The organism is Micromonospora sp. NPDC049679, assembly GCF_040659735.1.
Classification (GTDB): Bacteria; Actinomycetota; Actinomycetes; order Mycobacteriales; family Micromonosporaceae; genus Micromonospora_I.
Map to the genome: position 1 here is coordinate 57,307 of NZ_JBFANZ010000010.1, position 88,534 is coordinate 145,840.

Here is an 88,534-nt window from a genome sequence, read left to right on the forward strand (position 1 = left end):
CGGACATCGACCGCGCCACCGTCGTGCAACGGGCCATCACCACGCCCTACTTCCGGCCCTACACGAACGACGACGTGATCGGCGCCGAGCTGGGCGGCGCGGTGAAGAACGTGATCGCGCTGGCGTACGGCATCGCCACGGCGATGGGGCTGGGCGACAACACCCGGGCGATGCTGATCACCCGGGGGCTGGCCGAGACGGCGCGGCTCGGAGTGGCGCTCGGCGCCGACCCGCTCACCTTCGCCGGCCTGGCCGGCATGGGTGACCTGGTCGCCAGCTGCTCCTCGCCGTTGGCCCGGAACCGGATGTTCGGCGAGCACCTGGGGCGGGGGGAGACTCTGGAACAGGCGCAGGCGGCGACCCGGCAGACCGCCGAGGGGGTCAAGAGCTGCCTCGCGATCCGGGACCTGTCCCGGGCGCACGGTGTGGAGATGCCGATCACCGAGCAGGTCGAACGGGTCTGCCACGAGGGGGTGAACCCGCGTACCGCCGTGATCGCCCTGATGAGCCGGACCACCAAGCCCGAGTGACGACCACGGGGCCCGGGTGGTGGTGATGGTGGCGGTCGGCGAGGATGGGCCGGTGACTGAGATCCCCGCAGTGGGCCGCCCGACCGTGGCCGATGGCGAATACGGCGACGGGACGCGCTGCGTGCACGCGGGCCTGCCCGAGCCGGTGCCCGGTCAGCCGTTCCTGCCGGGTCCGGTCTTCGCCGCGCCGTACCACCTCGACCCGACCGTCGGGCCGGCCGCCGCCGTGAACGGCTACGGGCGACCCGACAACCCGACCCGCCGCAACCTCGAGACGGCGATCGGCGAGCTGGAGGGGGGCGAGTGCCTCACCTTCGCCAGCGGCCAGGCGGCGATCACCGCGCTGCTGCTGTCCGTGCTGCGCCCGGGTGACGCGGTCGTGCTCCCCGCCGACGGGTACTTCCCGGTCCGGGCCTTCGCCACCTCGACGCTGGAGGCGGTCGGCGTGCGGGTGACGCTCGTGCCGACCGCCGGACCGTACCCGCCGCTCGACGGCGTACGCCTGCTCCTGCTCGAGACGCCGGCCAACCCCGGCCTGGACGTCTGTGACGTGGCCGCCCTGGCGGCCCGGGCCCGGGCCGCCGGGGCGCTGGTCGCGGTCGACAACACCACCGCGACCCCGCTCGGACAGCGGCCGCTGGAGCTGGGCGCGGACCTCGTCGTGGCGTCCGGCACCAAGGCCCTGACCGGCCATTCCGACCTGCTCCTCGGCTATCTGGCGACGCGTTCACCCGAGCTGCTGGACGCCGTGCGGGCCTGGCGGACCACGACCGGTTCCGTTCCCGGCGCCTTCGACGCGTGGCTCGCGCACCGGTCGCTGTTCACCCTGGATCTGCGGCTCGCCCGTCAGTCGGCCAATGCGGCGGCGGTGGCGACGACGCTGCGGGGACGCTCCGATGTGGAGGCGCTGCGCTGGCCGGGGCTGACCGACGACCCCGCGTACGCGGTGGCGAGCGCGCAGATGCGGCGGATCCCGGGAATCGTCTCGTTCGATCTGGGCAGCGCGGACCGGGTCGCACGCTTCCTCGACGCGTCGACGTTGGTCCTCGCGGCGACCTCCTTCGGTGGCCTGCACACCACGGCGGACCGGCGGGCGCAGTGGGGTGACGACACGACCCCCGGGTTCGTCCGGCTGTCGTGCGGCATCGAGGACCCCGCCGACCTGGTCGCCGACATCACCGCGGCGCTGGACCGGGCCGCCTGAGGGCCGGTCCGCCCCGGACGCGGGACGTGACGCGCGGCGCTCAGTGCCGTTGCGACACCAACGCCGCCGCGGGCTCGGCGGGCACCGGGCGGGAGAGCAGGTAACCCTGCCCGTACGTGCATTCCAGGCGGAGCAGGTGTTCGCGCTGCGCCGGGTTCTCGATCCCCTCGCCGATCAGGTCCAGACCCAGGTTGCGCCCCATCAGCACGATCGTCCGGACCAGTTCCCCGCTCCGCGGGTCGGTGCCCAGGCCGGAGACGAACGACCGGTCGATCTTGAGTGCGTCGATCGGTAGCCGGTGCAGCGCCTCGAGCGAGGAATAGCCGGTGCCGAAGTCGTCGATGTGCAGTTGGCAGCCGAGGCCGTGCAGGTCTTCGAGCAGCTTCCGGGCCAGCCCGACGTTGTGCATGATCACGCCTTCGGTGATCTCCAACGACAGCGTGTGCGGCGCGAGCCGCGTCCGGCGCAGGCACTCCTGCACGTCGTCGACCAGGCCGCCGTGCCAGAACTGCCGGTTCGACACGTTGAGGCTCATGCTGAGATCGGGTCGCCCGCTCGCGTGCTGCCACGCGGCGAGCCGGCCGCAGGCCTCGTCGAGGATCCGCCGTCCGATCGGGATGATCAGGCCGGTCTCCTCGGCGATGGGCAGGAACTCGTCGGGCTGAACGAGCCCACGTTCGGGGTGCCGCCAGCGCACGAGCGCCTCGAAGGCCTGCGTCTGCCCGCTCGGCAGGTCCACGATCGGCTGGTAGTGCACCTCGAACTCGTCCCGATCGATGGCCCGGCGCAGCTCCGTTTCGGTCTGCAGCCGGGTCACCGCCTTGGCGTGCATCGCCACGTTGAAGATCGCGTGTGAGCCCTTCCGGCGGGACTTCGCCCAGTACATCGCGATGTCGGCGTCGCGCACCAGGTCCTCGGCGCGGTCGTAGCGCGCGCTGCCCGGCGCGATCCCGATGCTGGTGCTGACGACCACCTGCTGCCCCTGCAGGTAGAACGGGCGGGCGAGGGCGGCGTGCAGCCGTTCGGCGACCCGGCTCGGCAGCTCGATGTCGTGAGCCCCGTCGAGCAGGATCAGAAATTCGTCGCCGCCGAAACGGGCGGGAAGGTCAGACTCCCGCAGGCACGCCTTGATCCTCTCGGCCACCTGCACCAGCAGTCGGTCACCGGCCGAGTGGCCCATGCTGTCGCTGACCACCTTGAACCCGTCCAGGTCCAGGAAGAGCACCGCGAAACCGCGGTCCCGATCCTGGCGGATCCCTTCGATGGCGGCGTCCACGTGGCAGAGGAAGAGGCTGCGGTTGGCCAGCCCGGTGAGGTGGTCGTACCGGGCGGCGATCCGGAGCTGCTCCTCCTGCGAGCGCAGCTCCCGCAGCACGGCCTGGTGGTCGAGGGCGACGGTGAGCAGGGCGGCCGACTGGTTGAGCTGTTCCCGGCCCGTCGCCCCGTGCGTCTCGACGGTGTCGACGACGGCCAGCAGCCCCCAGTCGCTGCTGTTGACCTTCACCGGTACGACCAGCACGAGGTCGTCGGGGTGCTCGCCGGCCAACGCCAGCAGCTCGGCCGGCGGGAACAACGCGGTGGTGGTCGGTTGGGTGCTCACCGCGGCATGCCCGTCGCGCACGAACGTTCCGGCGATGTCGAGCGCCGCGTCGCCGTGCGCGCCGGAACGCCCCTCGGCCCAGAGCCCGAGGCAGCCGGCGCGCGCCGAGGTACGGGCGAGCCAGCCGAGCTGCCGCGGATCCTCGTGGGCGCGGAGCATGGTGAGACTCACCTCGTGCTGCGTGCTCAACGTCTGTTGCAGGTAGCTGCGTTCGGTGAACTGCGCCCGCCCCTGCGCCTCCACCAGCGTGAGGATCATCAGGTGGACCGCCTCGGTCATCCGGGCCGCGGCCGGCGGGTCGTCGGCGGGGATGCTCTCCCGGCCGAACTGCGACACGACGCGGCTCAGCTCCGTCAGGCTCTCGACCCGCCGGCCCCCCAGCCGGAACAGCTCGCCGACCGCTCCGGTCAGCGCAGTCGACGGGGGCGGCACGGAGGCCCGGATCGCTGCCTCGACCCGGCTGGCGATGCTGTCGACCGCGCGGGACAGGACGGCCGCCGCGGGCCCGGGACGGCCCGGATCCGGCAACAGGACGCCGGCAAGTCGCTCCGCGAGCCGGCGGCGGGCGCCCGCCGATGGCCCGGACTCCGTCGGGTACGCGGCGAGCCGGTCGCGGCCGCAGCCGCACGAGTCCCGGACGACGAAGGTGGTCGGCACCCGGTGCTGCGCCGTGGACGCGGTCCCGGCGGCCAGTTCGGTGAGGAGCACGGCGACGGCGGTCCTGCCCAGCATGTCCACCGGTTGCTGCACGGTGGAGAGATGCGGCACGGCGTATGTCGCGGCCTGCATGTCGTCGAAGCCGACGATGGCCTGCTCGTCGGGGAGGTGGTGCCCGGCGTCGGTGAGAACGCGCATGATCCCGATCGCGTTGGTGTCGGTGCCCGCCACCACGGCGGTCGACGGCATGCCCGCGGCGAGCAGGGCGCGCCCGGCCTGCTCGCCCCCGGGCTCCTGATTGTCGTCGCACGAGAAGACGAGCGCCGGATCGTCAACGAGGCCGTGCGCGCGCAGTGTGTCGCGGTAGGCGGCGTACCGCTGCCGGACATCCTCGGCGCCGAGGTGGCCGGCGAACGCGATCCGTCGGTGCCCCTCTTCGATGAGGTGCCGCACGGCGTCCCGTACGCCCGCGCTGTTGTCCGCCAGCACCGCCGGACACTTCAGCTCCGCAAGCTCGTGGCTCACCGTGACGATCGACTTCCCCGCCTCCTTCAGCGCGGCCAGGTAGCGGGGGCTCACCGCATCGTTGATCACGATGAGGCCGGTGACGTGCTCCCAGGCGACCGGATAGCCCAGCTCGGGTGCTTCGGTGACCTCGGTCTGGTCCTGACCGGCGTCGAGCGTCTGGATGGCGACCACCGTCGCGTTCGCGTCCGCGGCCGCACGGGTGATGCCGGCGAGCAGGCCACCGTGGAACCGGCCGCCGAGATGCGGCGAGAGGACCCCGAGCGTCAGTTCTCTCGGCACCGCGCCTCCCATGGTGAGCTCGGCCTGGGTTCAGCGGTGGCTGGCAGGCTCGGTTTTCCGAATTGTGGGTCAGTATGCCCGCTGTGATCATCGTTGTGGCCGGCCACTTCGTTACCGCCCCGGCCTCCCCGGACGATCCGCGTGACCTGCGCGACCGGATGTCGCCGCGCTGGTGAGCCTTTCGCCATGACCCTTCAGGCGGGGTTCGGCCCGGTCGAACGCGGCCGCCGCGCGCAACTACGCGGCCAGCCCCTTGTCCGGACGGTCGGGCCAGCTCTGCGGCGCGATGTCATCGCGGGCGAGGGCGGCGCGGTGAAGCGCTCGCCGTACGAATGCGTTATCGATGCCCGGCGATTCTGTGAAGACGCGCTGGCTCTGCACGGGATCGCGACAGTCTCAGCAGGATCACCCGAACGGGTGGACCCTCTCGCGCCCGCCCGAAGCTTGTTGATCATGAAGTCATCGCTGCGGATGCCCGCGATTTTCGCGGTAACTTCATGATCAACGGGGGAGGAGTGGGGTACGGGCGTCCTTTTTCGTCACGTTCAGTGGCGCTCTTGGCTACCCGTCGTCCGGTCAGCTGCGCTCCCGGCGGTCACGGCACGGCGGACGGCCACGCAGAGTAGGGTCTCCCCGGTGAGCGCGAGGAGTGTGCCCGGCGCGCTCCGCAGTCGGGAACGAAAGGCATGTCTGTGACGAGTCCCCGGAAGACCCGCGTCGCCATCGTCTTCGGCGGGCGCAGCCCCGAACACGGCATCTCCTGCGTGAGCGCCGGCAGCGTGCTGAGCGCTCTCGACCCGGACGAGTTCGAGGTCGTTCCGGTCGGCATCACCCGTGAGGGCGGCTGGGTCCTCGCCGGCGGCGACCCCGCACAGCTCGCGATCACCGAGCGGAAGCTGCCGGAGATCACCGCCGGGATCGGCAACGCCGTCATACTCCCCGGCGACCCGACCGGCCACGGTTTGATGGTGCTCGACCCGGCCGAGGGTCCGCGGGCGCTGGCCGACGTCGATGTGGTCTTCCCGGTGTTGCATGGCGCCTACGGCGAGGACGGCACGATCCAAGGGCTGCTGGAGATGGCCGGCATCCCCTACGTCGGCGCCAACGTCTTCGCCTCCGCCGCCGCCATGGACAAGGAGTTCACCAAGAAGCTCGCCACGGTCGAGGGGATCCCGGTGGGCCCCTACGCGGTGCTGCGGGCCGGGATGACGCTGTCGGAGGCCGACAAGGAGCGGCTCGGCCTGCCGGTGTTCGTCAAGCCGTCCCGCGCCGGCTCCTCGTTCGGCATCACGAAGGTCTCCGACTGGGACGACCTGGACGCGGCCGTCACCATGGCCCGCGAGATCGACCCGAAGGTGCTCGTCGAGGGGGCGATCATCGGTCGGGAGATCGAGTGCGGCGTGCTGGAGGGCGAGGCCGGCGGCGCGCCGGAGGCGTCGCTCCTGGCCGAGGTGCGGGTCGTCTCGGCCAACGACTTCTACGACTTCGAGGCCAAGTACCTCGATGACGCGTGTGAATACGAGATCCCGGCGCCACTGCCGGAGCACGTGACGCGGCAGATCCAGGAGTACGCCTGCCGCACGTTCACCGCGCTGGACTGCGCCGGTCTCGCCCGGGTCGACTTCTTCGTCACCCCCGAGCTGGACATCTACCTCAACGAGATCAACACGATGCCCGGCTTCACCTCGACGTCGATGTTCCCGCGGATGTGGGCGGCGACCGGCCTCGAATACCCGAAGCTGGTCAACCGGCTGATCCGCACCGCGCTGCGCCGCGGCACCGGCCTGCACTGAGGTGCACGCCGATGGCTCGCCGTGGCGGGCCGTCCCTGCCGATCACCCGCCGCAGCCGGTCGGGATGGTCTTCGCCGACGGCACCGCCGCGATCACCGGGGCGGAGAACGGGATCACCCACTGCCCCGGCTCGTCGTACGTCTTCGGCACCGTCACCTGCACCGGCACCTCCCGGTCGACCGTCGTCCAGACCGTTGCGTCCGGACGGTCCCCGGCATGCCAGCAGACCCGGTCGAGCGGGTAGACGATGTCGGTCGGCGGGAACGAGGGGAGGGGTATGCCACACGCCATGGTGATCGCCGGATCGCCGTACGCCGCGTTCTGCTCGTGCCCCCCGGTGACGGTTCGCTGCGGCAGATCGCGAAGCTGCGCCGGCAGCCGTGACAACAACGCCCGGCAGACGGTCGCCGCCCGCTCGTCCAGCGGCGGAGCGGCCATCGAGACCGGCGAGGTCGACTGCGGCCGGGGCGTCGCCGACGTCGACGGCGCGGCGGGCTCGGCCGGGTTGAGCCGGCTGAAGGCGACGACCGCGATCAGTGCGGTGAGCGGCACGGCCACGACGGTGGCCCAGATCGCCGCCTGCCGGGTGGTGCGGTCGGAGCGCCGGGCCTTGACGGAGTCGTCCATTTACAGGTGGACCACGGAACAGGTGAGGGTGCGCGTGATGCCGGGCACCATCTGCACCTTGCTCACGATCAGCTTGCCGAGCTCGTCGACGGTGCGCGCCTCGGTGAGCACCACCACGTCGTACGGGCCGGTCACCGCGTCGACCCGGACCACGCCCGAGATATCCGCGATCGATCCGGCCACGTCACGTGCCCTTCCGACCTCGGTCTGGATGAGGATGTACGCCTGGACCACGAGCCCACTCCTATCCGCCGCCGGGAGCGGCTCGCCCGTGAAACTACCGTACGGAGCAGGGCGGATTCATGACGGTGCCCGAGGGAGGCAAGCGATGACCGAGCGCGACGCGGCATGAGCGTGCGGATCGGCCAGTTCGATGCGGTGCCGGCGCATGCAGCGGGGGTACGGCCGACGGCCCGCCGCCGGGTGCGGTGGTCCGTATTCTCCTTACCGGCGGTCGACATGCGAGACGGGGCGGGTGCATGAGCCTGGCGAGAACGGGCGAGTTCGGTCTCATCGCCCGGGTCACCGCACGCCTTCCGGTGGGGCCGACGTGTCTGCTGGGGCCCGGCGACGACGCCGCTGTGGTGGCCGCCTCCGACGGCCGGGTGGTCGCCTCGACCGACGTGCTGGTCGAGGGGCGGCACTTCCGACGCGACTGGTCCAGTGCCGTCGACGTCGGGCACCGCGCGGCCGCCGCCAACCTGGCCGACATCGTCGCGATGGGCGCCGTCCCGACGGCGCTTCTCGTCGCGCTCTGCGCCCCGCCCGGACTCGATGTCCGCTGGGCCGAGGACCTCGCCGACGGACTCGCCGGGGAGGCGGCCAAGGTGGGCGCGAGCGTGGTCGGGGGCGACATGTCCGCCAGCCCCACGCTCACCATCGCCGTCACGGCGCTCGGCGATCTGCACGGCGCCGCCCCCGTGCTGCGCAGCGGCGCCCGCGCCGGTGACGTGGTCGCGCTCGCCGGTCGGCTCGGGTACGCCGCCGCCGGCTACACCGTGCTGTCGCGCGGCTTCCGTACGCCCAAGCTGCTCGTCGAGGCGTACCGCCGTCCGGAGGTCCCGTACGCGGCGGGTCCGCGGGCCGCGCGGGGTGGGGCCACGTCCATGATCGACATTTCGGACGGGCTCGTGGCCGACCTCGGACACATCGCCACCGCCAGCCGGGTCGGCATCGACCTGCGGCGGGACGTGTTCGAGGTGCCCCGCCAGATGCGGGACGCGGCGCACGCCCTCGGCGTCGATCCGTACCTGTGGGTGCTCGGTGGCGGCGACGACCACGCGCTGGCCGCGACGTTCCGCGACGACGCGCCACTGCCGGAGGGGTGGCGGCAGATCGGTCATGTCATCGAGGGGAGCGCGGTGACGGTGGACGGCAGGGCGCACAAGGGCGCCGCGGGCTGGGACCACTTCCGGTAGCCCGCCGGACAGCTTTCGTAAGGCCCGGACGCCGGTCGTACCCTTTACGGGTGAGTGATATCGAGATCCGCGTGGTGCGCTTCGACTCCCCGGTCGCGCAGCAACTGGTCGTCGCGGCGATGGCCGATCTGGGGGAGCGGTACGGCGGCAGCGGTGACGACACCCCGGTGGACGCCGCCGACTTCGAGCCGCCGGCGGGGACGTTCCTCGTCGCGTACCTGGCCGGCGAACCGGTCGGCTGCGCCGGCTGGCGCAGCCACGGCGACTCCGGCGAGGTCGCGGAGCTCAAGCGGATGTACACGGCCCCCGCCGTGCGCGGGCGGGGCGTGGCACGGTCGGTGCTCGCCGCCGTGGAGCAGTCGGCGCGTGACCAGGGACGCAAGCGGATCGTCCTGGAGTGCGGCGACAAGCAGCCCGAGGCGATCGCGATGTACCGCTCCTGCGGGTACGAGCGGATCGAGAACTTCGGCTACTACCGCGACTCGCCCAACTGCATCTCGTTCGGCCGTACCCTCTGACGGCTCCGCCTGATCGCCCATACGCGTGCGGGATTGTCCGTGATCGAGACAGACACACTCAGCCGCCGGGTCATCGACCCGGCGGCTGAGTGAAAGGTACGGCGACGCGCGGACGCGTCAGGCGCGCACGACCTTGCCGGCCTTGATGCAGGAGGTGCAGACCTGCATCTTACGGGTGTTGCCACCTCCGGCGGGGGTGCGCACCGACTGGATGTTCGGGTTCCAGCGGCGGTTGGTCCGCCGGTGCGAGTGGGACACGTTGTGGCCGAAGCCCGGTCCCTTGCCACAGACGTCGCAGACGCTAGCCACGGGTTTACTCCTGGGATTGATCGTTCATGGGGTCGCCGAGGAATGCTGCCCGGGCAACCTGGCCAGGTTACCCGATGCGCAGGGCAACCGGCCAATCGGCTCCCAGCAGGCCCCGCCGTGCCAGACGCCCCGCTGTCGAACGCGGAAATGCGCGTCGATCAAGGACGTATTCGCACGAACGAAGATCAAACAATGAGAACACGTCCTTGATCGATACGAAGAGGAGGGGACGGGCACGGGAAGGCGGCGGGGACGCGGGGCGGCGTGGGGGGCGGGTGTCGGTGCGCGCAAGTAGGCTTCTGGCCGTGCTGGAGACCCTCGATGCCGCCGCCGTGCGACGGTGGTGCGCGGGCGGGCTGGAGGCGTTGAAGCGGCATCAGGGCGAGATCGACGAGCTCAACGTCTATCCCGTGCCAGACGGCGACACCGGCACCAACCTCGTGCTGACCCTCGCCTCCGCCCACCAGGCCCTCGCGCGGGATCTCGACAACTCCCCCGAGGGCGCGCGCACGCCGCACGGTCACGTCCTCCGGCTGATGGCGCGTGGCGCGCTGCTCGGCGCGCGGGGCAACTCCGGCGTGATCGTGTCGCAGATACTGCGCGGGATCGCCGACGCGCTCGCCGGCACCGCCACGATCCGCGGCCGGGCACTGGCCGGGGCGCTCCGCGCGGCGACGACGGCGGCCTACGCCGCGGTGGCCAAGCCGGTCGAAGGCACCCTGCTCACCGTGGTCACGGCGGCGGCGACAGCGGCGGAGGCGGCCGACTCCGACGATCTCTGCACGGTGGTGCGCGCCGCCGCGGGCGCCGCGGCGGACGCGCTGGCCCGCACGCCTGAGCAGTTGCCCGAACTCGCCCGGGCCGGGGTCGTCGACGCGGGCGGGCGCGGTCTCTGCGTGTTGCTCGACGCGCTGGTCGAGGTCGTCAGCGGTGAGGAGCAACCCCGGCCCGCGCCCGCGTCGCCCGCCGCCCGCCCCCCGGCCATCGCCGCGCGGGAGACCGGCTCCCCGGAGTACGCCTACGAGGTGCAGTTCCTGCTCGACGCGGAGGAAGCCGCGGTCGGCCGACTCCGGACGCTGCTCGACGGGCTCGGTGACTCGCTCGTGGTGGTGGGGACCGGTGAGGGCGAGCCGCCGACCTGGCAGGTGCATGTCCACGTCAACGATGTCGGCGCGGCGCTGGAGGCCGGGATCGTCGCCGGCCGGCCCCATCAGATCTCGGTGACCCGGTTCGAGGACCGGGTCGCGCCGCGACCGGTCGGCCCCGGGCCGCAGGCGCGCGCCGCCGTGGTGGTCGCCGCGGGCGACGGGATCGCCCGGATTCTCACCGACGAGGGCGCCACCGTCGTTCCCGGCAACCCCTCCACCGGTGAGCTTCTCGACGCGATCCGCGCCACCCGCGCCGCCCGGGTCGTGGTCCTGCCCAACGATCCCAACACCCAGGCGGTGGCGAGCGCCGCGGCCCGCGAGGCGCACGCGCTCGGGCTGCGGGTGAGCGTCGTGCCGACCCGCTCGCCGGTGCAGGCGCTCGCCGCGCTGGCCGTCCGCGACGCCGAGCGGCGCTTCGAAGACGACGTGATCGCCATGGCCGAGGCCGCGGGCGCCTGCCGTTACGCAGAGGTCTGCTACGCCAGCCGCGAGGCGCTGACCATCGCCGGTCCGTGCCATCCCGGCGACGTACTCGCCCTCGTGGAGGGCGAGGTCCACCTGGTCGGCACGGCGCTGGTCGAGACCACCCGCGCCCTGCTCGACCGGATGCTCGGCGGCGGCGGCGAGCTCGTCACGCTGCTGCTCGGCGCGCAGGCCCCGGATGGCCTCGCCGACGCCGTCCGCGCGCACCTCACCGAGCACTGGCCCTTCGTCGAGGTGCACAGCTACGACGGCGGACAGCCGTTCTACCCGTTGCTGATAGGGATCGAATGACCGACACGTCCGCGATGGACACGCCGCTGAAGAAGCTGGTTGGGGAGAAGACCGCCAAGGCGCTCGCCAGCCACCTCGACCTGCACACGGCCGGCGACCTGATCTATCACTTCCCCCGCCGCTACGACGAGCGCGGCGAGCACACCGACATCCGGTCGCTGGAGGTCGGGGAGCAGGTGACGGTGCTCGGCCAGGTGCAGCGCGCCGCCGTACGCCCGATGCGCCAGCGTCGCGGCAACCTGCTCGAAGTGACCGTCGGCGACGGCTCCGGCGGGATGCTCACGCTCACCTTCTTCGGCAACCAGGCGTGGCGCGAGCGGGAGCTGCGCCCCGGGCGGTGGGGACTCTTCGCCGGCAAGGTCACCGAGTTCCGCGGCAAGCGGCAGCTCAACGGACCGGAATACGTGTTGCTGGGAGAGGGTCCCGCCGACGGCGAGGCGGCGGCTCAGGAGGAGATCGAGGAGTTCGCCGGGGCACTGATCCCGGTCTACCCGGCGGCCGCGGCCGTGCCGACCTGGGTGATCGCCCGCTGCGTGCGGGTCGTGCTCGACACCTTCACCCCGCCCGAGGACCCGCTGCCGGCGACCGTCCGCGCCAGCCGAAACCTGATCGGCATCGGCACCGCCCTGCGGGAGATCCACCGTCCGTCGACGAAGGAGGCGCTGGCCAGGGCGCGCCGGCGACTCAAGTGGGACGAGGCTTTCGCCGTACAGCTGACGCTGGTGCAGCGCAAGCACCGCGCCGCGTCGTGGCCGGCGCGACCCCGACCCCGACGCGACGAAGGGCTGCTGGCGGCGTTCGACGCGCGCCTGCCGTACGAGTTGACCGACGGGCAACGGCAGGTAGGGGAGGAGATCGCAGCGGACCTCGCGACGGCGCACCCGATGCACCGGCTGCTGCAGGGCGAGGTGGGTTCGGGCAAGACCGTGTGCGCGCTCCGGGCCATGCTGCAGGTCGTCGACGCGGGTGGCCAGGCCGCGCTGCTCGCGCCGACCGAGGTGCTCGCCGCGCAGCACTACCGGGGGATCCTCGACCTGCTCGGGCCGCTGGGCCGCGGTGGCGAGCTCGACTCCGCCGACAACGCCACCCGGCTCGCGCTGGTGACCGGATCGCTCGGGGCGGCGGCGCGACGGCGCGCGTTGGACGAGGTCGGCGGCGGCAACGCGGGGATCGTCGTGGGCACCCACGCGCTGCTCTACGAGGGCGTCGACTTCGCTGACCTCGGGTTGGTGGTCGTCGACGAGCAGCACCGTTTCGGGGTGGAGCAGCGCGACGCGCTCCGCGCCAAGGCCGAGCAACCGCCGCACGTGCTGGTGATGACGGCGACGCCGATTCCGCGTACGGTGGCGATGACCGTCTACGGCGACCTCGAGGTCTCCACGCTCTCGCAGTTGCCACGGGGACGTTCGCCGATCGCCTCGCATGTGGTGCCGGCCGCCGAGAAGCCGGCCTATCTGGACCGGGCGTGGCGGCGGCTGCGCGAGGAGGTCGCGGCCGGACATCAGGCGTACGTCGTCTGCCCGCGCATCGGCGAGGGCCCGGCCTCGGCCGAGGAGGCCGGTGAGCCGGGCGAGGACGGGCGGCGTCCACCGCTGGCGGTGCTGGAGGTGGCGCCGCTGCTGGCCGAGGGGCCGCTGCACGGGCTGCGGATCGGGGCGCTGCACGGGAAGCTCCCCGCCGAGGAGAAGGACGCGATGATGCGCTCCTTCGCGGCCGGTGAGCTTGACGTGCTCGTGGCGACCACCGTGATCGAGGTCGGCGTCGACGTGCCCAACTCGACGGTGATGATCGTGCTCGATGCGGACCGCTTCGGGGTGTCCCAGTTGCACCAGCTGCGCGGCCGGGTCGGTCGCGGCAAGGCGCCGGGGCTCTGCCTGCTGGTCTCCGAGGCGATGGAGGGGACACCGGCCCGGGAACGGCTCGACGCCGTGGCGTCCACGGTGGACGGCTTCAAGCTGGCCGAGCTCGACCTGGAGCAGCGGCGCGAAGGGGACGTGCTCGGTGCGACCCAGTCCGGTCGCCGATCGCACCTGCGGTTGCTCTCCCTGCTCCGCGACACCGACCTGATCCGCGACGCCCGCGCCGAGGCGACCGAGTTGGTCTCCGACGATCCGGAGCTGGAGCGTCAGCCGGCTCTCGCCGCCTCGGTGGCCGCGCTGGTCGACGAGGAGCGCGCGGAGTACCTGGAAAAGGGCTGACCCACGTTTCCCCTGCGAAGCAGAGCAAGGGCCACCGGCCACATTGTTCGTTGTGCTGGGGGTGAGTGACGCCTGACGGTGAACCGCGTTGCGGTGCTGAGCGGTGTCGCACCGGGCAAGCAAGACGCTGAGGGCGCGTCGACCAGTGGTCAACGCGCCCTCAGTCTGTTTGCTCAGATCGAGCGGTTGGTGCGGATCAGGCGGTGAAGGTCACCTTGCGACGCCGCGCGATGAAGAAGAGCACGCCGCCGATGATCAGCAGGAGGGCAGCGCCACCCGCGATCGTGCCCGCAGCGGCACCGGTCACCGGCAGGCTGTCCCCGCCACCGTTGCCACCGGCCACGGGGCAGTCCTTGGGCTTCTCCGTGTCCCAGGCGATCGGCTCGGAGTCGTCGAGGCCCTCTGCGGACGGCGTGACAGTGAGGCCCTTCTCGCCCTTGAACTTGACCGACTTGGTCTCGCCCGGGGCCACGGTCAGCTTCTGCGCGTCGCCCTTGTTGGGGGTGAAGGTCGCGTTGACCGTCTCGCCGCCCTTCGGGTTCTCGATCGTGAAGATGAACTCGTCACAGGTGGCCTCGAAGACGCCAGTCGCCTCGTCCGGCTTGACGCAGTTCGCCGCCTCGCCCGCCGGGCCCTCGATGAGGGCCTTGTCCATGCCCTTGGCGGTCACCTTGATGTTGGCGGCGTTCGCTGCCGTCACGGTCACCGTCTCGGTCTTGCCGGCCTCAACCGTGTAGGTCTTGGACGCACCCGCCGTGAGCGTGAACTCGGCGGCCGCGGTCGCGTCCGCGCCGTTCTGAAGCTTCACGATCGCGCTGCCGTCACACTGCGGCTCGACGCTCGCGCTCGGCTTCGGGGTCTTCGGCGCCGGCGACGGGGCCGGCTTGGTGCACTTGCCGCCGAGGCGGACGATAGCCCCCTTCGCCTGGGTCTCCTGGTGCCGGTTCTCCCACTGCGACATCACGCTGAGCGACACCTTGGTGGTGTCGCCCGGCACGCGCAGCTCGCCGACGAGGGGACTGCCGGTCGTGTGCGGGTAACCCTCGCCGGTCCACACGGCGATGCCGGGGACGGTGGCGTCGGTCGCCTTTCGGCCGACGAAGGACTTCGCGTCGACAGTGGTGAGCTTGTACTTGTTGACGCCCGGGATGGCGACGCTGTCGACGGTCCACTTACCGACGAACTCACCGGTCGCGGTGTCGCACTTGAACTGGCCAGAGACGACGCTGTGGTGGGCGCTCGCGGGTGCGGCGATCGCCACGACGGCGGTGAGGCCGACGAGTGCGGCGCCAGCCACGGCGAGCGGCCGCCGCAGCGACAGCTTGGGACGGATCACGCGTACTCCTGAAAGAAAGGGGGGCATTCAGGGCACGGCGCAGGGGCGGCGGGAGCCGGCTGCAAATATCAGCAGCTCAACTCGTTGCGACGCCTCCCCACGTCGTGCGCCGGCTGGGGTCCCGCCGGCACAGCGCCCGACCTTAGCGGTTCCTGAATGTCCATGGTGGTCCACAAGGTGCCATAAGGATGATGTTGTTGATTCGAGATGATTGATATACGGCTCGTCGTTATCCGGTACCTCTTCGTGGTTTTCGGATGTGTCAGCCATTGCGCAGCGGTGAATTCCGGTCGCGTAGCGTCAACCTCATGACCAGGAAGACGTCATGACGCGGATCGTCGCCGGCACGCTCGGTGGCCGCCGCATCGTCGCCCCGGCCGGCGCGCACACCCGCCCCACCTCGGACCGGGTGCGCGAGGCGCTGTTCAGCGCGCTGGACACGATGATCGATCTCGACGGCGCGCGCTTCGCCGACCTGTACGCCGGATCCGGGGCCGTGGGACTGGAGGCGCTGTCGCGCGGGGCGGAGCATGTGCTGCTGGTCGAGGCGGACGCCAAGGCGGGCCGGATCATCCGGGACAACGTGGCCGCGCTCGGCGCCGGGGACGCGACCCGACTGGTCACGGGGAAAGTGCTGACCGTCCTCGGCTCGGCCCCGGATGGCGGGGCGTACGACGTCGTCTTCGCCGACCCGCCGTACGCCGTACCCGACAAGGAGATCACCGCGATGTTGGCCGCGCTGGTCGACGGCGGGTGGCTGGCGACGGACGCCGTGGTGGTGGTGGAGCGCTCCACCCGTACCGGGGCGGTGATGTGGGTGGATGGAATCACCGGCGAGCGCAGTCGTCGCTACGGCGAGACCACCCTTTGGTACGGTCGCCGATCATGAGACGTGCGGTGTGTCCCGGCTCCTTCGACCCGGTCACCAACGGTCACCTCGACATCATCGGCCGCGCCAGCCGACTGTTCGACGAGGTGATCGTGGGAGTCCTGATCAACCAGTCGAAGCGCGGTCTGTTCAGCGTCGAGGAACGGATCGAGTTGCTGAGGGAGGTGACCGCCTCCTACGGCAACGTGCGCGTGGAGGCGTTCCGCGGCCTGCTCGTCGACTTCTGCCGGACGCAGGACGCGGCGGTCGTGGTCAAGGGGCTGCGGGCGGTGAGCGACTTCGACTACGAGTTGCAGATGGCGCAGATGAACAACGGCCTGGCCGGCGTGGAGACGCTCTTCATGCCGACCAACCCGCTCTACTCGTTCCTCTCGTCGAGCCTCGTGAAAGAGGTGGCGAAGTGGGGCGGCGACGTCTCCGCCCACGTGCCCGATGAGGTGGGTCGGATTCTGGGGGCGCGGCTCAGGGCCGCCGCCGCGGAGTGAACCGGCTCGGTTGGACACGACCTCTCCGCCGATCAAGGGTCTATTCACATCATCGGTCCTCCCGCTGTGCGCGGAATCCTTGATCATCCGGCTGAGCCGTCATCGCGCGGGTTGGGCCGTGATCGGGCGGGGCGCCGGTCTGAGATCGAGCGGGCGGGCCACCGCCTTGGTTGCGCGGGCGGGACGGGCCGCGCCCGGGTGTGGGCGACGCGCCGGGGCTACCAGGTAGGTCCGGCGGCCCGCGAGCCGCATCATGGGGTGCAGCAGCAATCTGGTTGACCTTGCATCATGTAGGTGTCGGCCGCCGAACGACAGGAGAGATGCCGGTGGACCCGCTCGACCGCATCGACGAACTCATTGCCATCGTGGAGGCCGCCCGGGCGGTCCCGATGTCCCGGAACAACTGCATGGTCGACCGCGGCGAGATGATCGCACTGCTCGATCAGCTCCGTGTCGAGCTCCCCGGCGACCTGCGCCGCGCCGCCGCGCTGCTGGAAGAGCGCGACAAGATCATGGACGCCGGCAAGCGGGAAGCCGATCGGATCATCAGCGAGGGTGAGGCGGAGCACGCCCGGCTCGTCTCCGTGAACGAGATCACGGTCTCGGCGGAGCACGAGGGGGCACGGATCATCGCGGAGGCGCGGTCCGAGGCGCAGCGGCTGCGCGAGGAGGTCGACGACTACGTCGACACGGCTCTGGCCAACTTCGAGCAGTTCCTCACCCGGGCGCTGGCCTCGATCGAGCGCGGCCGGGACAAGATGCACGCGCTGCGCGAGATCGGCACCTTCGTCGGGGAAGATTCCGAGCGCCCCCTGCCGTTCTGACCCATGGTGGCGCATCCGTCGTCCGGTGTGCGGCATTCGCCGCCCCGGTCGATCAAGGACTTCTGTGCCGATCAAGGACGTATTCACACGATCGGAGATCATTCCGTGCGAATACGTCCTTGATCGGCGGGGAGACTCGGGGTCGGGCCGGACGGGGGGGTGCGGCGGGGACGGGGGCGGGTGAGGTGTGAGGTGGGGGTGAGAGCGGGAGAGTGGCCCCGCGAAGGGGGCCGGAGGGGGACGATAAGGTGGAACCGCCCCGGTTCGACGATTGCCTTCCTGGCCAGGTAACCTATTTCGTCGGCCTCTCACAGGCCGGAGTCTGACTATGCGCATTCATTCGTCGATCAACCTCAACCCCAGGTCGCCGCTGGTCCTCGACACGAGGGAGCTGCCGCGCCGACCTGGCGCGTTGCGTACGGTCAATCGAGTGGCCCCCGCGCCGGCGGACCTCGGGCTGGAGATGGTCGGCGTGCCGGAAGGCGCCGACCTGAGCCTCGACCTGAGACTCCAGTCGGTGTCGGAGGGCGTGCTCGTCTCCGGGACCGTCACCGGTCCGATCGAGGGGGAGTGCGGCCGCTGCCTGCGCCCCATCAGTGACTCGTTGAGCGTCACGATCCAGGAGCTGTACGCGTACGAGAACAGCACCACGGACGAGACGACCGACGAGGACGAGGTCGGCCGGATGCAGGGCGACCTGATCGACCTGGAGCCGGCGCTGCGGGACGCGGTGGTGCTCGCACTGCCGACCAACCCGGTGTGCCGGGACGACTGCCCAGGACTGTGCCCCGAGTGTGGGGTGCACCTGGACGAGCTGCCGGCTGATCACAGTCACGATCAGGTCGACCCGCGCTGGGCCGGCCTGTCGAAATTGACCCAAGAGGAGTAAGTACCGTGGCCGTTCCGAAGCGCAAGATGTCGCGCAGCAACACCCGGTCCCGCCGGGCGCAGTGGAAGGCCACTGTGGTCGCGACTGTGGCGTGCCCGCAGTGCAAGTCGCCGAAGCTTCCGCACGCCGCGTGCACCGTGTGTGGCACCTACAACGGTCGCCAGGTCATCGAGGTCTGAGTTCGCGCCTACTGTGACGCTCCCGATCTCTGATCGGGTCGCGCGCACGCCCCGGCGATTGCCCGGTGCACCGGCTCCGGCGCGGGCCGGCCGAGATACCCCGGCCGGCGTTCCCGTGGAGCCGGGCACCGCGCGGATCGCCGTCGACCTCCTCGGCGGGGACGATGCTCCCGCCGTCGTGGTTGACGGCGCTCTGCGGGCCTGTCGCGCTGATCCGGATCTCGAACTGTTGCTCGTCGGACCCGCCGAGGTGGCCGACGAGATCATCGGCGCGCTCTCTTCCCGGGACCGTGGCCGGATGGCGGTGCGTCCGGTCCGCCACGTCGTTGGCATGGCCGACGCGCCGGCACGGGCGAGTCGGATCGACACCACGGTGCGGGCGGCCGTCGCCGCCGTCTCCGAGGGAGCCGCCGACGCGCTGATCTCCGCAGGCGCCAGTGGGGCGACCGTCACGGCCGCCGCGCTCGGCTTCGGCCGCTGGCCCGGCGTACGCCGTCCTGTGCTGGTCGCCTCCCTTCCGGCGGTCGCCGGTCCGGTCGTGCTGCTCGATGTGGGCGGTTCGCTGGAGGCCCGACCGGTGACACTCGCCCATCACGCGATGCTCGGCGCCGCCTACGCGGCGGTCGCACACGGCATCGTGGCTCCCCGGGTCGGGCTGCTCTCCATCGGCACCGAGCCGGGCAAGGGTGACCGGACCCGCCGCGCCGCGGATCCTGTGCTCGCGGCGGCGAATCTGCCCTGCGGCGCTCGTTACGTCGGCCTCGTCGAGGGGTACGACGTGGCGCTGGGCGGGCGCGCCGACGTGGTGGTGACGGACGGGTTCACCGGCAATGTCCTGCTGAAGGGGATCGAAGGCGCCTACGCGATGGCCGGCGGTCCGACCGGTGCGGCCCCGAGGGCTGCCGCCCTGCTCGGGGTCGCCGGGACCGCGATCGTGTGCCACGGTGCGGCGACCGGCGACGACCTTGCCTCGGGCATCGCGCTCGCCGCCCACCTGCACCGCAGCTCCGCCACCGCGGCGATCTCCGCGTTGTTCTCCGATCTCGACGAGGTGACCGCATGACCAACGACAGACGCCGCCGCCCACCCGCCGTGCAGCTTGAGGCGGCCTTCGGGGTGGGGCTGGAGCCGGAGCTGCTCGAGCGGGCGTTGACGCACCGGTCGTACGCGTACGAGAACGGCGGCCTGCCGACCAATGAGCGGCTGGAGTTCCTCGGCGACTCGGTGCTCGGCGTGGTGATCACCGCGGCGCTCTTCCACAACCACCCGGACCTGCCCGAGGGGCAGCTCGCCAAGCTGCGGGCGAGCGTGGTCAACATGCGGGCCCTCGCCGACGTCGCGCGGCGGCTCGGTCCGCAGGGGCTCGGCGCCTACCTGCTGCTCGGCAAGGGCGAGGAGAGCACCGGTGGACGGGACAAGGCGAGCATCCTCGCCGACACCCTCGAAGCCCTGCTCGGCGCGATCTACCTGCAGTACGGGCTGGACACCGCCGCTCTCGTCATCCACCGGCTCTTCGATCCGCTGATGGCGGAGTCGGCCGGGCGGGGCGCGGGGCTGGACTGGAAGACCAGCCTGCAGGAGTTGACCGCCGCGCTCGGTCTGGGGGTCCCGGAATACCGCATCGACGAGGCGGGCCCCGACCACGAGAAGACCTTCACCGCCTGGGTGGTGGTGGCCGGCAACCGGTACGGCGGCGCCGACGGCCGCAGCAAGAAGGAGGCGGAGCAGCGGGCCGCCGAGGCGGCCTGGCGGACGTTGTCGGAGAAGGTCGCCGAGTCTGCGGCGGTGCCGCCGGTCGAGGGCGGGGCCACGGTCGGCTGATCTCGTTGATCGGCCCTTGACGCGGGAGAATGTAGGCGACGCGTCTGCCGTTGATCGACAGGAGGAGTCCGTGCCCGAACTGCCCGAGGTCGAAACCGTCCGGCAAGGGCTGGCCAAGTGGGTCAGCGGACGTCGGATCACGACCGTGGAGGTACGCCACCCGCGGGCTGTGCGCCGGCATCTTCCCGGCCCCGAGCACTTCGCGGCCGTGCTGGCCGGGCGGCGTGTGCTCGACGCCTGCCGACGCGGCAAGTACCTGTGGCTGCCGCTGGACAGCGACGACGCGATCATCGGGCATCTCGGCATGTCCGGCCAGCTTCTGCTGCAGCCGGAGGACGCCCCCGACGAGGCGCACCTGCGGCTCCGCTTCGGCTTCGACGACAACGGTCCCGAGCTCCGCTTCGTCGACCAGCGGACGTTCGGTGGTCTCTCGGTCTCCGCGGGCGGCGCGACGCTTCCCGCCGAGATCGCGCACATCGCGCGCGATCCGATGGACCCGGCCTTCTCCGAACGCGAGTTCGCGGCCGCGATCCGGCGCAGGCGCACGGAGGTCAAGCGGGCGCTGCTGGATCAGACGTTGATCTCGGGGGTCGGCAACATCTACGCGGACGAGGCGCTGTGGCGGTCGCGGCTGCACGGCGTGCGGCCGACCGATGCGCTCACCGCGCCGGCCGCGCTGCGCCTGCTGGGGCATGTGCGCGAGGTGCTCGGTGAGGCGCTGGTGGCGGGCGGCACGAGCTTTGATTCCCTCTACGTCAACGTCAACGGCGAGAGTGGCTACTTCGACCGTTCGCTCAACGTCTACGGCCGTGAGGGGCTGCCCTGCCACCGGTGTGGCGCGCCGATCCGTCGGGAGCCGTTCATGAACCGGTCGTCGTACAGCTGCCCGCGGTGCCAGCCGCGGCCCCGCCGGGTGACCAGGGAGAATCCCTGATCCGTGTCGGGGTAGTGAGCGACACGACTCGTCCGTTCGACCGACAGCAAGATCATCACCCGCTCGGGGCGGTTGCGCATCGAGGCGAACCCCAGCCCGAGCGTCGTCGCACAGAAGTCCCGCGTCCGCGCCGCGTACTCCACATGGAGGACCGGTTGCCCGCCGCCACGAACGGCCGTAGCCGTCCACATCGGCCAGGGCCACCTCCCCACATTTCAGGAGGCCGCGGAGAGTTCGCCCAGGCTGCCCGGCAGACCGGCGTACGGGTGGGGCAGGTCGAGGTCGGTGGCGAGTCCGAAACCGGCGTGCCGCATCAGCATCAGCCGTCGCGCCGCGTCCAGTTTCTCGACCGGTACGCCGTAGACCAGGTGCCCGTCGCCCGGCTCGACCCCCTTCGGCGACCACCGCTGGTAATCGCGCCAGCTCCCCTCGAAGGCGCAGATGGCGGCGTCCAGGTCGCGGTAGACGGGGTCCGTCGCCATGCCCGGATTGAGCACCACCTCGGTCAGGCCGAACGCGCGCGCCACCCGGACGGCCATGCCGACCGGGCCGACACTGAACGGGCTGGTCGGCGCCGCGTTGAAGAAGATCCCGCCGACCCGGTACGCGGCCCAGCGTTCGACCTCCTCCAGGATGTCGGCGAGCGGACGCGACACGTAGCCGAGGTCGACGTAGCCGAGCAGCGGCACACCGGCGTCGGCGAGTTGCGCGACCACGACCTCGTACACGGCGCTCGGCTTCGTTCCCGGCCCGTCCTGCACGTTGACCACCACCGTCGCGTCGCGCAGCCGCTCCGGCTGCCACAGCGTCGGTTCGTCGAGCGGGTGCACGTAGAGCGGCAGCAGGGTCTTCATCGCCACCTCACGAGGTCGTAGCGGCTTGGTCCACGCTGACCGGCTCAGCGGGATGCCGCCGGAGCGCGAACGGCGCACAGCGGCAGGTTTCTCCCTCGGAACAACGATCCGACCGCCCCGACCGGCACGGCCGGCGGCTCGGCGGCCCACGCTGCGTCGATGCCCGGCTACCGCACGTGCTGCAGGCCGTGGGCCGCCCGCCGCGGCAGCGGGGCGCCCTGCGCGCCGTGCGCCCGCACGTCGCGGTAGAGCTGCTCGTAGACCGGGAGCATCTTGCCGGTGGTGAAGTGGGCGAGTGCCCGGCGCCGGGCCGCGGCGCCCAGCTCGCGACGACGCTGCGGATCGGTGAGCAGGTCGGTGCAGGCCGCGGCGAACGCCACCGGGTTCCCGGGCGCGACCACGAGGCCGGCCTCCCCGACCGCCTCGGCGACCCCGCCGACGTCGCTGCTCACGGTGGGGCGGCCGCACATCATGGCCTCGATGACGGTGTACGGGATGCGCTCGGCGGTGCCGGGCAGCGCCACCACGTGCCCCGCCGCGTACGCCTTCCGGCTGTTGGCGACCGGGCCGGTGAAGTCGACGCTGTCCCGCAGCCCCAGCCGGTCGACCAGAGCGTGGCAGCTCTGCGCGTACGCCTCGGCGTGTTCCGGCACCGGACCCGCGAGCCGGAGCCGGGCGTCCGGCAGCTCATCCCGGACGAGCTGGAAGGCCCGGATCAGCGTGTGCAGGTCCTTGAGTGGTTCGATCCGCCCGACCCAGACCACGGTCGGCACCACGGGTTCGTTCTGCAGCAGCGGGTAGCGCGGCGGCAGCCGGCGCGGAGCGGGGGAGCGGGGTGGAGGCGCGGGGGGCTTCGTCACGTTGATCACAACGAACGAACCCGCAAAGATCGACACGATCGTGCCTTGGCGACATCAACTAAATACGTTTATCCCATGATGTATAACCAAAAGTCAGATGGTCCGGACTAGATCGCCGATCCGAACATCTGCGTCCAGTAAATCGTGCCGTCGCTCGCGGCCGCGAGTCCGACGCCGATCGCCTTGGCCTGGCAGTTGAGGATGTTCGCGCGGTGACCGTCGCTGTTCATCCAGCCCGTCATGACCGCGTCGGCGGTGCGGTAGCCCGCCGCCACGTTCTCTCCGATCGCCCGCGTGTAGCCGGATCGCTCCGCCCGATCCCACGGAGAGCTGCCGTCACTGCCGGTGTGCGACATGCTGGCGTGGGCCGCCTGGTCCTGGCTGTGCCGGCGGGCCGCATCGGCCAGTTGCGGCTGCGCCGCGACGGCGGCGCAGCCGTTCGAGGCCCGTTCGCGATTGACGAGTGTGATCACCTGCTCCTCCACGGTCGCGGTCGCCGCGGCCGGCGGGGCGGAGCCGACGGTCGCCGTCGGGGCCACCCGGGCCGCGCGCCGGGACGGGGGAACGGCTGTGCGGGCCGGCGTCGCCGTGGGGCGGCGGGTCGGCGTGACTTTCGGGCCGGGGGGTGCGGTCGTCCCGCGTGCACGCAGCGGAGACTCGGGATCGGCGCGGCGGTCGGAGGACTCGCCCGCCGCGTCCGCCGCCCTCCCGGCCGTGGCGCCCGGGCCCGGATCGGCGGCGACGAGACCCGCCGGTCGCAGCAGCGCGCCGGCGCCCAGCGCGAGCAGGGGCAGCGTGACGAGGACCGCCAGCGCGGGTCGTCCGGGTGTGCGTCGCGGACGGCGGTGTCGGCCCCTGCCGCCGGCCGGGTCGACGCGTCGCGTCGTTCGGTCGATCTGCGGCGCCGGTAGTCGGGGCCGGTCGGACCGTTCGGTCCCGCCGTGCACGTTGATGCCTCCGCTCGTCGGGGATCTGAGCGGTTGCGACGCTACGTACGGCGATCGGCGCGGGCAACGCGGCTAAGGAAGATATAAGAGGTTCTTGCACCAGCTAAAGCGATGATCGTCATTTTCATCCCGGAAACATCATCCGCTTAGACTTGTCCCGTCCGAATAGTGATCTTGTTTGCGCCCCGCGGCGGTGCTCCGCGCTCAAATCCGTTGACGGTGAGTGATCTGCGCGTCCTTGAGCTTGACGAAGCGCGGGCAGCGGCGGACTATAGGGAAGTCGCCAGTCGCGCCCAATCCTGCCCTCGCGTGCCCGAGGGTGGATAGTCGCGAATAGTTGGGCGCGCGTTGGCCGGCCTTTCCGGCAGCGCATTACAAGGAGACGATATGGCGAAGGCCCTCTACGGCCACGTTGCTGCAGCGCCGGACCGGCGTCTGCTCGACGAGGTCACCCGACTGCGTGCCAGGGTTCAGGCACTGGAGTTCGAGATCACCCGCCTGCGTGCCGAAAACGATCGGCTCGCGGCAGCGGCCGCCGAGACAGATGACCTGCTGCGGCTGGCCGAGCCGGCACTGACCTGATCTCCGGGCGCCGGGTCACCGGCGCCCACTGCCACACCGCTGAATCGCACCCATCGCGCGCCGACACACACGTGGCGGCGCGCAGTTCTTTGCCCGCAGCGCGGCGCCGTACCGCCCGTAGCGGCGCGGCCGGGTCCACCCCGCACCGGCGAGGCCGACTCCAGCCCCGCGGCGCGGCCGGGTCAAGCCCCGCGCGCCGGCGCTGGCCTGCGGGTAGGACGCCCCCACAGGGCCATCGGATAGGCTCACCGGCGCGCGCCGCGCTGCTCCCGGGGCAGCTCCGCGTTACCCTGCGGGTTGACCAAGGCCCGGAAGAAGGCCCTGACTGTGGCCCGGCGGCCGACATCGGCAAGGTCGCCCCAAGCCCGGCGGTCACGCCGGACGAGGAATCGAAAACGTGTATCTGAAGAGCCTGACGGTGAAGGGCTTCAAATCCTTCGCCTCCGCGACGACGTTGAAGCTGGAGCCGGGCATCACCTGCGTGGTGGGCCCCAACGGCTCCGGCAAGTCCAACGTCGTCGACGCCATCGCGTGGGTCCTCGGGGAGCAGGGCGCCAAGGCGCTGCGGGGCGGCAAGATGGAAGACGTGATCTTCGCCGGCACCGCCGGCCGCGCGCCGCTGGGCCGCGCCGAGGTCACGCTCACCATCGACAACACCGACGGCGCGCTGCCAATCGACTACACCGAGGTTTCGATCACCCGCCGGATGTTCCGCTCCGGTGAGAGCGAATACGAGATCAACGGAAACTCGTGCCGGCTGCTCGACATCCAGGAACTGCTGTCGGATTCCGGCATCGGCCGCGAAATGCACATCATCGTGGGCCAGGGCCGCCTCGACGGCATGCTGCACGCCAAACCGGAGGACCGGCGGGCGTTCATCGAAGAGGCGGCGGGCGTCCTCAAGCACCGCAAGCGCAAGGAAAAGGCGCTGCGCAAGCTCGACGCGATGCAGATCAACCTGAACCGGCTCACCGACCTCACCGCAGAGCTGCGCCGACAGCTCAAGCCGCTGGGCCGACAGGCCGAGGTGGCCCGCCGCGCCCAGGGCATCCAGGCCGACCTGCGCGACGCGCGGCTGCGCCTGCTCGCCGACGACCTGGCCACGCTCCGATCCACGCTGGACAAGGAGATCGCCGACGAGACGGCGGTGCGTGAGCGGCGCGAGCAGGTCGAGGAGGAGTACACCGAGGTACAGGGACGGCTGGCGGAGCTGGAGGCGGCGCTCGCCGAGGACGCGCCGCTGCTCGCCGCCGCCCAGGACACCTGGTACAAGCTCTCCGCCCTCACCGAACGGTTCCGCTCCACCGAGCAACTCGCCAGTGAACGGCTGCGCCACCTCTCCGTCACACCGGACGACGAGCGTCCGGGTCGCGATCCCGAGCAACTCGCCGCCGAGGCGGAGAAGGTGCGCGAGCACGAGGAGGAGCTGCGCGCCGCGCTGACCGATGACCAGATCCGACTCGCCGAGGCGGTGGAGGGCCGGCAGGAGCTCGAACGGCAGCTCGCGCAGGCCGAGCGCGCGCTGGTCGCGGCCGCGAAGGCGATCGCCGATCGCCGGGAGGGGCTGGCCAAGCTGACCGGCCAGGTCAACTCGGCGCGGGCCCGCACGACCAGCGCCGCCGAGGAGATCTCCCGGCTGGCGGCCGCGCACACCGACGCCCAGGCACGCGCCGAGAAGGCGCAGGCCGAGGTCGACGCGGTCGCCGAAGAGTCGACCGAGGCGGACCGGGACAACGCCGACCTCGATGCCCGGCACGCCGAGGCGGTCGCCGTCCACGACGCGGCGGCGGCCATGGTGCGGGAGCTCTCCGACGCGGAGCGCAAGGCGGAAAAGGACGCGGCGACCTGGAAGGCCCGCGAGGAAGCTCTCTCGATGGGACTGCGCCGCAAGGACGGCGCGGGTGCCCTGCTCGCGCGGGCGGACGAGGTGCCGGGGCTGCTGGGCAGCCTCGCCGCGATGCTCACCGTGGAGCCGGGCCACGAGGCGGCGCTCGCCGCCGCCCTCGGTGCGCTGGCCGACGCCGTCGCCGTCGCCGGCATCGACGAGGCCACCGAGGCGATGCGGCTGCTGAAGATCCAGGATGCCGGCCGGGCCAGTCTCATCGTGGGCAGCCCGGACGGACCGGGCATGATCGGCTCGGCCGACGCGCTGCGCCCGGCGCTTCCGGCCGGCGCGAAGTGGGCGCCGGACGTGATCCAGTGCCGCGACGACGTGCGGCCGGCCGTGCACCGGGCGCTGCGCGACGTCGTACTCGTCGACGACCTCGAGGCCGCGGCGCGCGTCGTCGCCGCCAACCCTGAACTGCGCGCGGTCACCCCCGACGGCGACGTCGTCGGCGCCTACACGGCGGCCGGCGGTTCCGCCAAGGCGCCCAGCTTCATCGAGGTCCAGGCCGCCGTGGAGGAGGCGCGGACCAACCGGCTCGCCGCCGAGGGCGCCATCGGCGACCTGCGCGACCAGCTCGCCGAAGCCCGCGCCGAGGTCGCCGAGCACAAGGAGGCCGTCTCCGTCGCCGCCGCCGCCAAGCGGGCGGCCGAGGGGGAGCGCAACGCCGCCGCGCGCCGGCTGGCCGAACTCGGCGCCGCCGCGCGATCCGCGAAGGCCGAGACGGAGCGGCTCGCCGCCTCCCGCGCCAAGGCCGAAGAGGCGCGTGACCGCGACCTCGCCGGCCTCGAGGAGCTGGAAGAACGGCTACTGCTGGCCGAGTCGAGCCCGATCGACGAGGACCCCTCGACCGAGGAACGCGACATGCTCGCCGCGTCCCTGCCGCAGGCGCGGCAGAACGAGATGGAGGTTCGCCTCGCGGTCCGCACCGCCGAGGAGCGCGTCGCCTCGATCGCCGGACGGGCCGACTCCCTCGCCCGACAGGCCGCCGCGGAGCGGGCCGCCCGGGAGCGGGCCGCGGCCCGCCGGGCAGCCCGCGCCCGGGGCGCAGCGATCGCCCGCGCCGTCGAACTCGGCGCCCGCGCCGCGTTGACCCGGCTCGCCGGCTCCCTCACCGCCGCCGAGCAGACCCGCAACGCGATCGCGCAGGCGCGCTCCGCGCGGGAGGCCGAGCTGCAGGAGGTACGCGGGGCGGCGAAGCGGCTCGGCGGCGACCTGGACCGGCTCACCAACGAGGTGCACCGCGACGAGGTGGCCCGCGCCGAGCAGCGCATGCGCATCGAGCAACTGGAGGCCAAGGCCGCGGAGGACTTCGCGCTCGACGTGGAGACGCTGGTCGCCGAGTACGGTCCGCTGCAGCTCGTCCCGCCCACCCAGGCGCAGCTCGCCGCAGCGGCCGCCGACGGGAAGCCGGAGCCGCAGCCGGTCCCGTACGACCGGCCGACGCAGGAGAAGCGGGCCGGCAGGGCCGAACGGGAGCTGGCCCTGCTGGGCAAGGTCAACCCGCTCGCGTTGGAGGAGTTCGCCGCCCTCGAAGAGCGGTTCAAGTTCCTCTCCGACCAGCTCGAAGACCTCAAAGCCACGCGGCGTGACCTGCTCACCGTGGTCAAGGACGTCGATGACCGGATCCTCGACGTCTTCGCCAGCGCGTTCGAGGACACCGCCCGGGAGTTCCAGCAGGTCTTCACCGTGCTCTTCCCCGGAGGCGAGGGGCGGTTGGTGCTCACCGACCCGGAGGACATGCTCACCACGGGCGTGGAGGTCGAGGCGCGGCCGCCGGGCAAGAAGATCAAGCGGCTCTCGCTGCTCTCCGGCGGCGAGCGGTCGCTGACCGCGGTCGCCATGCTCGTCGCGATCTTCCGCGCCCGCCCCAGCCCGTTCTACATCATGGACGAGGTCGAGGCGGCGCTCGACGACGTCAACCTCGGCCGGCTGATCACCCTGATGGCGCAGCTGCGGGACAAGAGCCAGCTCATCATCATCACGCACCAGAAGCGCACCATGGAGATCGCGGACGCGTTGTACGGCGTGACGATGCGCAACGGCGTCACGCAGGTGATCAGTCAGCGGCTCAACCAGGACGGGGACGAGTGATGGCCCGGGAACGCCCCACCGCACTGCTCATCGACTTCGACGGCGTACTCCGGCACTGGGATCCGACCGTGACCGAGGCCGTCGAGCGGAAGTACGGGCTCCCCACCGGTGCGCTGCTCGCCACCGCGATGGAGTGGTCCCGGGCGCAGCCCGCCATCACCGGCCAGATCACCCACGCGGAGTGGATCGCCGACGTCTCCCGAGTGCTCGGCGAGCAGACCGGCAAGCCGGAGGCGGTCCGCGCGGCGGTCGCCGAGTGGGAGACCTACCGGGGCGCGGTCGACCCGGAGGTGCTCGGCTTCATCCGCGAGGTGCGCGGCGCGGGCGTACGGGTCGGGCTGGCCACCAACGCCACCGACCTGCTCGACGCCGATCTCGCCGCGCTCCACCTCGTCGACGAGGTGGACGTGGTGGTCAACTCCTCCGTCGTCGGGGTGCACAAACCGACGAAGGAGTATTTCCACGAGGCGTGCCGGGCGATCCGGGCGCTGCCCAAGCAGGTGCTGTTCGTGGACGACTCCGACCGGTCCGTGCAGGGCGCGCGGGCGGCGGGGCTGGCCGCGCACCGCTGGGGCGGCCCGCGGGACCTCGCCTACCTGCGCGCGGCCTTCTCCGCGTAACCGACAGGCCCCGCGGGCGCGTTGCCGCTAGCCGCCCGTGACGCCGTCGATCCGCTCACGGATCAGGTCGGCGTGGCCGTTGTGCCGGGCATACTCCTCGATCATGTGCACGTAGACCCAGCGGAGGTTGAGCTCCTTCCTCTGCCCGCTGAGGCTGACGAAGGTCTCGTCGAGGGCCCGGGCGGCGGCCGCCGCCCGGGCCAGCTCGACCTCGGCGTGCAGGGTCGCGACGGCCGCCTCGGGATCGGCGTCGGCCAGGTCGTCGAAGTCGCCGTCGGGGCTCGCCTCCGTGTTGTAGAGGTCGTCGAGTCGCTCGCCGGCGAAGTTCATCCGGAACCACCACCGCTCCACCTCGGCCATGTGCCGGAGCAGACCGAGCAGGGTCAGCGACGACGGCTGGACGCTCGCCGTGCGGAGTTGTTCGGCGGTGAGGCCGGCGCATTTGAGCAGCAGCGTCTGGCGGTGGAAGTCGAGCCACCCTTCGAGCATGTCGCGCTCACCGGCCGCGCGTGGTATGTGGACACGGGTGATGTCAGGGGCAGTCCAGGTCATCGGGCCATCATGGCGGCAACTCGCACAAACGCCCGGCTATTTTCCGCTCCCACGTCCGTCGGGCTCATCGGTCAACCGGGTCTGCGCCACCAGTCGCAGTTCACCGCGCTTCGTGGTGCCCTCGATCGCGACCTGGGCCGAGCGGCCCGCGTGGGTCAGCGTGCCGAGGGCGTTGCCGAAGTAGGGTCCGGCCAGCTTGCGCCAGCGCACCACGGGCTTCGGCAGCCCGGCCGCCCGGGACATCGCCCGGGTCGCCGCGGTCGGCCCCCGCCACCACCCGAGCCGCATCAGCGGGCGCATCACGGCCGGCACCTGGTTGTGGATCGGTGAGGCGGTCAGCTGGTGCACCGGGGTGCGCACACCGGGCGGGAAGTCCGCGCGCGCGACGTAGGAGTGGTGCACGTCGCCGGAGAGGACGCTGATCGAGGCCGGCGGCGCGTACGCCGGTCCGGCGCCGACCCGCTCGCCGGATCGACCCGGGTCGCCCGCTCCGATCCGGGCGAAGAGCGTGGCGAGCGCGACGAACGAGCGCTGGAACGCCGCCCAGTGCTCCAGGTCGAGCCCGCGTCGGAGCAGTTCCGAGCCGCGCGCCACCCAGCCGCGCGGAGAATCCGCCAGCCGCTCGTTCCACGCCTCCAGGTAGTGGATGCCGGGCGGCATCAGCCAGGGCAGTGACGCGCCGACCACCAGGTGGTCGTAGCTGCCGTGGGCCTGGTCGATGAACCACGCCCATTCGCCGGCCGGCAGCATCGCCCGCTGCCCCGGCTCCAGCACCCGGCTGCACCGGTTGTCGAGCATGACGAGCCGGGTCCGGCCGATGTCGAGCGAGTAGCTCCACTGGTACTGCGCGGCCTGCCACTTCTCCGGGTCGTGCGACACGTCGGCCTCCTTGTCCACGCGCGCGCCGAACTCGCGCAGGACCGAGGTCGCGTCCTCCGCCGCGACGACCTTGGCGTAGACCGGGTCGGCGGCGATTTCGTCGGGTTCGAGGTTGCCGAGGTGCTGGTAGATCCAGTAGGAGGCGAGGCCGCTGGCGATCCGCTCCGCCCACCACGATTGCCGCCGCGCGTCCGCCCGCCACGACGCCGAGGTGTTCCAGTCGTCGATCACCTCGTGGTCGTCGAAGATCATGACGCTGGGCACCGTCGAGAAGAGCCAGCGGATCTCCGGATCGCGCCACGACTCGTAATAGAGCGCGGTGTATTCGTTGAACGTGACCACCTGGTCGCGCGGGGCCTCGGCGGGGCGCCGGCGCCGCTTGAGGGAGCGGCGCACCTTGGGGGAGGGCGCGTCGGCGTACACCTGGTCGCCGAGGAGCACGAGCAGATCGGGCCAGCCCTCCTCGTCGCCGTCGCCGCGCATCAGCCGCCGCGCGTACGCGTCGAGGGCATCGGGAGGCAGCATTCGGGTGGTCGGGTGCTGCGTCATCTCGCGGCAGGAGCCGAAAACGAGGCGCACCGGCTGCTCGTTGTCCTCGGCGAGGCGGGTGCGGATGACACTCGCCGGGTACGGCGAATCGGGCAACGGCCAGACCGGCCGGTCGTCGAGGAACACCTCGTAGGCCGCCGTCGCCCCCGGCGTGAGTCCGTCGACGACCACCAGGGCGTAGTGGTGATCGAACGCGGTGAAGGTGGGGGCGCTGCCGCGCGCGCCGCCGGCCGCCCGGACCTCGACCACCGCCGGGGCGCTGCTCTCGACCCAGATGGTGGCCCGGGTTCCCACGACCCGGCGGAGCACCGGACCGATGAGCAGTTCAGCGTTCACTGACGCAAACCATGACGCGCATGACGGATCTCCGAGGGGTGAGGTGGGGTGAGCCCATCATTTCTACCCGGAGCGGCGACACGCTACCCGTGACCTTCACCGCCCGATCGGTGCGGTGGGCGGGACGCCCCGACACGCATCTGTCAGGATTTCCCGCATGGATTACCTCGTCCTCGCTCTGATCCTGCTGGGCGTGCTGGTGCTCGGCGCGGTGGGGCTCATGGTGCCCCGGCTGCGCCGCCAACCGCCGCCCCCGGCTCCGGCCCCGCCCGCGGAGGAGCCGACCACGGAGCAACCGGCCGGGGTGATCGTCGAGGAGCGACCGCCGGCGCGCGCCCCCACCGTCGACGTGATCGAGCCGGAGGTGCTGGAGCGGCCCGAGGTCGTACTGCCGCCGGTGATCGAGCGGCCCGAGCCGACCGCCGGGCGGCTGGTGCGGCTGCGGGCCCGTCTGTCCCGATCGCAGAACCTCTTCGGCAAGGGGCTGCTCACCCTGCTCGCCCGCGACCACCTGGACGAGGACGCCTGGGAGGAGATCGAGGACAGCCTGATCACCGCCGATGTCGGTGTGGAGGCGACCCGCGAGATCGTCGACCGGCTGCGGGAGCGCACCCGGGTGCTCGGCACCCGTACGGCGACCGGACTGCGGGCGCTGCTGGCCGAGGAGCTGGTGAGTGCGCTAAGCCCCGAGATGGACCGGTCGCTGCGTACGACGGGGGCCCCGGCGGTGATCCTCGTGGTCGGGGTGAACGGCGCCGGCAAGACCACCACCTGCGGCAAGATCGCCCGGGTGCTGGTCGCGGACGGGCACACGGTCGTGCTGGGGGCCGCGGACACGTTCCGGGCCGCCGCGGCGGACCAGCTCGCCACCTGGGCGGGGCGGGTCGGTGCGGAGGTCGTGCGCGGACCGGAGGGGGCGGACCCGGCGAGCGTGGCCTTCGACGCCGTCCGTCGCGGCATCGACGCGGGCGTCGACACCGTGCTGATCGACACCGCCGGCCGGCTGCAGAACAAGATCGGACTCATGGACGAGCTCGGCAAGGTCAAGCGGGTGGTGGAGAAGCACGGCCCGGTCGACGAGACGCTGCTGGTGCTGGACGCCACCACCGGGCAGAACGGACTGGAGCAGGCGCGGGTCTTCACCGAGGTGGTGGACGTGACGGGCGTCGTGCTCACCAAGCTGGACGGCACGGCCAAGGGCGGCATCGTGATCGCGGTGCAGCGCAAGCTCGGCATCCCGGTCAAGCTGGTCGGACTGGGTGAGGGGCCGGACGATCTGGCACCCTTCGATCCCGCCCAGTTCGTCGACGCCCTGCTCGGGGTCGAACCGCTCGGCACGGATGCGTAGCCTCGGGTGACATACCGCGATCAGGCGCCACGCCTCGGGAGACCGTACGTGACCCAGCAGGAGATTCCGCTGCGCGGCGGCAACGTGAGCACGGTGGTGCGGGTCGGGGACACGGTCCGACGCAACGCCGGGCCGTGGACGCCGTCCGTGCACGCGTTGCTGCGTCACCTCGAATACGTCGGGTTCACCGGCTCGCCGCGGGCGTTCGGCATGGACGAGCGCAACCGCGAGGTGCTCTCGTACCTGGAGGGCGAGTGCGGCGAATACCCGCTCGCGCCGCACTGGGTCACCGACGAGGCGCTGGTCACCGTCGCGACCATGCTGCGGATGTTCCACGACGCGCAGTACGGCTTCCAGCCCCCGCCGAGCGCGGTGTGGCGTTCCTTCGGGCCCCCGCCGCCGGACACCGAGGTGATCTGCCATCACGACGCCGCCCCGCACAACGTGATCTGGCGGCCGGACGGCACCCTCGCGCTGATCGACTTCGACCTCTGCTCGCCGGGGGCGCGCATCTACGACGTCGCGTACGCGGCGTGGACCTGGGTTCCGCTCTTCTCCGACCGCGACTCCTACACGCTGGGCTGGAAGCGCCCGGACCGGGCGCGCCGGCTGCGTCTCTTCGCCGACGCGTACGGACTGATCCCGCGCGACCGGCACCGGCTGGTGCGCACGATCCGCAAGCGGGTCGTCGACCACGTGGAGGGGATCCGCCGGATGGCGGCCGCCGGTGACCCGGCGTTCGTCCGGATCGTGCACAAGGGGCATCTGCGGCGGCCGATGCGCGACCTGCGGCTGCTGGACCACGAGCGGCACACGCTGGAGTACGCGCTGCGCTGACCCCCGGTCCACACGGTCCCACATGTCCGTTTTTACGGGCGGTGAGGGTTTCTTCACACGTACGAAACAACCCGTGACGCGGCGGAAACCGCGCCGGGAGGCTGCGCGAAACAGGCCACAGGAAGGCTTCCTGCATCGGGTGTCGAAGAGACTCACCTAAGGAGGCCAGCGTGCCTGATGCACCGACGATCGACTCCGGCAACACCGTGTGGTTGCTGGTCTCGACCGCGCTCGTGCTGCTCATGACGCCGGGTCTGGCACTGTTCTACGGTGGCCTGAACCGGTCCAAGGGCGTGCTCAATATGATGATGATGAGCTTCTCGGCGATCGGGCTCATCTCGATCCTGTGGCTGTTCTACGGCTTCACCGTGGCGTTCGGCTCGGACGTCAACGGTTTCTGGGGCGACCCGGGGCAGTACCTCGGGCACCGCACGTACCTCGCCGACACCGACCTGTGGGGGGCCACGGCCCAGAACCCCAGCGGCACCGGCATTCCCCTCTACGTCTTCATGGCGTTCCAGATGATGTTCGCGGTGATCACCGTCGCGCTGATCAGCGGGGCGATCTCCGACCGGGCGAAGTTCGCCGGCTGGCTCCTCTTCGCCGGCGGCTGGGCGACGCTGGTCTACTTCCCGGTGGCGCACATGGTCTGGGGCGGTGGCTTCATCGGCGCCGATCTCCACGCGCTGGACTTCGCCGGCGGCACCGCGGTGCACATCAACGCCGGCGCCGCGGCCCTCGGTCTCGTCCTCGTGCTCGGCAAGCGGGTCGGCTGGCCGAGAGAGACCATGAAGCCGCACAACGTGCCGATGGTGGCGCTCGGCGCGGGGCTGCTCTGGTTCGGCTGGTTCGGGTTCAACGCCGGCTCCGAGTTGACCGTCGACGGGGTGGCCGGGCTCGCGTTCATCAACACCCAGGTGGCGACCGCCGCCGCGGTGCTCGGCTGGATCATCGTCGAGTGGATCAGGAGCGGTAAGCCGACGATGGTCGGCGCGTCATCGGGCGCCGTCGCCGGACTGGTGGCGATCACCCCGGCGTGCGGCTTCATCGAGCCGTGGTCCGCGGTGCTGCTCGGCCTGGTCGCGGGCGCCGTCTGCGCGCTGGCCGTCAGCCTGAAGTACAAGCTCGGCTACGACGACTCGCTCGACGTGGTCGGCGTGCACTTCGTCGGCGGGTGGATCGGCTCGCTCTGGCTCGGCCTCTTCGCCACCACCTCGGTCAACGGCGCGATCGGCGAGGTGATCGGGGCGTCGAACGGGCTCTTCTACGGCGGCGGGCTCACCCAGCTCGGTCGCCAGGCGCTCGCCGGTCTCATCGTCACCGTCTGGTCCTTCGGCGTGGCATGGGTCCTCGGCTTCGTCATCCAGAAGACGATCGGCTTCCGGGCCAGCGCCGAGCAGGAGGTCGACGGCATCGACGTCGCGGAGCACGCGGAGAGCGCGTACGACCTGTCGCCGACGACGGGTGGGGGTGGCGCGTTCGCCCTGGCGGGCATCGGCTCGCCGGGCCGAACGACGTCGGCCACCGACGCGCCCGCCACACCCGCCGCCCCGGTCAACGAGAAGGTCGCCGGTTAACGTTCCCTGATGGAGGGGTTGAAGATGAAGCTGGTGACCGCGGTCATCAAGCCGTACCAGCTCGACACGGTGAAGGAAGCGCTGCACGCCCTCGGCGTGGCGGGCCTGACCGTGAGCGAGGTCCAGGGGTACGGGCGACAGAAGGGGCACACCGAGGTGTACCGGGGCGCCGAGTACACGGTGGAGTTCCTGCCCAAGATCCGGATTGAGGTGCTGACCGATGAGATCGACGTCGACAAGGTGGTGGACGCGGTCGTGACGGCGGCGCGTACGGGCAAGATCGGTGACGGAAAGGTGTGGGTCACGGCCGTCGAGGACGTGGTCCGGGTCCGCACCGGCGAACGCGGCCTCGACGCGCTCTAGAGGCAGCGATGATCAAGGGATCGGCGGCGCGCGAGACCGGTAGCGCGACCGCCGGTCCCTCGCTCAACGGACCGACGGAGAGCAGCGCGGCGATCGGCGCGGCGGCGCGGGTGGAGCGCGCGGCCCAGCTCGACCGCTGGCTGACCTCGCTCATGCCCACCGGGCTCACCGGGGTCGCCCTGGTCGCGGTCGGCGGCCTCGGCCGCCTGCAGTGCGCCCCCTACAGCGACCTCGACCTGGTTCTGCTCCACACCGGCGTGCCCGGTATGGACGAACTCGCCGCGACGCTCTGGTATCCGATCTGGGACGCCCGGCTCGGACTCGATCACTCCGTGCGCACCCTTCCCGAAGCCCTCTCGGTCGCCCATGACGACGTGAAGGTCGCCCTCGGCCTCCTCGACGCCCGGCACGTCGCCGGCGACCGGGACCTCACGGCCCAACTCCTCGAGGCGGCCACCGACCAGTGGCGGCGCACCGCCCTGCGGCAACTGCCGCGGCTGCGCGAGGTGACCGCCGCCCGCTGGCAGGCCCACGGCGAGTTGGCCTTCCTGCTCGAAGGGGACCTCAAGGAGGCGGCCGGCGGCCTGCGCGACGTCGGCATCCTGCGGTGCATCGCGCTCGCCGGCATCGCCGACTCGATGCGCCCGACCGCGCACGCGGCGCACCTGCGGCTCCTCGACACCCGCGACGCCCTGCACGTCGCGGTCGGGCGACGGGTGGACCGGCTCGTCGCCCAGGAGCGGGCGACGGTCGCCACCCTGCTGGGGCTCGACGACGGCGACACGCTGCTGCGCCGTGTCGCCGGCGACGCCCGTACCGTGACGCACGCGCTCGACGACGCTTGGCGGGCGGCCGAACGGCTGCGGGCGGGGCGGGGCCGCACCCGCCCGCCGATCCGCCGCCCGGTGGCCCGGGATGTGGTCGAACACGACGGTGAGCTGGTCCTCGCCCGCACCGCCATCGGCGCGCGCCCCGATCCGAGCCTGTCGCTACGGGTCGCCGCAGCGGCGGCCACCACCCGGCTGCCCATCGCCCGGGCCACCTGCGAATGGCTCGCCGCCTACTGCCCACCGCTGCCCGCGCCCTGGCCGGAACCGGCCCGAGCCGCGCTGATCACCCTCCTCGGCGCCGGTCCCGGCCTGGTGCCGACCTGGGAGACGTGCGACCGGTACGGCCTCGTCGACGGTTGGCTGCCGGAGTGGCCGCGGCTGCGCAGCCTGCCCCAGCACAATCCCGTGCACCGCTTCACGCTCGACCGTCACCTGGTGCAGGCGGCCTTCGAGGCGACCGCCCACGCCCGCGACGTCGACCGCCCGGACCTGCTGCTGCTCGGCGCGTTCCTGCACGACATCGGCAAGGGGTTGGGTGGCGACCACAGCAGCGTCGGCGCGCCGATCGCGGCCGGGGTCGCCCGGCGGATCGGGCTCTCCTGCGCCGACGTGGCGCTGGTGGAGAAGCTGGTGCGGCTGCACCTGCTCCTGCCCGAGGTCGCCACCCGGCGCGATCTGAGCGACCCGGTGACCATCTCCACCGTCGCCGCCGCGGTCGGCGACACGACCACGCTGAGCCTGCTGCACGGCCTGGCTCGGGCCGACGCGCGGGCGACCGGTCCGGCCGCCTGGTCGACGTGGAAGGGACGGCTCATCGCGCAACTGGTCCAGCGGGTGCACACCGCCCTCGACACCGGCGTGCTCCCCGCCCCGCCGTCGCCCGACCCCGCGCTCGTGGCAGGGGAACTTCCCGCCGTGCATCTGAACGGGGAGCGGGTGGCGGTCGCCGCGGCCGACCGGCGCGGCCTGCTCGCCGCGGTGGCCGGTTGCCTGGCCCTGCACCGCCTCGACGTGCTCACCGCCGACGCCTCGACGGTGGATGGGCGGGCGTTGGTGGAGTTCCGGGTGCAGCCCCGCCATGGCACACCGGCCGACACCGTGGCGCTCGCCGGGGACCTGCGCCGCACGGTCTCCGGCGACGTGTCGGTCATCCAGCGGCTGCGTGGACGGGCCCTCGCCGACCGGCGGGGCGGCGCGGCGCCCCGGGTGGTGTGGCATCGCGAGGCGGCCACCGACGCCGTGGTGCTCGAACTGCGCGCCGCCGACTCCGCCGGGCTGCTCTACCGGGTCGCCGCCGCCCTTGACGCGGTGGGCGCCCAGGTCCGGGCGGCCCGGATCTCCACGCTCGGCGGCGATGTGGTCGACGCGTTCTACCTGGTCGGCGCCGGTCCCGACGACGCCGAGCGGGAGCGCGTCGAGGCGGCTGTCCTCGCCGCGGTCTGACCGCAGGCCCGGGCGTACGGCCCGGAGCGTAGGCCGGAAGCCGCCCGCCGACGGACGCCGGGCGGCCCGGGACCGGCGGGGCCGTCGGGTGGTCGTGTTCGCGTACCAGTCGGGGTTGGTCGATCTCTGATCCGCCGGAATCCGCCTAGATCGGGAAGGGAGCGGCGGGATCGCGCGTTGCGGTGAACGGCCGGATACCCTAGCCAGGGCCGCGCGCGCGAGCGTGGCCACGTTCTGCCCGCCGATAATCTGACAAACGGGATGTTGCGTCGTGTTTGACACCTTGAGTGACCGCCTATCCGGGATCTTCACCAAGCTCCGCGGCAAGGGCCGGCTCACCGATGCCGACATCGACGCCACCGCGCGGGAGATCCGGCTCGCCCTGCTCGAGGCCGATGTCGCGCTGCCGGTGGTGAAGAGCTTCATCGCCAACCTCAAGGAGCGGGCGCGCGGCGCGGAGGTGTCGCAGGCGCTGAACCCGGCCCAGCAGATCATCAAGATCGTCCACGAGGAGCTCGTCGACATCCTCGGCGGGGAGGGGCGCCGGCTGCAGTTCGCCAAGCAGTCGCCCACCGTGATCATGCTCGCCGGTCTGCAGGGCTCCGGTAAGACGACGCTCGCCGGCAAGCTCGCCCGCTGGCTCAAGGCGCAGGGCCACCAGCCGCTCCTCGTCGCCGCCGACCTGCAGCGCCCCAATGCCGTCAACCAGCTCCAGGTCCTCGGCGGCCGGGCCGGGGTCGAGGTCTACGCGCCCGAGCCGGGCAACGGTGTCGGCGACCCGGTGCGGGTGGCCGAGGCGTCGATCGAGCACGCCAAGCGGGCCGCCCGGGACATCGTCATCGTCGACACCGCCGGCCGGCTCGGCATCGACACCGAGATGATGGCGCAGGCCGCCGACATCCGCGACGTCGTCAACCCCGACGAGGTCATCTTCGTCATCGACGCGATGGTCGGTCAGGACGCCGTGACCACGGCCGAGGCGTTCCGCGACGGCGTCGGCATCACCGGTGTGGTTCTCTCCAAGCTCGACGGCGACGCCCGCGGTGGCGCCGCGCTCTCCGTCCGGCACGTCACCGGCCAGCCGATCCTGTTCGCCTCGACCGGCGAGAAGCTGGAGGACTTCGACGTCTTCCACCCCGACCGGATGGCGAGCCGGATCCTCGGCATGGGCGACGTCCTCACTCTGATCGAGCAGGCCGAACAGGCCTTCGACTCCGATCAGAAGGAGAAGATGACCGCCAAGCTCATGGGCGGTGAGCAGTTCACCCTGGAGGACTTCCTCGACCAGCTCCTCGCGGTGCGGAAGATGGGTCCGATCGCCAACGTCCTGGCCATGATGCCGGGCATGGGGCAGATGAAGGACCAGCTCGCCGAGGTCGACGACAAGCACCTCGACAAGGTCGCCGCGATCATCCGGTCCATGACGCCGGGCGAGCGGACCAACCCGAAGATCCTCAACGGCTCCCGCCGGGCGCGCATCGCCACCGGCTCCGGGGTGACCGTCATGGACGTCAACCAGCTGCTCAACCGCTTCACCGAGGCGCAGAAGATGATGAAGCAGATGGGTGGCATGATGGGGCTCCCGGGGAGCCGGCGCAAGGCGACCAAGTCGCCGAAGAACAAGCGCAAGGGCACCAAGGGCGGCGGGCGCCAGCGGGTGGGCGGTCCCGCCGGTGGCTTCCCGGGCGGAATGCCGCAGCTGCCGCCGGGGCTGGACCCGAGCGCGCTGCAGGGTGGCGACGGCCTGCCTCCGGGCTTCAAGCTGCCGAAGATCGACTTCACCAAGCTGACCAAGCGCGAAAAGGACTGACGGCCCGTCCCCCTCTCTCCGCGTCGATCAAGGACTTCTGCGTCGATCAAGGACTTCTTCACATGGTTTGATCTCTGAACGTGTGAACACGTCCTTGATCGACGACTAAGTCCTTGATCGACGTATGACCAGAGAGGGGCGCGAGATGCCCGGAGCGCTGCATGTACGCGGGGTGGTCCTCCCCGACGACGAGGTGCGCGACCTCTGGCTCGACGGCGACCGGATCACGACGACGCCGGTGGCCGACGCGACCACCGTCGCCGACCGCGGCTTCATCCTGCCCGGCCTGGTCGACGCGCACTGCCACATCGGCATCGCGCGCGGCGGGGCGCCGATCGGCTCCCTGGCGCAGGCGAGACAACTCGCGACCGTCGACCGCGACGCCGGGGTGCTGGCCATCCGAGACGCCGGCTCGCCGTACCCGTACCCAGAGCTCGACGACGACCCCGACGTGCCGCGACTGGCGCGGGCGGGCCGTCACGTCGCACCCCCGCGGCGCTACCTGCGCGACATCGGCGTGGAGGTCGCCGCCCCCGACGTCGCGGCCACCGTCGCCGAGCAGGCGCGGGCCGGCAACGGCTGGGTGAAGCTGGTCGGCGACTGGATCGAGCGCGACGCGGGTGACCTGGCACCGGCGTGGGACGCGGCGACGATGGCCGCGGCGGTCGATGCCGCACACGCCGCGGACGCCAGGATCGCCGTGCACACCTTCTCCGAGTCCGCCGTCGAGATCATGGTGCGGGCCGGGGTGGACTCGGTGGAGCACGGCACGGGCCTGAGCGTCGACCTGGTCGACGAGATGGCCCGCCGGGGGACCGCGTTGGTGCCCACGATGATCAATATCGCCACCTTCGGCGACATCGCAGCCCGGGCCCGGGAGAAATTCCCCGGGTACGCGAAACACATGCTCGCCCTGCGCGACGGCTTCCCGACGGTCGTCCGGGCCGCCTACGAGGCGGGAGTCCCGATCTACGTCGGCACCGACGCGGGCGGCGGCATCGACCACGGCCTCGCGGCGCGGGAGATGCTGCTGCTCCACGAGAAGGCCGGCATGTCCACGGTGGACGTGCTGCGCGCCGCGTCCTGGGGCGCCCGCGACTGGCTCGGCTTCCCCGGCCTCGTCGAGGGCGGCCTCGCCGACCTCGTCGTCTACGACACCGACCCCCGCGCCGACCTGCGGGTCGTCCAGGCCCCGAAGCGGATCATCCTGCGCGGCCGCGTCGTCGCCTGACCCGTCACCGCGAGGACCCACACCCTCGCCCCACCCGGCGAACGTTGGTGGACGCGGCACTAGGATGACCGGTCATGGCCCGCGTCCTCACTCCCCGCTCCGAAGACTTCCCCCGCTGGTACCAGGACCTCATCGCGAAGGCGCAGCTCGCCGACAACGGTCCGGTGCGCGGCACGATGGTCATCCGACCGACCGGATACGCCATCTGGGAGCGGATGCAGTCGGAGATGGACAACCGCATCAAGGCATGCGGGGCGGAGAACGCGTACTTCCCGCTCTTCATCCCGGAGAGCTACCTCAAGCGGGAGGCCGAGCACGTCGAGGGCTTCTCCCCCGAACTGGCGGTGGTCACCCACGGGGGCGGCAAGCAGTTGGCCGAGCCGATCGTGGTCCGTCCGACCAGCGAGACGGTGATCGGCGAGTTCATGGCCAAGTGGGTCGACTCCTACCGCGATCTGCCGCTGCTGCTCAACCAGTGGGCCAACGTGGTGCGCTGGGAGCTTCGCCCCCGGATCTTCCTGCGCACCAGCGAGTTCCTCTGGCAGGAGGGGCACACCGCGCACGCCGACGAGGCGGACGCGCGCGCCTACGCCCGCAAGATCCTGCACGAGGTCTACGAGGACTTCATGGTCAACGTCCTCGGCATCCCGGTGGTCGTGGGCCGCAAGACCGTCCGGGAGCGGTTCGCCGGGGCGACCAGCACCTACACGCTCGAAGGCATGATGGGCGACGGCAAGGCCCTGCAGCTCGGCACCTCGCACGAGCTCGGGCAGAACTTCGCCAAGGCCTTCGACATCACCTACTCCGGCAAGTCCGGCGGTGTGCAGCACGCCTGGACCACGTCGTGGGGCACCTCCACCCGCATGCTCGGCGGCCTGATCATGTGCCACGGCGACGACAACGGGCTCCGGGTGCCGCCGCGGCTGGCGCCGGTGCAGGCGTACATCATGATCGTCAAGACCGGCGAGGGCGTCGGCGAGGCGGCGGCCAAGCTGCGCGACGCCCTGCGCGACGCCGGCGTCCGGGTCGGCTTCGACGACCGGATCGACACCCCGTTCGGCCGCCGGGCCGTGGACGCCGAGCTCAAGGGCTACCCGGTACGCGTCGAGGTCGGCCCCCGCGACCTCGCGGCCGGCAACGCCGTCGTGGTGCGCCGCACCGACGGCTCCAAGACCCCGGTCCCGGTGAGCGACGTCGTGGCGACGGTGCTCGCCGCGCTCGACGCCGATCAGAAGGCGCTGCACGACGAGGCGCTCGCGCACCGCGAGTCGCGCACGGTGTCGGTGAACTCGCTGGACGAGGCGGTCGAGGCGGCGGCCACGGGCTGGGCCCGGGTGCCGTGGTCCGAGGTCGGCGCCAAGGGCGAGGCCGAGGCCAACGGCCAGGGCGTCACGGTGCGCTGCCTGGTCCGCCCGGACGGCTCGGTGCCCGGCTCGGAGGACGAGCCGGACCTCATCGCCATCATGGCCCGCTCGTACTGATCCTGGCGCGGCGACGCCGGCGGCCCCTGCGCGGGGCGGCCGGCGCCGCTGGTCCTGCGCTCAGCCGGCCGCGGCGGTCGCCTCGGACTGCGGCGTCTCCGTCTCGGTCGGCTTGCGTCGCGCCTTCCTGACGATGGCCACCGTGCCACCGACGATCAGCAGGCCGCCCGCCGCCATCAGGCCCTTCTGGTAGAGCCCTTCCCTGTCCCGCTGCTCCTCGTACGAACGAACCACGGTGTCGCCCTTGCGGGTGGTGCCGCACTGGTCGGCGGGCGCATCTCCCTCTCGCCGCAGCTCACCGTCGAGCTGTCGAACGCCAGGACGGAGATCGCCACCATCACCAGGCCGATGACGACGGCGCCGAAGCGGTTCCCGATGACCTTCCACAGCAGATTGCCGAGCACACGGCCTCCCGTGATATCCGTGGCGGCGCCGTCCGATGTGAGCGCCGCGGAACTGAAGCGGCGCGTAAGGTAACCGCACTGATCGATCGATCAACCCCGTTGGTGGCTCAGCCGCTAGGGTTTTGTTCCATGCGTTTCGAACCAGGCCGGATGATCCTGCACCGCAACATGCGGCACGGGCGGATCGGCTGGGTCCGCCCCGCCCGCGTGGTCAGCGACGATGAGCGGGGACTGTTGCTCTGGATCGACCGCGGGACGCCGATCGTCAACGAGGTGGCCGATGACGGGCGCGGGATGCGGGCGATGCCGTTCGGCGAGTGGATCGGCCGGTCGTACCGGCTCTCGCACGGTAGCTGGCAGGGGCCGCCGGTCCTGAAGTTCCTGCCGACCGGGACGGCGCACTCGGTGTGGTGGTTCCGCGACGACAGCGGGCGGTTCAGCAACTGGTACGTCAACCTCGAAGAACCCGCCGTGCGGTGGGACGACGGTGAGGTCGCCGGCGTCGACATGGTCGACCAGGACCTCGACGTGGTCGTCCGGCCCGATCTGAGCTGGGAGTGGAAGGACGAGGAGGAGTTCGTCGAGCGGCTCGGCTACCCGGAGCACTACTGGGTGCTCGACGAGGCCGCGGTGCGGGCCGAAGGGGAGCGCGTGATCAAGGTGGCCGAGGCGGGGGAGTTTCCGTTCGACGGCACCTGGTGCGATTTCGTACCCGATCCGTCCTGGTCCGCGCCGGTGACGCTGCCGGAGGGCTGGGACCGGCTCCAGGCGCGGTAGCTCACGACGGACGCGCTCGACCCGGTCGATCAAGGAGCTGTTCGTTGATCAAGGGCATATTCACACGTTTAGAGATCGAACTATGTGAACCTGCCCTTGATCGACGGGGTTAGCGCGCGCGGCGGGGCGGCGGGGCGGCGGGGGTTTCGGGGGTGGCGAAGCGGCGGCGGTATGCCGTCGGGGTGGTGCCGAGGTCGCGGCCGAAGTGACGGCGCAGTACGGCGGTGGTCCCGAACCCGGCCCGCCGGGCGACCTCCTCGACCGGCAGGTCGGTGCGCTCCATCAGCTCCTGCGCGAGCTGCACCCGCTGGTGGTGCAGCCAGCGCAGCGGCGTGGTCCCGGTCGTCTCGGTGAACCGCCGCGCGAAGGTACGCGGCGCCTGGTGTGCCCGTCGGGCCAGCGCGGCGACGGTGACCGTCTCGTGCAGGTGGTCACGGGCCCAGGCGAGCACATCGGTGAGGGCGTCGGGCAGCGGATCCACGGTGGTGGCCGGGACGTACTGGGACTGTCCGCCGTCGCGGTGCGGCGGGGTGACCATCCGGCGGGCGATCGTGGCGGCCGTCGCCGCGCCGTGGGCCCGCCGGACCAGGTGCAGGCAGAGGTCGATTCCGGCCGCGGTGCCCGCGCCGGTCCAGACCGGGCCGTCCTCGACCCACAGCGGCCCGGACTCGACCCGGGCGTGGGGTGCGCGCCGGGCCAACGCGTCGACGAGCCGCCAGTGGGTGGTGGCGCGCCGCCCGTCGAGCAGGCCGGCGTCGGCGAGCAGGAAGGCGCCGCTGCACAGGGCGGCGATGGGCACGCCGGCGTCGGCGGCGGCGCGTAGGGCGTTCGCCTGCTCCGGCTCGGCGTGCGGGGGAGCGGGCGCGGCGCCCGGGATCAGCACCAGGTCGGCGCGGGCGAGGTCGGCCAGGTGGTGCGTGGCGGTGAGGGTGGCGCCGCCCACGAGGGTGATCGGCGCACCCCGGGGCGCGCAGCGCCACAACCGGATCGGCAGCACCCCGTCGTTGCTGCGGTCCACGCCGAAGACCTCGTGGATCACGCCGTAGTCGAAGATCCGTACGGCGGGGTGGAGCAGGACGGCGACCGTGCGCATGGACGCAGTGTGGCAGAAATCAGCGCATGGATGTCAATCGTGCCACTGGTGTCGCTGTCCGGCGGTCGACACGATCAACACCATGGCAAACCTTCTCGAACCCGACGCCGTGCTGCTGGTCATCGACGTGCAGCAGGGCTTCGACGACGCCTACTGGGGCGAGCGGAACAACCCGGACGCCGAGGCCAACATCGCGCGGCTGATCGAGGCGTGGAACACGGCGGGCCGCCCGGCGGTCCGGGTCCGGCACGCGTCGACCAATCCGGGCTCACCGCTGCGTCCGGACCACTCCGGCCACGCGTACAAGCCGGAGGTCGCCGCACTCACGCCCGCGCTGGAGATCACGAAGAGCGTTCACTCCGCCTTCCTCGGCACGCCCGACCTGGGAGAATGGCTCAAGGCCCGCGACGCCCGCCAAGTGGTGATCACGGGCATTCAGACCAACCGCTGCTGCGAGACCACCGCGCGCATGGCGGGCGATCTCGGATACGACGTGCTTTTCGTGATCGATGCCACGCACACGTTCGGCGAGATGGGGCCGGACGGGGTGATGGTGACCGCCGACGAGTTCGCGCGTGCCACCGCCGCCAACATCCACCGTCACTTCGGCACCGTGGTGCACACCCGAGACCTCCTGGGGTGACGTCGCCGGTCCGGTGTGAACATATCCGCTTCCATCTGGCAGAATGGTTGGCTGGTATCCGGCGCGCGTCCGGCGCCCTCTAACCCGAACGCGTCGCTAGTCCACCCGAGCAGTCTCCGGCCCAAACCCCACTGTGCCGGTCGACTCTCACCCGCCCCACCGCCCGTTCGGGTTGGTGAGAATCGCAACAGGAGCGAAAACACCGTGGCCGTAAAGATCCGGCTCCTGCGGATGGGCAAGATCCGCAACCCGCAGTACCGCATCGTCGTCGCCGACTCGCGCACCAAGCGTGACGGCCGGGCGATCGAGTTCGTCGGGATCTACCAGCCGAAGGAGCACCCTTCGGTGATCGAGGTCGTCTCGGACCGGGTCCAGTACTGGCTCTCCGTCGGCGCGCAGCCGAGCGAGGCCGTTCAGCGCCTGCTGGAGAAGACCGGCGACTGGCAGAAGTTCAAGGGTCTGCCGGCCCCGCCGCCGCTCCTGGTCGCGCCCGAGCGCGCCGACCGCAAGGCGGCCTACGAGGCCGAGGCGCGGGCCGCTGCCGGGCTCGCCGAGGCAGCGCCGGCCAAGCCGGTGAAGAAGGCCGCTGAGAAGAAGAAGACCGAGCCGGCTGCCGAGGCTCCCGCCGCCGAGGCTCCGGCGCAGACCGAAAAGCAGACCGGTGAGCAGGCCGCTGCGGACTCCGCCGAGCAGGCCTGACGTGGCAGTCCGGCCGGCATTGGAGCATCTGGTCAAGGGCATCGTCGATCACCCCGACGACGTGCGGGTCCGCATGGTCGACTCGCGCAGGGGCAACCGCCTCGAGGTGCGCGTTCACCCGGAGGACCTGGGCACGGTGATCGGGCGCGGTGGGCGCACCGCCAAGGCGCTGCGCCAGGTGATCGGGTCGGTCGGCGGGCGCGGCGTGCGCGTCGACATCGTCGATTCCTACTGATGCTCCTTTTCGTCGGCCGGATCGGCCGTCCGCACGGTCTTCGCGGTGAGCTCACCGTGGAAGTGCGGACGGACGAGCCCGAAGAACGGTTCGCCGTCGGGTCGGTGTTGATCACCGACTCGACGGCGGTGCCCGCCGCGGAGCCCGGCGGGGACGAAACCCACCGGGTACGGGTGCCGGAGCGCCTCACCATCGAGTCGGTCCGTTGGCACCAGGGTCGCCCCCTCGTGCTCTTCGAGGGTGTATACGACCGCGATGTGGCCGAGGCGATGCGCGGGGTCCTGCTCGCGGTGGACAGCGCCGAGGTGGCGCCGCCGAGCGATCCGGACGAGTTCAACGACCACCAGTTGGTCGGGCTGGCCGCCGTCAGCCCCGCAGGGGAGCCGCTGGGCGAGGTGACGCGCATCGAGCACGCTCCCTCGTCCGACCTGCTCGTGCTGCGTCGTCCCGATGGACGTACCGCGCTGGTCCCGTTCGTGAAGTCGATCGTGCCCGAGGTTGATCTGGCCGCCGGCCGGGTCGTGGTCGACGCTCCGGAGGGGCTACTCGACCTGTGAACCCGCCGCACGCCCCGATGCGGATCGACATCGTCACGATCTTCCCGGAATACTTCAGCCCGCTCGACCTGTCGTTGATCGGCAAGGCCCGTCGCAACGGGCTGCTCGATCTCGCCGTCCACGACCTGCGGACGTGGACCCGCGATGTGCACCGCACCGTCGACGACACACCGTACGGCGGCGGTCCCGGCATGGTGATGCGGCCGGAGCCGTGGGGCGAGGCGCTGGATGCCCTGGCGCCCACCGACGCCCCTCCGCCGCGGTTGGTGGTGCCCACCCCGGCCGGCGCGCGGTTCAGTCAGGGGCTCGCCCACGAGCTTGCGGCGGAGCCGCGGCTGGTGTTCGCCTGTGGCCGCTACGAGGGCATCGACCAGCGCGTGCTCGACGACGCCGCGACCCGGATGCCGGTCACCGAGGTCTCGCTCGGCGACTACGTGCTCTTCGGTGGCGAGGTCGCGGTCCTGGTGATCCTGGAGGCGGTGATCCGGTTGCTGCCCGGCGTGCTCGGCAACGCCGGCTCCCTCGACGAGGAGTCGCACGCCCACGGCCTGCTCGAAGCGCCGGTCTACACCAAGCCGCCGGCGTGGCGCGACCACGAGGTGCCGGAGATCCTGCGGTCGGGCGACCACGGGAGGATCGCGCGCTGGCGCCGCGACGAGGCGTTGTTACGTACCGCACAGCGGCGTCCCGACCTGCTCGCCCTGCTCCCCGCGGGCGCGCTCGACAAGCGGGACGTCGCGGTGTTGGCCGGGGCCGGATTTCAGGTCCCGCCCGACGATATGGCAAAGTAGTGGGGTTGCCGCAGACGACCGCGCCGCGGCCGGCTGCGAGGATCTTCAGAACCGGTGGAGATCAGAACCATCCATTCGCGTACCGATGATCGGTGCGCTTTGAGTATCACAAGGATGCAGCGATGAACACGCTGGACGCTCTCGACGCCCAGTCGCAGCGGACCGACCTCCCGGCCTTCCGCGCAGGCGACACGCTCAAGGTGCACGCCCGGGTCATCGAGGGAAACCGCTCCCGCGTCCAGGTCTTCCAGGGCGTCGTGATCCGTCGCCAGGGTTCCGGCCTGCGCGAGACCTTCACCGTCCGCAAGGTGAGCTTCGGTGTCGGCGTTGAGCGGACCTACCCGATCAACAGCCCCGGCATCGACCGGATCGAGGTCGTCACCCGTGGTGATGTCCGTCGCGCCAAGCTCTACTACCTCCGTGAGCTCCGCGGCAAGAAGGCGAAGATCAAGGAGCTGCGCGAGGCCAGGGTCAGCTGAGCCTGCTGACCAGCTCACCCGAGCCTGGGACTGCCGCTCCGGCCGTGCGCCAATTACGCTGGCCGCAGTGACAGACGGCGAACGCTACGGCCACGACACGCGTCGTGGCGGCGGGACACAAGTGCGCTACCGCCCGTGGCACCTCGATAGAGACGCCCCGGGCGGTAGCGCTGTATCTCGGGACCGGGGAGATGCGTAGCGTGTATCGAGAAAACGACGTCGACCCATGGGGACGCCGGCCGCAGCGGGCGGAGCCTCCGCCGCGCAAGCGCAAGCAGATGCCGTTGTGGCAGGAACTGCCGCTGTTGCTCATCGTGGCGTTCTGCCTCGCGGTGCTCATCCGCACCTTCCTCCTGCAGGCCTTCTTCATCCCGTCGGGATCGATGGAGGACACGCTGCTCATCGGTGACCGCGTGCTGGTGAACAAGGTCGTCTACGACGTGCGTGACCCGGTGCGGGGCGAGGTCGTGGTCTTCCGCGGCACCGATCGGTGGGCGCCCGAGCAGTTGGACGAGCCGGAGCAGGGATTCGTCGGCAAGCTGGGACGCACCGTCGGCGACCTCGTGGGCGTGAGCCGCCCCGGCGAGAAGGACTTCATCAAGCGGGTCGTCGGGATCCCCGGCGACCGGGTGAAGTGTTGTGACGACCGGGGACGGGTGACGGTCAACGGTCAGCCGCTCGACGAGCCGTACGTCCTGGAGAACTCCGACCTGGACGTGCCGCCCAGCCCTCGGGAGTGCCGTTCGCGCCGGTTCGACGAGGTGGTGGTCGAGCCGGGCCAGCTCTTCGTGATGGGCGACCATCGGCTGGTCTCGCAGGATTCGCGCTGCCAGGGGCCGGTGCCGATCGACAATGTGATCGGGCGGGCGTTCGTGATCGTCTGGCCGCAGGGGCGTTGGGACGGGCTCTCGGTGCCGGCGACGTTCGACCGGATGCCCAAGGCCGCCGCCGCGCCCGCTCCGGGGCACCCCCCCGCCGTTCCCGACGAAGGGGGACGTCACGTTCCCGCCGGAGGGGGAGGAATAGCTGTTGTCCTCCCAATTCTGGGGTCTTTGCTCGTAACCGCGCGTTCCCGATCACGGTTTCCAGTCCGGCGTCGTAGGCTCCGTCCGTGATTGACGAGCAGACCGATAAGCGGGCCAATTCGTTCTGGCGCGAACTCCCGATCCTGCTGGGCGTGGCGGTTCTCGTCGCGGTCCTGGTGCGCGCCTTCGTCCTGCAGACCTTCTACATCCCGTCGCCGTCGATGGAACACACCCTCGACATCAACGACAAGGTGCTCGTCAACAAGCTCGTCTACGATTTCCGCTCCCCGGACCGGGGCGAGATCATCGTCTTCCGTGCCCCGTCCGAGTGGCGCAGCAACCCCAAGGGCGAAGACTTCATCAAGCGGGTCATCGGGGTCGGCGGGGACCGGGTGCAGTGCTGTGACGCCCAGCAGCGACTGATGATCAACGGACATCCGATCGATGAGCCGTACATCTACGCCGAGGACGGGGTCCACGACGCCGCCGCGGACCAGCCGTTCGATATCACGGTGCCCAAGGGGCGGCTCTGGATGATGGGCGACCACCGGTCGGCCTCGGGTGACTCGCTTGAACACTGGGAGCGGACCAACGACATCCAGGTCGCCACGGTGCCGGAGGATGCCGTGGTGGGGCGCGCCTTCGTGGTGTTCTGGCCGTTCGGACGGGCCAAGTGGCTCTCCGTACCGGATTCGTTCGCGTCGGTCCCCAAACCGCAGGATTGACCACGGGCGCGACCCCACGCCGGACGAGGTCCTAGGCTGGTCCGGTGACGGACGCCGCGTTCAGCCCACCGCTGCCCCCTGGCGGGCAGGCGTGGATTCCGCGGCGCGCCGCCCGTGTGTTGCTGCTCGACGGCGCGGACCGCGTCCTGATGTTCCACGGCTTCGACCCCGCCCGGCCGACGCACCTCTTCTGGTTCACCCCCGGCGGCGGGTTGGACGCGGGCGAACCGTGGGCGCTGGGCGCGGCGCGCGAGTTGGCCGAGGAGACCGGGCTGCGCCTGGAGCCCGGGCAGTTGGGCGCACCGGTCTGGCGCGATGTGACCGAGTATTCGTTCGACGGGCGGTGGTACCGGCAGGAGCAGGAGTTCTTCCTCGTCCGGGTGCCCACGTGGGAGGTCGACACCGCCGGCTTCGACGAGGTGGAGCGGGACACGGTCGACGGCCACCGCTGGTGGACCATCGAGGAGTTCGACGTGACGGACGAACGGTTCTATCCCCTGGAACTGCCGTCGCTGCTCCGTCAACTGCAGAACTGTTCGCCGACGCTGGGGAGGGAGTGACGTGCTGACCCCGCCGCGCACCGTGGTCCGCCGCGAAGGTGGCCTGTACGCGTTGGAGCGTGCGCTCCAACGGCGCGGCTTCCGGCATGTGGCCGGGGCGGACGAGGCCGGCCGGGGAGCGTGCGCCGGCCCGTTGGTCGCCGCCGCCGTGGTGCTGCCCGAGGGGCGGCGCGGCGAGGTCGAGGGGCTGGCCGACTCGAAGCTGCTCACCCCGGCGACCCGCGAGCGGATCTACGACGAGGTCGTCTCACGCGCGCTCGCGTACGCGGTCGTGGTGGTGCCGGCCCACGAGGTGGACGCGCGCGGCCTGCACGTGTGCAACCTGGCCGCGATGCGTCGCGCGCTCGCCTCGCTCGGCACCCGTCCCGAGTACGTGCTGACCGACGGGTTCGGCGTCGACGGCCTCGGGGTGCCGGGGCTCGCGGTCTGGAAGGGAGACCAGGTGGCCGCCTGCGTCGCGGCCGCCAGCGTGCTGGCGAAGGTCACCCGGGACCGGATCATGGTTGAGCTCGATGGGGATTTCCCGGGTTACGGCTTCGCGGAGCACAAGGGATACATCACCCCGGTGCACACTGCGGCGTTGGAGCGGCAGGGGCCGTGCGCGGAACATCGCTTCTCGTACATCAACGTGGCGACCGTGTCCGGACGGGCCGGGCGGCCGCCCAGGGCGCGCCGGCCCGAGACGATCGGCGTGCCTGAGGCGGTAGGGCGGCCGGGGCCAGCAGGGGGTACCGTCGGCGTGGCGTTGGGCGAGCAGCTACGCCAGCCGACGCCAGTGGGGGAAGATGTTGCCATGGAAGGCGGAGTGCGATGAGCGCGGAAGATCTCGAGAAGTATGAGACCGAGATGGAGCTGCAGCTCTACCGGGAATACCGCGACATCGTCCGTCAATTCTCGTACGTCGTGGAGACCGAGCGCCGGTTCTACCTCGCGAACCAGGTTGACCTGCATGTGCGCAACTCGGACGGCGAGGTCTACTTCGAGGTCGAGATGCACGACGCCTGGGTGTGGGACATGTACCGTCCCGCCCGGTTCGTCAAGAACGTCCGTGTGATGACGTTCAAGGACGTCAACGTCGAAGAGCTCGAAAAGCCCGACATCTCACTCCCTGCGGACTCCGGCTTCGGCAGCTGACCCACCACTCTCCGGACAACCGCGACCGTCACCCCAACGGGGGAATTTCGCACTGTCGCGCCGGCCCCACGGACATAGCAGATCATCTGATTCTCCGGGCGTTTTCCACACCGACGTAGCTGTCCACAGGACCGGGCCGCGTCGATTGCGCCCGAGGTTCCCCGGGCGACAGGCTGCGAGTCATGACGCGGTACGGGAAAGCTCTGCCCATCCTGCTCGCGGTGCTCACCGGCGCGTCCCCGCCGCTCGCGGCTCCTCGGATGACAACCGACGGGCCGACGCGGGTGTCGCCGGCCGCCGCGAATCCGGCGCGACCCGCCGAGGCTGCGTCCGCCACCCCGGTGTCCCGCTTCCGCTGGCCGCTGGACGGCGCGCCGCGCCTGGTCCGCCGCTTCGACCCGCCGCCCCAGCCGTGGTCGCCCGGACACCGCGGTGTCGACCTGGCCGCGCCACCCGGCGCGGTGGTCCGTGCCGCCGGCGACGGGGTCGTGCTCTTCGTCGGGCGGATCGCCGGCCGCGGGGTGGTCAGCGTGCAGCACGCCGGCGGGCTGCGCTCCACGTACGAGCCGGTGGGATCCGGGGTCACGGCCGGTGCGCGCGTGACCGCCGGCGCCCCGCTCGGCGTCCTCGCGGCGGGACACCCCGGCTGCCCGGCGCCGGCGTGCCTGCACTGGGGGTTGCGTCGCGGCGCGAGCTACCTCGATCCGCTGTTCCTGCTCGGACTCGGCCGGGTCCGACTGCTGCCGCTCAGCGCAGCGCGGCGAGCAGTTGGGGCAGGCGCTGGGCCAGCCGCACATAGTCGTCGGCGCGGTTGTAGACCTGGCCGCAGAGGCGGAGCCAGCCCCGACCGCCCCACGCGCTGACGCCGACCTCGGTGGTGAGCGCATCGGCGATGCGGAGCCGCAGCGCGACGGCATCGGCCATCGTGGTGACCAGGCCCTCGGGGAGCGGGATGAGTCGCATGGCGACCGTCGGTCCGCCGGGGTCGGGCAGCTCGGCCGGCGAGAGGTGGAGCGCCTCACCCACGACCCGTTGCCCGTACGCGGCGAGCGCGGCATTGTGCGCGCGCACCCGATCGACGCCGAGGGTGCGCAGGGTGAAGAGTCCGGTCGGCGCCGCCAACCACGACGTGTAGTCGAGCGTCCCCTGCCACTCGACCCGCAGCGGGAAACCCGTCGCCTGCTCCCACGAGACGACGAGGGGCTCGATCCGGTCCCGCCACCGGGGCGCCACCGCCAGCAGCGCGGTGCCGCGCGGCGCGTACGCCCACTTGTGGAAGTTGCCGACCCAGAAGTCGGCCCCGAGCGCGTCGACGGCGACCGGCAGCATGCCGGGCGCATGCGCCGCGTCGACCAGCACCGGCACATCGTGCTCGCGGGCGGTGGCGACGATGACCGCCGTCGGGAAGAGCCGGGCGGTGGGGGAGGTGAGCTGATCGATGATGAGCAGCTTGGTGCGCCCGGGACGCAGCCCGGCGCGCACGATCGCGACGACCTCGTCATCGGCGGCGGCCAGCGGGACGTGCACGGTGCGCGCGGTGGCCCCGGTGCGCCGGCACTCCCGCTCGACGGCGAAACCCACCGCGCCGTAACCGTGGTCGGTGAGTAGCACCTCGTCGCCGGGGCGCAGGCCCAGGGACTGCAGCACGATCGCGGCGCCGGTGGTGGCGTTGCCGACGAGGGCGCTGCCGTCGGGGTCCGCGCCGAGAAACGACGCCAGGTGGCGTCTGGTGTGCACGATCCGGTCGACGAGCCCCTGGGTGAAGAAGCGCATCGGGTTGCTGTCCATCTCGTCGCGCAGCCGCTGCTGCGCGCGCTGCACGCCGACCGGCACGGCGCCGAACGAGCCGTGATTGAGGTGGGCGGACGAGGTGTCGAGGGAGAAGAGCAGTCGCGCGCCGGGAATCGGCTCGGGCGGTTGCGGCTCTGGGGCGCTCACGGGCGTGATCCTACGGCCCGGTCGCCCGCCGTCGCGTCAGCCGCGGTCATGCCCGCGGGTGGGCCTGGCGGTAGGCGCTGCGCAGTCGCTCGACGGAGACATGGGTGTAGAGCTGGGTGCTGGAGAGCGAGGCGTGTCCGAGCAGCTCCTGCACCGCCCGCAGGTCGGCGCCGCCTTCAAGGAGATGGGTGGCCGCCGAGTGCCGGAGCCCGTGCGGGCTGATGTGCGGCAGGCCGACGGCCCGGGCGTACCCGCTGACGATGCGCCGCGCGATGGTCGGCTGCAGCCGACCGCCGCGGGCCCCGAGTAGCAGCGCGTCGCCGCTGTCCGGCCCGACGAGGGAGGCCCGCCCCAGCCGCAGCCAGTCGTCGATGGCCTGCTCGGCGGGGAGCCCGTAGGGCACCGACCGCTCCTTGTCGCCCTTGCCGATCACCCGGACGACGTGCCGTGCCCGGTCGACGTCCGCGATGTCCAGGCCGCACAGCTCACTGACCCGGATGCCGGTGGCGTAGAGCAGTTCGAGCACGGCCCGGTCGCGCAGCAGGACCGGCGACGCTTCGTCGCCGGGCGCCACCACCAGCTCGGCCGCCTGGTCCACCCGGAGCACCGTGGGCAGCTCGCGGTGGCCTTTCGGACTGGCGAGCTGCGCGCCGACATCGGTCGCGAGCAGACCCCCGCGATGCGCCCACGCGCTGAACGTGCGGGCCGAGGCCGCGCGACGGGCCAGGGACGCCCGAGCGGCCCCGACGGTGCGCAGCTTCGCCAGCCAGCTGCGCAGGACGGTGATGTCGAGCTCGTCGGGAGCGCCGCAACCCATCCGGGCCGCGTGGTCGAGCAGCGAGACCGCGTCGCCGACGTAGGCCCGTACGGTGTGCACCGACCGGTTCTCCACCACGGACAGATGTCGGGCGAAGTCGTCGACGGCGTCACGCATCGCGGCGGGCAGCGCCTCGTGCGTCTCCTGGGTGGTGGGGCTGCGGTGGGTCATCAGTGTGACCGTGCGGGGTGAGCCACGCACGCGTCAAGGCGGCGCGCGCGCGGGGCCGGTGGAATCGGGCGGCGGCCAGGAAAGGCGCGTCGGACGGCTACGAGTCCGCTGGCGGACCGCCCGACCGGTGTTTCTGACCGCGGGTCAGCAGGGGACGGACCTGCGGCTGGGGAACGGTCGGCTCGGTCGCCCACGCGGGGCGGTCATCGAGATGCCCGTACGCGCCGGCGCGGTGCGGGTAGGAGGTCGCCGGGCCGACGGCGTCGATCGGTTTGTCGCGTCGCAGGAACCATTTCCACCACGGCATCGCCTCGCCCTTCGTGGGTGGGAGCGGCGGCCCGCGGCACGGGGGAAGCCGCGGACCGCCGCACCCGATCTGGTGGACACGACGTAGCCGGGTCGCTGCTGCCGCGTCGGGACCGCGTCGTCAGGTGAGCTTCGGAGCGACCGGCCGGCACGCCTACCCCTAGGTCACTGTCCGTACCGGTCGCACAATCAACCGTACACTCATCTATATCACTCGTCCAGATGAGACCGTCGACTGAGATGGCGGTGTTCCGGGGTACCGTGATCGGCGTGCCTACCCCGCACCCAGTGCGACCCCGCTACCGGATGGTCGCCGACGAACTGCGCCACAGGATCGAGGCCGGCGCGATTCCGCCCGGATCGCTGCTCCCCTCGGAAACCACGCTGATGGACGAATTCGGCGTCTCGCGCGGCACCGTCCGGGAGGCGATCGGTCTGCTCCGCGCCGACGGAATGATCGTCACGGAGCACGGCCGGGGCAGTTACGCCCGTCCGCTCATGCCGGTGCGACGGGTCGGCTCCGAGCGCTACCGCCGTGAGCTGTACCAGCTCCGCGGCGACCGCCTGCCCGAGACGTCGTTCACCGTCGACCATGACCTGCCGTGGGCCGACTACCAGCTGGAGAAGGACTTCCGCGAGCTGCCAGCCCCGCCGGAGCTCGCCGAGCTGTTCGATGTGGAGCCCGGAACGCCGCTCCTGGAGCGTCGCTTCGTGTTCCGGGCGCACGGTGTGCCGCAGCAGATGTCGACCTCCTGCCTGCTGCTCGACATGGTGGCCGGCACACCCGTCGCGGACCCGGAGCGCGAGCCGTGGCCCGGGGGGAACACCGCCCAGCTCTACACCCTCGGCATCACGGTCACCGGCATCCGCGAGCGCGTGCGCGCCCGCATGCCGGCCGCCGACGAACGGGCCACGCTGCGACTCCCGTCGGGCGTCCCGGTCATCACCGTGACCCGTCAGACGTACGCGGGTGACCGGGTGGTCGAGGTGGCGACCGACATCGTGATCCCCGCGGACCGGGTGGAGCTGGACTACTGGATCGACATCGGCTGACCGCGACCGCACCTCGGTGCCGCGCGGCGATTCACGTCGACATGACATCGCGGGCCTTCCGTGGCGTCGGCGCCAGCGCGTACGCCCCGTCCCGGCGTACGAGCAGGCCGAGCGTTTCCAGCAGGGACAGCTTGCGCAGGGCGGCACGGACATCGACGCCGGCGCGGGCGGCGAGCGCGTCCGGGCCGATGAAGCCGCGTCCCGGCATCGCCTCCAGGACCCGCGCGGACTCGTCGTCGAGCTGATCGCGCGGATGCTGCGGGCCGCGCGCCGGCGGGGCGAGATCGGCGCCGATCCGGCCGACCTCCTCCAGCACGTGCGGCACACCGGTGACCACCCGGGCGTGCGGTTCCTCGCGGAGCAACTCGTGCGCCCCGACCGACATCGCGGAGGTCACGGGGCCGGGCACCACCATCCCGCGGCGCCCGATCGACAGCGCGCGGCGCATGGTCTGCGTGGCTCCGCTACGGGCCGCGGCCTCGACCAGCACCGTGCCGCAGGTCGCGGCGGCGATCACCCGGTTGCGGATCAGAAAGCGGTGCCGCAGCGGCTCCGCGCCGGGCAGCCACTCGCTGACCAGCAGGCCGGTCTCGGCGATCTGATCGAACAGAGCCGTGTTGCTGACCGGATAGGGACGGTCCAGGCCGCAGGCGAGCACCGCGACGGTCAGGCCGCCGGCGGTCAGCGCGCCGCGGTGGGCGGCCGCGTCGATCCCGTACGCCCCGCCGGAGACCACCGTCCATTCCCGTTCCGCGAGTCCGTAGCCGAGTTCGGTCGCGACATGGATGCCGTACGGGGTGGCGGCCCGGGAGCCGACCACCGCGACCGACCGTTCCAGCGCCGCGCTCACCGGCCACCGGCCACGCGCCCACAGACACAACGGAGGGGCCGTCTCCTGATCGACCTTCCGCTCCGCGCTCGTCAGCCTCAGCCTTTCCAGATCGGCGACCCGGACCGGCCACTCCTCGTCCTCCGGAATCACCACCCGGGCGCCGAGCCGCTCGGCCCGGGCAAGGGCCGCCTCGGCGACCGCGTACGGATCGCCGGCCGCCAGCCGTGCCGTCACGGCCGACCGCACGGCCGGTTCCGGCACCTCGCCGCGGACCAGCCGGCCCAGCGCCTCCGTCGCGCCGACGCTGCCCACGAGGCGATGCACGACATGGGTGCCGGGCTCGGTCAGCCAGGCCAGCGCCGCCCGGGCCAGTCGTATCTCGTCTCTGTCCGTCATGACATCTCTCTCCTCGTCAGCTCTGTCCGGTGCGCAGCTGCACCGCTTCGTCCACGTCGGATCCGTCGGGGCGGTCCCGGCCGTCGAGGTCGGCGATGGTCCAGGCCATCCGGAGGATCCGGTCGAAGCCGCGGGCGGAGAGCGCGCCGCTGTCGAGGCGGCCGCGCAGGGCGCGGGTGTCGGCGGCGCGCAGCTGCCACGGCGGGCGACGCAGTTCGGGACCGGGCACCAGCGCGTTGACCTGCCAACCGCGCGCGGCCCACCGGGCGGCCGCCGTGGCGCGGGCCGCGGCGACCCGTGCCGCGACCACGGCGGACGGTTCGGCGGGCGCACCGGCGGCCATCAGCTCGGCCGCCCGCAGTGGGGTGAGCGTCACCTGGACGTCGATGCGGTCGAGCAACGGTCCGGAGAGCCGCCCCAGGTAGCGGCGGCGGGCCAGCGGGCTGCACTCGCAGTACGTGTCGCCCGCCGGTTTGGCGCACGGGCAGGGGTTGGCGGCGAGCACGAGTTGCAGCTGGGCCGGATACTCCGTCGCGCCCTGCGTCCGGGTCAGCAGCACCCGCCCGTTCTCCAACGGCTGGCGTAGCCCTTCGAGCGCGCGGACGCTGAACTCGGGGGCCTCGTCCAGGAAGAGCACGCCCCGGTGGGCCAGCGAGACGGCGCCCGGTCGGGCGAGTCCCGAACCGCCACCCACGAGCGACGCGACGGTGGCGCTGTGGTGGGGCGCCTGGAATGGCGGCCGTCGCAGCAGCCGTCCGCCGGGCGGTAGCGCGCCGGCGACCGAGTGCAGCGCGGTGACCTCGAGCGATACCTCGTCGTCGAGCTCGGGAAGGATCGACGGCAGGCGCTCGGCCAGCATCGTCTTGCCCGCCCCGGGCGGTCCGAGCAGCGCCACGTGGTGGGCGCCGGCCGCCGCGACCTCCAGTGCCCGACGCCCCAGCCCCTGGCCGGCGACGTCTGCGAGATCCGGCCCCTCCGTCTCCGCCGGTGGGTCCTGCGGTGGCGCGTCCAGCAACCGGCCGCCCTCGCGGACGAAGGCCACGAGCCGGTGCAACGTGTCGACGGCCCGCACCCGTACGCCGGGCACGACGGCGGCCTCCCGGGCGTTGTGCAGCGGCACCACGACCCGGGTGATCCCGGCCCGCGCGGCGGCGGCGACCATCGGCAGCACACCCCGGATCGGTCGGACCGTCCCGTCCAACCCGAGCTCGCCGAGAATGACCACCTGTTCGAGGGGCGCCAGCGGCAGCTCTCCGGCGCTGCCGAGCAGCGCGGCGGCGATCGCGAGATCGAACGCTGAGCCGAACTTCGGCAGTGTGGCGGGCAGCAGGTTGACCGTGATGCGCCGGTTGGGCCAGCTCTGGCCGGAGTTGACGATGGCGGCGCGTACCCGGTCACGCGCCTCGCTCAGCGCGGTGTCCGGCAGCCCGGAGAGGACCACCGCGGGGAGCCCGGCGGAGAGGTCCGCCTCGACCTCCACCACGTGGCCGGTGACTCCCACCAGGCCGACGCAGAGCACCTTGGCGTAGCTCATGAGCGCTCCGCCGCGTGCCGGCCGGCCCGCCCGGGGCCGTGCGTCTTCGTGCCCCTGACCATCAGAACGCTCCCTGGATGTGGTCGATCCGGGCCGCCCCCCGGCGCTGCGGCAGCACCGAGACGACGTCGAAGCGCACCTCACGCGGGCGGGTGCCGGTGGTCACGAGCCATCGGGCGGCGAGCTGACGCAGCCGCCGTGCCTTGCTCCCCACGACCGCCTCGGCCGGCGCGCCGTAGGAGCTGCCCCGCCGCGTCTTCACCTCGCAGAAGACGATGACGTCGCCGTCCCACGCGATGATGTCGATCTCGCCCTGCGCGCAGCGCCAGTTTCGGGCCACGATCCGGAGCCCCGTCCCTGCCAGGTGCTGTGCGGCGCGACGTTCGCCGTACGCCCCGACCGCCTGTCTCGCCAACGTCATGGCGAGACCGTGGCGCACCAGCGGCGGCGTGGGGAAGGCCTCGATGATCGACATGTGGACAACGGGGTCCCCTGTGGACAGCCGGACGATCATCCCGTGCGCGTGCTATGGGGGCGCGCCCGGCCCGAACCGGAAAAGTCGGGGGGAACACGGCATCACGGTCAGCCGGCTGGCGGTCGGCGCCGCAGGTCGCATACGGTGCCCGTCCGTGAACGCACATCGCGACTTCCCCGACGACACCGAGCCGCGCTGGCACGCCGGCGACCGCCCGTACGGCGAGCAGGAGTGGCGCAGCGACGACCGCTACGCCGGGACCGGGCCGAGCGACGGCTCGCCGGGGGAGAGCCGCTACGCCACCCTGAATGTCTCCACCGACCGGTACGGCGCCGCGTACGCGGCGGACCGGACCGGTGTCGACGGCCGCTACGGCGACCCCGAACCGTGGCGTGCCGAGCCCGAGCTCCCGCCGTCCTCCTTCGAGGTCACCGAGGCGTTGACGGAATCCCGCCGGAGTTATGCGGAGCCGGGCCGCGGCGTCGAGGATGACGGACGGCCGCTCCTCCTCGACAACCTCCGGCCGACGCCGGCGAGCGCGGCGACCGAGCCGGGACGGGCGTCGGTCGCCCCCGGCCGTGCCGTACTCGAAGCAGTGCCCGTGCCGCTGCCCGGTGGGCGCGGGACGGTCGGCGCCGAGCGGGCGGCAGCGGAGGAGCGGCAGCCGGTTCCGGACCCCGTACCCGTGTCGGTGGAGCCGGAGCGGGCCGTCGAGCCGGCACGCGCCGGCGGGCCCGGGTTCGGCGGGGTGGCCGCGCGCCCGACGGCCGCGTCCGCGTTCGACCCCCCGGTGTCGGCCGGAGCGGCGCCGGTCTTCGAGTCCGCGCCGCCGCTGGACGCCCATCGGGTCCAGGCCGCGCCCGACGTGACGCGTTCTCTGCAGATGCCGACCGGGCCGGTCGGGACGCTGCACCCGCGACCCGCCGAGGAACCCGCCCGCGATGCCTTCTTCCCCGAGGCGATGGACCGTTCGGCTCCCCGCCGCGCGCCCGTCTCCGGCGCGCCGGTGGGCGACGGCATCTACCGCACCCGACGGCCGGGACTGGCCGTCCTGTTCACGATCCTGGTGATCGTTCTGGAGCTGCCGGCGCTCCGGGTGCTCCTCGGCGCCGCGCTCGGTGACCGGATCTCCGCCGCGGGCGTCGTCTCGGGGACGTTCCTCGTGCTGGGTCTGCCCGCCTTCGGGGTGGGGCTCTACGCGCTGGCGACCGGAGCCGCGCGGTCGGCCGACGCGGACGGCCGGGGGTGGCTGCGCCCACCGACGGCCTACCTCACGGTCGGGCTCGTCCTCTTCGTGGCCGCCGCGCTCGCCGCGCGCTGAGCGGACCCCGCGCCGCGCTCGCCGCGCGCGCTGAGCGGACCCCGCGCCGCGCTCGCGGTCACCCACGACGATCAAGGGATTCCTCGTCGATCAAGGGCGTATGCACGCGATCGGAGATCAAACCGTGCGCACACGTCCTTGATCGACGGGGCCGGCGACGGGCCGCCGACGGGGCTGCCGACGGGCGGCGACGGGGCGTTGGTCGGGGTACGGGGACGGCGGGTGGGCTGGCGTGATGGGTCGCACCGTGGGGCGTACACTTGGCAGCTGGCGACCGCCTCCGCGGTCGACCTCGCGTGCCTTCTCCGCGGCATTCCCGTGGAGCGACGGCCTCCCTGGTCCCGATCATGATCGGGCCCACCATGGCCGGCGACCAGGCGCCAGGACGCCCAGCCGGCCGGCCGGGCGAGACAACCAGGGAAAAAAGGGAGCATCCCACCATGGCCGTCGTAACCATGCGCCAGCTGCTGGAAAGCGGTGTGCACTTCGGGCACCAGACCCGGCGCTGGAACCCGAAGATGAAGCGCTTCATCTTCACCGAGCGCAACGGTATCTACATCATCGACCTGCGCCAGACGCTCGACTACATCGAGACGGCGTACCAGTTCATCCGCGGCACGGTGGCCGAGGGCGGCAGCATCCTCTTCGTCGGCACCAAGAAGCAGGCCCAGGAGGCGATCGCCGAGCAGGCGACGCGCGTCGGCCAGCCCTACGTCAACCACCGCTGGCTCGGCGGCATGCTGACCAACTTCCAGACGGTGTACAAGCGGCTGCAGCGGATGAAGGAGCTCGAGGCGCTCGGCGACCTCAGCGGCACCGCGCAGGGCTACACCAAGAAGGAGACCCTGCAGCTCTCGCGCGAGAAGATCAAGCTCACCCGCACCCTGGGTGGTCTGCGCGACATGCAGAAGGTTCCCGCGGCGATCTGGGTGGTCGACACCAAGAAGGAGCACATCGCCGTCGACGAGGCCCGGAAGTTGGGCATTCCGGTCATCGCGGTGCTCGACACCAACTGCGACCCCGATGAGGTCGACTTCCCGATCCCGGGTAACGACGACGCGATCCGCTCGGCCGAGCTGCTGACCAAGGTCGTGGCGGCCGCGGTCGCCGACGGCCTGATCGCCCGTTCGGGCAAGCAGCGCGGCACGGACCAGAAGCCGGAGCCCGGCGTGGTCGCCGGCGACGAGCCGATGGCCGAGTGGGAGCGCGAGCTGCTCGAGGGCCCGGACAAGAAGACCACCGAGCCCGCTGCTGAGCCGGCGGCAGAGCCGGTTGCTGAGCCGGCGGCGGTCGCAGCCGAGTGACCTCGCGGTGAGGGTCCGCCGAGCGGGCAGGCGCCCGGCGCCCCGCCGGCCGGCGGACCCGACACCCGGTGCGAGGCGCAGCGCGCCCCGATCCGGGTAGCCCGTAAAGACACCCACCCAGCCGCCCCACAGACCGAAGAGAGAGTAATGTCCAACTTCACCGCCGCGGACGTCAAGAAGCTCCGGGACCTTACCGGCGCCGGCATGATGGACTGCAAGAAGGCGCTCGAGGAGGCTGCGGGCGACTTCGACAAGGCTGTCGAGATCCTTCGCGTCAAGGGCGCCAAGGATGTCGGCAAGCGGGCCGGGCGCACCGCCGCCAACGGCCTGGTCGCGCACTCCGGCAAGGCGCTGCTCGAGCTCAACTGCGAGACCGACTTCGTCGCCAAGACCGCCGACTTCATCGCGCTCGCGCAGCAGCTCGTCGAGCACGGTGAGCAGGCGGGGGTGACGAGCGCCGAGGCGCTGCTCGCCTCGACCCTGGCCGACGGGCGCACCGTCGCCGACGTCATCCAGGAGCAGTCCGCGAAGATCGGCGAGAAGCTGGTGCTCAACCGCTTCGCCGTGCTCGACGGCAACACCGCGGTCTACCTGCACCGCAAGAGCCAGGACCTGCCGCCGGCGGTCGGCGTGCTCGTGGAGTACACCGGCAAGTCCGACGAGGCGGCCGACGCCGACGCGCGCGGCGTGGCGATGCAGATCGCCGCGATGCGGCCGAAGTACGTCACCCGCGACGAGGTGCCGGCGGAGACCGTGGAGTCCGAGCGGCGCATCGCCGAGCAGACCGCGCGCGAGGAGGGCAAGCCGGAAGCGGCGATGCCCAAGATCATCGAAGGTCGGGTCAACGCCTTCTTCAAGGACTTCGTCCTGATCGAGCAGGCGTCGGTCTCCGACAACAAGAAGTCGGTCAAGCAGGTGCTCGCCGAGGCGGGCATCGAGGTGACCCGGTTCGTGCGCTTCGAGGTCGGCCAGGCCTGAGGCGAGCCCTGAAACGGCACGGCGCCGATCGGCGCCGGCCTGCCAGGTTAGGACCATCCGAGGAGGCCGACGGTGTACGTGACACGCACCGCGGCCTCCTCGTTCCATAGTGTGGGCTGGGCGGCGGGCATGCCCGCGAAGGAGAGGCGGGTCGGATGACGCAGCTGATGAGCGACCAGACCGCGGCGGCGGAGGACGACCCCACCGCGCCGCCGCCCGGACGCTCCCGACGGGTGGTGCTCAAGCTCTCCGGCGAGGTCTTCGGCGGTGGGGCGATCGGCGTCTCGCCCGACGTCGTCCAGGCCATCGCCCGGCAGATCGCGACCGTGGTCCGGCGTGGGATCCAGGTCTCCGTGGTGGTCGGCGGCGGCAACTTCTTCCGGGGCGCCGAGCTGCAGAAGCGCGGCATGGACCGGGCCCGCGCCGACTACATGGGCATGCTCGGCACGGTGATGAACTGCCTGGCCCTGCAGGACTTCCTGGAGAAGGAGGGCATCGAGACGCGCGTGCAGAGCGCGATCACGATGGCCCAGGTGGCCGAGCCCTACATTCCGCTCCGCGCCATCCGGCACCTCGAAAAGGGCCGTGTAGTGATCTTCGGTGCGGGGGCCGGCATGCCGTTCTTCTCCACCGACACGGTCGCGGCCCAGCGCGCGTTGGAGATTCACGCCGACGTGGTGCTGATGAGCAAGAACGGCGTCGACGCGGTCTACACCGCCGATCCGCGCACCGACCCCGACGCCCGCAAACTCGATTCGATCACCTTCTCCGAGGCGCTGCGCCGGGGGCTGCGGGTCGCGGATGCGGCGGCGTTCAGCTTGTGTATGGAAAACGGGCTCCCCATGCTGGTGTTCGGTGCGCAGGGCGACGACACTATCGTCCGGGCCGTCGGGGGCGAGCGGATCGGCACATTGATCACGGCGTAGGCCGTGGTCGACGTGCCGGGCACGGCGTGAGCCGTCGCCGGACGCCCGGGTGGCCGGCGCGTGCCGGTGCGGACCGCCAGCCGCAGCGGCACCGCGCCGTCGGCAACCGACAGCGCGGCCCGAGCGTGACCATCGAGCAGGACACGGCCAACCGGCCTTTGTGGGACAACGAGGCATCAGAAGGAGGCGACGGAGCAGGTGATCGACGACACGCTGCTTGAGGCCGAGGAGAAGATGGATCGCGCGGTCGAGCACGCCAAGGAGGAGTTCGCTGCGATCCGGACCGGTCGGGCGACTCCGGCGATGTTCTCCAAGGTCATCATTGATTACTACGGCACCCCCACGCCGCTGACCCAGATGGCCTCCGTCGGCATCCCCGAGCCGCGGATGGCGATCATCAAGCCGTACGACGCGTCGCAGCTCCATGTGATGGAGAAGGCGATCCGGGACTCGGACCTGGGCGTCAACCCCAACAACGAGGGCACGCAGCTGCGTATCCTGCTCCCGCAGATGACCGAGGAGCGGCGCCGCGACATGATCAAGGTCGCGCGCGGCAAGGGCGAGGACGCCAAGGTCGCCATCCGCAACGTGCGACGCCGGGCCAAGGAAGAACTGGACCGCATCGTCAAGGACGGCGAAGCGGGTGAGGACGAGGGACGCCGCGCCGAGAAGGAGCTGGACGACGTCACCCACCGCTACGTCACCAACATCGACGACCTGGTGAAACACAAGGAAACCGAGCTGCTCGAGGTCTGATGTCATACCCCGACCCCTACGGCAGCGACGAGCGCGACGTTCGGCATGGGGCGCGGCACACCGGTGCCGCGCCCGATCCGTACCCGCCGTACGCCGACTACGACTCCGGAGGGCCCTACGCCGCCTCCGGCGCCGAGACCCGCCACCCCGGTCACGGTCTGTCCCCGTACCCCCTGACGGACACCGTTCTGGACGGGCCCGGCGGCTCCGACGAGCCCGAGACCGCCGGCTGGCCGCTGCTGGACGCCGACCCCGAGCCCAGGCCACCGCGCGCCCCCGGCCGGCGTCGCGCCGGCGCCCGGCGTCGCGGTCCGGCCCCGGCGACCGGGACCGAAGCGTCCCCGGTCAAGCCGCCCAGCCGCGCCGGACGCAACCTGCCGGCGGCGATCGGCGTCGGCGCCTCGCTGGTCGCGGTCATCCTCGCCTCGCTCTTCTTCTGGCCGCCCGCCTTCCTCGCGGTGCTCGCCGCCGCTGTCGGCATCGGGATCTGGGAGATGATCCGGGCCGTACGGACGAAGGGGGTGCGGCCGCCGCTGCTGCCGCTGCTCGGCGGTGGCCTGTTGATGATCGGCCTGGCCTGGTGGGCCGGGCCGGACGCGCTCTCCCTGGGCCTGATCGTCACGGTGCTCGCAACCCTTGTGTGGCGGCTCGCCGACGGTCCGGCGGGGTATCACCGGGACATCTCCGCGGCCACGCTGATCGCCGTCTACGTGCCGTTCCTCGCCGGCTTCGCCGCGCTGCTCGCCGTCCAACCCGACGGTGACCTGCGGGTGCTGGTCACGCTCGCCGCGGTCGTCCTCTCCGACACCGGCGGCTACGTGTCCGGCGTGTTCCTGGGCAAGCACCCGATGGCGCCCTCGGTCAGCCCGAAGAAGTCCTGGGAGGGTTTCGCCGGCTCGTTGCTGGCGACCGCGCTCGGCAGCGCGCTCCTGCTCTATCTGCTGCTCGACGTCGCCCCGGCCTGGGGTGCCCTGTTCGGGCTGGCGGTCTCGGTCGCGGCCGTCCTCGGCGACCTCGGCGAGTCAATGATCAAGCGGGATCTCGCTATCAAGGACATGAGTAATCTGCTGCCCGGACACGGTGGCCTGATGGACCGACTGGATTCGATCCTGTTCGCGCTCCCCACCTCATATCTCCTGCTGGCCCTCTTCGCGCCGGTCAGCTGAGACGCGCGGCTGGGACGGCGACAGGCGATACAGACCGACGGGGAAGACGCGGACGGGTGAGACGTGCCTGACCTCGGGACCCCGCGCCCCGTCGTTAACGGCCAACACGTGGGAGACTGGACCAGCTATGACGAGTCTGCCCCTGATCCCCACCAGCCCCGACGCCCCCATCGGTGGTCCCGCGCGCCGCGCCGCCATGCCGCCGCGACACCTCGCCGACCTTGACCTGGCCGGGCGCCAGGCGCTCGTCGCCGAGCTCGGAGAGCCCGCCTTCCGGGCGAAACAGCTCTCCAACCACTACTTCGGGCGGCTCGTCCGCGACCCGGGCCTGATGACCGACCTGCCGGCCGCCAGCCGGGACCGCCTCGCTGACCAGCTGATGCCCAAGCTCCTGACGCCCGTCCGCGAGATGGCCTGCGACGACGGGGCGACCCGCAAGGCGCTCTGGCGGCTGCACGACGGCTCCCTGGTGGAGAGCGTGCTGATGGGCTACCGGGACCGGATCACCGTCTGCATCTCCAGCCAGGCCGGCTGTGGCATGGCGTGCCCGTTCTGCGCCACGGGCCAGGCCGGGCTGACCCGCAATCTCTCCACAGCCGAGATCGTCGACCAGGCGGTCTACCTGGCGGGGGTCGCCGCTTCGGGCGCGGTCGCCGGTTCGCCGCCCCGGCTGTCGCACGTGGTGTTCATGGGAATGGGCGAGCCGCTGGCCAACTACTCGCGGGTCATCGCGGCGGTCCGTCGGCTCTGCGCCCCGGCGCCCGAAGGGCTCGGACTCTCCCAGCGGCATATCACAGTCTCGACCGTCGGGCTGGTGCCGGCGATCCGCCGGTTGGCCGACGAAGACCTCTCCGTGACCCTTGCGCTGTCGTTGCACGCGCCTGATGATGATCTGCGCGACGAACTCGTGCCGGTCAACCAGCGCTGGAAGGTAGCAGAGGTGTTGGACGCCGCGTGGGACTACGCGGGGCGTACGGGCCGGCGCGTGTCCATCGAATACGCAATGATCAGAGACGTGAACGACCAGCCGTGGCGCGCCGATCTGCTGGGCCGCCTGCTGGCCGGCAGGTTGACGCACGTCAACCTCATCCCGCTCAACCCGACTCCGGGCAGCCGCTGGGACGCCAGCCCGAAGCCGGTCGAGCGGGAGTTCGTCCGCCGGTTGCGGGAGGCCGGGGTGTCGACCACGGTGCGTGACACCCGCGGGCAGGAGATCGACGGTGCGTGCGGGCAGCTTGCCGCAGCGGAGGTCGCATCGTGAACAGACTTTGTGACGAGTGAGCGAACCAGGAGACATAGTGGCGAGTCAGGGTCAGCGTTTCCGGCGTAAAGCGCTCCGTCGGGGATACAAGGTGGACGAGGTCGACGCGTTCCTCGACCGCGTCGAGGCCACTCTCGCGGGTGAGTCCGTCGGCTCACCGGTGGCGTCCCAGGACGTTCACGACGTTGTTTTCCGGGTCCGGTTCAACGGCTACGACGAGTGGCAGGTCGACCTGCACCTGGACCGGGTCGAGCGCCAGCTCGCCGAGCTCGAGGAGCGGGGCGGCCCGAGCCGTGGCCCCGAGTCGCGGATGGCGCCGCCCGAGCGGATGGGGCCGCCGCCGGAGCGGATGGGTCCACCCATGCGCGACGATCGCGGCATGGCGCCCGTACCGCCCCCGCTGCCGCCGCGCCCGATGCCGGCCCAGGCCGGCCCGCCGCCCGAGCAGTACGGCCGCTACGACGAGCCGACCGGCGCGTTCGGCGGCGGCTACGACGACCCGCGCGGCGGTTACGACCGGCCGCCCGCGCCGGCCGGTCCGGGTGGACCCGGCGGCGGATTCGGCGGGCCGGACGAGCGCTTCGACGGCTTCGAGCCGAGTCGGCACGGCAAGATGGACATGACCGCGGAGATCCGCATGGGCGATCGTGACCCGCGTGTGCCCGGCATGGGCATGCCGCCCGTGGCCGGTCCGCCGATGGGCGGGGGCCCCGGGGTCGGCGGTGACCCGGCGATGCAGCGCGTGGACCAGATCCGCCGCACGTTCCAGGTGCGTCGCTTCGGCAGCGGCTACGACCCGATGCAGGTGGATCGCCTCTTCGAGGGGATCCTCAACGCGATGTCGGGGCGCGGGCCGATGCCGGTGAACGAGAACGACCTGGACACCCTGCACTTCGGGCTGGTCTCGGGGGGCTACTTCGAGGCCGAGGTCGACGCGGCGCTCAAAGAGGTCCAGGACATCCTGCTGCGCCGTCGCTGACGGGCAGTGACATGACGAGGGCCCGCCCGGAATATCCGGGCGGGCCCTCGTGCGTCTGCTGAGACCGGCGTTGGTCAGGAGCGCAGGCCGTTGCGGCGGAGCACGGCGTCGCCGATCACGATGGCCAGGAGCAGCAACGCGATGCTGACCAGCCAGATGTCTTCGACCCTGCCCTCGTGGTTGCCGATCGTCATGGCCAGCAGCACAAGCGCCGAGACGACCGCACCGATGCGTCCCGCCTTGCGGTTCCCCGGCTTCAGCTGGTCCGGCGAGGTTACCGGCTCGCTACCTGCCACTTTCGGTCCTTCCCTCTCGATCAGATCTCCGTTCAGTCTGGCACGCGCGTCGGACGCCGCGGCGCAGGGTCCGGCGCAGAGGCGTGTCGCGGCGCGCGACAGCTGGCGTGGGCGGCCGGCCGCCGCGCGGCTGACCGACCCGCAACGGCGCAGGTCGACGCCGTACGGAGGGGTATAAGGGGCGTCGCGAGTCGGTGCGCAACGGCACTCCGGTAGCGTTTTGCCCGTACACCTTCGTGTTTGAAGATCTAGGGGGTCTGCGCGGTGCGAGTGACGGGTACGGGACACGCCAGCATGCGGATCGACACGGCTGCGGGCAGCATCCTGACCGACCCGTGGGTCAATCCTGCCTACTTCGCCTCGTGGTTCCCCTTCCCCGACAACTCGCAGCTCGACTGGGAGACCCTCGGGCAGGTCGACTACCTCTACGTCTCGCACCTGCACCGGGACCACTTCGACGCCGCGCACCTCACGCGCTTCGTCTCGAAGAAGGCGACCGTCCTGCTCCCGGAGTATCCGACCTCCGAGTTGGAGGACGAGCTGCGCGAGCTGGGCTTCAGCAGCTTCATCCGGACCAAGACCAACGAGGTCGTGGAGCTCGACGGCGGGCTCAACGTGATGATCCAGGCGCTCACCAGTCCCACCGACGGGCCGATCGGTGACTCCTCGCTCTGGGTGGAGCACGACGGGATACGGCTGCTCAACCAGAACGACGCGCGCCCGACCGACCTCGGCGTCTTCGCGGAGCTCGGCCACGTGCACGCGCACCTGCTGCAGTTCTCCGGCGCGATCTGGTACCCGATGGTCTATGAGCTTCCCGAGGCGGCGAAGCGGGCGTTCGGCAAGCAGAAGCGCGAGCGGCAGTACGACCGGACCTGGCGCTACATCGACGACCTCAAGGCCTCGCACGTCTTCCCGATCGCCGGCCCGCCGTGCTTTCTGGACGACTCGCTGTGGCAGTTCAACGACATCCACGGCGACGAGGGGAACATCTTCCCGGACCAGCACGACTTCCTGACCGAGTACGCGAAGGTCGGCGGCACGAACGGCGTGGTGCTGTTGCCGGGAAGCGTCTCGGAACTGACCGTCGACGGCGGCATCACGACCAGCCACCCGGTCGCCGATCTCGACGACTTCTTCGCGCACAAGGAGCAGCACCTCCGCGAGTATCAGGAGCGGCAGCGGTCGGTGATCGAGGCGGCGAAGGCGTCGTGGCGGCATCCGGAGATCGACGTGCTCAAGGAGATGAAGCAGCGCATCGAGCCGCTCCTCGAAGAGTCGATCTACCTCGCCAAGGGGGTCGGCGGCCCGGTCCGCTTCGACCTCGTCGGCTACGACGGTGAGTCCGTCGAGTCGATCGTGGTGGACTTCCCGGGCAAGCAGGTCCGGCCGTACGGCGACGAGAAGGTCCGCTACCGGTTCCGCACCGAGCGGTCGCTGATCGAGCACCTGCTGCACATCGGCGAGGTCGACTGGGTCAACTCGCTCTTCCTCTCCTGCCGTTTCTCCGCGGCGCGCATCGGGCAGTACAACGAGTTCGTCTACGCCTTCTTCAAGTGCCTCTCCGAGGAGCGGCTGCAGTACGCGGAGGGCTGGTACGACGAGCACGAGCGGAGCACCGATGCCGAGGACATCACGCTCGGCGACTGGGTGGTTCAGCGGCGCTGTCCGCATCTGAAGGCCGATCTGACCCGCTTCGGCATCGTGGATGGGAACCAGCTCACCTGCCAGCTGCACGGGTGGAAGTTCGATCTGACCAGTGGGCGCTGCCTGACCAGCGTCGGCCATGAGATCCGTGCCCGGCGCACCGACGCCCCCGCCCCGGTCCCGCAGCCGGAGCCCGAAACCGCGGACTGATCACGCCGATCTTGCAGTTGTGGCCCGGACAAGTCAGGCGTAAACCGGGCAAAGGCAGGGCCACAACTGCAAGATCGCGGGAGCGTTAGCGGCGGCCCAGGTCGGCGAGGATGCGCTGGGCGGCGTTGTGGCCGGCCGCGCCGATCACACTGCCCGCCGGGTGGCAGCCCGCGCTGCCGGCGTACACGCCGTCCACGCCGGTCGCGTACGGCATCCGGTCGGTGAACGAGACGGTGTTGTCGACGTGGTGGATGTGCCCCCCGGTGATGCCGAAGTGCGACTCGATGCCGGGCGGCGCGAGCGGCACCGCGTCGGCCACGAGTTCCGCCGCGCCCGGCGCGTACCGCTCACAGATGGCCAGCAGCTTCTCCACGTAGCCGGGCATGGCCTCGTCCCACGTCGTGTCGGCGAGCGCGTAGGGCACGGACTGCACGAAGAGCGCCGACGAGTGGTGCCCCGCCTCGTCCCGCAGCGACGGGTCGACCGTGGTGTGCAGGTACCACTCGATCGTCGGCTCCTCCGGGAGCCGGCCGGCCTGCACGTCAGCCCACATCGCGCGCAGCGCGGCCATCGGCGACTCCCCGGTGCCGCCGCCGACCAGCGACGCCGAGCCGGGGAGCAGGTGGATGGTCGAGCCGAACGGGCTGGGGGCGTCCTGCGGCAGGCAGGAGAAGCGTGGCAGCCCGGTGAGCGCCAGGTTGAGCTTGAGCGTGCTGCCGGGACGGCGGACCGCGGTCATCCGCTCGGTGAGCGGCGCCGGCAGCGCGCCGTCGGGCATCAGCTCCATCAGCCGGTACGGGTCACACGCCCCCAGCACCACGGCGGCCGCGATCGAGCGCCCGTCGGAGAGCACGACGCCGCTCGCGGTGCCGCCGTCGAGGGTGATCGAGGTGACCGGCGTACCCGCGAAGATCTTGGCTCCGGCGGCGCGCGCGGCGTCCGCGAAGGTCCGCGAGACGGTGCCCATGCCCCCTGCGGCGATCATCCAGGTGCCGTCCGCGCCGGGGAGCCGGCACATGTTGTGCACCAGGAAGTTGTGCCCGGTGCCGGGGTCGTCCGGACCGGCGTTGAGCCCGGAGAGGCCGTCGGTGACGGCGTACATCGAGACGAGCAGCTCGGAGCGGAACTCGAACCGGGCGAGATAGTCGGCGACCGACCCGCGGACCAGGTCGACGAAGACCTGTTGCAGCGCCGGCCGGACGTAGCGGGCGGCGGTCTCCTCGACCGGGAGCGGCTCGGCGAGCCAGGCCGGCGCCAGGTCGTCGCGGAGCGCGGCCAGTTCCGCCTGCATCGCGTCGTCGGCCGCCACGTCGGCGGGGGAGAAGAACGATGCCATCTGCGCGCGGGTGGCCGCGCGGTCGCTGCCGAAAAGGAGGTACGGCGAGCCGGCGCCGCCCGGGGTCGGCAGGAAGTAGTGCGGATCGCGGCGCAGCACCGGGATCTCCACGTCGAGCGTCTTGATCAGCTCGGGCGGCATCAACCCGAGCAGGTAGGAGCCGGTCGAGTGGCGCAGCGCGGGGACCTTCGGGAAGGGCTGTTCGGTGCGCGTCGCACCGCCGATCATCCCGGCGCCCTCGACAACGACGACGTCGAGCCCGGCGCGGGCCAGCATGAGCGCGGAGACGAGGCCGTTGTGTCCGGCACCGACGATCACCACGTCGGCCCGGCGGGGCAGTTCCTGCACGATGTCACTGGTCACGGCAGCTCCTGACGACGCTGGGGGAAGGGCAGCCCAGCCTAGCGGGAGGCGGCGGCGCACGATCGCGGCGATCTGCGCGACCGCACGGGGTGGAGGCTCGCCGGGGCCGAGCGCTCCGTCGACGGTCTGTGAACGGCGGCGTGTCCGCCCCCCGTACGGTACGAAGGTCGGGCGGCGTCGGATGACGGGGGCGTGAGCATGTTCGAGTGGTGGGGGAGAGCTGTCGTCCGGCTGCGCTGGGCGGTCCTGGCCGCGGCGGTGCTCCTGATGGCGATCGGCGCGACCTGGGGGGCCGGCGTCTTCGACTCGCTCAAGGGTGGCGGCTTCGACGACCCGGCCAGCGAGTCGAGCCGGGCCCACGACCGGATCACCGCCGAGCTGGGCAACCAGGACGTCGACGTGCTGGTCCTCTACAGCAGCGACACGGTCACCGTGCAGGACCCGGCGTTCCGCGACTCCGTCACCGCGACGCTGCAACGGCTGCGTCAGCGGCCCGAGGTCGCGAGCGTCACCAGTTGGTATGACTCGCAGTCTCCGGCGCTGGTGGCGACGGACCGGCACGCGACGTACGCGCTGGTGCAGTTGCGGGCCACCGACGAGGACGGCAAGACCGGGGCGTACGAGTCGCTGCGTCCGACCCTCGACGCGCCCGGCCTGACCACGCGGGCCGGCGGTGTGGTGCCCTTCCTCGACGAGGCGAACCGGCAGTCCGTCGAGGACATCACGACGGCCGAGATGTTCTCCATGCCGGTGCTGCTGGTGCTGCTCGTGTTGATCTTCGGCGGTCTGGTCGCCGCGTCGACCCCGCTGCTCATCGGTGGCCTGGCGATCCTCGGAGCGTTCATCGCGGTGCGGCTGCTCAGCATGGTCACCGACGTCTCGGTCTTCGCCATCAACATCATCACGCTGATCGGCCTCGGCATGGCGATCGACTACGCGCTCTTCGTGGTCAGTCGTTTCCGGGAGGAGTTGGCCGCCGGGCACGACACGGCGGCGGCGATCGAGCGGACCATGGCGACGGCCGGTCGCACGGTCATGGTCTCCGGGCTCACCGTCGCCCTCGCGCTGGCCAGCCTGTTGATCTTCCCGCAGTCGTTCCTGCGCTCCATGGGGCTGGGCGGGGTCGCCGCCGTCCTCGTCGCCATGCTCGCCTCGTTGACCGTGCTCCCCGCCCTGCTGGCCGTGCTCGGGCACCGGATCAACGCGTGGCGCGTACCCGTGCCGTGGCGGCGGAGGACGGCCGGGCGGTCCCGCGCGGACCGGGCGCGCGAGGGGGGCTGGGCGCGGCTCGCGCGCAGCGTCATGCGGCGTCCGGCGCTCTACGCCGGCGCGGTCATCGTGCTCCTCGCGGTGCTGGCCGCCCCCTTCCTGCGGATGACCTTCGGCGGTTTCGACGAGCGGGTGCTGCCGGCGGGTTCCGAGGCGCGCGCGGTCGCCGAGCGGATCAACACGGGGTTCCCGGGCGGCACGGTGGGCCCGATCCAGGTCCTCGTGTCGAACGCGTCGACAAGTCAGGCGGGGCAGTTCGCCGACCGGGTCGGCGCGGTGCCGGGCGTCACCGGCGTGCAGGTGGCGGCGAGCCGGGGCGACTCGACGCTGCTGTCGGTCACCTACCGGGGCGAGCCGACCGGCGACACGGCGCAGGACGCTGTCCGCGCGATTCGGGCGATGCCGGGCCCGGCCGGGGCCGAGGTGCTGGTCACCGGGAGGAGCGCCGCCGACCTCGACCTGGTGGACAGTCTCCGCTCCCGGCTGCCCTGGATGGCGTTGATCATGGCGTCGGCGACGCTGGTGCTGCTCTTCCTCGCGTTCGGCTCGGTGGTCCTGCCGATCAAGGCCGTGCTGATGAACCTGGTCTCCATCGGCGCGTCCTTCGGCGTCGTCGTCTGGATCTTCCAGGACGGGCACTTCGCCGACCTGCTCGACTTCACCTCGACCGGGTTCATCGAGCCGAGCAACCCGATCTTGATGCTCGCGGTCCTCTTCGGGCTCGCCACCGACTACGAGGTCTTCCTGTTGTCGCGGGTGCGCGAGGAGTGGGACCGCACCGGCGACAACACGGCGTCTGTCGCGTCCGGGCTGCAGCACACCGGGCGGATCATCACCGCCGCCGCGCTCCTGCTGGTCGTCGTGGTGGCCGGGTTCGCCACCGGTGGCATGCAGATGGTCAAGCTCATCGGCGTCGGCATGATCGTGGCGATCATCGTGGACGCGACGCTGGTGCGGGCGCTGCTCGTGCCGGCGACGATGCGGCTGCTCGGCCGCTGGAACTGGTGGGCGCCCGCCCCGCTGGCCCGCGTCTACCGCCGCTACGGCATCCGCGAGTCGCTCCCGGATCCGGGTGATCAGGGACTGGTTTCCGCGGGTCGCGGGAGCGTCGGGGCAAGCTCTCGCTGATCACGCGGATCAGCACGGGGCGCCGGCGGATCTTAGGATCGGGGCTGTGACGATCTTCGAGACCGAACGGCTGCTGGTGCGGGAGTGGACGGAGTCGCCGGCCGACCTGGAGCGGGTCTTCGACATCTACTCGCGGTGGGAGGTCGCCCGCTGGCTCGGCGCGGAACCACGGGTGCTGGAAGCGCCGTCCGACGCGGCGGAGATGGTCCGACGGTGGCACGCCCGGTACGCCCCGGACGCCGGCCGGTACGGGGTCTGGGCGATCGAGGTACGCGGCACCGGCCTGGTGGCGGGCACCGTTCTGCTGAAGGCGCTGCCCGGCGCCGACAACGAGCCGACCTCGGAGATCGAGGTGGGCTGGCACCTGCACCCCGACTCGTGGGGGCACGGCTACGCCACCGAGGCGGCGCGCGGCGCCGTCGACCGCGCGTTCGCCGACGGGCTCGCGGAGATCTACGCCGTGGTCAAGCCCGGTAACGAGGCCTCGATCGCGGTCACCGGTCGGCTGGGGATGACGCCGCTGGGGCGGACCAACCGCTGGTACGGCGGCGTTGAACTCGAGTCTTTCGTCCTGCCGCGTCCGTAGCCGACCCGGAGCGGGTGCTCAGCGCGGGCGGCGCGCGTGGTTGAGCAGGTGCGCGGCGAGGTCGGCGAGGTTCGCCGCCGTCTGCTCGACCGGGGCGAGGGGCAGCACGATGTGGCTGACCACCAGCCGGACGACGGTCTCGGCGGCGAAGGTGAACGACTCGCCGGACGCCTCGGGCACCGCAACGGCGGCCCAGTCGCGCAGCACCGCGGTCGCCGCGCGCAGGACGAGCTCCGAGCGCGTGGTGAGGTAGGGCAGCAAGGGGTCGGCGGGGCCCCGGGCGCTGGTCAGAATCGTCTTGAGCAGCGGGTTGTCGGATGCTTCGCGCAGCACGCGCAGGATCGCCGCGTACGCGCCGGCCCGTACGTCGGGACCGTGGGCGGTGAGCGCCGCGCCCACCCCGGTGAGGAACCGGTCGACTTCGCGTTGCGCCAGCGCGTCCGCGAGGCCCGACTTGTTGCCGAATTCGTTGTAGACGGTCTGCCGGCTGACCCCGACCCGCGCCGCGACGTCACCCATCCGTACGGCGTCCCACCCGGCGTTGATGGTCAGCTCGCGGGTGGCGTCGACGATCGCGTCACGCAGTTGCTGACGCGCGGCGTCGCGGTAGCGGGGTGTCTCGTCCATGCTGTGCCCCAGCGTATCCGTCGATGTCGTCATTGACGCAGGTGGCAGCGTTATCAAATAACTTTACATCTGTGGGGGTCTTGTAAAGCGGCGTGCGGGCGTGCGAGAGTCGTCCACACGGCGACGTATCGGAGGCCATCATGGCGATATCGGTCGATTCCCTTCCCTGGCGCGACACCAGGAAACCCCTCTGGGTGTTGGCCCTGGCCGTGCCCGTCCTCCCGTTCCAGGCGCTGGCGCTGTGGCACTTCACCGGAGACTGGTGGGCGTGGTGGGTCACCCCGGCCGCGGTGTTCGGACTGATCCCGGTCGTCGACCTGCTCTTCGGTGACGACCGGACGAACCCGCCGCCGGAGGCCGCCGCGCGACTTCAGCAGGTGCGCTACTACCGCTGGATCACCTATCTCTACCTGCCGGCACAGTTCGCGGCGCTGGTCGCGTGCTGCGCGGTGTGGGTGCGCGGCGGGTTGGGCCTCGCCGGCGCCACCGGTCTGGTCCTCACGATCGGCATCGTCAACGGCATCGCGATCAACACCGCGCACGAATTGGGGCACAAGCGCGAGAAGCTGGAACGCTGGCTGTCGAAGATCGCGCTGGCGCCGACCGGGTACGGGCACTTCTACGTGGAACACAACCGGGGACACCACGTGCGGGTCGCCACCCCCGAGGATCCCGCCAGCGCACGCTTGGGCGAGAGCTTCTGGCGGTTCCTGCCGCGTACGGTGATCGGCAGCCTGCGCTCGGCGTGGCGGCTCGAGACCAGTCGCTTCCGGATCCGTGGCCGACGGCCGTGGACCCCGCGCAACGACATCCTGAACGCGTGGGCGATGACGGTCGCGTTGGTCGTCGCCCTGGTCGTCGCCTTCGGTCCTCGGGTGCTGCCGTTCCTGCTCCTGCAGGCGGTCGTCGGCTTCTCCCTGCTGGAGGTCGTCAACTACCTGGAGCACTACGGCCTGCGCCGGCAGCGCAACGCGGCAGGGCGGTACGAGAAGGTCGACCCCCGGCACAGCTGGAACAGCGACCGGATCGTGACGAACATCTTCCTGTTCCAGTTGCAGCGCCACAGCGACCACCATGCCAACCCGCTGCGCCGCTATCAGATCCTCCGCAGCTTCGACGAGTCTCCTCAGCTGCCGGCCGGCTACGCCACCATGATCGTGTTGGCGCTCTGCACCCCGTTCTGGCGGCGGGTGATGGACCCGAAGGTCGTCGCCCATTACGGCGGCGACCTGAGCCTGGCCAACGTGCACCGGCCGGCGCTCGCGCGGCTGCGTGACCGCTATGCCGGATCACCGTGGTCGGCGCCGACCGCCGGGCTGACCGGCTCCACCATCCAGGCGCCCCGCGAGGTGTGAGGCTCCCAGTCGGCGGTCAGGGAGCTTCAGGGACAATGGCCGCGTGACCCCACCCCGAGACATCGTTCTGCTCGGCTCCACCGGGTCGATCGGCACGCAGGCCATCGACATCGTCCGGCGCAACCCCGACCGCTTCCGCATCGTCGGCCTCGGCGCGGGCGGCGGCAACGTGGGCCTGCTCGCGGCGCAGGCGTTGGAGATCGGCGCGGAGGTGGTCGGCGTCGCCAAGGCCTCGGCGGCGCAGGACCTGCAGCTGGCCTTCTACGCGGAGGCGTCCAAGCGCGGGTACGCGACCGGCGACTTCCGCATTCCGAAGATCCTCGCCGGGCCGACCGCGATGACCGAGCTGGCCGAGTGGCCCTGCGACGTCGTCCTCAACGGGGTCGTCGGCTCGCGCGGGCTCGCGCCGACGCTGGCCGCGCTGCGCGCCGGCCGTACCCTCGCGCTGGCCAACAAGGAGTCGCTCGTCGCCGGCGGCCCGGTCGTGCGGGCCGCGGTGACGCGGCCGGGACAGATCGTGCCGGTCGACTCGGAGCACACCGCCCTCGCCCAGTGCCTGCGCTCGGGGAGCCCCGGCGAGGTGCGACGCCTCGTCGTCACGGCGAGCGGCGGCCCGTTCCGGGGCCGCAAGCGGGAGGAGCTGACCGGGGTCACCCCGGAGCAGGCGCTGGCGCACCCGACCTGGAACATGGGACCGGTCATCACGATCAACTCCGCGACGCTGGTCAACAAGGGCCTGGAGGTGATCGAGGCGCATGAGCTCTTCGACATCGGCTACGACGACATCGAGGTGATGGTGCACCCGCAGTCGGTGATCCACTCGATGGTGGAGTTCGTCGACGGGTCGACCATCGCCCAGGCCAGCCCCCCGGACATGCGGCTCCCGATCGCGCTGGCGATGGGCTGGCCCGACCGGGTCCCCGGCGCCGCCTCCGCGGTCGACTGGACCGCCGCGCACACCTGGGAGTTCCACCCGCTGGACGACGACGCGTTCCCGGCGGTCCGGCTGGCGAAGCAGGCCGGCGCCGAGGGACGTTGCCGGCCGGCGATCTACAACGCGGCCAACGAGGAGTGCGTCGAGGCGTTCGTCGCCGGGCGGCTCCCGTTCCTCGGCATCGTGGACACTCTGGAACGGGTGCTTGAGGAAGCCCCGGACTTCGACGAACCAGGTACCGTCGATGAGGTGCTCGGCGCCGAATCCTGGGCGCGCGCACACGCCCAGGAGATCATTCAGACGGCGGTGAAGGGAGCTTGATGGCGTACGTGCTCGGGGTGGTCCTCTTCGCCCTGGCCATCCTCATCTCGGTCAGCTTGCACGAGGCCGGTCACATGATCACGGCCAAGAGCTTCGGGATGAAGGTCACCCGCTATTTCGTCGGTTTCGGCCCCACGCTCTGGTCCTTCAGGCGGGGCGAGACCGAGTACGGCGTCAAGGCCATCCCGCTCGGGGGCTTCTGCAAGATCGTCGGCATGACACCGCAGGACGACGACGTCGACCCGGCCGACGAGCCGCGGGCGATGTGGCGCTTCCCGGTGTGGAAGCGCACGATCGTCATGTCCGCCGGCTCGGTCACCCACTTCATGCTGGCGATCGTCGCGCTGTGGCTCGCCGCCGTCTTCATGGGGCTGCCCAACCCGGACTTCCCGACGACCGAAGCGCAGGCCCGGCAGGAGCCGGCCGTGATCGCAGTCACCAAGTGCGTCGTCACGGAGCACGCCGAGCGCCCCTGCGCCCCCGGCGACCCGGAGAGCCCTGCCGCCAAGGGCAACCTGCGCAACGGCGACCGGATCACCGCGATCAACGGCATTGCCGTCGCGACCTGGGGCGACATGCTCCAGACCGTCCGCAACACGCCGCCCGGTAAGGCCAAGGTCGACTACGTCCGCGACGGGACGCCCGGGACCGCCGACGTCGACCTCGCCTCGGTCGAGCGGCCACCGTTGGGCAACGCCGCCGGGCCGACGAGCACGGTCTCCGCGCTCGGCGTCGGCCTCAACATCCAGAAGCCGACAATGGTCACGTACGGGCCGGTCGACGCGCTCGGCGCGACGGCGGACTACACGGGCAACATGGCGGCCGGCACGGTCGAGGCGATGAAGCGGATCCCGCAGAAGATCCCGGCCCTCTGGACGGCGATCACCGGTGGCGAGCGCGACATGGACACCCCGATCAGCGTGGTGGGGGCGAGCCGGCTCGGCGGCGAGGCCGTGCAGCACAACGCGTGGGAAGTCTTCGTTCTCCTGTTCATCTCGCTCAACTTCTTCGTCGGCGTCTTCAACCTGCTGCCGCTGCTGCCGCTCGACGGCGGACACATCGCGATCGCCTGGTTCGAGCGCGCCCGGTCGTGGGTCTTCGCCCGGCTCGGCAAGCCCGACCCCGGCCGGGTCGACTACTTCAAGCTGATGCCCCTCACGTACGCGGTCATTCTGATCGGCGGCGCCTTCACGCTGCTGACCGTGACCGCGGACGTGGTCAATCCGATCACGCTCTTCTCAAGGTGAGTGCCCAAGTGACCGCTGTCAGTCTCGGTATGCCCGCCGCACCCGCGCCGCTGCTCGCGCCGCGCCGGAAGTCGCGGCAGATCATGGTCGGCTCGGTGCCGGTCGGTGGGGGCGCGCCGGTGTCGGTGCAGTCGATGACCACCACGTTGACCGCGGATGTGAACGCGACGTTGCAGCAGATCGCGGAGTTGACCGCATCGGGTTGCCAGATCGTGCGGGTGGCGGTGCCGTCGCAGGATGATGTGGAGGCGTTGCCGGCGATCGCGAAGAAGTCGCAGATTCCGGTGATCGCCGACATCCACTTCCAGCCGAAGTACGTGTTCGCGGCGATCGACGCGGGTTGCGCGGCGGTGCGGGTGAACCCGGGCAACATCCGGCAGTTCGACGACAAGGTCAAGGAGATCGCGAAGGCGGCGTCGGGCGCGGGCGTGCCGATCCGGATCGGCGTCAACGCGGGCTCGTTGGACAAGCGGTTGTTGGCCAAGTACGGCAAGGCGACCGCGGAGGCGCTGGTCGAGTCCGCGCTGTGGGAGTGCTCGCTCTTCGAGGAGCACGGGTTCCGCGACATCAAGATCTCGGTCAAGCACAACGACCCGGTGGTGATGATCCGCGCCTACCGCCTGTTGGCGGAGCGGTGCGACTACCCGCTGCACCTGGGCGTCACCGAGGCTGGCCCGACGTTCCAGGGCACGATCAAGTCGTCGGTCGCGTTCGGTGCGCTGCTCGCTGAGGGGATCGGTGACACCATCCGGGTGTCGTTGTCGGCGCCGCCGGTCGAGGAGATCAAGGTCGGTAACGCGATCCTGGAGTCGCTGGGCCTGCGCGAGCGCGGCCTGGAGATCGTTTCCTGCCCGTCGTGCGGTCGCGCGCAGGTCGACGTCTACACCCTCGCCGAGCAGGTGACGGCGGCGTTGGAGGGTTTCCCGGCGCCGCTGCGCGTCGCGGTCATGGGCTGCGTCGTCAACGGTCCGGGGGAGGCCCGTGAGGCCGACCTCGGGGTGGCGTCGGGTAACGGCAAGGGTCAGATCTTCGTCAAGGGCGAGGTCATCAAGACCGTGCCGGAGTCGCAGATCGTGGAGACGCTGGTCGAGGAGGCGCTGCGCCTCGCCGACGAGATGGGCGTCGAACTCCCGGAGGACCTCCGGGACCTGGTCCCCGGCGCCACTGCCACCGGGGCCACCGTCACCGTCCACTGACCCCCTCCCGCCGCGTTGATCATGGGGATACGCGCGACAATTCGGGTACGGCGATGGCGCGTATGACCATGATCAACGCGAGGCGGCGGCGCGGTGTGATGGGGGGATGTTCGGACTGGCGCCGCCGCACGCCCACGGCCAGTACCAGGGCGCGTACGGGATGGGCATGCAACTCGGGAGCATGGTCGCCCCCGTGGTCGTGACCACGCTGGCGGTCGGCTGGGGAGCCCCCGGCTGGCTGGTGCTCGGCGTGCTCTTCGTCGGGCTCGGCGCGCTGGTGCCGCCCGTGGTGGGCTGGGCGTCGCGGACCCGGGCGCCGGCCGGGGAGGTCGAGCTGACCAGCGTGTCGTGACCGACGGGCCCGTCGACCGGGTGGGTGTGGACGGCGGTGGCACCTGCCGGCACGGCATCTGGCAGGCTGGTAGACGTGCTGATGGTGCCCGTACGCCAGCTCGGTGAAGGCGAGCGCGGGGCGGTCGAGCGAGTCCTCGACCAGGATCCCTACGCGGCCGCGCAGGTGGCCGAGCGGATCGCCGCGCACGGTCTCTCGTCCTGGCGCGCGGAGGGACGGATCTTCGGGTACGGCTCGCGCCGGCAGGTCGAGTCCCTCTGCTGGTCCGGGGGGCATTTGACGCCCGTGTGCGCCGGCAAGCCGGCCGTCGCGGCGTTCGCGGAACGGCTCGGCGCGGAGGAGCGGATCTGCTCCTCGATCGTCGGGCGCGCCGAGGCGGTGCTGGGGCTCTGGGAGCGGCTGTCGACGCACTGGGGACCGGCGCGGGACGTACGGGAGAATCAGCCGTTGCTGGTCGCGGAGAGCACGCCGGACGTCCCGCTCGACCCGCGGGTGCGCCTGGTCGCCATGGACGAGATCGATCTGCTCTTCCCGGCGGCCGTGGCGATGTACACCGAGGAGGTCGGGGTCTCGCCGCTCGTCGAGGATGGCGGGCGCAGCTACCGCCGACGGGTCACCGACCTGGTGCGGGCGCGCCGCGCGTACGCCCGGATCGTCGACGGCGAGGTGATCTTCAAGGCCGAGCTCGCGGTGGTCACCCGGCACACGGCGCAGCTCCAGGGGGTCTGGGTGGCGCCGGCCTGGCGGGGGCGCGGGCTGGCGGCCGCCGCGATGGCCGCCGTGATGGCGGACGCGCTCGCGCGGGTGGCGCCGACCGTGAGTCTCTACGTCAACGACTACAACGTGGCGGCGCGCCGGGTCTACGACCGCTGCGGGTTCCGGGCCGCCGGCGCCTTCGCCACCGTGCTCTTCTGACCCGGCCCCGGTTGCGCGGGAGGGCCCGTCCGTGATGCGGACGGGCCCTCCCTGCACGGTCACTCCGCCACGGTCACCAGGCCCGGAGGTACTGGGACGGCCAGCCCGGCTCGGCGCCCAGCTTGGCCGCGGCCCGCCGCGGCCAGTACGGGTCACGCAGCAGTTCGCGGCCGAGCAGCACCAGATCGGCCTCGCCGTTCGTGACGATCTCCTCGGCCTGCTCCGGCTCGGTGATCAGGCCGACCGCGCCCGTCGGCACGTCCGCGTCGCGCCGCACCTGCGCCGCGAGCGGCACCTGGTAGCCCGGTCCGACCGGGATGGAGGCCCGGGCCGCCGCGCCGCCGGTGGAGCAGTCGATCAGGTCGACGCCGGCCGCCGCCAGCTCACGCGCGAGCACGACGCTGTCCTCGCCCGTCCAGCCCCCCTCGACCCAGTCGGTCGCCGAGATCCGGGCCAGCACCGGCACGTCCTCGCCGACCGTCGCCCGCACCGCGCGCGCGATCTCCAGCGTGAGCCGCATCCGTCCGGCGAGGTCCCCGCCGTACCCGTCGGTGCGGTGGTTGGTCAGCGGCGACAGGAACTCGTGCAGCAGGTAGCCGTGCGCGGCGTGGATCTCGACGGCGGCGAAGCCGGCGTCGAGCGCCCGCCGGGCGGCGACCGCGAACGCGTCGATCACGGCGGCGATGCCGGCCTCGTCGAGTGCGGTCGGTGTCCGGTAGGAGGGGATGAAGGGCTCGTCGCCGGGGCCCACCGGGGTCCAGCCGCCCTCGGCATCCGGCACGCCGCCCTGCCGCTGCGCCCACGGCCGGGCGGTCGACGCCTTGAAGCCGGCGTGGGCCAGCTGCACGGCGGGGACGGCGCCCTGCTCGGTGAGGAACGCGGTGATCGGGCGCCAGGCCTCCACGTGCGCGTCCGACCAGATGCCGACGTCCTGCGGCGTGATCCGACCCTCCGGCAGCACCGCGGTGGCCTCGGTGAGCACCAGGCCGGCGCCGCCGACAGCCCGCGAGCCGAGGTGCACCAGGTGCCAGCTGGTCGGCAGCCCGTCCGGGCCGGCGGAGTATTCGCACATCGGCGAGACCGCGATTCGGTTGGGCAGGGTGACCCCGCGTAGGCGCAGCGGGCTGAACAGGACACTCATGCAAGGACTCCTGAAGGGTGAGTGGATCGGTCAGGCGGCGGCGGGGACGGGCTCCGGCGCGACCTTCGTCGGCTCCGGCTCCGGCTCGTCGATTCCCCGCCGGCCGGCCTCGTCGTACGCGGTGCGGTCGAGCGTGCCTTCCCGGGCGGCGACGACGGTCGGCACCAGCGCCTGGCCGGCCACGTTGGTGGCGGTGCGGATCATGTCGAGGATCGGGTCGATCGCCAGCAGGAGGCCGGCGCCGGCCAGCGGCAGCCCCAGCGTGCTCAGCGTCAGGGTGAGCATCACGATCGCGCCGGTCAGCCCGGCCGTGGCGGCCGATCCGACGACCGACACGAACGCGATCAGCAGGTAGTCGACCGGGCTCAGTGGCACGCCGAAGACCTGCGCGACGAAGATCGCGGCGAGCGCCGGGTAGATCGCGGCGCAGCCGTCCATCTTCGTGGTCGCGCCGAAGGGCACGGCGAACGAGGCGTACTCGCGGGGCACGCCGAGCCGCTCCACCGCCCGCTGGGTCACCGGCATGGTGCCCACCGACGAGCGGGAGACGAAGGCCAGTTCGATCGCCGGCCACGCGCCGGCGTAGAAGCGCAGCGGGTTGAGGCGGCCGGCGGTGATGAGCACCAGCGGGTAGACCACGACGAGCAGGATCGCGCAGCCCACGTAGACCGCGGTGGTGAACTTCGCCAGCGGGGCGAGCAGGTCCCAGCCGTACGCCTCGACGGCGTGTCCGATCAGGCCGAGGGTGCCGAGCGGGGCGAGCCGGATGACCCACCAGAGCGCCTTCTGGACGATCTCCAGCACGGCCCGGTTGAGCGTCACGAACGGCTCGGCCGCCTTGCCGACGACCAGGGCCGCCGCGCCGGTGACCACGGCGAGGAAGACGATCTGCAGGACGTTGTTCTCGACGAACGCGCCGATCGGGTTGGTGGGGATGATCCCGGTGAGGAAGTCGGTCCAGGATCCGGTCTTCTTCGGCGGCGCCGCGCCGGCGACGTCGAGCGTGACGCCGCGGCCCGGGTTGGTGAGCAGCCCCAGCCCGATGCCGACGCTGACCGCGATCAGCGCGGTGATCGCGAACCACATGAGGGTCTTGAGCGCCAGGCGGGCGGCGTTCGCCACGCCCCGCAGGCTCACGATGCTGACCACGATGGCGGTGAAGACCAGCGGCGGTACGGCGAGCTTCAGCAGCTGAACGAAGAGGTCGCCGATCGTGCCGAGCGTGGTGCCGAGCCAGGCGACATCGCCGGCGCGGGCGACGTAGCCGAGGGCCGCGCCGAGCACGAGGCCGAGCAGGATCTGTACGGAGAAGGGGAACTTGCGCAGAGCGGCGGGCATGACGACTCCAGAGCGTCTGGGGGTGGTCGGGCGTCAGCGGAGGCGGTTACGCACGACAGACGCCGCTGGCCTGCAGTCGGAGGTCGACATACAGGCGCACGGTCAGAAACCAGACGTTGGTCATCGCTCGTCGACGGTACGCCCGGCGGCGGGGACATCGAAAGGGGCCGACTCGTGAGAGTACTTACAGCGCGGCCCGGGAATGTTTCCGCCGGGCGGTGAGCGCGGTCCCGAGCAGCCACAGCGCGGTCGTCAGCAGCAGCAGCCGTTCCAACACCCCGACCAGGGCGCCGCGCCCGACCAGCAACATCGCCAGCCCGACCGCCGCGGAGAGCGGCAGCGCCACCGCGGTCGCCGCGGTCGCGCCGCGGCGCAGTGCCCGGTCCGCGCGGGACGACAGCATGATCGTCAGCATGGCGAAGACCGCGGCCGCGACGGCCGCCATGCTCGCCCCACCATGCACCAGGTCGGCCGCGGTGGCGCGTTCGAACGGCGGCAGGGGACACCCGTCGGAGCAGGTGACCACGGCGGAGAGCAGGGTGCAGCCGGCGCTGACGGCGAGCAGGAGCGCGGCGGCCCGCAGCGTCGGAGCCAGGGTCGCGGCGAGCAGCAGCATTCCCGTGGCGAGGGCGAAGATCCCGAGACGGTACGTGGCCGCGTAGGCGCTCGACGCGACGCCGGCCTCACTGACGTACCCGGTCAGTCCGGGGCCCGGCCCCGCGACCACCGCGACGGTCACCGCGACGCCGCCACCCACGATCCCGGCGACGGTCGCGACGGTGCGGACGGGGTGCGGGGCGTCAGCCACGCCCGTGCGGAGTCGTCCAGCCGGACAGGTCGGGACCGGTGGGGACGATGCCGGTCGGATTGATCGCCGCGTGGGTGCCGTAGTAGTGGCGCTTGATGTGGTCGAAGTCGACCGTCCCGCCGAAGCCGGGGGTTTGGAACAGGTCGCGCGCGTACGCCCAGAGCACCGGCATCTCGGTGAGCTTCTGCCGGTTGCACTTGAAATGGCCGTGGTAGACCGCGTCGAACCGGACCAGCGTGGTGAAGAGCCGGACGTCGGCCTCGGTGATCGCGTCACCCATGAGATAGCGGCGGTCCGCCAGCCGCGCGGAGAGCGCGTCGAGACGGTTGAAGAGCTGGGTGAACGCGGACTCGTACGCCGACTGCGAGGTCGCGAAGCCGCACCGGTAGACGCCGTTGTTGACGTCGCGGAAGATCTCGTCGATCAGGTGGTCCAGCTCCGCGCGCCCCGCCTCGGGATAGAGGTCCGGTGCGCCCGGGCCGTGCAACGCCCGCCACTGCGTCGACAGGTCCAGCGTGAGTCGGGGGTAGTCGTTGGTGACCACCTGCCCGGTGACGGTGTCGATCAGCGCCGGGACGGTGACCCGTCCCGTGTAGTCGGGGTCGGTGGCCCGGTAGGCGTCGGCCAGGAATTCGATGCCGAGCACCGGATCCCGGCCGTCCGGGTCGAGCGTGAACCGCCAGCCGCGCCCGTCGCGGACCGGATCGACGGTGCCGAGCGAGATCACGTCGTCGAGTCCGAGCAGACCGCGCACGATCCGGGCCCGGTGCGCCCACGGGCAGGCCCGGGACCAGATCAGCCGGTAACGTCCCGGCTCCAGCGGCCACCGGCCCTCGGCGTCCGGCCCGCCGCCGGGCGGGGACGCCGAGTCGGCGGTGACCCGACCGGTGAACCGGTTGGGCTGGCGGACGAACTCGCCGCTCCCCGCCGTCTCCCTGCTGAACTGTGCCTGCGCCATGCCGCCAACCTATCCCCGCGGCCGGACGGGTGCGTCCCGGCCGGGGCGGCGCCGGATCGCCCCCCGTCGGCCCGCCGGGGTCAGGCCCCGATGAGGCGGGTGGCCCGGCGCGGCGCCGTGATCCGCAGGTCGGCGTCGATTTTCGCGGCCGTCGCGAGCAGGTGCGGGAGGATGTCACGGCGGATCGACTCGATCGAGTTCCGGCTCGCGTGCACCGACATGTTGACCGCGGCGACCACCGTGCCGCTGCGGTCGCGGATCGGCGCGGCGACCGAGCGCAGCCCCTCCTCAAGCTCCTGATCCACGATCGCGAAGCCCTGCGCGCGGATCCGCACCAGCTCGGCGCGGAGCGCCTTGACCGTGGTCAGGGTGCGGGCGGTCAGCGGGGTCAGCGTCGCCCGGTCGAGGCGGGCGTCGAGTTCGTCGTCCGGCAGGTGGGCCAGGAGCACCCGCCCGACCGAGGTGGCGTACGCCGGGAACCGGGTGCCGACGTTGATCGAGACGGTCATGATCCGGGAGGTGGGCACCCGGCTCACGTAGACGATGTCGTCACCGTCGAGCACGCAGACCGACGAGGACTCGTGCACCTCCGCGACGAGCCGTTCCAGGTGCGGCTCGGCCACGTCGGGCAGGGAAATGCTGGAGAGGTACGCGTAGCCGAGTTCGAGCACCCGCGGGGTGAGCGAGAACATCCGCCCGTCGGTGCGCACGTAGCCGAGGTCGACCAGGGTGAGCAGGAACCGTCGGGCGGCGGCCCGGGTCAGGTCGCAGACCCGCGCCACCTCGCTGAGGGTCAGCTCGGGATGCTGGGCGTCGAACGCGCGGATCACCGCCAGGCCACGTTCCAGCGACTGGACGAAATGCGCCTCGCGTCCCTGCTCGGTCATCTCCGCACCCCGCACCAGATTTTCGTGAGAACTGTGTCCCGGAACACTACTGGTCCGGGTCATTCGGACCGACCCGACCGGCGGTGTCGCCGGGGTTCGACGGATCGGTCTCGGCGAGCACCCGTTGGGCCACCGCGAACGCCGTGTTGGCGGCGGGCACTCCGGCGTAGACCGCGGTGTGCAGCAGGACCTCTCCGATCTCCTCGGCGGTCAGCCCGTTGCGCCGTGCCGCCCGCACGTGCATCGCCAACTCGTCCTCGCAGCGCAGCGCGGTGAGCACGGCGAGCGTCACGCAGCTGCGGGTACGGCGGTCGAGCCCGTCGCGGGTCCAGACGTCACCCCAGGCGTACCGGGTGATGAAGTCCTGGAAGGCGGCGGTGAACGGGGTCGTTCCCGCCACCGCGCGGTCGACGTGGGCGTCGCCGAGCACCTCGCGGCGCACCGCCATGCCCGCGTCGTGGATCGCGTCCGTCACGGTTTTTCCTCCCCGTTGAGGTGCTCGAGAATCAGGTCGGTGACCCGGTCGGGTTGCTCCACATTGGCCAGATGGGCGGCGTCGGGCACGACGGTCACCCGGGCACCGGCGAGGTGACCGGCGATCGTGGAGGCGTGGACGGGGGGCGTCGCCGGGTCGTCGGCGCCGGCGATGACGAGGGTGGGCGCGGTGATCCGGGGGAGCGCGGGCACCAGGTCCATCTCCTGGATCGCGGTGCAGCACGAGGCGTACCCCTCGGCCGGGGTGGCCGCGACCATCGCCCGCATCGCGGCGATCCGGGGCGAGTGGCGCGCGGCGTAGGCCGGAGTGAACCACCGCTGCACCACCGCGTCGGCGACCGCCGCGGTGCCCTGCGCGCGGACCGTGCGGGCCCGCTCCGCCCACGCTTCGGGCGGTCCGAGCCGGGCGGAGGTGCAGCAGAGTACGAGGCGGTCCACCCGCTGCGGCGCGTGCGCCGCCAGCCACATCCCGACCATGCCGCCGAGGGAGAGCCCAGCGAAGTGGGCGCGCTCGACGTCGAGGCGGTCGAGCAGGGCCAGCACGTCGGCGCCGAGGTCGGCCAGGGCGTACGGGCCGGCGGGGACGGGGGAGCGGCCATGTCCGCGGGTGTCGAACCGGACCACCCGGAAACCGGCGGTCAGCCGGGGCAGTTGCGGCTCCCACATCGCGATCGTGCTGCCGAGCGAGTTGGCGAGCAGGAGCACCGGGGCGTCGGCCGGTCCGTCGATCACGTGGTGCAGGGCGACAGGGGTGGTCATCGTGGGCCCTCCGTGCGGGTGCGGTGCAGGGCCAGTGCCCGGTCGGTCAGCGCGGGGGCGCTGCCGAGGTAGCCGGCGGGGTCCAGTAGTGCCTCGATCTGCTCCGGCGACAGCCGCGCGGCGATCTCGGGCTCGGCGGCGAGCACGTCGGCGAGGCGGCGGCCCTCGGTCGCCGCCCGCGCCACCGCCGCGGCGATCAGGTCGTTGGCCGGGCCCCGGCCGATCGCGTCGGCGACCGCGCCGCTGATCCGTTCGGCGAGCAGCGCACCGCCGGTCGCGTCCAGGTTGGCCCGCATCCGGTCGGCGTCGACCCGCAACTGCTCCAGGCAGATCCGCAGCCAGTGGGCCGCCGATCCGACGCTCTCCAGCAGGGCGCGCAGCGGCCGCCACTCGGCGTGCCACGAGCCGGCGGCCCGCTGGTGCTCGTGCGCCATCGCGGTCAGCAGGGTGGCGACCAGTCCGGGCGCCTGCGCGGCACAGGCCACAGTGGAGATCGCGGGGATCGGGTTGCGCTTGTGCGGCAGGGTCGACGAGCCGCCGGGACGTCCCTCGACGAGCTCGGCGACCTCGGTCTGGGCGTGCAGGGTGACGTCCCGGCCGATCTTGCCGAGCGCGCCGGCGGCGGTGCCGAGCGCCCCGGCCAGCTCCGCGACCCGGCCCCGGTCGGTGTGCCAGGGCAGCGGCGGCTCGGCGAGCCCCAGTTCGGCGGCGAGCAGCCCGACGACGGTCGGGCCGTCCGGGCCGAGCGCGGCCAGCGTCCCCGCGGCGCCGCCGAGCTGAACGGCGAGCCGCTCGTCCCGGATCCGGATCAGCCGCTCGACCGCGTCGTCGAGCGCGGTCAGCCAGCCGGCGGCGATCAGCCCGAAGGTGGTTGGCAGTGCCTGCTGCAGCAGGGTGCGGGCGGCGATCGGGGTGTCCCGGTGCGCCGCCGCGAGGCGGGCGGCGGACGCCGCGGCGGCTGGCCCTGTTCGGCCTCACGCTCGGCGTCGTAGCGGGCGTACGCGTCGACGATT

General features: G+C 71.7%; 86 protein-coding genes and 2 pseudogenes (1 of these 88 cut by a window edge). 58 read left to right on the plus strand and 30 right to left on the minus strand.

The window, feature by feature from the left end:
- Both AB0J06_RS09160 and AB0J06_RS09165 read left to right on the plus strand, forming a co-directional pair.
- Positions 1–530: the 3' portion of an NAD(P)H-dependent glycerol-3-phosphate dehydrogenase gene (locus AB0J06_RS09160; RefSeq protein WP_357426359.1), read on the plus strand. The gene continues 475 nt to the left of window position 1, outside the view; 530 of the gene's 1,005 nt are visible here — the last part of the coding sequence; the start codon falls outside the window, past its left edge; its stop codon occupies positions 528–530.
- Positions 531–615: 85 nt separating this feature from the next.
- Positions 616–1,734, plus strand: coding sequence for a cystathionine gamma-lyase (locus tag AB0J06_RS09165; protein WP_357426519.1), 1,119 nt, complete (start codon positions 616–618; stop codon positions 1,732–1,734).
- A gap of 40 nt (positions 1,735–1,774) precedes the next feature.
- Here the strand turns inward: AB0J06_RS09165 and AB0J06_RS09170 are convergent, their stop codons facing one another.
- Positions 1,775–4,798, minus strand: a complete 3,024-nt coding sequence (locus AB0J06_RS09170; protein WP_357426361.1) for an EAL domain-containing protein — start codon at positions 4,796–4,798, stop codon at positions 1,775–1,777.
- A 186-nt stretch (positions 4,799–4,984) separates the two neighbouring features.
- Here AB0J06_RS09170 and AB0J06_RS09175 point away from each other — a divergent pair, with 186 nt between their 5' ends.
- Positions 4,985–5,299, plus strand: coding sequence for a hypothetical protein (locus AB0J06_RS09175; protein ID WP_357426363.1), 315 nt, complete (start codon positions 4,985–4,987; stop codon positions 5,297–5,299).
- A gap of 191 nt (positions 5,300–5,490) precedes the next feature.
- Entirely contained in the window at positions 5,491–6,591 is a 1,101-nt protein-coding gene (locus AB0J06_RS09180; RefSeq protein ID WP_357426365.1) for a D-alanine--D-alanine ligase family protein, read from the plus strand.
- 42 nt (positions 6,592–6,633) lie between these two features.
- Here AB0J06_RS09180 and AB0J06_RS09185 read toward each other — a convergent pair whose 3' ends face one another.
- Positions 6,634–7,218 (minus strand): DUF3515 family protein, encoded by a 585-nt coding sequence (locus tag AB0J06_RS09185; RefSeq protein ID WP_357426367.1) that lies wholly within the window; start codon positions 7,216–7,218, stop codon positions 6,634–6,636.
- On the minus strand, positions 7,219–7,452 hold the full coding sequence (locus tag AB0J06_RS09190; RefSeq protein WP_357426369.1) for an Lrp/AsnC ligand binding domain-containing protein: 234 nt from the start codon (positions 7,450–7,452) through the stop codon (positions 7,219–7,221).
- A gap of 245 nt (positions 7,453–7,697) precedes the next feature.
- Here AB0J06_RS09190 and AB0J06_RS09195 point away from each other — a divergent pair, with 245 nt between their 5' ends.
- The gene (locus tag AB0J06_RS09195; protein ID WP_357426371.1) at positions 7,698–8,636 is read left to right on the plus strand and encodes a thiamine-phosphate kinase; all 939 of its coding nucleotides are present in this window, start codon (positions 7,698–7,700) and stop codon (positions 8,634–8,636) included.
- A gap of 50 nt (positions 8,637–8,686) precedes the next feature.
- The gene (locus tag AB0J06_RS09200; RefSeq protein WP_357426373.1) at positions 8,687–9,154 is read left to right on the plus strand and encodes a GNAT family N-acetyltransferase; all 468 of its coding nucleotides are present in this window, start codon (positions 8,687–8,689) and stop codon (positions 9,152–9,154) included.
- A gap of 117 nt (positions 9,155–9,271) precedes the next feature.
- On the opposite strand, the gene rpmB is transcribed toward AB0J06_RS09200, so the two are convergent.
- Positions 9,272–9,463: a 50S ribosomal protein L28 gene (gene rpmB, locus AB0J06_RS09205; protein WP_357426375.1), complete on the minus strand. Its 192-nt coding sequence runs from the start codon at positions 9,461–9,463 to the stop codon at positions 9,272–9,274.
- Positions 9,464–9,768: 305 nt separating this feature from the next.
- On the opposite strand from rpmB, the gene AB0J06_RS09210 reads away from it, so the two are divergent.
- Together AB0J06_RS09210 and recG are read left to right on the plus strand one after the other, a co-directional pair.
- Positions 9,769–11,385 carry a DAK2 domain-containing protein gene (locus AB0J06_RS09210; RefSeq protein WP_357426377.1) on the plus strand — a complete coding sequence of 539 codons (1,617 nt, stop codon included), beginning with the start codon at positions 9,769–9,771 and terminating at the stop codon, positions 11,383–11,385.
- Positions 11,382–13,583, plus strand: coding sequence for an ATP-dependent DNA helicase RecG (gene recG, locus AB0J06_RS09215; protein WP_357426379.1), 2,202 nt, complete (start codon positions 11,382–11,384; stop codon positions 13,581–13,583). Before AB0J06_RS09210 ends, recG begins: the two co-directional genes overlap by 4 nt.
- Positions 13,584–13,779: 196 nt before the next feature.
- Here the strand turns inward: recG and AB0J06_RS09220 are convergent, their stop codons facing one another.
- The gene (locus AB0J06_RS09220; protein WP_357426381.1) at positions 13,780–14,919 is read right to left on the minus strand and encodes an LPXTG cell wall anchor domain-containing protein; all 1,140 of its coding nucleotides are present in this window, start codon (positions 14,917–14,919) and stop codon (positions 13,780–13,782) included.
- A 319-nt stretch (positions 14,920–15,238) separates the two neighbouring features.
- Between AB0J06_RS09220 and rsmD the strand changes: the two are divergent.
- The 8 genes and pseudogenes from rsmD to mutM all read left to right on the plus strand — a co-directional run.
- Positions 15,239–15,808: pseudogene (gene rsmD / locus AB0J06_RS09225) on the plus strand (16S rRNA (guanine(966)-N(2))-methyltransferase RsmD); the annotation flags it as partial.
- Positions 15,805–16,293 carry a pantetheine-phosphate adenylyltransferase gene (gene coaD, locus AB0J06_RS09230; protein WP_357426383.1) on the plus strand — a complete coding sequence of 163 codons (489 nt, stop codon included), beginning with the start codon at positions 15,805–15,807 and terminating at the stop codon, positions 16,291–16,293. The pseudogene rsmD and the gene coaD, both read left to right, overlap by 4 nt.
- A gap of 326 nt (positions 16,294–16,619) precedes the next feature.
- On the plus strand, positions 16,620–17,117 hold the full coding sequence (locus AB0J06_RS09235; protein ID WP_357426385.1) for a hypothetical protein: 498 nt from the start codon (positions 16,620–16,622) through the stop codon (positions 17,115–17,117).
- A 328-nt stretch (positions 17,118–17,445) separates the two neighbouring features.
- The gene (locus tag AB0J06_RS09240) at positions 17,446–18,006 is read left to right on the plus strand and encodes a YceD family protein (protein WP_357426387.1); all 561 of its coding nucleotides are present in this window, start codon (positions 17,446–17,448) and stop codon (positions 18,004–18,006) included.
- Positions 18,007–18,011: 5 nt separating this feature from the next.
- Entirely contained in the window at positions 18,012–18,185 is a 174-nt protein-coding gene (gene rpmF, locus AB0J06_RS09245) for a 50S ribosomal protein L32 (RefSeq protein ID WP_357426389.1), read from the plus strand.
- A 115-nt stretch (positions 18,186–18,300) separates the two neighbouring features.
- Positions 18,301–19,248: a phosphate acyltransferase PlsX gene (locus AB0J06_RS09250; RefSeq protein WP_357426391.1), complete on the plus strand. Its 948-nt coding sequence runs from the start codon at positions 18,301–18,303 to the stop codon at positions 19,246–19,248.
- Positions 19,245–20,006, plus strand: a complete 762-nt coding sequence (gene rnc, locus AB0J06_RS09255) for a ribonuclease III (RefSeq protein ID WP_357426393.1) — start codon at positions 19,245–19,247, stop codon at positions 20,004–20,006. The genes AB0J06_RS09250 and rnc overlap by 4 nt, the downstream gene beginning before the upstream one ends.
- Positions 20,007–20,076: 70 nt before the next feature.
- Positions 20,077–20,940: a bifunctional DNA-formamidopyrimidine glycosylase/DNA-(apurinic or apyrimidinic site) lyase gene (gene mutM / locus AB0J06_RS09260; RefSeq protein WP_357426396.1), complete on the plus strand. Its 864-nt coding sequence runs from the start codon at positions 20,077–20,079 to the stop codon at positions 20,938–20,940.
- A 215-nt stretch (positions 20,941–21,155) separates the two neighbouring features.
- On the opposite strand, the gene AB0J06_RS09265 is transcribed toward mutM, so the two are convergent.
- From AB0J06_RS09265 to AB0J06_RS09275, 3 genes are all read right to left on the minus strand, one after another.
- Positions 21,156–21,794: a spherulation-specific family 4 protein gene (locus AB0J06_RS09265; protein WP_357426521.1), complete on the minus strand. Its 639-nt coding sequence runs from the start codon at positions 21,792–21,794 to the stop codon at positions 21,156–21,158.
- A gap of 167 nt (positions 21,795–21,961) precedes the next feature.
- Entirely contained in the window at positions 21,962–22,654 is a 693-nt protein-coding gene (locus AB0J06_RS09270) for a glycosyltransferase (RefSeq protein ID WP_357426398.1), read from the minus strand.
- A 107-nt stretch (positions 22,655–22,761) separates the two neighbouring features.
- On the minus strand, positions 22,762–23,601 hold the full coding sequence (locus AB0J06_RS09275) for a CAP domain-containing protein (protein WP_357426399.1): 840 nt from the start codon (positions 23,599–23,601) through the stop codon (positions 22,762–22,764).
- Positions 23,602–23,988: 387 nt separating this feature from the next.
- On the opposite strand from AB0J06_RS09275, the gene AB0J06_RS09280 reads away from it, so the two are divergent.
- From AB0J06_RS09280 to AB0J06_RS09290, 3 genes are all read left to right on the plus strand, one after another.
- The gene (locus AB0J06_RS09280; RefSeq protein ID WP_357426401.1) at positions 23,989–24,183 is read left to right on the plus strand and encodes a hypothetical protein; all 195 of its coding nucleotides are present in this window, start codon (positions 23,989–23,991) and stop codon (positions 24,181–24,183) included.
- A gap of 397 nt (positions 24,184–24,580) precedes the next feature.
- Positions 24,581–28,162 (plus strand): chromosome segregation protein SMC, encoded by a 3,582-nt coding sequence (gene smc, locus AB0J06_RS09285; protein ID WP_357426403.1) that lies wholly within the window; start codon positions 24,581–24,583, stop codon positions 28,160–28,162.
- Entirely contained in the window at positions 28,162–28,782 is a 621-nt protein-coding gene (locus AB0J06_RS09290; protein ID WP_357426405.1) for an HAD-IA family hydrolase, read from the plus strand. Before smc ends, AB0J06_RS09290 begins: the two co-directional genes overlap by 1 nt.
- Positions 28,783–28,809: 27 nt before the next feature.
- Here AB0J06_RS09290 and AB0J06_RS09295 read toward each other — a convergent pair whose 3' ends face one another.
- Positions 28,810–29,334: a DinB family protein gene (locus tag AB0J06_RS09295; RefSeq protein ID WP_357426407.1), complete on the minus strand. Its 525-nt coding sequence runs from the start codon at positions 29,332–29,334 to the stop codon at positions 28,810–28,812.
- A gap of 36 nt (positions 29,335–29,370) precedes the next feature.
- Positions 29,371–31,098 carry an alkaline phosphatase D family protein gene (locus AB0J06_RS09300; RefSeq protein ID WP_357426409.1) on the minus strand — a complete coding sequence of 576 codons (1,728 nt, stop codon included), beginning with the start codon at positions 31,096–31,098 and terminating at the stop codon, positions 29,371–29,373.
- 157 nt (positions 31,099–31,255) lie between these two features.
- Here AB0J06_RS09300 and ftsY point away from each other — a divergent pair, with 157 nt between their 5' ends.
- The 8 genes from ftsY (at position 31,256) to proS (ending at position 42,018) form a co-directional block, all read left to right on the plus strand.
- Entirely contained in the window at positions 31,256–32,446 is a 1,191-nt protein-coding gene (gene ftsY / locus AB0J06_RS09305; protein ID WP_357426411.1) for a signal recognition particle-docking protein FtsY, read from the plus strand.
- Positions 32,447–32,452: 6 nt separating this feature from the next.
- Entirely contained in the window at positions 32,453–33,283 is an 831-nt protein-coding gene (locus AB0J06_RS09310) for an aminoglycoside phosphotransferase family protein (RefSeq protein ID WP_357426413.1), read from the plus strand.
- 170 nt (positions 33,284–33,453) lie between these two features.
- On the plus strand, positions 33,454–34,860 hold the full coding sequence (locus AB0J06_RS09315; protein WP_357426415.1) for an ammonium transporter: 1,407 nt from the start codon (positions 33,454–33,456) through the stop codon (positions 34,858–34,860).
- 24 nt (positions 34,861–34,884) lie between these two features.
- Positions 34,885–35,223, plus strand: a complete 339-nt coding sequence (locus AB0J06_RS09320) for a P-II family nitrogen regulator (RefSeq protein WP_357426523.1) — start codon at positions 34,885–34,887, stop codon at positions 35,221–35,223.
- Between the two features lie 8 nt (positions 35,224–35,231).
- Positions 35,232–37,496 (plus strand): [protein-PII] uridylyltransferase, encoded by a 2,265-nt coding sequence (locus AB0J06_RS09325; RefSeq protein ID WP_357426417.1) that lies wholly within the window; start codon positions 35,232–35,234, stop codon positions 37,494–37,496.
- A gap of 271 nt (positions 37,497–37,767) precedes the next feature.
- The gene (gene ffh / locus AB0J06_RS09330) at positions 37,768–39,306 is read left to right on the plus strand and encodes a signal recognition particle protein (RefSeq protein ID WP_357426419.1); all 1,539 of its coding nucleotides are present in this window, start codon (positions 37,768–37,770) and stop codon (positions 39,304–39,306) included.
- A 145-nt stretch (positions 39,307–39,451) separates the two neighbouring features.
- Positions 39,452–40,537: an amidohydrolase family protein gene (locus AB0J06_RS09335; RefSeq protein WP_357426525.1), complete on the plus strand. Its 1,086-nt coding sequence runs from the start codon at positions 39,452–39,454 to the stop codon at positions 40,535–40,537.
- Between the two features lie 74 nt (positions 40,538–40,611).
- On the plus strand, positions 40,612–42,018 hold the full coding sequence (proS, locus tag AB0J06_RS09340; RefSeq protein ID WP_357426421.1) for a proline--tRNA ligase: 1,407 nt from the start codon (positions 40,612–40,614) through the stop codon (positions 42,016–42,018).
- Between the two features lie 60 nt (positions 42,019–42,078).
- Here the strand turns inward: proS and AB0J06_RS09345 are convergent, their stop codons facing one another.
- Positions 42,079–42,252, minus strand: coding sequence for a hypothetical protein (locus AB0J06_RS09345; protein ID WP_357426424.1), 174 nt, complete (start codon positions 42,250–42,252; stop codon positions 42,079–42,081).
- A gap of 299 nt (positions 42,253–42,551) precedes the next feature.
- Between AB0J06_RS09345 and AB0J06_RS09350 the strand changes: the two genes are divergently transcribed.
- Positions 42,552–43,199, plus strand: a complete 648-nt coding sequence (locus AB0J06_RS09350; protein WP_357426426.1) for a DUF402 domain-containing protein — start codon at positions 42,552–42,554, stop codon at positions 43,197–43,199.
- Positions 43,200–43,308: 109 nt separating this feature from the next.
- Here the strand turns inward: AB0J06_RS09350 and AB0J06_RS09355 are convergent, their stop codons facing one another.
- On the minus strand, positions 43,309–44,292 hold the full coding sequence (locus tag AB0J06_RS09355; RefSeq protein ID WP_357426428.1) for a helix-turn-helix domain-containing protein: 984 nt from the start codon (positions 44,290–44,292) through the stop codon (positions 43,309–43,311).
- Between the two features lie 82 nt (positions 44,293–44,374).
- Here AB0J06_RS09355 and AB0J06_RS09360 point away from each other — a divergent pair, with 82 nt between their 5' ends.
- The 12 genes from AB0J06_RS09360 (at position 44,375) to AB0J06_RS09415 (ending at position 52,003) form a co-directional block, all read left to right on the plus strand.
- On the plus strand, positions 44,375–44,935 hold the full coding sequence (locus tag AB0J06_RS09360) for a cysteine hydrolase family protein (RefSeq protein WP_357426430.1): 561 nt from the start codon (positions 44,375–44,377) through the stop codon (positions 44,933–44,935).
- A gap of 204 nt (positions 44,936–45,139) precedes the next feature.
- Positions 45,140–45,634 carry a 30S ribosomal protein S16 gene (gene rpsP, locus AB0J06_RS09365; RefSeq protein WP_357426432.1) on the plus strand — a complete coding sequence of 165 codons (495 nt, stop codon included), beginning with the start codon at positions 45,140–45,142 and terminating at the stop codon, positions 45,632–45,634.
- Positions 45,609–45,869 (plus strand): RNA-binding protein, encoded by a 261-nt coding sequence (locus AB0J06_RS09370; protein ID WP_357426527.1) that lies wholly within the window; start codon positions 45,609–45,611, stop codon positions 45,867–45,869. The genes rpsP and AB0J06_RS09370 overlap by 26 nt, the downstream gene beginning before the upstream one ends.
- Entirely contained in the window at positions 45,869–46,426 is a 558-nt protein-coding gene (gene rimM, locus AB0J06_RS09375; RefSeq protein ID WP_357426434.1) for a ribosome maturation factor RimM, read from the plus strand. Before AB0J06_RS09370 ends, rimM begins: the two co-directional genes overlap by 1 nt.
- Before the next feature lie 17 nt (positions 46,427–46,443).
- Positions 46,444–47,217 carry a tRNA (guanosine(37)-N1)-methyltransferase TrmD gene (gene trmD, locus AB0J06_RS09380; RefSeq protein WP_357426529.1) on the plus strand — a complete coding sequence of 258 codons (774 nt, stop codon included), beginning with the start codon at positions 46,444–46,446 and terminating at the stop codon, positions 47,215–47,217.
- A gap of 122 nt (positions 47,218–47,339) precedes the next feature.
- On the plus strand, positions 47,340–47,696 hold the full coding sequence (gene rplS, locus AB0J06_RS09385; RefSeq protein ID WP_357426436.1) for a 50S ribosomal protein L19: 357 nt from the start codon (positions 47,340–47,342) through the stop codon (positions 47,694–47,696).
- A gap of 191 nt (positions 47,697–47,887) precedes the next feature.
- On the plus strand, positions 47,888–48,811 hold the full coding sequence (gene lepB, locus AB0J06_RS09390; RefSeq protein WP_357426438.1) for a signal peptidase I: 924 nt from the start codon (positions 47,888–47,890) through the stop codon (positions 48,809–48,811).
- The gene (gene lepB / locus AB0J06_RS09395) at positions 48,808–49,446 is read left to right on the plus strand and encodes a signal peptidase I (protein ID WP_357426440.1); all 639 of its coding nucleotides are present in this window, start codon (positions 48,808–48,810) and stop codon (positions 49,444–49,446) included. Before lepB (AB0J06_RS09390) ends, lepB (AB0J06_RS09395) begins: the two co-directional genes overlap by 4 nt.
- Positions 49,447–49,490: 44 nt before the next feature.
- Entirely contained in the window at positions 49,491–50,006 is a 516-nt protein-coding gene (locus AB0J06_RS09400) for an NUDIX domain-containing protein (protein WP_357426442.1), read from the plus strand.
- A 1-nt stretch (position 50,007) separates the two neighbouring features.
- Entirely contained in the window at positions 50,008–50,820 is an 813-nt protein-coding gene (locus tag AB0J06_RS09405) for a ribonuclease HII (protein WP_357426444.1), read from the plus strand.
- Positions 50,817–51,140, plus strand: a complete 324-nt coding sequence (locus AB0J06_RS09410) for a DUF2469 domain-containing protein (protein ID WP_011905215.1) — start codon at positions 50,817–50,819, stop codon at positions 51,138–51,140. The genes AB0J06_RS09405 and AB0J06_RS09410 overlap by 4 nt, the downstream gene beginning before the upstream one ends.
- A gap of 260 nt (positions 51,141–51,400) precedes the next feature.
- Positions 51,401–52,003, plus strand: coding sequence for a peptidoglycan DD-metalloendopeptidase family protein (locus AB0J06_RS09415; protein ID WP_357426531.1), 603 nt, complete (start codon positions 51,401–51,403; stop codon positions 52,001–52,003).
- Here AB0J06_RS09415 and AB0J06_RS09420 read toward each other — a convergent pair.
- The 3 genes from AB0J06_RS09420 to AB0J06_RS09430 form a co-directional block, all read right to left on the minus strand.
- Positions 51,888–53,078: an aminotransferase class V-fold PLP-dependent enzyme gene (locus AB0J06_RS09420; protein ID WP_357426446.1), complete on the minus strand. Its 1,191-nt coding sequence runs from the start codon at positions 53,076–53,078 to the stop codon at positions 51,888–51,890. The two genes, AB0J06_RS09415 and AB0J06_RS09420, sit on opposite strands and share 116 nt — an antisense overlap.
- A 46-nt stretch (positions 53,079–53,124) precedes the next feature.
- The gene (locus AB0J06_RS09425) at positions 53,125–54,066 is read right to left on the minus strand and encodes a tyrosine recombinase XerC (RefSeq protein WP_357426448.1); all 942 of its coding nucleotides are present in this window, start codon (positions 54,064–54,066) and stop codon (positions 53,125–53,127) included.
- A 97-nt stretch (positions 54,067–54,163) separates the two neighbouring features.
- Positions 54,164–54,373 carry a hypothetical protein gene (locus AB0J06_RS09430; protein WP_357426450.1) on the minus strand — a complete coding sequence of 70 codons (210 nt, stop codon included), beginning with the start codon at positions 54,371–54,373 and terminating at the stop codon, positions 54,164–54,166.
- 269 nt (positions 54,374–54,642) lie between these two features.
- On the opposite strand from AB0J06_RS09430, the gene AB0J06_RS09435 reads away from it, so the two are divergent.
- The gene (locus tag AB0J06_RS09435) at positions 54,643–55,425 is read left to right on the plus strand and encodes a GntR family transcriptional regulator (RefSeq protein ID WP_357426452.1); all 783 of its coding nucleotides are present in this window, start codon (positions 54,643–54,645) and stop codon (positions 55,423–55,425) included.
- A gap of 31 nt (positions 55,426–55,456) precedes the next feature.
- Here the strand turns inward: AB0J06_RS09435 and AB0J06_RS09440 are convergent, their stop codons facing one another.
- From AB0J06_RS09440 to AB0J06_RS09450, 3 genes are all read right to left on the minus strand, one after another.
- Entirely contained in the window at positions 55,457–56,653 is a 1,197-nt protein-coding gene (locus AB0J06_RS09440) for a DNA-processing protein DprA (protein WP_357426454.1), read from the minus strand.
- A gap of 16 nt (positions 56,654–56,669) precedes the next feature.
- Positions 56,670–58,187 (minus strand): YifB family Mg chelatase-like AAA ATPase, encoded by a 1,518-nt coding sequence (locus tag AB0J06_RS09445; protein WP_357426456.1) that lies wholly within the window; start codon positions 58,185–58,187, stop codon positions 56,670–56,672.
- Between the two features lie 61 nt (positions 58,188–58,248).
- Positions 58,249–58,608, minus strand: coding sequence for a YraN family protein (locus tag AB0J06_RS09450; RefSeq protein ID WP_357426532.1), 360 nt, complete (start codon positions 58,606–58,608; stop codon positions 58,249–58,251).
- Positions 58,609–58,816: 208 nt separating this feature from the next.
- On the opposite strand from AB0J06_RS09450, the gene AB0J06_RS09455 reads away from it, so the two are divergent.
- The 8 genes from AB0J06_RS09455 to AB0J06_RS09490 all read left to right on the plus strand — a co-directional run bounded on the left by AB0J06_RS09455 (position 58,817) and on the right by AB0J06_RS09490 (position 67,353).
- Positions 58,817–59,983, plus strand: coding sequence for a hypothetical protein (locus tag AB0J06_RS09455; RefSeq protein WP_357426458.1), 1,167 nt, complete (start codon positions 58,817–58,819; stop codon positions 59,981–59,983).
- A gap of 440 nt (positions 59,984–60,423) precedes the next feature.
- Positions 60,424–61,287, plus strand: a complete 864-nt coding sequence (gene rpsB / locus AB0J06_RS09460) for a 30S ribosomal protein S2 (protein ID WP_357426461.1) — start codon at positions 60,424–60,426, stop codon at positions 61,285–61,287.
- Between the two features lie 147 nt (positions 61,288–61,434).
- Entirely contained in the window at positions 61,435–62,265 is an 831-nt protein-coding gene (tsf, locus tag AB0J06_RS09465) for a translation elongation factor Ts (RefSeq protein ID WP_357426463.1), read from the plus strand.
- 167 nt (positions 62,266–62,432) lie between these two features.
- The gene (gene pyrH / locus AB0J06_RS09470) at positions 62,433–63,191 is read left to right on the plus strand and encodes a UMP kinase (RefSeq protein ID WP_357426534.1); all 759 of its coding nucleotides are present in this window, start codon (positions 62,433–62,435) and stop codon (positions 63,189–63,191) included.
- Positions 63,192–63,389: 198 nt separating this feature from the next.
- Positions 63,390–63,947 (plus strand): ribosome recycling factor, encoded by a 558-nt coding sequence (gene frr, locus AB0J06_RS09475; protein WP_357426465.1) that lies wholly within the window; start codon positions 63,390–63,392, stop codon positions 63,945–63,947.
- Complete coding sequence (locus AB0J06_RS09480) at positions 63,947–65,113, plus strand: phosphatidate cytidylyltransferase (protein ID WP_357426468.1); 1,167 nt, start codon at positions 63,947–63,949, stop codon at positions 65,111–65,113. The genes frr and AB0J06_RS09480 overlap by 1 nt, the downstream gene beginning before the upstream one ends.
- A gap of 127 nt (positions 65,114–65,240) precedes the next feature.
- The gene (gene rlmN / locus AB0J06_RS09485) at positions 65,241–66,374 is read left to right on the plus strand and encodes a 23S rRNA (adenine(2503)-C(2))-methyltransferase RlmN (protein WP_357426470.1); all 1,134 of its coding nucleotides are present in this window, start codon (positions 65,241–65,243) and stop codon (positions 66,372–66,374) included.
- Positions 66,375–66,411: 37 nt separating this feature from the next.
- On the plus strand, positions 66,412–67,353 hold the full coding sequence (locus tag AB0J06_RS09490) for a DivIVA domain-containing protein (RefSeq protein WP_357426472.1): 942 nt from the start codon (positions 66,412–66,414) through the stop codon (positions 67,351–67,353).
- 74 nt (positions 67,354–67,427) lie between these two features.
- Here AB0J06_RS09490 and AB0J06_RS09495 read toward each other — a convergent pair whose 3' ends face one another.
- On the minus strand, positions 67,428–67,649 hold the full coding sequence (locus tag AB0J06_RS09495) for a DUF2631 domain-containing protein (protein ID WP_357426474.1): 222 nt from the start codon (positions 67,647–67,649) through the stop codon (positions 67,428–67,430).
- A gap of 264 nt (positions 67,650–67,913) precedes the next feature.
- Between AB0J06_RS09495 and AB0J06_RS09500 the strand changes: the two genes are divergently transcribed.
- Positions 67,914–69,506 carry a Rieske 2Fe-2S domain-containing protein gene (locus tag AB0J06_RS09500; RefSeq protein WP_357426476.1) on the plus strand — a complete coding sequence of 531 codons (1,593 nt, stop codon included), beginning with the start codon at positions 67,914–67,916 and terminating at the stop codon, positions 69,504–69,506.
- Positions 69,507–69,591: 85 nt separating this feature from the next.
- On the opposite strand, the gene AB0J06_RS09505 is transcribed toward AB0J06_RS09500, so the two are convergent.
- Positions 69,592–71,193, minus strand: a complete 1,602-nt coding sequence (locus AB0J06_RS09505; protein ID WP_357426536.1) for an NAD(P)/FAD-dependent oxidoreductase — start codon at positions 71,191–71,193, stop codon at positions 69,592–69,594.
- Between the two features lie 210 nt (positions 71,194–71,403).
- Between AB0J06_RS09505 and AB0J06_RS09510 the strand changes: the two genes are divergently transcribed.
- Both AB0J06_RS09510 and AB0J06_RS09515 read left to right on the plus strand, forming a co-directional pair.
- Positions 71,404–73,602 carry an MMPL family transporter gene (locus AB0J06_RS09510; protein WP_357426538.1) on the plus strand — a complete coding sequence of 733 codons (2,199 nt, stop codon included), beginning with the start codon at positions 71,404–71,406 and terminating at the stop codon, positions 73,600–73,602.
- Positions 73,603–73,648: 46 nt separating this feature from the next.
- On the plus strand, positions 73,649–74,188 hold the full coding sequence (locus AB0J06_RS09515; RefSeq protein ID WP_357426478.1) for a GNAT family N-acetyltransferase: 540 nt from the start codon (positions 73,649–73,651) through the stop codon (positions 74,186–74,188).
- 18 nt (positions 74,189–74,206) lie between these two features.
- On the opposite strand, the gene AB0J06_RS09520 is transcribed toward AB0J06_RS09515, so the two are convergent.
- Positions 74,207–74,815 (minus strand): TetR family transcriptional regulator, encoded by a 609-nt coding sequence (locus tag AB0J06_RS09520; protein ID WP_357426480.1) that lies wholly within the window; start codon positions 74,813–74,815, stop codon positions 74,207–74,209.
- A gap of 140 nt (positions 74,816–74,955) precedes the next feature.
- On the opposite strand from AB0J06_RS09520, the gene AB0J06_RS09525 reads away from it, so the two are divergent.
- The 6 genes from AB0J06_RS09525 to AB0J06_RS09550 all read left to right on the plus strand — a co-directional run bounded on the left by AB0J06_RS09525 (position 74,956) and on the right by AB0J06_RS09550 (position 81,135).
- Positions 74,956–76,170, plus strand: a complete 1,215-nt coding sequence (locus AB0J06_RS09525; RefSeq protein ID WP_357426482.1) for an alkane 1-monooxygenase — start codon at positions 74,956–74,958, stop codon at positions 76,168–76,170.
- A gap of 43 nt (positions 76,171–76,213) precedes the next feature.
- A complete protein-coding gene (gene dxr, locus AB0J06_RS09530) occupies positions 76,214–77,425 on the plus strand; it encodes a 1-deoxy-D-xylulose-5-phosphate reductoisomerase (RefSeq protein ID WP_357426484.1) in 1,212 nt (403 codons plus the stop codon).
- Positions 77,425–78,672, plus strand: coding sequence for a site-2 protease family protein (locus tag AB0J06_RS09535; RefSeq protein ID WP_357426486.1), 1,248 nt, complete (start codon positions 77,425–77,427; stop codon positions 78,670–78,672). Before dxr ends, AB0J06_RS09535 begins: the two co-directional genes overlap by 1 nt.
- Before the next feature lie 8 nt (positions 78,673–78,680).
- Positions 78,681–79,868 carry a flavodoxin-dependent (E)-4-hydroxy-3-methylbut-2-enyl-diphosphate synthase gene (gene ispG, locus AB0J06_RS09540; protein ID WP_357426488.1) on the plus strand — a complete coding sequence of 396 codons (1,188 nt, stop codon included), beginning with the start codon at positions 78,681–78,683 and terminating at the stop codon, positions 79,866–79,868.
- A 106-nt stretch (positions 79,869–79,974) separates the two neighbouring features.
- Entirely contained in the window at positions 79,975–80,220 is a 246-nt protein-coding gene (locus tag AB0J06_RS09545; RefSeq protein WP_357426490.1) for a hypothetical protein, read from the plus strand.
- Positions 80,221–80,295: 75 nt separating this feature from the next.
- The gene (locus AB0J06_RS09550; RefSeq protein ID WP_357426492.1) at positions 80,296–81,135 is read left to right on the plus strand and encodes a GNAT family N-acetyltransferase; all 840 of its coding nucleotides are present in this window, start codon (positions 80,296–80,298) and stop codon (positions 81,133–81,135) included.
- Between the two features lie 73 nt (positions 81,136–81,208).
- Here the strand turns inward: AB0J06_RS09550 and AB0J06_RS09555 are convergent, their stop codons facing one another.
- The 9 genes and pseudogenes from AB0J06_RS09555 to AB0J06_RS09595 form a co-directional block, all read right to left on the minus strand.
- Positions 81,209–82,276 (minus strand): NADH:flavin oxidoreductase/NADH oxidase, encoded by a 1,068-nt coding sequence (locus AB0J06_RS09555; RefSeq protein ID WP_357426494.1) that lies wholly within the window; start codon positions 82,274–82,276, stop codon positions 81,209–81,211.
- A 30-nt stretch (positions 82,277–82,306) separates the two neighbouring features.
- Positions 82,307–83,602: a dicarboxylate/amino acid:cation symporter gene (locus AB0J06_RS09560; protein WP_357426540.1), complete on the minus strand. Its 1,296-nt coding sequence runs from the start codon at positions 83,600–83,602 to the stop codon at positions 82,307–82,309.
- 196 nt (positions 83,603–83,798) lie between these two features.
- Complete coding sequence (locus AB0J06_RS09565) at positions 83,799–84,422, minus strand: DUF998 domain-containing protein (protein ID WP_357426496.1); 624 nt, start codon at positions 84,420–84,422, stop codon at positions 83,799–83,801.
- On the minus strand, positions 84,415–85,380 hold the full coding sequence (locus tag AB0J06_RS09570; protein ID WP_357426499.1) for a glutathione S-transferase C-terminal domain-containing protein: 966 nt from the start codon (positions 85,378–85,380) through the stop codon (positions 84,415–84,417). Before AB0J06_RS09570 ends, AB0J06_RS09565 begins: the two co-directional genes overlap by 8 nt.
- An 80-nt stretch (positions 85,381–85,460) precedes the next feature.
- Positions 85,461–86,267, minus strand: a complete 807-nt coding sequence (locus AB0J06_RS09575) for an IclR family transcriptional regulator C-terminal domain-containing protein (RefSeq protein ID WP_357426501.1) — start codon at positions 86,265–86,267, stop codon at positions 85,461–85,463.
- A 46-nt stretch (positions 86,268–86,313) separates the two neighbouring features.
- The gene (pcaC, locus tag AB0J06_RS09580; protein WP_357426542.1) at positions 86,314–86,715 is read right to left on the minus strand and encodes a 4-carboxymuconolactone decarboxylase; all 402 of its coding nucleotides are present in this window, start codon (positions 86,713–86,715) and stop codon (positions 86,314–86,316) included.
- Between the two features lie 23 nt (positions 86,716–86,738).
- A complete protein-coding gene (gene pcaD, locus AB0J06_RS09585; protein WP_357426503.1) occupies positions 86,739–87,521 on the minus strand; it encodes a 3-oxoadipate enol-lactonase in 783 nt (260 codons plus the stop codon).
- Positions 87,518–88,006, minus strand: coding sequence for a hypothetical protein (locus AB0J06_RS09590; protein ID WP_357426505.1), 489 nt, complete (start codon positions 88,004–88,006; stop codon positions 87,518–87,520). Before AB0J06_RS09590 ends, pcaD begins: the two co-directional genes overlap by 4 nt.
- Positions 88,007–88,045: 39 nt before the next feature.
- Positions 88,046–88,429 (minus strand): annotated as a pseudogene (locus AB0J06_RS09595) (lyase family protein); the annotation flags it as partial.
- Positions 88,430–88,534 lie beyond the last annotated feature (105 nt).

Coding starts and splice junctions, on each gene's coding strand:
- AB0J06_RS09175 (WP_357426363.1), top strand. CDS start 4,985: ATGACCCTTCAGGCGGGGTTCGGCCCGGTCGAACGCGGCCGCCGCGCG.
- AB0J06_RS09185 (WP_357426367.1), bottom strand. CDS start 7,218: ATGGACGACTCCGTCAAGGCCCGGCGCTCCGACCGCACCACCCGGCAG.
- AB0J06_RS09195 (WP_357426371.1), top strand. CDS start 7,698: ATGAGCCTGGCGAGAACGGGCGAGTTCGGTCTCATCGCCCGGGTCACC.
- recG (WP_357426379.1), top strand. CDS start 11,382: ATGACCGACACGTCCGCGATGGACACGCCGCTGAAGAAGCTGGTTGGG.
- coaD (WP_357426383.1), top strand. CDS start 15,805: ATGAGACGTGCGGTGTGTCCCGGCTCCTTCGACCCGGTCACCAACGGT.
- AB0J06_RS09240 (WP_357426387.1), top strand. CDS start 17,446: ATGCGCATTCATTCGTCGATCAACCTCAACCCCAGGTCGCCGCTGGTC.
- rnc (WP_357426393.1), top strand. CDS start 19,245: ATGACCAACGACAGACGCCGCCGCCCACCCGCCGTGCAGCTTGAGGCG.
- AB0J06_RS09265 (WP_357426521.1), bottom strand. CDS start 21,794: ATGAAGACCCTGCTGCCGCTCTACGTGCACCCGCTCGACGAACCGACG.
- AB0J06_RS09280 (WP_357426401.1), top strand. CDS start 23,989: ATGGCGAAGGCCCTCTACGGCCACGTTGCTGCAGCGCCGGACCGGCGT.
- AB0J06_RS09290 (WP_357426405.1), top strand. CDS start 28,162: ATGGCCCGGGAACGCCCCACCGCACTGCTCATCGACTTCGACGGCGTA.
- AB0J06_RS09295 (WP_357426407.1), bottom strand. CDS start 29,334: ATGACCTGGACTGCCCCTGACATCACCCGTGTCCACATACCACGCGCG.
- ftsY (WP_357426411.1), top strand. CDS start 31,256: ATGGATTACCTCGTCCTCGCTCTGATCCTGCTGGGCGTGCTGGTGCTC.
- AB0J06_RS09320 (WP_357426523.1), top strand. CDS start 34,885: ATGAAGCTGGTGACCGCGGTCATCAAGCCGTACCAGCTCGACACGGTG.
- AB0J06_RS09325 (WP_357426417.1), top strand. CDS start 35,232: ATGATCAAGGGATCGGCGGCGCGCGAGACCGGTAGCGCGACCGCCGGT.
- AB0J06_RS09335 (WP_357426525.1), top strand. CDS start 39,452: ATGCCCGGAGCGCTGCATGTACGCGGGGTGGTCCTCCCCGACGACGAG.
- proS (WP_357426421.1), top strand. CDS start 40,612: ATGGCCCGCGTCCTCACTCCCCGCTCCGAAGACTTCCCCCGCTGGTAC.
- AB0J06_RS09350 (WP_357426426.1), top strand. CDS start 42,552: ATGCGTTTCGAACCAGGCCGGATGATCCTGCACCGCAACATGCGGCAC.
- AB0J06_RS09355 (WP_357426428.1), bottom strand. CDS start 44,292: ATGCGCACGGTCGCCGTCCTGCTCCACCCCGCCGTACGGATCTTCGAC.
- AB0J06_RS09360 (WP_357426430.1), top strand. CDS start 44,375: ATGGCAAACCTTCTCGAACCCGACGCCGTGCTGCTGGTCATCGACGTG.
- rimM (WP_357426434.1), top strand. CDS start 45,869: ATGCTCCTTTTCGTCGGCCGGATCGGCCGTCCGCACGGTCTTCGCGGT.
- trmD (WP_357426529.1), top strand. CDS start 46,444: ATGCGGATCGACATCGTCACGATCTTCCCGGAATACTTCAGCCCGCTC.
- rplS (WP_357426436.1), top strand. CDS start 47,340: ATGAACACGCTGGACGCTCTCGACGCCCAGTCGCAGCGGACCGACCTC.
- lepB (WP_357426438.1), top strand. CDS start 47,888: ATGCGTAGCGTGTATCGAGAAAACGACGTCGACCCATGGGGACGCCGG.
- AB0J06_RS09410 (WP_011905215.1), top strand. CDS start 50,817: ATGAGCGCGGAAGATCTCGAGAAGTATGAGACCGAGATGGAGCTGCAG.
- AB0J06_RS09415 (WP_357426531.1), top strand. CDS start 51,401: ATGACAACCGACGGGCCGACGCGGGTGTCGCCGGCCGCCGCGAATCCG.
- AB0J06_RS09425 (WP_357426448.1), bottom strand. CDS start 54,066: ATGACCCACCGCAGCCCCACCACCCAGGAGACGCACGAGGCGCTGCCC.
- AB0J06_RS09430 (WP_357426450.1), bottom strand. CDS start 54,373: ATGCCGTGGTGGAAATGGTTCCTGCGACGCGACAAACCGATCGACGCC.
- AB0J06_RS09440 (WP_357426454.1), bottom strand. CDS start 56,653: ATGACGGACAGAGACGAGATACGACTGGCCCGGGCGGCGCTGGCCTGG.
- AB0J06_RS09445 (WP_357426456.1), bottom strand. CDS start 58,187: ATGAGCTACGCCAAGGTGCTCTGCGTCGGCCTGGTGGGAGTCACCGGC.
- AB0J06_RS09450 (WP_357426532.1), bottom strand. CDS start 58,608: ATGACGTTGGCGAGACAGGCGGTCGGGGCGTACGGCGAACGTCGCGCC.
- rpsB (WP_357426461.1), top strand. CDS start 60,424: ATGGCCGTCGTAACCATGCGCCAGCTGCTGGAAAGCGGTGTGCACTTC.
- tsf (WP_357426463.1), top strand. CDS start 61,435: ATGTCCAACTTCACCGCCGCGGACGTCAAGAAGCTCCGGGACCTTACC.
- pyrH (WP_357426534.1), top strand. CDS start 62,433: ATGAGCGACCAGACCGCGGCGGCGGAGGACGACCCCACCGCGCCGCCG.
- AB0J06_RS09480 (WP_357426468.1), top strand. CDS start 63,947: ATGTCATACCCCGACCCCTACGGCAGCGACGAGCGCGACGTTCGGCAT.
- rlmN (WP_357426470.1), top strand. CDS start 65,241: ATGACGAGTCTGCCCCTGATCCCCACCAGCCCCGACGCCCCCATCGGT.
- AB0J06_RS09510 (WP_357426538.1), top strand. CDS start 71,404: ATGTTCGAGTGGTGGGGGAGAGCTGTCGTCCGGCTGCGCTGGGCGGTC.
- AB0J06_RS09520 (WP_357426480.1), bottom strand. CDS start 74,815: ATGGACGAGACACCCCGCTACCGCGACGCCGCGCGTCAGCAACTGCGT.
- AB0J06_RS09525 (WP_357426482.1), top strand. CDS start 74,956: ATGGCGATATCGGTCGATTCCCTTCCCTGGCGCGACACCAGGAAACCC.
- AB0J06_RS09535 (WP_357426486.1), top strand. CDS start 77,425: ATGGCGTACGTGCTCGGGGTGGTCCTCTTCGCCCTGGCCATCCTCATC.
- AB0J06_RS09545 (WP_357426490.1), top strand. CDS start 79,975: ATGTTCGGACTGGCGCCGCCGCACGCCCACGGCCAGTACCAGGGCGCG.
- AB0J06_RS09555 (WP_357426494.1), bottom strand. CDS start 82,276: ATGAGTGTCCTGTTCAGCCCGCTGCGCCTACGCGGGGTCACCCTGCCC.
- AB0J06_RS09570 (WP_357426499.1), bottom strand. CDS start 85,380: ATGGCGCAGGCACAGTTCAGCAGGGAGACGGCGGGGAGCGGCGAGTTC.
- AB0J06_RS09575 (WP_357426501.1), bottom strand. CDS start 86,267: ATGACCGAGCAGGGACGCGAGGCGCATTTCGTCCAGTCGCTGGAACGT.
- pcaC (WP_357426542.1), bottom strand. CDS start 86,715: ATGGCGGTGCGCCGCGAGGTGCTCGGCGACGCCCACGTCGACCGCGCG.
- pcaD (WP_357426503.1), bottom strand. CDS start 87,521: ATGACCACCCCTGTCGCCCTGCACCACGTGATCGACGGACCGGCCGAC.